General features: G+C 71.9%; 93 protein-coding genes, 4 pseudogenes and 1 riboswitch (2 of these 98 cut by a window edge). Of the genes and pseudogenes, 53 read left to right on the top strand and 44 right to left on the bottom strand.

What is annotated here, in order from left to right; genetic code table 11:
* A protein-coding gene (locus FDM97_RS19305; RefSeq protein WP_137991636.1) for an isoamylase crosses the window boundary here: on the top strand, positions 1-750 show its final stretch. 1,617 nt of this gene lie to the left of the window's left edge; only the last 750 of its 2,367 coding nucleotides appear in the window; the start codon falls outside the window, past its left edge; it ends in the stop codon at positions 748-750.
* A gap of 108 nt (positions 751-858) precedes the next feature.
* On the opposite strand, the gene FDM97_RS19300 is transcribed toward FDM97_RS19305, so the two are convergent.
* The 8 genes and pseudogenes from FDM97_RS19300 to FDM97_RS19260 all read right to left on the bottom strand — a co-directional run.
* Complete coding sequence (locus tag FDM97_RS19300) at positions 859-3,795, bottom strand: ABC transporter permease (RefSeq protein WP_137991635.1); 2,937 nt, start codon at positions 3,793-3,795, stop codon at positions 859-861.
* 2 nt (positions 3,796-3,797) lie between these two features.
* Positions 3,798-4,535, bottom strand: a complete 738-nt coding sequence (locus tag FDM97_RS19295; protein ID WP_137991634.1) for an ABC transporter ATP-binding protein — start codon at positions 4,533-4,535, stop codon at positions 3,798-3,800.
* A gap of 101 nt (positions 4,536-4,636) precedes the next feature.
* On the bottom strand, positions 4,637-4,798 hold the full coding sequence (locus FDM97_RS36480; protein ID WP_254705672.1) for a hypothetical protein: 162 nt from the start codon (positions 4,796-4,798) through the stop codon (positions 4,637-4,639).
* Between the two features lie 196 nt (positions 4,799-4,994).
* A pseudogene (locus tag FDM97_RS37115) lies at positions 4,995-5,189 on the bottom strand (alpha/beta hydrolase); the annotation flags it as partial.
* Entirely contained in the window at positions 5,138-5,560 is a 423-nt protein-coding gene (locus FDM97_RS19285; protein ID WP_137991633.1) for a hypothetical protein, read from the bottom strand. The pseudogene FDM97_RS37115 and the gene FDM97_RS19285, both read right to left, overlap by 52 nt.
* A 91-nt stretch (positions 5,561-5,651) precedes the next feature.
* A complete protein-coding gene (gene yicI, locus FDM97_RS19280) occupies positions 5,652-7,934 on the bottom strand; it encodes an alpha-xylosidase (protein ID WP_137991632.1) in 2,283 nt (760 codons plus the stop codon).
* Between the two features lie 574 nt (positions 7,935-8,508).
* Positions 8,509-8,886: a hypothetical protein gene (locus FDM97_RS19270; RefSeq protein ID WP_137991631.1), complete on the bottom strand. Its 378-nt coding sequence runs from the start codon at positions 8,884-8,886 to the stop codon at positions 8,509-8,511.
* Positions 8,887-9,534: 648 nt separating this feature from the next.
* Positions 9,535-11,948: pseudogene (locus FDM97_RS19260) on the bottom strand (glycoside hydrolase family 3 N-terminal domain-containing protein); the annotation flags it as partial.
* A gap of 335 nt (positions 11,949-12,283) precedes the next feature.
* Here FDM97_RS19260 and FDM97_RS19255 point away from each other — a divergent pair.
* The 7 genes and pseudogenes from FDM97_RS19255 (at position 12,284) to FDM97_RS19225 (ending at position 21,538) form a co-directional block, all read left to right on the top strand.
* Positions 12,284-13,960 carry an extracellular solute-binding protein gene (locus FDM97_RS19255; RefSeq protein ID WP_137991630.1) on the top strand — a complete coding sequence of 559 codons (1,677 nt, stop codon included), beginning with the start codon at positions 12,284-12,286 and terminating at the stop codon, positions 13,958-13,960.
* Positions 13,960-15,012 carry an ABC transporter permease gene (locus tag FDM97_RS19250; protein WP_137991629.1) on the top strand — a complete coding sequence of 351 codons (1,053 nt, stop codon included), beginning with the start codon at positions 13,960-13,962 and terminating at the stop codon, positions 15,010-15,012. Before FDM97_RS19255 ends, FDM97_RS19250 begins: the two co-directional genes overlap by 1 nt.
* Entirely contained in the window at positions 15,009-15,935 is a 927-nt protein-coding gene (locus FDM97_RS19245) for a carbohydrate ABC transporter permease (protein ID WP_137991628.1), read from the top strand. The genes FDM97_RS19250 and FDM97_RS19245 overlap by 4 nt, the downstream gene beginning before the upstream one ends.
* 99 nt (positions 15,936-16,034) lie before the next feature.
* Positions 16,035-18,257: a sialidase family protein gene (locus FDM97_RS19240; RefSeq protein WP_137991627.1), complete on the top strand. Its 2,223-nt coding sequence runs from the start codon at positions 16,035-16,037 to the stop codon at positions 18,255-18,257.
* Positions 18,257-20,224 carry a beta-galactosidase gene (locus FDM97_RS19235; RefSeq protein WP_137991626.1) on the top strand — a complete coding sequence of 656 codons (1,968 nt, stop codon included), beginning with the start codon at positions 18,257-18,259 and terminating at the stop codon, positions 20,222-20,224. Before FDM97_RS19240 ends, FDM97_RS19235 begins: the two co-directional genes overlap by 1 nt.
* Positions 20,221-20,560: pseudogene (locus FDM97_RS36475) on the top strand (glycoside hydrolase N-terminal domain-containing protein); the annotation flags it as partial. The gene FDM97_RS19235 and the pseudogene FDM97_RS36475, both read left to right, overlap by 4 nt.
* Before the next feature lie 261 nt (positions 20,561-20,821).
* Entirely contained in the window at positions 20,822-21,538 is a 717-nt protein-coding gene (locus tag FDM97_RS19225) for a glycoside hydrolase family 12 protein (protein WP_137991625.1), read from the top strand.
* 36 nt (positions 21,539-21,574) lie between these two features.
* On the opposite strand, the gene FDM97_RS19220 is transcribed toward FDM97_RS19225, so the two are convergent.
* From FDM97_RS19220 to FDM97_RS19195, 5 genes are all read right to left on the bottom strand, one after another.
* Entirely contained in the window at positions 21,575-22,762 is a 1,188-nt protein-coding gene (locus tag FDM97_RS19220) for a sulfotransferase family protein (protein WP_137991624.1), read from the bottom strand.
* 220 nt (positions 22,763-22,982) lie between these two features.
* Positions 22,983-23,987, bottom strand: a complete 1,005-nt coding sequence (locus tag FDM97_RS19215; RefSeq protein ID WP_137991623.1) for a LacI family DNA-binding transcriptional regulator — start codon at positions 23,985-23,987, stop codon at positions 22,983-22,985.
* 715 nt (positions 23,988-24,702) lie between these two features.
* The gene (locus FDM97_RS19205) at positions 24,703-26,217 is read right to left on the bottom strand and encodes a glycoside hydrolase family 43 protein (protein ID WP_254705671.1); all 1,515 of its coding nucleotides are present in this window, start codon (positions 26,215-26,217) and stop codon (positions 24,703-24,705) included.
* Positions 26,218-26,261: 44 nt separating this feature from the next.
* Positions 26,262-28,397 carry an alpha-galactosidase gene (locus FDM97_RS19200; RefSeq protein WP_137991622.1) on the bottom strand — a complete coding sequence of 712 codons (2,136 nt, stop codon included), beginning with the start codon at positions 28,395-28,397 and terminating at the stop codon, positions 26,262-26,264.
* A gap of 1,219 nt (positions 28,398-29,616) precedes the next feature.
* Positions 29,617-30,477 (bottom strand): helix-turn-helix domain-containing protein, encoded by an 861-nt coding sequence (locus FDM97_RS19195; RefSeq protein ID WP_254705938.1) that lies wholly within the window; start codon positions 30,475-30,477, stop codon positions 29,617-29,619.
* A 105-nt stretch (positions 30,478-30,582) separates the two neighbouring features.
* On the opposite strand from FDM97_RS19195, the gene FDM97_RS19190 reads away from it, so the two are divergent.
* Positions 30,583-31,776 (top strand): Gfo/Idh/MocA family protein, encoded by a 1,194-nt coding sequence (locus FDM97_RS19190; protein WP_137991620.1) that lies wholly within the window; start codon positions 30,583-30,585, stop codon positions 31,774-31,776.
* A 492-nt stretch (positions 31,777-32,268) separates the two neighbouring features.
* Here FDM97_RS19190 and FDM97_RS19185 read toward each other — a convergent pair.
* The 5 genes and pseudogenes from FDM97_RS19185 to FDM97_RS19170 form a co-directional block, all read right to left on the bottom strand.
* A pseudogene (locus FDM97_RS19185) lies at positions 32,269-32,499 on the bottom strand (FadR/GntR family transcriptional regulator); the annotation flags it as partial.
* A gap of 53 nt (positions 32,500-32,552) precedes the next feature.
* Complete coding sequence (locus FDM97_RS36870) at positions 32,553-32,684, bottom strand: hypothetical protein (RefSeq protein ID WP_284440319.1); 132 nt, start codon at positions 32,682-32,684, stop codon at positions 32,553-32,555.
* A gap of 504 nt (positions 32,685-33,188) precedes the next feature.
* The gene (locus FDM97_RS19180; RefSeq protein WP_137991619.1) at positions 33,189-35,600 is read right to left on the bottom strand and encodes a SpoIIE family protein phosphatase; all 2,412 of its coding nucleotides are present in this window, start codon (positions 35,598-35,600) and stop codon (positions 33,189-33,191) included.
* Between the two features lie 263 nt (positions 35,601-35,863).
* On the bottom strand, positions 35,864-36,667 hold the full coding sequence (locus tag FDM97_RS19175; RefSeq protein ID WP_254705937.1) for an expansin EXLX1 family cellulose-binding protein: 804 nt from the start codon (positions 36,665-36,667) through the stop codon (positions 35,864-35,866).
* A 214-nt stretch (positions 36,668-36,881) separates the two neighbouring features.
* Positions 36,882-37,682, bottom strand: a complete 801-nt coding sequence (locus FDM97_RS19170; RefSeq protein WP_137994907.1) for an AraC family transcriptional regulator — start codon at positions 37,680-37,682, stop codon at positions 36,882-36,884.
* A gap of 143 nt (positions 37,683-37,825) precedes the next feature.
* On the opposite strand from FDM97_RS19170, the gene FDM97_RS19165 reads away from it, so the two are divergent.
* The 10 genes from FDM97_RS19165 to FDM97_RS19120 all read left to right on the top strand — a co-directional run bounded on the left by FDM97_RS19165 (position 37,826) and on the right by FDM97_RS19120 (position 52,221).
* Positions 37,826-38,641, top strand: a complete 816-nt coding sequence (locus FDM97_RS19165; RefSeq protein ID WP_175439161.1) for a phytanoyl-CoA dioxygenase family protein — start codon at positions 37,826-37,828, stop codon at positions 38,639-38,641.
* Between the two features lie 11 nt (positions 38,642-38,652).
* Positions 38,653-38,985 carry a hypothetical protein gene (locus FDM97_RS19160; protein ID WP_137994906.1) on the top strand — a complete coding sequence of 111 codons (333 nt, stop codon included), beginning with the start codon at positions 38,653-38,655 and terminating at the stop codon, positions 38,983-38,985.
* A gap of 176 nt (positions 38,986-39,161) precedes the next feature.
* Positions 39,162-42,023, top strand: a complete 2,862-nt coding sequence (locus FDM97_RS19155; protein ID WP_137991617.1) for a glycoside hydrolase family 3 protein — start codon at positions 39,162-39,164, stop codon at positions 42,021-42,023.
* 156 nt (positions 42,024-42,179) lie between these two features.
* A complete protein-coding gene (locus FDM97_RS19150) occupies positions 42,180-43,163 on the top strand; it encodes an acetylxylan esterase (protein WP_137991616.1) in 984 nt (327 codons plus the stop codon).
* A 1,082-nt stretch (positions 43,164-44,245) separates the two neighbouring features.
* Positions 44,246-45,274, top strand: a complete 1,029-nt coding sequence (locus FDM97_RS19145; RefSeq protein ID WP_137991615.1) for a LacI family DNA-binding transcriptional regulator — start codon at positions 44,246-44,248, stop codon at positions 45,272-45,274.
* 135 nt (positions 45,275-45,409) lie between these two features.
* Positions 45,410-46,651, top strand: coding sequence for a sugar ABC transporter substrate-binding protein (locus FDM97_RS19140; RefSeq protein ID WP_137991614.1), 1,242 nt, complete (start codon positions 45,410-45,412; stop codon positions 46,649-46,651).
* A 33-nt stretch (positions 46,652-46,684) separates the two neighbouring features.
* On the top strand, positions 46,685-47,674 hold the full coding sequence (locus FDM97_RS19135; RefSeq protein WP_137991613.1) for a carbohydrate ABC transporter permease: 990 nt from the start codon (positions 46,685-46,687) through the stop codon (positions 47,672-47,674).
* Positions 47,671-48,501, top strand: a complete 831-nt coding sequence (locus FDM97_RS19130; protein WP_137991612.1) for a carbohydrate ABC transporter permease — start codon at positions 47,671-47,673, stop codon at positions 48,499-48,501. Before FDM97_RS19135 ends, FDM97_RS19130 begins: the two co-directional genes overlap by 4 nt.
* A 52-nt stretch (positions 48,502-48,553) precedes the next feature.
* A complete protein-coding gene (locus FDM97_RS19125; protein WP_137991611.1) occupies positions 48,554-50,290 on the top strand; it encodes an amylo-alpha-1,6-glucosidase in 1,737 nt (578 codons plus the stop codon).
* A gap of 137 nt (positions 50,291-50,427) precedes the next feature.
* Positions 50,428-52,221, top strand: coding sequence for an RICIN domain-containing protein (locus FDM97_RS19120; protein WP_254705670.1), 1,794 nt, complete (start codon positions 50,428-50,430; stop codon positions 52,219-52,221).
* 456 nt (positions 52,222-52,677) lie between these two features.
* Here the strand turns inward: FDM97_RS19120 and exaC are convergent, their stop codons facing one another.
* Together exaC and FDM97_RS19110 are read right to left on the bottom strand one after the other, a co-directional pair.
* Positions 52,678-54,201, bottom strand: coding sequence for an acetaldehyde dehydrogenase ExaC (gene exaC, locus FDM97_RS19115; protein WP_137991609.1), 1,524 nt, complete (start codon positions 54,199-54,201; stop codon positions 52,678-52,680).
* A gap of 45 nt (positions 54,202-54,246) precedes the next feature.
* Complete coding sequence (locus FDM97_RS19110; RefSeq protein ID WP_137991608.1) at positions 54,247-55,569, bottom strand: GAF domain-containing protein; 1,323 nt, start codon at positions 55,567-55,569, stop codon at positions 54,247-54,249.
* 92 nt (positions 55,570-55,661) lie between these two features.
* Positions 55,662-55,768, top strand: a riboswitch (ZMP/ZTP riboswitch).
* A 29-nt stretch (positions 55,769-55,797) separates the two neighbouring features.
* On the opposite strand from FDM97_RS19110, the gene FDM97_RS19105 reads away from it, so the two are divergent.
* Together FDM97_RS19105 and FDM97_RS19100 are read left to right on the top strand one after the other, a co-directional pair.
* Positions 55,798-56,652: a bifunctional 5,10-methylenetetrahydrofolate dehydrogenase/5,10-methenyltetrahydrofolate cyclohydrolase gene (locus FDM97_RS19105; protein WP_137991607.1), complete on the top strand. Its 855-nt coding sequence runs from the start codon at positions 55,798-55,800 to the stop codon at positions 56,650-56,652.
* Positions 56,653-56,773: 121 nt separating this feature from the next.
* The gene (locus tag FDM97_RS19100) at positions 56,774-57,433 is read left to right on the top strand and encodes a hypothetical protein (RefSeq protein WP_137991606.1); all 660 of its coding nucleotides are present in this window, start codon (positions 56,774-56,776) and stop codon (positions 57,431-57,433) included.
* Between the two features lie 21 nt (positions 57,434-57,454).
* On the opposite strand, the gene FDM97_RS19095 is transcribed toward FDM97_RS19100, so the two are convergent.
* Positions 57,455-58,768, bottom strand: a complete 1,314-nt coding sequence (locus tag FDM97_RS19095) for an SWIM zinc finger family protein (protein WP_137991605.1) — start codon at positions 58,766-58,768, stop codon at positions 57,455-57,457.
* Complete coding sequence (locus tag FDM97_RS19090; RefSeq protein ID WP_432816230.1) at positions 58,765-61,728, bottom strand: DEAD/DEAH box helicase; 2,964 nt, start codon at positions 61,726-61,728, stop codon at positions 58,765-58,767. The genes FDM97_RS19095 and FDM97_RS19090 overlap by 4 nt, the downstream gene beginning before the upstream one ends.
* A 261-nt stretch (positions 61,729-61,989) precedes the next feature.
* On the opposite strand from FDM97_RS19090, the gene FDM97_RS19085 reads away from it, so the two are divergent.
* The 3 genes from FDM97_RS19085 to FDM97_RS19075 all read left to right on the top strand — a co-directional run bounded on the left by FDM97_RS19085 (position 61,990) and on the right by FDM97_RS19075 (position 63,907).
* A complete protein-coding gene (locus FDM97_RS19085; protein ID WP_137991603.1) occupies positions 61,990-63,087 on the top strand; it encodes a fatty acid desaturase family protein in 1,098 nt (365 codons plus the stop codon).
* Positions 63,088-63,101: 14 nt separating this feature from the next.
* Positions 63,102-63,284: a hypothetical protein gene (locus tag FDM97_RS19080; protein ID WP_137991602.1), complete on the top strand. Its 183-nt coding sequence runs from the start codon at positions 63,102-63,104 to the stop codon at positions 63,282-63,284.
* Positions 63,285-63,361: 77 nt separating this feature from the next.
* Positions 63,362-63,907 (top strand): MOSC domain-containing protein, encoded by a 546-nt coding sequence (locus tag FDM97_RS19075; protein ID WP_137991601.1) that lies wholly within the window; start codon positions 63,362-63,364, stop codon positions 63,905-63,907.
* Positions 63,908-63,916: 9 nt separating this feature from the next.
* Here the strand turns inward: FDM97_RS19075 and FDM97_RS19070 are convergent, their stop codons facing one another.
* The 4 genes from FDM97_RS19070 to FDM97_RS19055 all read right to left on the bottom strand — a co-directional run bounded on the left by FDM97_RS19070 (position 63,917) and on the right by FDM97_RS19055 (position 67,520).
* Complete coding sequence (locus tag FDM97_RS19070; protein WP_137991600.1) at positions 63,917-65,296, bottom strand: tannase/feruloyl esterase family alpha/beta hydrolase; 1,380 nt, start codon at positions 65,294-65,296, stop codon at positions 63,917-63,919.
* A gap of 251 nt (positions 65,297-65,547) precedes the next feature.
* On the bottom strand, positions 65,548-66,381 hold the full coding sequence (locus FDM97_RS19065) for a hypothetical protein (protein WP_137991599.1): 834 nt from the start codon (positions 66,379-66,381) through the stop codon (positions 65,548-65,550).
* Between the two features lie 141 nt (positions 66,382-66,522).
* Positions 66,523-66,819 carry a hypothetical protein gene (locus FDM97_RS19060; RefSeq protein WP_137994904.1) on the bottom strand — a complete coding sequence of 99 codons (297 nt, stop codon included), beginning with the start codon at positions 66,817-66,819 and terminating at the stop codon, positions 66,523-66,525.
* 98 nt (positions 66,820-66,917) lie between these two features.
* Entirely contained in the window at positions 66,918-67,520 is a 603-nt protein-coding gene (locus FDM97_RS19055; protein WP_137991598.1) for a class I SAM-dependent methyltransferase, read from the bottom strand.
* A gap of 151 nt (positions 67,521-67,671) precedes the next feature.
* Here FDM97_RS19055 and FDM97_RS19050 point away from each other — a divergent pair, with 151 nt between their 5' ends.
* From FDM97_RS19050 to FDM97_RS19015, 8 genes are all read left to right on the top strand, one after another.
* Positions 67,672-68,610 carry an MHYT domain-containing protein gene (locus FDM97_RS19050; RefSeq protein WP_254705668.1) on the top strand — a complete coding sequence of 313 codons (939 nt, stop codon included), beginning with the start codon at positions 67,672-67,674 and terminating at the stop codon, positions 68,608-68,610.
* A gap of 83 nt (positions 68,611-68,693) precedes the next feature.
* Positions 68,694-71,432, top strand: coding sequence for a sensor histidine kinase (locus tag FDM97_RS19045; RefSeq protein WP_137991597.1), 2,739 nt, complete (start codon positions 68,694-68,696; stop codon positions 71,430-71,432).
* On the top strand, positions 71,429-71,863 hold the full coding sequence (locus FDM97_RS19040; RefSeq protein ID WP_137991596.1) for a roadblock/LC7 domain-containing protein: 435 nt from the start codon (positions 71,429-71,431) through the stop codon (positions 71,861-71,863). Before FDM97_RS19045 ends, FDM97_RS19040 begins: the two co-directional genes overlap by 4 nt.
* 14 nt (positions 71,864-71,877) lie before the next feature.
* On the top strand, positions 71,878-72,294 hold the full coding sequence (locus tag FDM97_RS19035; protein ID WP_137991595.1) for a DUF742 domain-containing protein: 417 nt from the start codon (positions 71,878-71,880) through the stop codon (positions 72,292-72,294).
* On the top strand, positions 72,275-72,892 hold the full coding sequence (locus FDM97_RS19030; RefSeq protein WP_137991594.1) for a GTP-binding protein: 618 nt from the start codon (positions 72,275-72,277) through the stop codon (positions 72,890-72,892). The genes FDM97_RS19035 and FDM97_RS19030 overlap by 20 nt, the downstream gene beginning before the upstream one ends.
* A 230-nt stretch (positions 72,893-73,122) precedes the next feature.
* Positions 73,123-73,536, top strand: coding sequence for a roadblock/LC7 domain-containing protein (locus tag FDM97_RS19025; RefSeq protein ID WP_137991593.1), 414 nt, complete (start codon positions 73,123-73,125; stop codon positions 73,534-73,536).
* A 120-nt stretch (positions 73,537-73,656) separates the two neighbouring features.
* On the top strand, positions 73,657-74,661 hold the full coding sequence (locus FDM97_RS19020) for a DUF6397 family protein (protein WP_137991592.1): 1,005 nt from the start codon (positions 73,657-73,659) through the stop codon (positions 74,659-74,661).
* Positions 74,662-74,767: 106 nt separating this feature from the next.
* On the top strand, positions 74,768-76,315 hold the full coding sequence (locus FDM97_RS19015) for an ATP-dependent DNA ligase (protein WP_137991591.1): 1,548 nt from the start codon (positions 74,768-74,770) through the stop codon (positions 76,313-76,315).
* Here FDM97_RS19015 and FDM97_RS19010 read toward each other — a convergent pair.
* Entirely contained in the window at positions 76,299-76,820 is a 522-nt protein-coding gene (locus tag FDM97_RS19010; protein ID WP_137994903.1) for a DUF6328 family protein, read from the bottom strand. The genes FDM97_RS19015 and FDM97_RS19010 overlap by 17 nt on opposite strands.
* Positions 76,821-77,044: 224 nt before the next feature.
* Here FDM97_RS19010 and FDM97_RS19005 point away from each other — a divergent pair, with 224 nt between their 5' ends.
* From FDM97_RS19005 to FDM97_RS18995, 3 genes are all read left to right on the top strand, one after another.
* Positions 77,045-77,422 (top strand): hypothetical protein, encoded by a 378-nt coding sequence (locus FDM97_RS19005; RefSeq protein WP_137991590.1) that lies wholly within the window; start codon positions 77,045-77,047, stop codon positions 77,420-77,422.
* A 525-nt stretch (positions 77,423-77,947) separates the two neighbouring features.
* Entirely contained in the window at positions 77,948-78,649 is a 702-nt protein-coding gene (locus FDM97_RS19000; protein WP_137991589.1) for a jacalin family lectin, read from the top strand.
* Positions 78,646-79,014, top strand: coding sequence for a peptidase inhibitor family I36 protein (locus FDM97_RS18995; protein ID WP_137991588.1), 369 nt, complete (start codon positions 78,646-78,648; stop codon positions 79,012-79,014). Before FDM97_RS19000 ends, FDM97_RS18995 begins: the two co-directional genes overlap by 4 nt.
* A 63-nt stretch (positions 79,015-79,077) precedes the next feature.
* On the opposite strand, the gene FDM97_RS18990 is transcribed toward FDM97_RS18995, so the two are convergent.
* From FDM97_RS18990 to FDM97_RS18955, 8 genes are all read right to left on the bottom strand, one after another.
* Entirely contained in the window at positions 79,078-80,265 is a 1,188-nt protein-coding gene (locus FDM97_RS18990) for a globin domain-containing protein (protein ID WP_137991587.1), read from the bottom strand.
* 80 nt (positions 80,266-80,345) lie between these two features.
* Positions 80,346-80,789, bottom strand: coding sequence for an RrF2 family transcriptional regulator (locus FDM97_RS18985; protein WP_137991586.1), 444 nt, complete (start codon positions 80,787-80,789; stop codon positions 80,346-80,348).
* Positions 80,790-80,844: 55 nt separating this feature from the next.
* Positions 80,845-81,756, bottom strand: a complete 912-nt coding sequence (locus tag FDM97_RS18980; protein WP_137991585.1) for a hypothetical protein — start codon at positions 81,754-81,756, stop codon at positions 80,845-80,847.
* A gap of 137 nt (positions 81,757-81,893) precedes the next feature.
* Entirely contained in the window at positions 81,894-82,298 is a 405-nt protein-coding gene (locus FDM97_RS18975) for an SHOCT domain-containing protein (RefSeq protein ID WP_137991584.1), read from the bottom strand.
* Positions 82,299-82,383: 85 nt separating this feature from the next.
* On the bottom strand, positions 82,384-82,839 hold the full coding sequence (locus FDM97_RS18970) for a peroxiredoxin (RefSeq protein WP_137991583.1): 456 nt from the start codon (positions 82,837-82,839) through the stop codon (positions 82,384-82,386).
* A 74-nt stretch (positions 82,840-82,913) separates the two neighbouring features.
* On the bottom strand, positions 82,914-83,903 hold the full coding sequence (locus FDM97_RS18965; RefSeq protein ID WP_254705667.1) for a LysR family transcriptional regulator: 990 nt from the start codon (positions 83,901-83,903) through the stop codon (positions 82,914-82,916).
* Between the two features lie 56 nt (positions 83,904-83,959).
* Complete coding sequence (locus FDM97_RS18960) at positions 83,960-84,529, bottom strand: PadR family transcriptional regulator (protein WP_137991581.1); 570 nt, start codon at positions 84,527-84,529, stop codon at positions 83,960-83,962.
* A 41-nt stretch (positions 84,530-84,570) separates the two neighbouring features.
* Entirely contained in the window at positions 84,571-85,791 is a 1,221-nt protein-coding gene (locus FDM97_RS18955; RefSeq protein WP_137991580.1) for an FAD-dependent monooxygenase, read from the bottom strand.
* A gap of 159 nt (positions 85,792-85,950) precedes the next feature.
* Here FDM97_RS18955 and FDM97_RS18950 point away from each other — a divergent pair, with 159 nt between their 5' ends.
* The 5 genes from FDM97_RS18950 (at position 85,951) to FDM97_RS18930 (ending at position 89,614) form a co-directional block, all read left to right on the top strand.
* Entirely contained in the window at positions 85,951-86,466 is a 516-nt protein-coding gene (locus FDM97_RS18950; RefSeq protein WP_137994902.1) for a TetR/AcrR family transcriptional regulator, read from the top strand.
* A gap of 53 nt (positions 86,467-86,519) precedes the next feature.
* The gene (locus tag FDM97_RS18945) at positions 86,520-87,005 is read left to right on the top strand and encodes an SRPBCC family protein (protein WP_137991579.1); all 486 of its coding nucleotides are present in this window, start codon (positions 86,520-86,522) and stop codon (positions 87,003-87,005) included.
* 119 nt (positions 87,006-87,124) lie between these two features.
* Entirely contained in the window at positions 87,125-87,688 is a 564-nt protein-coding gene (locus tag FDM97_RS18940) for an MBL fold metallo-hydrolase (protein ID WP_137991578.1), read from the top strand.
* 173 nt (positions 87,689-87,861) lie between these two features.
* On the top strand, positions 87,862-89,211 hold the full coding sequence (locus tag FDM97_RS18935) for a L,D-transpeptidase (protein WP_137991577.1): 1,350 nt from the start codon (positions 87,862-87,864) through the stop codon (positions 89,209-89,211).
* Positions 89,212-89,230: 19 nt separating this feature from the next.
* The gene (locus FDM97_RS18930; RefSeq protein ID WP_137991576.1) at positions 89,231-89,614 is read left to right on the top strand and encodes a CU044_2847 family protein; all 384 of its coding nucleotides are present in this window, start codon (positions 89,231-89,233) and stop codon (positions 89,612-89,614) included.
* A gap of 169 nt (positions 89,615-89,783) precedes the next feature.
* Here FDM97_RS18930 and FDM97_RS18925 read toward each other — a convergent pair whose 3' ends face one another.
* Together FDM97_RS18925 and FDM97_RS18920 are read right to left on the bottom strand one after the other, a co-directional pair.
* A complete protein-coding gene (locus tag FDM97_RS18925) occupies positions 89,784-92,282 on the bottom strand; it encodes an ATP-dependent Clp protease ATP-binding subunit (RefSeq protein ID WP_137991575.1) in 2,499 nt (832 codons plus the stop codon).
* Between the two features lie 288 nt (positions 92,283-92,570).
* Positions 92,571-94,205: an extracellular catalytic domain type 2 short-chain-length polyhydroxyalkanoate depolymerase gene (locus FDM97_RS18920; protein ID WP_137991574.1), complete on the bottom strand. Its 1,635-nt coding sequence runs from the start codon at positions 94,203-94,205 to the stop codon at positions 92,571-92,573.
* A 170-nt stretch (positions 94,206-94,375) separates the two neighbouring features.
* Between FDM97_RS18920 and FDM97_RS18915 the strand changes: the two genes are divergently transcribed.
* A complete protein-coding gene (locus FDM97_RS18915) occupies positions 94,376-94,885 on the top strand; it encodes a tetratricopeptide repeat protein (protein ID WP_137991573.1) in 510 nt (169 codons plus the stop codon).
* 3 nt (positions 94,886-94,888) lie between these two features.
* Here the strand turns inward: FDM97_RS18915 and FDM97_RS18910 are convergent, their stop codons facing one another.
* Positions 94,889-96,493, bottom strand: a complete 1,605-nt coding sequence (locus FDM97_RS18910) for an MFS transporter (protein WP_254705665.1) — start codon at positions 96,491-96,493, stop codon at positions 94,889-94,891.
* Positions 96,494-96,581: 88 nt separating this feature from the next.
* On the opposite strand from FDM97_RS18910, the gene FDM97_RS18905 reads away from it, so the two are divergent.
* Positions 96,582-97,472: a LysR family transcriptional regulator gene (locus FDM97_RS18905; RefSeq protein WP_137991572.1), complete on the top strand. Its 891-nt coding sequence runs from the start codon at positions 96,582-96,584 to the stop codon at positions 97,470-97,472.
* A gap of 64 nt (positions 97,473-97,536) precedes the next feature.
* Entirely contained in the window at positions 97,537-98,412 is an 876-nt protein-coding gene (locus FDM97_RS18900) for a DMT family transporter (RefSeq protein ID WP_137991571.1), read from the top strand.
* On the opposite strand, the gene FDM97_RS18895 is transcribed toward FDM97_RS18900, so the two are convergent.
* The gene (locus FDM97_RS18895; RefSeq protein ID WP_254705664.1) at positions 98,409-99,704 is read right to left on the bottom strand and encodes a M20 metallopeptidase family protein; all 1,296 of its coding nucleotides are present in this window, start codon (positions 99,702-99,704) and stop codon (positions 98,409-98,411) included. The genes FDM97_RS18900 and FDM97_RS18895 overlap by 4 nt on opposite strands.
* 82 nt (positions 99,705-99,786) lie before the next feature.
* On the opposite strand from FDM97_RS18895, the gene FDM97_RS18890 reads away from it, so the two are divergent.
* On the top strand, positions 99,787-100,128 hold the full coding sequence (locus tag FDM97_RS18890; protein WP_137991569.1) for a DUF5713 family protein: 342 nt from the start codon (positions 99,787-99,789) through the stop codon (positions 100,126-100,128).
* A 117-nt stretch (positions 100,129-100,245) separates the two neighbouring features.
* Here FDM97_RS18890 and FDM97_RS18885 read toward each other — a convergent pair whose 3' ends face one another.
* Together FDM97_RS18885 and FDM97_RS18880 are read right to left on the bottom strand one after the other, a co-directional pair.
* Complete coding sequence (locus tag FDM97_RS18885; protein WP_137991568.1) at positions 100,246-101,901, bottom strand: acyl-CoA dehydrogenase family protein; 1,656 nt, start codon at positions 101,899-101,901, stop codon at positions 100,246-100,248.
* Complete coding sequence (locus tag FDM97_RS18880) at positions 101,885-102,502, bottom strand: TetR/AcrR family transcriptional regulator (RefSeq protein WP_137991567.1); 618 nt, start codon at positions 102,500-102,502, stop codon at positions 101,885-101,887. The genes FDM97_RS18885 and FDM97_RS18880 overlap by 17 nt, the downstream gene beginning before the upstream one ends.
* A 99-nt stretch (positions 102,503-102,601) precedes the next feature.
* Here FDM97_RS18880 and FDM97_RS36460 point away from each other — a divergent pair, with 99 nt between their 5' ends.
* A complete protein-coding gene (locus tag FDM97_RS36460; protein ID WP_137991566.1) occupies positions 102,602-103,783 on the top strand; it encodes a DUF6924 domain-containing protein in 1,182 nt (393 codons plus the stop codon).
* A 27-nt stretch (positions 103,784-103,810) separates the two neighbouring features.
* On the opposite strand, the gene FDM97_RS18870 is transcribed toward FDM97_RS36460, so the two are convergent.
* Complete coding sequence (locus FDM97_RS18870) at positions 103,811-104,398, bottom strand: TMEM165/GDT1 family protein (protein ID WP_137991565.1); 588 nt, start codon at positions 104,396-104,398, stop codon at positions 103,811-103,813.
* A 299-nt stretch (positions 104,399-104,697) separates the two neighbouring features.
* Between FDM97_RS18870 and FDM97_RS18865 the strand changes: the two genes are divergently transcribed.
* From FDM97_RS18865 to FDM97_RS18855, 3 genes are all read left to right on the top strand, one after another.
* The gene (locus FDM97_RS18865; protein ID WP_137991564.1) at positions 104,698-105,291 is read left to right on the top strand and encodes a TetR/AcrR family transcriptional regulator; all 594 of its coding nucleotides are present in this window, start codon (positions 104,698-104,700) and stop codon (positions 105,289-105,291) included.
* A complete protein-coding gene (locus tag FDM97_RS18860; RefSeq protein ID WP_217510247.1) occupies positions 105,288-106,718 on the top strand; it encodes an MFS transporter in 1,431 nt (476 codons plus the stop codon). Before FDM97_RS18865 ends, FDM97_RS18860 begins: the two co-directional genes overlap by 4 nt.
* Positions 106,719-106,808: 90 nt before the next feature.
* Positions 106,809-107,960, top strand: coding sequence for a PP2C family protein-serine/threonine phosphatase (locus tag FDM97_RS18855; RefSeq protein WP_137991563.1), 1,152 nt, complete (start codon positions 106,809-106,811; stop codon positions 107,958-107,960).
* Positions 107,961-107,970: 10 nt separating this feature from the next.
* On the opposite strand, the gene FDM97_RS18850 is transcribed toward FDM97_RS18855, so the two are convergent.
* The gene (locus tag FDM97_RS18850) at positions 107,971-108,813 is read right to left on the bottom strand and encodes a hypothetical protein (RefSeq protein ID WP_254705663.1); all 843 of its coding nucleotides are present in this window, start codon (positions 108,811-108,813) and stop codon (positions 107,971-107,973) included.
* 437 nt (positions 108,814-109,250) lie between these two features.
* Here FDM97_RS18850 and FDM97_RS18845 point away from each other — a divergent pair, with 437 nt between their 5' ends.
* The 5 genes from FDM97_RS18845 to FDM97_RS18825 all read left to right on the top strand — a co-directional run bounded on the left by FDM97_RS18845 (position 109,251) and on the right by FDM97_RS18825 (position 114,974).
* Complete coding sequence (locus tag FDM97_RS18845) at positions 109,251-111,074, top strand: alpha/beta fold hydrolase (RefSeq protein ID WP_254705662.1); 1,824 nt, start codon at positions 109,251-109,253, stop codon at positions 111,072-111,074.
* A gap of 34 nt (positions 111,075-111,108) precedes the next feature.
* Positions 111,109-112,890 (top strand): alpha/beta fold hydrolase, encoded by a 1,782-nt coding sequence (locus FDM97_RS18840; RefSeq protein ID WP_137991561.1) that lies wholly within the window; start codon positions 111,109-111,111, stop codon positions 112,888-112,890.
* Between the two features lie 143 nt (positions 112,891-113,033).
* Positions 113,034-114,206: an alpha/beta hydrolase family protein gene (locus FDM97_RS18835; RefSeq protein WP_137991560.1), complete on the top strand. Its 1,173-nt coding sequence runs from the start codon at positions 113,034-113,036 to the stop codon at positions 114,204-114,206.
* A 70-nt stretch (positions 114,207-114,276) separates the two neighbouring features.
* Entirely contained in the window at positions 114,277-114,588 is a 312-nt protein-coding gene (locus FDM97_RS18830; RefSeq protein ID WP_137991559.1) for an ArsR/SmtB family transcription factor, read from the top strand.
* Positions 114,585-114,974 (top strand): VOC family protein, encoded by a 390-nt coding sequence (locus tag FDM97_RS18825; protein WP_137991558.1) that lies wholly within the window; start codon positions 114,585-114,587, stop codon positions 114,972-114,974. The genes FDM97_RS18830 and FDM97_RS18825 overlap by 4 nt, the downstream gene beginning before the upstream one ends.
* A gap of 3 nt (positions 114,975-114,977) precedes the next feature.
* Here FDM97_RS18825 and FDM97_RS18820 read toward each other — a convergent pair whose 3' ends face one another.
* Positions 114,978-115,343 carry the 3' portion of a cupin domain-containing protein gene (locus FDM97_RS18820; RefSeq protein ID WP_432816229.1) on the bottom strand. Its footprint extends 48 nt past the window's final position, so 366 of the gene's 414 nt are visible here — the last part of the coding sequence; its start codon lies beyond the right edge, outside the window — the gene reads right to left on this strand; it ends in the stop codon at positions 114,978-114,980.

The following is a 115,343-nucleotide window of genomic DNA, read 5'->3' as shown; positions in this document are numbered from 1 at the left end:
GTCGTCGCGCACGACGGGTTCACCCTCGCCGACCTGTACCGCTGCACCACCAAGAACAACAACCAGCCCTGGCCCTACGGCCCGTCCGACGGGGGCGCGGACTACAACCTGTCCTGGGATCAGGGCGGCAACCAGGCGGACCAGCGCAAGGCCGCCCGCAACGGACTGGCCTTCCTGATGCTGTCGGCAGGCACGCCGATGATGACGGGGGGCGACGAGTACCTGCGCTCCGTCAACTGCAACAACAACCCCTACAACCTGGACTCCTCCGCCAACTGGCTGAGCACATCCTGGACCGCGGACCAGAACACCTTCCGCACCTATACCCAGCGCCTGATCGCCTTCCGCAAGGCCCACCCGGCGCTGCGCCCGGCCGCCTTCTACAGCGCCTCGGACGGCAACGGGAACGGCATGGGCCAGCTGGACTGGTTCACCCCCGCCGGCAGCGCGCCCGACGGCACCTACTGGGGCAACGCCGACAACCACGCCCTCGCCTGGCGCTACGACGGCACGGAACTCGGCGACCCGAACAGCGCGCTCTACGTCGGCTACAACGGGTGGTCCGGCGCTGTCGACTTCACCCTGCCGTCCCCGGGCGCGGGCAAGAACTGGTACCGCGTCACCGACACCTCCACCTGGGCCGAAGGTGCGAACCAGGTCGCCCAGCCGGGCAGCGAGGCGCTGATCGGCGGCGCCGGAACCGTCTACCGGCTGCACGGCCGGGCCACCCTCCTCCTGATCGCCAAGTAACCGCCGGCCCGTCGCTCGCGCCACGCGGGCACGCCGTCCGCGTCACGGACCTCATGGCGAGGGTGCCTCGCCATCGGGGTCGGCTTGCCGGCTGTCCTCGGCCGCTCGTCATTCGGTGACGCGGACCGCGAGGGCCGGGCGGATGGCGGCCGCGCGCCGGGCCGGCCCGATCGTGGCCAGGAGCGACGCGGCGAAGGTGGCTGCCGCCAGGCCGCCGATACTCGTCCATTCGACCGGGAAGCCTCCCTCGAGACCTTCGAACGCGGCGCTGTTGCTGTACATCAGCCAGGTGGTGAGCACGCCCAGCAGTGAGCCGAGGACTATTCCTTCCATGGCGACGAAGGTGCTCTCCCACAGGAAGGACCGTTGGACGGTCCGCGCACGGAAGCCGAGGGCCCGCAGGATGCCGATGGTGCGTCGGCGTTCGCGCACGGCTCGGACCATGACCACGCCGAGGCCGGTGATGCCCACGCCGAGGCCCAGGGCGAGGAAGCCCTGCATGAGGCGGAAGAAGGCGGTGCTGGAGTCGAACTGGCGGCGGATGTCCGACTCGATGGGAGTGGCGACCAGACTGGACGAGAGCCGCTCGCCCTGCAGTTGGGTCGCCAGAGCGTCGGGGGAGGTGCCGGGGCTGGTTCTCACCAGCGCGGAGGCGTTCTGTGCCTGGGCGCCGAAGAGCTCGCGCGTCGCCCGCTCGCCCAGCACCACGGGGTAGGTGGTCGAACTGGCGCCGGTGCCCGGGTAGAAGACCAACCCGTTGCTGAGCACGCCGGCGATGACCTTCTGCCCGCTGCGGCCCGTCCGGGGATCCGTCAGGGTGAGGGTGTCGCCGGGGTCGTAGTAGTCGCCGGCCGGGCCGCCGGTGCTGCCGAAGAAGCCGTCGAGAACGACGTAACGGGGGTCGGAGGCGAGAGCACGCCATACCGCGGCGTCGTCGGTCAGGCCGGACAGCCGCTCTCGGAACGTGATGCCGGTGATCGCCCCGTCGGGCACGCCGACGACGGCGGTGTCCAGCGGTTGAGAGCTGCGGTGTCCCGGATCGGTGGCCCGCCCTGTGGCGTTGAGCAGCGGTGTCACGGCGGCGATCCCGGCGGCCGACGGGCCGCCGCGGAGATCGGAGACGAGTCGTTCGCCGGCGACCTGGGGGTTGTAGTCCAGTCGCAGAGAGTATCCGGCGGTGGCGTCGGCGACGACTCCGTCGACGCCGGCGCGGATGATGCCCGAGATCTCCGTCAGGAGGATGAGGACGAACACGATCAGGGTGTACATCACCAGCGTCGCGCCGGTCCTGAATCGCTTGGCCAGCGGGTACGCGACGGCGAGCCGTGCCGCCAGGCCACCCTCCGTCGGGCGCTGGAGGAATCGCCGTACGGGGCGGAGCAGAGTCTTCTGGTTGTCACTGACGAGCACCACGGCGGAGAAGGCGGCCAGGGCGCCCTGGATGACGTACACGGACATCGACGGCGTGTCGAAGATCCGGGGGCGTATGACGGGTGCCAGGAGCGTCCAGGCGAGCACTGCTCCCGCGACCACGGTCGTGACCGTGTGACGGGGGAGGACGCGCAGCAGTGCCGGAGTCGCGAAGGCGAGGGCGAGCGCCGGCATGAGGTACGTCGCGTCGGGCTGACTGCGCGCCACGGCCGGGACGGCCACGAGCGCGCACAGGACGGCCAGGGTGGTGGAGACCGCGAGGAGACGGCGGCGCGGTCCCTGTCCGGGCGTGGCGGGGAGGTCGCGGATCGCGGCGATGATGTTGAACCTGCTGATGCGCACGCTGGTCGCCAGGATCGCGGCGAAGGCGATGAGCAGGCCCATGGCCAGTCCGTTGAGGATGCTGGTGGGCGTGACGGCGAACGCGATGCGGATGCTGCTGCCGCCGACCGACCAGCCCTGGAAGATCTGCGCCGCCACCACGGCGACGCCCCAGCCGACGGCGACCCCGATGGCCACGCCCGGCAGCGCGGACAGCAACGCGTACGTCGCCCCTTCGAGCGTGAAGGACCCGACGAGCCGCGAGCGCTTCATCCCCACCGCCCGCACCATGCCCATCTGGGATTTCCGCTCCTCGCCAAGCATCACGAAGATGTTCACCAGCAGCAGGGCGCCCGCGATGATGCTGAAACTGCCGATCATGAGGAACAGGGCTCCGAGGGAGTCCCCGGCCTGTTTGGCGTCCCGCAGGACCGTGTGCTTCGGCGTCTCGATCGCCGTCTGGCCGGCGAGCGGGCCCAGAGCCTGCCGGATGTCGGCGGTCACCTGGCCGGTCAGGGCCTCGCCGCTCTCGACGCCGCCACGATTGGACACGAAGGTGACCGAGCGCGGCTCCTCACCGGCGGCCCGGGCGGCGGAGCCCAGGGCCCCCGGTGACAGGAACACGTCGCGGTTCAGCCTGCCGCCCAGGCCCACACCGGCCAGACCCTGCTCCGGCACCACACGCTCGACCCGGTACGTCTGCGGTGCTCCGAACAGATACAACGTGATCGGATCCCCGGCGCCCACGCTCAGGGACCGGGCCAGCGGCTCGTTGACCACGACCTGGCCGGGCTTCGGGTTCGGCCCGCCGAGACCGGAGTCGCCACTCGCGGAGCCGAAGCGCGACGCCTCGTCGAAGTCGATCTGCCAGGCCAGAACGCGCGGCTCGGCGACCGTACGGTCGCCGGCACCGCTGACGGCCGATGCCTGGGCGGCCTGGGCGTTCAGTACGCCGTCGACGTCCGGATCGCCCGCCAGGCCGGCCAGCCGTTCGGTGACGGCGCGCCCGGTCGGCCCGGGGGGTGCGACGACGCGCTCGTCCACCGGCCCCAGGGTCCGGTACGCCTCCTGCCGTACGGAGAAGTTCAAGGTGTCGCCGACGACCAGGGCCCCGATGACAATCGCGGTTCCCAGCATCGATCCGCCGATCACCAGCGCTGCCTCGGTGCGCCGTCGGGCGACCTGCCGGAAGGCCAGCCGCCGCGACACCGGCTGCCGGACGGCGACCAGCACCAACGCCATGAGGGCGAGCGCGAGGGTGGCGAGCAGTGGGATGAGGAGGTTCGGGTACATGGTCAGCCCATGGGGAAGTCGCGGAGGGCGGCCGGGGCGGTGACGGCCTGGCGGACGTCGTCGACCAGCTGCCCGTCGCGCATCCGGATCAGCCGGGGGACACGCGCGCCGATGGCGCTGTCATGGGTGACCAGGACGATCGTCTGGCCCTCGTCCCGGTTGAGCTCGCACAGCAGGTCCATGACCTGCTCCGCCATCGCGCTGTCGAGGTTCCCAGTGGGCTCGTCCGCCCACACGATCGCCGGACGTCCGGCCAGGGCACGGGCGATGGTGACCCGCTGCTGTTCACCGCCGGACATCTCGCTCGGCCGGTGCTCGACCCGGTGGCCGAGGCCCACCCGGTCGAGCATGTCCAGCGCCCTGCGACGCGCTTCACGCGGCCGTGTGCCCACGAGCAGCAGGGGCAGCTCGACGTTCTCCACCGCGGAGAAGACCGGTATGAGGTTGAACGCCTGGAAGACGAAGCCCATGGTGTGCGCCCGGTGCTCCGTGCGCGCCGCGTCCGACATGGCGAACAGGTCGTGACCGTCGACCTCCACCCGGCCGCCGTCGATGTCGTCGAGCCCCGACAGACAGTTCAACAGCGTGGTCTTTCCGGAACCGGACGGTCCCATGACCCCCACCATCTCCCCGCGCCGCACGAGAAGATCCAGGTCGAGCAGGGCGGTGACCTCCACGGAGCCCGTCCGGTAGATCTTGCGTACCCCGGTGGCGACAAGGAGTGGCTGGGCGGTGTTCATGTTTTCCATACGAACCTCGCGATGGAACTGGAGGCTACGGCCACCCAGGCCCGGAAGAGGGGCCGAAGGGCCCAATCCGGGTCACCGAGGTCGGGGGACATTCATTTTCCGTCGCGTCGGCGAGCGGTGAAGATCGCGACGTCGTCCTCGTACGCACCGTTCGCCAGGCGGGCCAGGAGCGAGCCGAGCATGTCGGCGAATCGCGGGGTGGCGAGGCGGTCGAGGCCGAGGCGCGCGACCTGGCGGTCGAACTCGCCGAACACGGGGCATCCGGATCTTCGCCGACAAGAAGCTGGGATGCGGGTGGGTGGTGGGACGAACCGCGCCGTCGGCTTCGCAGTGCTCAGCCCGTCTTGAAGGGGGAACGGTGAGCGCGTCGAAGCAGGAGGTGTCGTAGCCGCCGGAGGGTCGGTCGAAGAAACTCACCAGTATGGCGCGGCTGCATTCGGATTGAATGAGCACGTCGTGGCCGAGTCCGGGGAACACCAGACGGCGAGGGTGGGACAGGCCGGTGGCGGCGTCAGCGGCCCACCGCGTTCCCGTCGGCCCGTCGAACGTTGCCGCCATCAGCAGGGTGGGCACGTCGCTGCGGGTCTGGGCCGTTACCCGGGGATCGGCGCGTCCGACGTCCCATGCCGCGCAGTCGGAGAAGATCCGCGAGACGAACTCCTGTTACGGCGGCAGGGACAGCACCCGGTCGGGGACTGGCCGGCCAGGATCGTCTTGGCAGCGGGCAGGCCGTCACCGGCGGCCAGGGCGTGCACCATGGCCGGCACATCGGTCAGCGCGAAGGGCGGCAGAGCCGCCACCACCACCACGTTGGCCAGCTGGTAGCCGTCGATCACCACCGTGGTGGCCGGGGCTCCCGCCTCGCCGGGCACCGTCACCGTCAGCGGTTGGCGGTTCAGACGTTGCACGGTGGCGTTGAACTCCGCCCGCAGGTTGGGGTAGGCCGCCTGGCAGGCCGGCTGCGCCGCACACGCGGCGAACATGGCCTCGTACTGCTCGGTGGCATTGCCCCACAAGCCTTAGCAGTTGCAGGGAGAGATCCGTGCCGTAGGACAGGAACCGCGCCCAGGGCGGGGCCCCGCAGGTGCCCCACCCCGGGTGTCGGGTTCAGGCCGGGTACGGCAGGTCGGCCTTCGAGGTGCCGGCCGGCCGGGTGTGCAACGTTGCGTTCGGGCTGCCGATCCGCAGCTGCCACGGGTGCGGGTTGTCGGTGGTCACGTGCAGGCGGTCGCCGCGGCGGCGCAGGTGGAAACGGGCGGTCTCACCGGTGCCGTCGGTGTCGGGGATCACGACGGTGCGCTCGGCTCCGTCGGCGAAGGCGTGGACCCGCAGTTCCACGCCGTCCGCCCAGGCCGAGATCGGACGCTGGTCGTCGGCGGCCAGCGCGATGACCGAGTCCGGGCGGGCCAGCAGCGGCAGGGTGTGGAAGCCGTGCTGCTCGCGCACCCATCGGGGGCCGGTGACCTGGGCGCCGGTCAGGACGTTGGTCCACGTTCCCTCGGGCACGTAGTAGTCGACTGTGCCGTCGTCGGTGAAGACGGGGGCGACGAGCAGGTCGTCCCCCAACATGTACTGCCGGTCGACCGTGGCGGCCGCCGGGTCGTCGGGGAACTCGAGCACCATGGCGCGCATCACCGGGACGCCGGTGGCGTGCGCCTGCTGGGCGGCGCGCTGGAGGTACGGCGCGAGGCGGTGCTTGAGCAGGGTGAACTCGCGGGTGACCTCGACGGCCTCCTCGCCGTAGTCCCAGGGCACGCGGTAGGACTTGCTGCCGTGCAGGCGGCTGTGCGAGGAGAGCAGCCCGAACTGCACCCAGCGCTTGAAGACGGTGGGGGTCGGCGTGCCCTCGAAACCGCCGATGTCATGGCTCCAGAAGCCGAAGCCGGACAGGCCGAGGGAGAGTCCGCCGCGTAGCGACTCGGCCATGGCGTTGAAGTGGGACTCGCAGTCGCCGCCCCAGTGGACCGGGTACTGCTGGCCGCCGGCGGTGGCGGAGCGGGCGAACAGCAGCGCCTCGCCCTCGCCACGCACCTCGCGCAGCAGCTCGAAGACGGCCTGGTTGTAGAGGTGCGTGTAGTAGTTGTGCATCCGTTCCGGGTCGGAGCCGTCGTGCCAGACGACGTCGGTGGGGATGCGTTCGCCGAAGTCGGTCTTGAAGCAGTCCACGCCCATGTCGAGGAGGGTGCGGAGCTTGTCGGTGTACCAGTCGCGGGCGGCGGGGTTGGTGAAGTCCACCAGGGCCATGGCGGGTTGCCACAGGTCCCACTGCCAGACGCTGCCGTCCGGGCGCCGCACCAGGTAGCCGTCTCGCATGCCCTCCTCGAACAGCGCCGACTTCTGCGCGATGTAGGGGTTGATCCAGACGGAGATCCGCAGCCCCTGCTCCTTGAGGCGGGTGAGCATGCCGGCCGGGTCGGGGAAGATGTCGGAGTCCCAGTCGAAGTCGCACCACTGGTAGCCGCGCATCCAGAAGCAGTCGAAGTGGAACACGCTCAGCGGGATGCCGCGTTCGGCCATGCCGCCCACGAAGCGGTTGACGGTGGCCTCGTCGTAGTCGGTGGTGAAGGAGGTGGTCAGCCACAGGCCCAGCGCCCAGGCCGGCGGCAGCGCGGGGCGGCCGGAGAGGGCCGTGTAACGCTCCAAGACCTGCTTCGGGGTCGGGCCGTGGACGACGAAGAACTCCAGCGACTGGTCCTCGACGCTGAACTGGACCTGGCCGACCGCCTCGGAGCCGACCTCGTAACTCACCTTGCCGGGATGGTTGACGAAGACGCCGTAGCCGCGGTTCGTCAGGTGGAAGGGGACGTTCTTGTACGCCTGCTCGCTGCTGGTGCCGCCGTCCGCCTGCCAGATGTCCACGGACTGCCCGTTCTTCACGAACGGGGTGAAACGCTCACCGAGTCCGTACACCAGCTCGCCCACGCCCAGGGCGAGTTGGCCCAGGATGTGGTGCCGGCCGTCGGCGTCGGTGACGAAGCCGATGCCGCGCTCGCCCACGGAGGTCAGCACCTGGCCGCCGGCGGTGAACTCCAGGCGCCAGGGCTGGGAGGTGTCCACCCGCAGCGACAGCTCACCCGCACCGAGCTCGACCACCGCGCCGTCCCGGTACACCTTTCCCGCATCCGCTTGCGCGCCGGGCAGTGCGAACTCCGGCCCCCGGCGCACCGAGCCGGCGTGGTGGGTGGCACGTACCCCGATCACGCCCTCGGCCGGAGACCAGCACTCGACCGTCAGCAGCGGACTGTTGAGCATGCCGCCGCGGCCGCGCACGTGCTTCACCGGCGCGTAGAGGGTTACCCGGTGCTCGTCGGCCCGGACGTCCGCGACCTCGGTGGCGTAGCGCGCGGTCACTCCGGGACGCATCAGCCAGTAGCCGTCGGTGAACTTCATCGGGTGGTTTCCTCCGTCCGCGCGCCGTGCGCGGTGATCAGGCCCCGGTACCAGTGGTAGCTGTCCTTGGGCGTTCGGGTGAGCGTCCACACCGGCCGCGACGGCATCCGCGACGGCGGCGAGGTGGTCGGCCGGGTAGGCGATCCGGTCCGGGGTGTGTACCAGGCCGTCGGGCGCGAGGGTGTGGTCCTCGGCTGAGCCGTTCTCGGTGATCCAGACCGGTGGGGGCGCGGGTAGCGGGAGTGCAGGTCACGGAGGAGCTCCGTGAGCGCGGCCGGGACGACGGGCCGGCCCATGGTGGTGTGCCGGCCCAGTGTTCAGAGCTCGGGCGCCTGACCGCGCCGGCGTGGCCAGGCCAGTCGGATGGGCAAGTCGGAGCCGCGGCCGCAGCCGTCGTCGTGGTCGGCGAACGGCCACACGGTCGCGGCTGTGCCGGCGCAGGTACTCGCCGTGCTCCGGATACGGGCCCTCGCGGCCAAGGCCCCCCGGCCGTAGGCCGTCGTCGGCCGACCGGTGTGCGGGTCCTCGGAGTAACCGTCCTCGTTGTGACCCTCGTGCGGATCGCGCGACAGATTCACCACGGGCGCCCACACCCAAGGCTGTTGGTGCCGGAGCCGATCGTCGGCCGGCGGTGCCGGTGGAAGGCGCACCCCTCCACCGACACAGCCGTGGCGACCCCGTGCACGAGGTCCCTGTCCAAGATGGCGCCGAGCCCCACCGCTCGCGGGCACACAGTGGCCCCGCCGAGCCAGGCCCCGCCGTGCCGTTGGTCCGTCCAGGTGCGGAAGGAGGCGTCCTCCGGGTGCTCGACGGTCGGCGCGCACGGGTGAAGCAGAGCGATCCGCTCGTCGAGTGCGAGGCGTTGCATCAGGTGGTCGACGCGCTGGTCCCACGGGACCGCGGGATCGCGGAACGGCCACCGACGGACGGCGGGCTGGGAAGCAGAACCCACGGGAAAGACCCCCTCACGAGCTTGAGATCCATCAGTTGGTGAAGCGCTTCGACGCTGTCACCACCTAAGACTGATGTCAATGCCTGGCAAGAAGGAAGGTTCCATTGCTGCACCGCCTCTTGTTTCGTCAGAAGTTCCTCACTACCTTGCGTCATCGAGTGAAGCGCTTCGACGCTGCGCCGAGGAGGCTGCTGTCATGAGTCACTGAGAGCCGTTGTCGCCGTCCGCGGGCTCCACGGTGAGCCGCACCCCCGGATGGCATCGATCGCGGCGAGCCGCATCCCTGCAGGCCGCGTAGGCGCTGGCCGCGCGGGTCCCGCGTGATCGAGTACCGGCACACGCTGCACTTCGGCGCCGAGACGTACGGGGGCGGGATCCTTCGGCGCAGCGGACGACCGGGGCGCGCATACCGCGAACCCGCCAGACCGGCTGCCGAGTTCGAGCGGGCAGGGGGCCTGGTGGCCGGCGAGACAGGCCGCCAGGTCGGCGACGAGCCCGGTGCCCGGTCTCGGGCCCGGTCGGTCCCGGCTGGTTCGTGACCGACCATGTCGAACGCGGACCTGAGGAAGTCGAGTCCGGCACCGAAGCCTTCCGGTGCCGGACACCTCTGTGGCGACTCCCGTGCACAGGGGGTCGATGGGGACCTCGGACGGCGAAGGCGACGCGCGCGAGTCGCACCGGGCCACGCAGTCCGAGGCGGACGTCGTGCACACCGGCCGTCACGACGACGGGGGCGCTCACCGTGGTGTAGTCGTAGGACCCGGCTGCAACCGGGGAAAGCGTGAGCACCGCCAGTACCGGACCGTCACCCAGCGAGAGTTCGACCGCTCCCTCACCCGCGGCCTCCACCGTGAACCCGGCGGCCCCCTCTCCGAAGTCACAGTCACGGAACACCAGCTCGCCCCTCAGGCCGTCACAGGGGCGACGGAGTCACCCGACGTCTTCGCGCGGTCCACGATCCCCGTGTCGCTCTGGTCGTCGAAGTCCACCGCGTCCAGGCCGCCCACCATGACCGGCCGGGGGACGGACGGCTCGCCGTCGAGTCCGACGGTCCGGGCCAGGCGGCTGTCCTCGCTGGACGCGCCGACGAGGATCTCGTAGAGGCCCGGTGTCACCCGCTGACGTCCCTGCGCAACGTCCCAGCGGGGAGACGTCGCCGGCCAGGATCCGGGCCAGGGCGCTGCCGGCCGCCGTGGGCCGTCCACAGCAGCGCCGGCACCTCCGCGTGACCGACCGCGTACGGGTACGCCGAGACCAGCGCCAGCACCGTGTTCGGGTCGGCCGTGCGGGGAGGGTGAGGGTCGTACGGTCCTCGGTCCCGCGTCCGTTGATGTGCGGATCGTTGCCCGCGACCACCACCACGTCCGCCTGTGAGGCGACCCTGTTCACCGCGTCCTCGCCGCTCTCGACGACGACCTCGAAGATCTCCCCGTTCCCGTCGGCAACCTTCAGGCCGTCGGCGGCGACAGAGAGGGGGTGACCCGTACCGATGTGCCGAAGGAGGTGGCCGTTCTCGTGCGGTTCCAGTCGGAACGTCTCCTGGACGAACCAGCCTCCCGGCTGGTCGGCGGAGGCTCGGACATGGCCGTCCTCGGCGACGGAGAGATATCGGCCGTCGGGGGCACGCAGGGTCAGCACGCCCTCGCCCCGGTCGATGAGGGAGAGCTCGGTGCCGGTCGCCCCGGTGGTGAGCGGGGGCAGGTCCGTCCGGCCCGCGAGCAGGGCCGGGTCGAGGGCGCCTTCGGCGCCGCGCACCTCGTCGTCGGCGTCCGCCTCGGGGACGTGCAGGAAGGTTCCGGCCGAGGTCTTCAGCAGGATCCGGTCCCCGCCCTCCGCGAACTGCACGCGCTCCGAGCCGAACCGCTCGGACAGGCCCGCCAGCGGCGTGTAGCGGTGCAGGAGCGTGCCGCTGTACCAGTCGAGCTTGCCCTCGTAGGAGAGCAGGCCGACCACCGCGAGCCGGGTGCCGGGCGCGAACGGCAGCAGGCCACCGCTGTTCTTGAGCAGCACGACCGCCTGCTCGGCCGCCTCTTGCGCGAGGGCTCGGTGGTCCGGGGTGTCGAAGGCCGTGGTGAGCGCGTGCGGGTCGTACTCCGGGTCGAACTCGCCGAGGCGGAAACGGACCGAGAGCTGGCGGCGGACCGCCGCGTCGACGTCCGACTCGGTCAGCAGGCCCTGCTCCAGGGCGCCGCGGACCCGTGCGGTGATCTTCGAGCTGTCGGTGCCGTGGTCGGTGATGCTGTCGACGCCGGCCGGCAGCGCGGCGACCGTCGCCTCCTCGTGGGTGTCGAAGTAGTGCTCGGAGTCGACCAGGTTGGAGGGCGCGCCCGCGTCCGAGCAGACAAGGAGATCCTCGTCGGTCCAGGTGCGCAGATGCTCGCGCAGATAGGGCGAGACGTGGTTCGGGCGGCCGTTGACCAGGTTGTACGCCGGCATCACACCGGCCACGGCGCCCGCCTCGACCGTCTCGCGGAAGGCGCGCAGGTCGTATTCGTGCAGGACGCGCGGGCGGACCGAGGAGGACGTGATGTCGCGGCCCGTCTCGTTGTTGTGGGCCGGCCAGTGCTTGAGGACGGGCGCGGTGCGCCAGTACGTCGGGTGCTCGCCGCGCGGGCCGTGCGTGCAGGCGGTGGCGATGGCCGAGGTGAGCTTCGGGTCCTCCGAGTAGCCCTCCTCGTTGCGGCCCCACAGAGGGTGGCGCAGCAGGTTCACGGTCGGGGACCAGACGTTCAGGCCCGCGCGGTCGTCGCGGGCGCGCATCGCGCGGACCTCCTTGGCACCGCCTCGTCGATCCGTCGTACGAGATCCGTGTTCCAGGGCGCGCCCAGGCCCACCGCCTGCGGGAAGACGGTGGCCGGACCCATCCAGGCCACGCCGCGCAGGGCCTCCTGGCCGGTGCGGAACGCGGCGACGCCGAGCCGCTCCACGGCGGGCGCGAACTGGTGCAGGAATCCGATCTTCTCGTCGAGGGCGAGCCGCGACAGGAGGTCGTCGACGCGCTTCGCGAAAGGGAGCTGCTGATCGCGGAAAGGTAGTGGTGCGTGTGGCGTGTGTGCGGACACGTGGGATCCCTTTGAGGTGGAGCGGCGAGTGCTCCTCAAGCGCTTCGATGCCTGTCCAGACCCCAGGGCGAGTGTCAGGAGAGCAGCACCATCGCATCAAGCAGGGTGTACAGGGAATGGCCAAGAGTCAACTCCCGCCCTTCGGAGGAATCTTGGAAGCGACTCTTGTGCGCCCATGGGTGTTCACTTAACCTCACTGCAACATCGAAGCGCTTCGACTGCGCATCGCGTCGCAGTGGTCGGATGTCCGCTTTCAGCTCAGCCAGTTCCAGTCACGACACCGCAGCCGACGGCCCACCGCCGGGTGTCCAGGTGCGCCACGAAGGGTTGACGCAATGACGCCGAATGCCGCCTCCTCCGGACTGAGCCGGAGAAGCTTCCTCGCCTCCACGGCGGTCGCCACTGCAGCGGTGGCCGGGGGAATGCCGCTACTCACCGCCTGCAGCGATTCGGAGAGCGGCGGGTCGCGAGAGGGCGCCACGTCGGGCAAGGCCGCGGACAAGCTGCTCCCGACCTATGTCGCCAGCACGGTCGCCAAGCCGGACATTCCGTCGAAGAATGGCTCGTCAGCGGGGTACACCAGCAAGGTCGACCTCGCGACCCTCGCCACCTCGGTCCCGACGAAGCTCGGCACCGGCGCTCCCCTCGTGATCATGGCCCCGCTCTGGGGCACCCCGCCGAAGCCCGGGTGCGCGTACTACACGGCGCTCGACGCCGCGGCGGGCACCAGGATCACCTGGCAGAACCAGGACGGCATCACCTACGGTGAGAAGCTCGGTGCCGTTCTCGCCTCCAGCTCCATACCCGACATGGTGGTCGTGCCGAGCTGGGAACTGGTCGGCAAGATCCCGAGCGCGGTCACCGCGAAGTTCATGGACCTCGGCCCCTACCTGGCGGGCGACAAGGTCAAGAAGTACCCGAACCTGGCCGCGATCCCGTCCGACTCCTGGCGCATGAGCATCTTCGGCGGCGCGCTGCGCGGCATCCCGATGCCCGGTGCCGCCGTGCCCGGCATCGTGCCCTTCTACCGCAAGGACGTCTTCGACAAGAAGGGCTACACCGTTCCCAGGACGGCCGACGAGTTCCTCGGCTGGGCCAAGGAGGCCACCAGCGCCAGGGCCAAGGTGTGGGCCTGCGGTGACATGAGGTGGTCGGCGGCAGGCATCTTCGGGGTCCGCCCCGCCGGGTCGCTCGGCTGGAACATCGGGGACGACGGCAAGCTGACGTACCGCATCGAGCACCCCGAGTACCTCGAACACCTGGAGTGGGTCCGCAAGCTGTTCGCCGCGGGCGTCGTTCATCCCGACGACAAGGCGAGCACGGGCGACCAGAGCCAGCGGTTCACCTCCGGACAGACCCTGGTCTACAACGACGACATGTCCGCCTGGTACGGCAAGACCGCCGAACAGGCCCGGTCCAACCCGGACTTCGAGATCCAGGGCATGGACTACTTCGGCGCCGACGGCGGCAGCCCGACGCTGTACTCCGGCCAGCCCGCCGGCATCTGGTCGATGATCCGCAAGGGCGCCTCGCAGGAGACGGTCGAGAACGCGCTGGCCGCCGCCAACTTCGCGGCGGCACCCTACGGCACCAAGGAGCGGATGTTCGTCGACTACGGCGTCGAGGGCACCCACTACACGGTCGAGAACGGCGCCCCGGTCAAGAACGACCGGGGTATCCAGGAGGTGAACAACGCCTGGGTGCTGCTGGCGGCTCCGGCCCCCTACACCGCCCACCCCGACCTCCCCGACATCACCCGCAAGCAGGTCGAGTGGCAGCAGCGGCAGGGCGCCTTCGTCAAGAAGACGTCCACCTACGGCATGAACATCGTCGAGCCGACCCGATACGCCACCCTCTCCAGCCAGTTCGAGCAGCTGGAGATCGACTTCGTGCGCGGCAACAAGAAGCTCTCCGACATCCAGCAGGCCATCTCCACCTGGAAGTCCTCCGGCGGCGACAAGCTGCGCGACTGGTACAAGGAGCTTCTCGACAAGAACGGCAGCGCCCACTGATGTCCATCACGGCCGGGAGCAGGCCCGACGGGACGCGTCCCCCCGCCGCCGTCGAGGAGCCGAGAGCCGCGGTCGCCGCGGCCACCGTGAAGGAGAGCGCGCCGCGCAGGGTGGTCAAGGCGGGCAAGGTCCCCTTCCGGGTCCGGTGGCGCCGCGACCGCGCGCTCATCCTGATGACCTTGCCCGTCATCGTCCTGCTCCTGCTCTTCAACTACGTCCCGCTGCTCGGCAACGTCGTCGCCTTCCAGGAGTACGACCCGTACGTCTCCAGTAACGGCATCACGGCGGTCTCCCACAGCCCGTGGGTGGGCGTGGAGCAGTTCTCGCGGATGTTCGACGACCCGCTGTTCTGGAGCGCCACGAAGAACACCATCGTCCTGTTCGTGCTCCAACTGGTGTTGTTCTTCCCCGTCCCCATCGCCCTCGCGCTGGTCATCAACAGCGTGATCCGGCCCCGGGTGCGGGCCGTGGCGCAGGCGATCATGTATCTGCCGCACTTCTTCTCGTGGGTCCTCGTGGTCACCGTGTTCCAGCAGATCCTCGGCGGCGCGGGCATCATCGCGCAGACCCTGGAGGAGCACGGGTGGAGCGGCTTCGACCTGATGACCGACGCGGACCTCTTCAAGTATCTGGTCACCGCGCAGGCCGTGTGGAAGGACGCCGGCTGGGGGATCATCGTCTTCCTCGCGGCGCTGTCCGCCGTCAGCACCGACCTGTACGAGGCCGCCGCCATGGACGGCGCGGGGCGCTGGCGACGCATGTGGCACGTCACGCTGCCCGCGCTGCGCCCGGTGATCGCCCTGCTCCTCGTCCTCAGGGTGGGTGACGCGCTGAGCGTCGGATTCGAGCAGTTCCTGCTCCAGCGGTACGCGGTCGGCGCGGGGGCCAGCGAGGTCCTCGACACATACGTGTGGAACGTGGGTATCCAGAACGGCGACTTCAGCTACGCGGCCGCGGTCGGCCTGGCCAAGGGACTGATCGGAGTCTGTCTCGTCCTGGGCGCGAACAAGTTCGCGCACCTGCTGGGCGAGCAGGGGGTGTACAAGAAGTGAGCCTCAACACGCAGCTCATCCGCAGCCTCAAGGCTCCCGCCCGCCCTGTGTGGGAGGAGCCGCCGAGCAAGGCGGGACTCACCGCCAAGGGCGCCTTCCTCGTGCTCTGCTGTCTGGGGGTGCTCGGTCCGCTGTGGATCGTGATCGTCACCAGCCTCTCCCCGAAGCCTGTGATCGACCAGGTCGGCGGCCTCGTCGTGATCCCCCAGGGCATCACCTTCGTCAACTACACGGAACTGCTCAGCGGTGGCCAGGTCAGCCGGGCGATCATGGTCTCGGTCGGTGTCACGCTCTTCGGCACGCTGTTCTCGATGACGGTGTCGGTGCTGGCGGCGTACGGCCTGTCGCGGCCGGGGAGTCTGGGCCATCGGCTCTTCCTGATGGCCATCATGGCGACCATGTTCTTCGGGGCCGGCCTCATTCCGACGTACCTTCTGGTGCAGTCGCTGGGTCTCACCGACACCTATCTGTCGCTGATCCTGCCGAGTGCCGTCAGTGTCTTCAACATCCTCGTGCTGCGGGCCTTCTTCATGGGGATCTCACCCGAACTCACCGAGTCCGCCCGCATCGACGGGGCCAGTGAGCTGCGCATCCTGCTGACCATCATCATGCCGCTGTCGCGCGCGGTGCTGGCCGTCATCTCGCTGTTCTACGCGGTCGGGTACTGGAGTGCGTGGTTCAACGCGTCCATCTACCTCAGCGACCAGGAGATGATGCCGCTGCAGAACGTGCTCATCCAGCTGGTCCAGAAGAACACCGAGGCACCGACCGGCCTCCAGCAGGCGGTACGTACCGGCCAACTCTCCGCCCTGGGACTGCAGATGGCCGTCATGGTCCTCGCGCTGATCCCGGTCGCGGTCGCCTCCCCGTTCGTCCAGCGGCACTTCAAGAAGGGCATGCTCACGGGAGCCATCAAGGGCTGACGCTCTGGTCGCGCCCACGCGACGGAGCCGCACATCGACACGGCCCCGCGCCCCTGATCCCAGCTCGCTCTCCCCCTTTCGTCAGGACAGAGGTATGTCATGAGCAGGTTTCACCTCAGCAGGCGCTCCGTTCTTGCCGGTTCCGCTGCCGCCGCCGCGGTCGTCTCCCTGCCCGCGGTTTCGGGGCAGGCGCAGGCCGCCGCCCGCTCGGCCGTCGCCGAGAGCGGCTATCGGTGGCGCAGCGCCGTCATGGGCGGCACCGGGTTCATCAGCGGGGTGCTGTTCCACCCGTCGGTACGAGGGCTCGCCTACGCCAGGACCGACATCGGGGGCGCCTACCGCTGGGACGACCGCACCGACCGCTGGATCCCGCTGACCGACCACCTCGGCTGGGACGACTGGAACCTCCTCGGCGTCGAGGCCATGGCCGTCGACCCGACCCACCGGAACCGGCTGTACCTGGCCCTCGGCACGTACACGCAGCCCTGGGCCGGCAACGGGGCCGTGCTGCGGTCCGAGGACCGGGGTGCCACGTGGAAGCGCACGGACCTCACCGTGAAGCTCGGAGCCAACGAGGACGGGCGCGGATGCGGTGAACGGCTTTTGGTCGACCCGCGGAACTGCGACACGCTGTGGCTCGGCACTCGGCACGACGGGCTGCTCAAGTCGACAGACCGAGGCGCCACCTGGCAGCCCGCGGACTTCCCGGCCACCCCGAGCGCCACCGGCCAGGGCATCACCCTCCTGGTCGCCGCGGGCCGTGCCGTCTACGCCGGCTGGGGCGACTCCGACGGCACCGCCGACCGCCCCAACCTGTACCGCACGTCCGACGGAAGGACCTGGGAGCCCGTCCCAGGGCAGCCGACCGGCATCGCCGCGACGGTGCCGATCCGCGCCGCGTACGACCGCCTCACCCGTGAGCTGTACGTGACGTATGCCAACGCCCCCGGCCCCAACGGTCAGTCCGACGGCAGCGTGCACAAGCTGCTGACGACGAACGGGAAGTGGACCGAGGTCACCCCCGTGAAGCCCGGCGGGGCGACGAGCGACGGCGGGACCGACGCCTTCGGCTACGGCGGCATCGCCGTCGACGCCCGTCGGCCCGGGACGCTCGTCGTGTCCACCAACAACCGCTGGGCCGAGATCGACACCGTCTTTCGTTCCACCGACGGCGGCCGCACCTGGACGTCCCTGAAGGACGAGGCCGTCCTCGACGTCTCCGAGACCCCCTACCTCAAGTGGGGTGACGACAAGCCGAAGTTCGGCTGGTGGATCCAGGCCCTCGGCCTCGACCCGTTCGACTCCGGGCACGTCGTCTACGGAACCGGCGCGACCCTGTACGGCACGCGCGACCTCAGGCGCTGGGCGCCGCAGATCCGCGGCCTGGAGGAGACCGCCATCCTCCATCTGATCTCGCCGCCGGTCGGAGAGGCGCATCTGATCAGCGGCAACGGTGACATCGGCGTGATGTACCACGACTCGCTCACGGCATCCCCCTCGCGCGGCATGGCGTCGAACCCCGTGTTCGGTTCGACGACGGGACTCGCCCAGGCCGCGGCCCGGCCCTCGTACGTCGTGCGCACCGGCTGGAGCGGGAGCGCCAACGGCGCCTGGTCGAACGACGGCGGACGGACCTGGTCGCCCTTCGCGTCACAGCCGGCCGCCGCCAAGGACGCGCCCGGCCCGATCGTCACCAACGCCGACGGCAGTGTGCTTCTGTGGTCCCTCGGGTCCTCGAACGGCAGCGTCAACCCGGCGTACCGCTCGACGGACAACGGCGCCACCTGGTCCGAGGCCACCTCCGTCCCGAAGGGCGCCGTCATGGTCGCGGACCCCGTGGACCCGACGCTCTTCTACGCCTATGACACGACCGCCGGCACGGTCCACGCCAGCACCGACAGCGGCCTGACCTTCACCGTCACGGCCACCGACCTGCCCTCGGGCGACGCGCAGTTCCAGCTGACCGCGGCACCGGGACGCTCCGGTGATCTGTGGCTCAGCGCGAAGGAGGCCGGGCTGTACCGCTCCACCGACAGCGGAGCCACCTTCACCAAGGTCGGCAGCTGCCAGTCCTCGCACACCCTGGGCTTCGGCAAGGCCGCCCCGGGCGCCACCTACCCGGCGATCTACATGGTCGGCGCGACCGAGGGCTTCAACGCCGTCCACCGCTCCGACGACGAGGCGAAGAGCTGGGTGCGGATCAACGACGACCAGCACCAGTGGGGCTGGATCGGCCGGGCCATCACCGGCGATCCGCGCGTGTACGGCCGGGTCTACCTCGGCACCAACGGGCGCGGCGTGCAGTACGGGGAGCCCGTCTGATGCCCGGCCTGAGCGACGCGACCCGCGGCCGCCTTCTCTTCGGCGGCGACTACAACCCGGAGCAGTGGCCCGAGGAGACCTGGCACGAGGACGTCCGGCTGATGAAAGCGGCCGGGGTCAACTCGGTCACCCTCGGCGTCTTCTCCTGGTCGACGCTGGAACCGGAGCCGGGCGCACGGGAGTTCGGCAGGCTGGACACGCTGATGGATCTGATGAACGACAACGACATCGGCGTCGTGCTCGCCACCCCGACCGCCTCGCCCCCGCCCTGGATGGGCCGACTGCACCCGGACACCCTGCCCGTCACCGAGGACGGCCGCACCGAGTGGTGGGGCGGCCGGCAGCACTTCTCGCACTCCAGCGCCACCTATCGGCGCTACGCCGCCGCCATCACCGAGGACCTCGCCGCCCGGTACGCCGGCCACCCGGCGCTGACGATGTGGCACATCAACAACGAGTACTGCACCTTCGACTACGGCGACGAGGCCGCGGCAGCCTTCCGCCGCTGGCTGCGCGAGAAGTACGGCACCCTCGGCGCCCTCAACGAGGCCTGGGGCACCGCCTTCTGGAGCCAGGGCTACGACACCTGGGACGGCATCCTGCCGCCCCGCCTGCCCCACTACATGCGCAACCCCACCCAGGTGCTTGACTTCAGGCGCTTCACCTCCGACATGCTCCTGGAGTGCTACGTCGCCGAGCGGGACATCGTCCGCCGCCACACCCCGAACATCCCGGTCACCAGCAACTTCATGCCGCTGTGGATGGGCCAGGACGCCTGGCGCTGGGCCGAGGAGGAGGACGTGGTCTCCGTCGACATCTACCCGGATCCGCGCGACCCGCTGGGCGCCCAGAGCGGCGCCCTCGTCCAGGACATGACCCGCTCCCAGGCGCGCGGGCCGTGGATGCTCATGGAGCAGGCAGCCGGGCCCGTCAACTGGCGGGGCGTGAACCACCCCAAGCCCCGGGGCCTCAACCGGCTCTGGTCCCTGCAGGCCGTGGCCCGGGGTGCCGACGCCGTCTGCTACTTCCAGTGGCGGCAGTCCCGGCAGGGCGCGGAGAAGTTCCACTCCGGCATGGTCAGCCATGCCGGGGAGGAGGGCCGGACGTACCAGGAGGTCAAGCAGCTCGGCGCGGAGCTGGAGCGGATCGCCGCCGAGACGGCCGGCCGGAACATCACCGCGGACATCACGATCCTGCATGACTGGCACGCCTGGTGGGCCGGCGCCCAGGACGGCCGCCTGTCCGGCCAGGTGGAGTACCCGGACGTCCTGCGCGCCTGGCACCGAGCTCTCTGGCAGGCGCACCTCACCGCCGACTTCGCCCACCCCGAGCACGACCTGACGCCGTACTCCGTGGTCATCGTGCCGCAGCTCTACGCCCTCACCGATGCGGCGATCGACCATCTCCTCGCCCATGTCCGCAGGGGCGGCACCCTCGTCTGCGGCTTCCAGACCGGCGTCGCCGACGAGAACGACCGGGTCCGCGCCGGTGGCATGGATCCCCGGCTGCGAGAGCTGTTCGGCATCCGCACCCTGCACGAGTGGTGGCCGCTGGACGTGGGGGAGACCGTCACCTGCGAGGGCTTCAGGGCGTCCCTGTGGTCGGAGGAGCTGGAGGCCGACGGTTCCGCCGACGAGAGCGTGCCGTACAAGGGCGGTGAACTCGACGGACTGCCCGCCGTCCTGCGCAAGGGCCGGGCCTGGTACGTCTCCACGCTCCCGGAGCCGGAGGCGCTGCGCGACCTGCTGGCCCGGATCGCCTCCGCCGCGGGCGTGCGGCCGGTGCTCGACGGCCTCCCCGAGCAGGTCGAGGCCGTCCGCCGGGGCGAGGCGCTGTTCGTGCTCAACCACGGCCGCGAGCCGGTGACCGTCGAGGTGCCCGGCACTCACCACGATCTCCTCACGGGGACGTCCGTCACCGACCGGGTCACCCTCGGCCGCTACGGCGTGGCGGTGCTGAGGCCATGACCGCTGTCGACGGGCCCGTCCACGGCACCTGGGGCCCACACCCGGCCGCCCGTTGGGAGGACGGCTCCCCGAGCGGCAACCGCCATCACGGCGCCCTTGTGTTCGGTGATCCGAACGCAGAGCGGGTCGTCATCACCCCATCACACCCTGGTACGGCCGAGCGGCGACGGCGCGCACCGGCGGCCGCCCCGGCCGGCCGCCGAACTGCCCGCGCTCCAGGACCGCCTCCTGGCAGGCGACCGCACCGCCGCGGAGGGTTTCACCGACCGCCGTCCGCACCAGTGGGCGCAACCCTTCCACCCAGGCCGAACCGCCACGTCCAGAACGCCGACGCCGCCCAAGCACTGCCCGCCGTACTGGTCGGGATGCTTCTCCAGTCGCCCCCGCCGACTGGTCCCCGGTGCCGCGGTCGAACGGACCTGGGCGCCCGGCCGGGCGACGGCGGATCTGCAGCCGACTCGCACGGCCCGTATCGAAGTCAGGACGTCTTCCGGTGACGCGCAGCCGATCGATCTCGTCGCCGGAGAGGACCACGTCCTCAGCCAGAGGGCGTGGTAGCACCCCCCCCACAATCCCCCCACCCGTGGAAGGGACACCATGGTCAAAGGCACGATGCGCAAGATCACCATGGCGGTGCTGGCGCCGGCGATGGCTCTCGGTGCCACCGTCGGCCTGGCCTCCGCCCCCGCTTCGGCAGCAGTCTGGAACTCCTGCGCCCCATGGGGCAGCACCAGCCTGGACGGCTACAAGCTCTACAACAACATCTGGGGGTCCGGCGCCGGCAGCCAGTGTGTCTGGGCCAACTCCGGGACCGACTGGGGTGTCTGGGCCGACCACCCCAACACCGGCGGCATCAAGTCCTACCCCAACGCAACGAAGACGATCAACGAGACGATCGACTCGCTCGGCTGGCTCACCAGCAACTACAACGTCAGCGTCCCGTCGTCCGGCGCGTACAACACGTCGTACGACATCTGGGACACCGACCACCAGTACGAGATCATGCTCTGGGTCAACTACAACGGAGCAGTAGGACCGATCGGCAGCTATCAGGGCAACGTCACCCTCGGCGGCCACAACTGGAACGTCTACAAGGGCACCAACGGGTCGAACCAGGTGTTCTCGTTCCTGCGGACGTCCGACTCCCACTCCGGCACCCTGGACGTCAAGCCGATCCTCAACTGGATCGCCTACACCAAGGGCTGGATGCCCGGCAACGAGACCATCGGCGATGTCCAGTTCGGCTATGAGATCACCTCGTCGTCCGGCGGACTCGACTTCCACACCAACAACCTGACCATCAACGGCGGCTGACCCGACACCAGGGCCGAGGTCGGTCCCGCGTTCTCCTCAGGCGCGGTCGACCTCGGCCCGCAGTGTGTTGTAGTCCGCGAACGCGGACTCGACATCGGAGCGGCTCAGGCCGTAGCGGCTCAGGTCGTAGGTGTGCTTGCGGGCGCCCTTGGGGCGGGCGACGGCCGCGGGGAGCCGGGCCGCGTCCGCCTCCGCCCAAGGGGCGCCGACGGCCGCGTAGAGCTTGGGGGCACCGGTGGCGGGGGCGGACCCGAGCCAGGAGTACGGGGCGTCCACCAACTGCTCCGGCGGGATGTCGGCCCGGGCCGCGAGGCCGCGTGTCATGGCGCGGCTCAGCAGGCCGAGCCAGGTGGCGCCGATGCCCTCCAGGTCGAGCGGGCGGGTGCTGACGGCCATGCCGTGCTCGACCAGAGAGCAGAAGGACGCCACGACGGTGACCGGATCGCGGTGGCACCACACGATCGTGGCGTCAGGGAACACCGTGCGCAGTGCGTCCAGATTCTCCAGGTGCATGGGGGACTTCAGCATCCAGCGCCGCCGTGGGCGGCCGTACTGCAGTACCTGGTAGACCTGCTTGAGATACCGGTAGTCGGGGACGAAGTCCCGCTCGCAGTGCCATTCCCGGTACTCGGGGATACGGGCCTGGGAGAACGGCATCAGGGCGTGCGGGAGGGCGAACGTGCATTCCTCGGGACCCTCGGAGGCCATCGCGTGGATGTCGCGGAAGCGTGGCGCGAAGAGGTCGGCGCCCCGGACCAGCCGACGCCCGGCGGCGATCGCCTTCCGCCGTTGCCGGGGCGGCAGGTCCAGGTCGGGCGTGAGCAGTTCCCAGAGCAGGGGACAGCGGTGCTCGTCCGAGATCGACAGCACGGAGTGTGTGACCGTGGTGGCCGTGCGCGGCAGTCCCACGACGAACACCGGCTTCTCGATCGGCTCCCGCTCGATCTCCGGATGCTCGGCGACCAGCCGCCGGACGCGGGCCCGGTTGGTGAGATGCCGGCGCACATGCGTCTGCGCCGCCTGCCAGCCGACCGGGGTGAGCCGGTCGGCCTTCGCCCACCAGCCCAGCAGCGACCGGAAGTCGTCGACGAACTGGCGGTCACCGGGCGCCTCCCCGACGGCCGCGGCGATGCTGTCGAAGACCCGGCCGGGATCGCGTCGGGAGCCGAAGGCCGGCCGCACCAGGAGATTGGCGAGGGCGAGGGCGAGCGGAGACGAGGACACCCAGCCAACCTATCCCATCGAACTCGCCTGAGATGAACAGTAGTTGGCCGGACATACGGAGGATGGTGGCCGGAAGACCTCCACCGTCCGGCCACCCCCTCGATCCTGCTGCTCCGCTACAGACGGCCGTGCCCCGTCCCGCGGGAACAGCGGGATGAGGTCCAGTGGGGCGCCGACCACCACGGTCGCACCGCCCCCGTACGGCTCACCGGTCCACGTGTCAGGGCGCCGATCCGGTACTCGCCCGCACCGTCAACTCGGGTGCGATCAGCAAGACTTCGTCGGTGCCGCGACCGTCGATCTTGGCGACCAGACGCTCCACCGCCTGCCGGCCCATCTCCTGCGCGGGGATGGAGACCGAGGTCAGTCGCACCGAGGCCTGGACGGCCACCTGTTCCGGGCAGATCGCGACCACCGACACGTCCTCGGGGACGGCGCGGCCCTGCCGGCGCAGCAGGGCGAGCAGTGGCTCGACCGCCTGCTCGTTCTGCACGACGAACCCGGAGGTGCCCGGGCGCTCATCGAGGATGCGGGTGAGGACGGCGGCTATCGCGTCGTAGCCGCCGCCGCACGGCCGGTGCAGCACTCTGATGTCCAACTCCCGTGCTCGGGAACGAAGTCCGTCGAGGGTGCGCTCGGCGAAGCCGGTGTGGCGTTCGTAGACCGCGGGGGCCTCGCCGATGACGGCGATGTCGCGATGGCCGAGCGTCGCCAGATGCTCGACGCACAACGCGCCGGTCGCCTTGAAGTCGAGGTCGACGCAGGTCAGTCCTGAGGTGTCGGCGGGCAGTCCGATCAGCACGGACGGCTGGTCGGTGCTGCGCAGCAACGGCATCCGCTCGTCCTCGAGTTCGACATCCATGAGGATCATCGCGTCGGCGAGCCCACTGCCGGTGACGCGGCGGACGGCTTCGGGACCCTCCTCGCCGGTCAGCAGCAGAACGTCGTACCCGTGCGTCCGGGCCGTCGTGGCGACCGCGATGGCGATCTCCATCATCACCGGCACGTACATGTCGGTGCGCAGGGGAACCATCAGCGCGATGATGTTCGACCTGCTGCTGGCCAGGGCCCGCGCGCCCGCGTTCGGGTGGTATCCCAGCTCGCGGATGCTCTGCTCGACCTGCAGCCGGGTGGCCGCGGAGATGGGCCGCTTGCCGCTGAGGACATAGCTCACCGTGCTCGCCGACACTCCGGCGTGCCGGGCGACCTCGGCGAGGGTTACCATCCAGCTCTCCCAGCCCTTATGAAGCGCTTCGATCGTGCGAGCGTATCGTTTCCTGTGTCAAATGTACGCCGACCCTAGCCCCAGCCTGTCATGTTGTCCATCCCTTCATTGAAGCGCTTCGATGAAGTCCTGGCACGGAATCCGGTCGGTCTGGCCGGCGTTGCCGCCGTCGCCGTACCTGGCCTCCATCGTGGCCGGCCGTCCCCCTGGAACGGGTGGTCCAGCCGGACTTGATCCAGACCCGAGTCGTGGTGCACGTTGAGCACGACGTGCAGGCCCTCGTCGAGCGCCCAGCCGACGACTTCCTGGATGGTGGCGAACAGTTCCCTGGTGGCCTTCGGGTTGCCCCAGCTCGTCTCGTGGGGAATGGCGTCCAGGGTGTTGCCCAGGTTTCAGCCGGGGTGCATCGCCGCGACGGCATCCATGGCGGAAGTCGGAACACTGACCGTCGACCGTACTGCCTTCTTCGTGCCTTCGGGGGCGGCGTGCCAGGTGCCGCCGACGAGCCCTGACATGACGGCCGGCTCAGCGGCAGGGCGGCCAGGCGGCCTGGGGCGCGCCAGCCGCTTGCAGGTCCCCAGGGTGCTGCGTGTCGTACCGCTCTCGGGATCGGGGCCGGACCGCTGAGCTGGCCGGTGAGGACGTGTTACCCGGCCTCGCCCCCGGCATGGCGGACCGCCTTGTGTCCCTGCCGGCAGAGGGAGGGGGCCTCCGTTCAGCCGTCGAGGGGCTCGTAGTCGAACCAGTCGAAGTGGACGGTGCCTGCCGCCGCGTACATGCCGATGACCCGGCCCGTGAAGCCGCCGGCGACCTCGGTCGACAGGTAGCGGCCGTCGAGGGTCGCGAGCCCTGTGTACGTGCCGTCGGGCTGCTCGAAGCCGAGGGAGACGACGTCGGGTCCGGTGCACGGTCCGTGCGGAGTCGGCGGTTCCGTGATCGTGACGGCGAGGACCACCGGCCCGGCGGGCACGGACTGCGCGGCCACGACCGTGCGCAGGGAGCCGACGTGCGCGATGACCCGCACCTTCGTACCGGACACCTCGATCGCGTAGTGGTGCTGCTCGTCGAGCCGGACGGCGAGGCCGCCGCTCCCCTCGGAGGGATCGACCAGAGTGCGCGCCCGGCACGCGAGGTGCTGCTGGCGTCGGCCGGTGAACACCACGTCGGGTTGGTCCAGGGAGCTGGCCCGCGCGCGGAGCGTCAGCCAGCCGGGGCGGTCTTTGGTGGTGCAGTGTTCGGCCGGCCGGTCGCGCAGGGAGATCCAGGACGGTCGCAGTTCGGCCGATTCGAAGTCGTCCCGCTGCTCCTCGACGGGGCCGGGGGAGAGCGGCCACGGGAGCTCGGGCAGGTCCAGGGCGACCTCGCCGACGACCGGCCAGTCGTCCACCCAGGTCACGGGGGCCAGGAAGGTCTCCCGGCCGAGCACGTGCCAGCCCGGCGTGCCGCCGCCCGGCCGGACGCCGAGCAGCACCATCCACCAGGAGCCGTCAGGACCTTGGACCAGGTCGGCGTGCCCGGTGTTCTGGACGGGGTGGTCGGTGCCGCGGTGGGTGAGGATCGGGTTGGTAGGGCACGGCTCGAACGGGCCGGCAGGACTGTGGCCGCGGGCGATCGAGACACCGTGGCCGCGCTCGGTGCCGCCCTCGGCGATGAGCAGGTACCAGTAGTCCCCGATCCGGTACAGGTGGGGCGCCTCTGGGGCCTTGGCGCCGGGCCCGCCGGACCAGAGCCTGTGCGGTGTTCCGTATGTCTGCCCGGTGGACGGGTCGAGCCGGACCTGCGAGACCCCGGCGACCGTGCACCAGCAAGTGCCGTCCTCGTCCCAGAACAGGTCGGGATCGATGCCGGGGACGCCCGGCGCCCAGACGGGGTCCGACCACGGTCCGGCGGGGTCGGTGGCCGTGACGATGAAGTTGCCGCCGCCCTCGCTGCAGTTGGTGACGATCAACCAGAAGCGGCCGTCGTGGTGGCGCAGGGTGGGGGCGTAGATCCCGCCGGAGGACGGCATGTCCGCCGGCAGGCGCAACTGCTCGGGCCGGTCCAGGGCGTTGCCGATCTGCGTCCAGTGCACCAGGTCACGGCTGTGGAAGACGGGGATGCCGGGGAAGTACTCGAAGCTGGAACACACCAGGTAGTAGTCGTCGCCGACGCGGCAGACGCTGGGGTCGGGGTGGAAGCCGGGGATCACCGGGTTGGCGAAGCGTTCGTCCGGCCGGCGCAGAGGGGGCACCTGACAGGTCCTCTCGTCGATACGTGATGCGGGCGTGGGGCGGATCAGGGAGCGCCGGGGTCCGTGGGCGTGACGCGGAGCAGGACGGCGGACGGCGCGATGGGCAGGGTCAGGCTCAGCTCGGCCGTGTCGGGCAGCCAGGCGGAGACGGCCCGACTGACCGAGGGATAGAGCAGGTCGACACGGGCGAGGGTGTCCCGCAGGTGGGGCAGGTGAAGCGTCGCCGTGGCGTCGGTTCCTGGGCGGCGCCAGGCCGTGAGGTAGGTGGTGGCGGGCGTGCGCATGGCCAGGGCGATCCAGGGGTCGTCCCAGGCAGGAAGGCCCAGTGGCCAGGACGGCACGGCTTGCGGCAGATCGGCGCGGATGGCCTTGTACACCGCCACCGCCTCGTGGACCAGGGCGCGGGCCTCCCGCTCGAGTTCGGGAATAAGGCCGGAGAGATGGATGCGGCCGAGCAGCGCGTTGGCCATGGTGAAGGCCACCTCGTCGAGGGAGTCCTCCGGCCGGGGGTACGCCCATACGGCACCCTGTTCGGGGGTGACCGCGGTGGGCGCGGAGGCCGCGATGGGCGCGTAGAGGTGGAGGTTCTGCTGGTCGCTGGTGGACTGCAGCTGCAGCCGGGAGAGCATGGCGTCGTCCCAGCGCATGCCGCCGGAGGCGCAGTTCTCCACCACCAGGTGCGGGTGCCGGTCGAGGACGCCGTCGAGCCAGTCGAGGTGCGCCCGGTTGTGGCCGAGCAGGCCGGCGCCCGGGGTTTCGCCGGGGTGGGCGCTGGTGCCGGAGCCGGGGTCGATGTTGTGGTCGAGCTTGAGGTAGCCGACGCCCCACTCGCCGACCAGGCGGTCCACGACCTGGTCGAGGTGGGCACGGGCGGCCGGGTGGCGCAGGTCCAGGTGGTGCCGGCCGGTCTCCGTGACGCGGGCGCCGTCGCGGCGGAAGAACGCCTCGTCGGGCAGGGACTTGGCCATGGGGCTGTGGACGCCGATGACTTCCGGCTCCAGCCACAGGCCGGGAACCATGCCCTGTTGGCGGATATGGTCCAGTACCTCGTGGATCCCCTTCTCGCCGGGGAAGCGTGAGGCGGCCGGCTCCCAGGCACCGACGCTGGTCCACCAGCCACCGTCACCGTCGTCGTACCAGCCCGCGTCGATGACGAAGTGCTCGGCGCCGGCCTCGGCCGCCGCGTCGATCAGCGGCAGCAGCTCGTCGGTGGTGGGGTCGCCCATCAGGCAGTTCATGTAGTCGTTGAAGATGACGGGCAGGCGCTGGTGGTCGGCATGAGGGCGGCGCTGGGAGCGGCGGTAGCGGGTCAGAGCGGCGAACGCGGAGTCGGGGCCGCCGTCGGCGCTGAAGGCCAGCGCGGCGGGTACGGTGCGGAAGACGGCGCCGGGATCCAGGGGGTGCCGCCAGCCGTGGTGGGTGTCGGTGGGCCCGAACAGCGCAGCGTAGGCCGCCTCGTCGTGCTCTTGGCACTCCCAGCGCCAGCCCCCGCCGTTGTGCTCGACCTGCCACACCCAACTGCGGCCGGTGCGCCGGTCCGTCAGGCCGCCCATGGGCAGGTGCCCGCAACTGGACCAGGTGCCCTGTCCGTTCAGGGCGAAGCCCGCCTTGCCGTGCCCGTACTTCACGCGCCCGCTGACGCCGGGTGTGGTCCGGCGCATCGGCTGTCGCTGCCAGCGGCACTCGGCGAGCCAGTCGTTGTCCGCCCACAGCAGGTCGGCGGCGTCGACCGCCGCCGGGTCCCGTGGGGTGAGGCAGCCCACCGCGAGCGAGCTGACCGACTCCAGGTGCAAGGTGCTCTGCCCTTCGTTGCGCAGCGTCACTTCACTGCGGAGCACGGGAATGCCGTCCGGCGACCGGTAGGTCACCTCCGCGACCAGCCCGGTTTCCGGGTCGTGGAGATGCACGGCCAGCGTGTGCCAGTCGCCGTCGCGGGCCGCGCGGTGGGTCCGGTGGCGCAGCCGCCCGCCGAGAGCGGTCCCGATCAGGCGGCTGCCCGACCAGTCGCGGCCGTGACCCGCAGCCGTCACCTCCACCAGGGGGAGGGATGCACCGGGGACTCTCCGCGCTTCGCCGGGCAGTCCGAGGTGCGTGAGGCGCGGGCCGCCGTCGTCATCGAGGACGAGGTCGAGGTGAAGGGCCTCGTGCCCCCAGTGCAAGGTCCCTTGTTCCTTGGTCATGGCGGCCCTTTCGAGGTCACTGCCGGGCGGTTCCTCGGGTACGGAGTGTCGAGTCGTGCTCTGACGGACCTGTGCGGGGCCGGAGACGGCGGTGAGGGCGGGGTGCGATGTGCTCGGCGAACTGCTCCGGACACCGGTTCGCGGCCCCCCCGCAGGCCGGACAGCGGCTGTTGTCGAAGCGCTTCACTCCCAGGTTGTAAGCTAACGGACAAGTTTCGTGAGAAGCAAGGGTACTTACCGCGAGACTGCCCTCACTGCTGGTTCATTGGCGGCCTGTCAGAGAGAGCGGTATCGGCGAAGCGTTTCGACGTCACGCTTCAGATCCAGCTCCACGCTCGGCTTCCGATGGGTGTGCGCCGTGGGCTCGGGCCGTCGCCGGCCTCCCGCACGGCTCACGTGCGACGAGCGGTTCGCGATGCCTCACCCGTACGATCCGGCCGTCGCCGCGCCTGGGGGACACGCCGCGCACGAAGCATGTGAAGAGGGGCCGCTCGCCGGTCGATTCAGTGCCGTCTGCGGCGCCTTGTCTCAACAGGCAGCTGTCGCGGCGGTGGTCTCTTGGTCGATGACCACGGTCATGGCCCGCTGCGTGGCCCGGCCGCACCGCGGGCAGGCGTGACCCGACCCGACCCGACCCGACCCGACCCGACCCGGCGCCGACCGCGGGCCATCAGGCGATTCGCCTTGGACCGGAGCGCTTCCACCCGCCGGCACCACTCCGTGCCGGACTCGGTCGTCGGCTCCTGGCGGGTGCCGTGCTTCGCGGACTTCGTCACCGTGAACTGCTTGAGCCGGTGCTGCGCGGCGAGGAGCCGTCGGGGCGCTCAGCGACATTGCGCCGTACGGCGTTGAGTGGCATCCGGGCCGAGCATCCGTTCCAGCCGGGCGCGTTCGGCTGGCGCCTTGGAGATGCGCTGATGGTCCACCGTCGCACCGACCAGGCCAGTCCCTCGCGACGCCATACCGACACGTGCGACTTCGGTTTCGCCGACCCTCGAGCGGCAAGGGCGACCCGGTGCCCGCCACCGATGTCTTCCCGGGACCTGAGCCCGGAAGGGGCTCACGGTCTGCCGCAGCCGCTGCCCCTTCTCCCGTCACAGATCCACAAGTTGGACCTGGGCATCAAGCAGCGGTCCGGCGAGAAGGTCGAGTGGCTGCCGGGATGCTGCGCCTCATCGCGGTAGGCCGGTTCTCGTGGCTGACGCGGTTGCCAGGTAAGTCAGAGCCCGCGTCCGTGTCGGAATCGTGCCGGGGTGGTTCCGCACGCGTCGGTGAAGACTTGGTAGAAACGGCTGACCGAACCGAAGCCGGCGGCCGCAGCCACCTGGCTCGCGGGAAGGTCGGTGGTCACCAGCAACCGGCGTGCTTCAGCGAGCCGGTACAGCTTCACGTAGTCGCCGATCGTGGCACGCACGACCTTGCGGAACTGGGTCATGGCGTAGGTCGGGTGGACGTTCGCCGCCGCGGCGACGTCCGCGACAGTGATCGGCTCGCGGAAGTGATGTGCGATGTACCGCGCCATGGACACCGCTTGGCGCAGGGCCGGATCGTCACCGGCGTGTCGATGTGCCGGATCGCCGACCGTGGCAAGCGCCAGGCGCCGGACGCGCGCTTGTATCTCCAGCATCGCGATGCGGTGCAGTTCGTCGTCGCCCGCGGCCAGATCCGCGGCCCACTGGGTGAACTTCGCCGGATCGCTCGCGTCGGCACGGGCTGCGGGAGTGATCACCGGCACGCCCGAGAGCACACGGGTGAGCAGCGGTTGGGGCAGCCCCCAAGCGAGAAACTGGTCGAAGGGTACATGCAGCCAGTGGACGCGCGTCGCCTGGCTCGCCACCAACTGATGCGGGATCGCGGCCCAGAACACAGCGAGGCCGCCCACCGCGACTTCGAGGAGTTCGCCGCCGTAGAGATAGAGCATCGACCCACCGCCGGCCACGAAGTTGATCTCCAGGTCGTCGTGCCGGTGCGCTGCCGCCATCAGCGTCGGGCGTCCGGACCAGCCGCGCAGGTACGAGGGTTCGTCGACCAGAGCACCCTGAGGATCCAAGAAGTTCTCGCTTCGAAACGGTGCAGACATCGCGCGCACTCGGATCCTATCGTCATGGAGCAGTGCCGAAGCCCGCACCGTCATGCGACCGGCACCAGCTCGCACCCACTCCTACGTTCCTGATGGAGATTTCGCGTGTTCTCACTCGGCATCGTCGGCGCCGGCCAGTTCGCCGGTTCGTTCGCCAAACTCTGGCGCCTGCACCCGAACGTCGGTGACATCAAGGTCACCGACCTGCTCCCGGAGCGCGCCGAGCAACTCGTCACCGAGCATGACCTCGCCGGCACGCTCCCCTCGTTCGAGGACATGCTCGACTCCGATCTCGACGCCATCGCGCTCTTCACCCAACGCTGGACCCACGGCCCCCTCGCCGTGCAGGCACTGCGCGCGGGCAAGGACGTCTACAGTGCGGTCCCCATGGGCGTGACCGAGGCCGAGATCGCGGACATCATCGCAGCGGTCGAGGAGACCGGCCGGATCTACATGATGGGCGAGACGAGCTACTACCACCCGGCGACCGTCTACGCGCGCGCCCAGATCGCCGCGGGAGCGTTCGGCCGGATGTTCTACGCGGAAGGCGACTACGTCCACGACATGGACTGGGGCTTCTACGACGCGTACAAGTACAGCGGCGGCGAGAACTGGAAGTCCACCGCCAGCTACCCGCCGCTGCTCTACCCCACCCACTCGATCGGCGGAGTCCTCGGCGCCTGGCCGACCCACGCCGTGAGCGTCTCGGCGATCGGCGTTCCGGACGAGCGCGGCGACGGCGTGTTCGATCGCGAGATCAGCCAGTTCGACAACGACTTCTCCAACGCGACCGCCCTGTTCGAAGTCGCGGATGGCGGCAGCTTCCGCACGAACGAGTTCCGCAGGGTCGGATACATCGGCAAGGAGTCACGCTTCCGCTACTTCGGCACGGAAGCAGTCCTCGAACAACTCGGCTCGGTCAGCCTGTGGCAGGACAAGAAGGGCGAGCACGACGTCACCGCGCACCTGCACCCCGCACCCACCCTCACACCGGACGACCCGGCGCTCTCCCACGTCGCCCCGGAACTGCGCGACGCCTTCGCCTCCGGTACCGCACCCGTACACGACCGCTCTCGACTCCCGCGTGAGTTCGCGCACGCACCCAACGGCCACGAGGGCAGTCACCACTTCCTCGCCGACGACTTCGCCACCGCGGTCACGACACGAACGCCTCCACCGCTGCACGCGTGGACCGCCGCCCGCTACACCCTCCCCGGCATCATCGCCCACCAATCCGCCCTCCAGGCCGGCGTGCGCCTCCCCATCCCCGACCACGGAGACGGACCCCGAATCACGTAGCACCACCCGACCACAGTGGCGCTGTGGACGGCATCCGCACCGGGCCTCGAGGTCAGGCGGCTGCTCGGGATTCGGCGCCCAGGGATCACCGTTGTCCAGGTGATCGTCGACGGTCGCGGGCGTCCAGCGCTGCGGGGTCAGGTCCGGGTCGTGCAGCCTCTCGGACCGAACTGCCGGATCGACCTATGTGTGGGTCGACGGCCATGTGCCGGCCGCGCGTACACCCGCGTCCGGTGCGAAGTACACCTGGTGCGCTGACGTGACTGCCGATCGTGGGCGGCGTGGGTCTGGCGATCACAGTCCTGACGACGTATGTCCTCCATTTCGCCGGCCGGTGGCTCACCCTTCCGCCCAGGTTGCCAGAAGTGCGCGCACCGCGGTCTCCGCGCGGTCGACGCGGGCCAGGCGGCGCGGGGTACTTCGCTGCCCTGGCGGATGCGGGTGGCCGGACACGGTGTGGCGGGTTGTTCCAGGGCGTCGTCGCGTTCTGGTGCCGGTGGCCATGTTCTCGCGCTGGAGGCTGGTCACATACGTGCCGTCGCCCCGCCGGATCTCCAGGACCCGCGCGACGGCCAGCGCCTTGACCGCTTCGCGGGCGAGGTTGCGGGAGGGGCCCAGCTGAGCGGCCAGGTCCGGTTCCGGTGGGAGCTTGGAGCCAGGCGGTAGGGCACGGACGTCGTCCAGCGCCGACTGGTCCAGGAGCGTGCAGCGCCCGCCCGGCATCACCAGGTCTGCGGCGATCTCGCGCAGGAGGCGGGCGAGCATCGCCGGCTGGTTCATGCCGGCCCGATCGCACCCGGGCCGCGCAGGTCCGCGAGCGTGGGCATGGCCTCCTCGGCCGCGCCCTCCCAGACCTGGAAGGAACGGGCGGTGCGGATCCGTCCCTCGCCCGGGTCGGAGCGCAGCATTACCTCGCCGATGGATGGCCACCACGTCGATCACGTCATGCTCCTGTCCACCGTCTGGGCGGTCAGCCGACGGATCTCCTCGTGTTCGCTGCGCCGAAGGCGGTCTGCGGAGGCCATCCCACTGCCCGCTCGCGGCGTCCGCCGGCCGCCGAGCGGCTCGGCGGGGAAGAGCTTGACGGTGCCGAGGCCCGCCTTCGTCGAGAATCGATGCGCTGGACGATCACCCTCCTCGTCAGTCGCGGTTCGTCGATCGGCCGGGTCGCGGCCGATCTTCGGGGTTCATCGCGTCCGACCCGTCCCGGTCAGCTCGCACGCGCTGCGTGGTCGGACGTCGGGAAACGCACGTCCAGCACGTCCAGAGCGGCGATACGGGTAAGAGGCCGGGGAGGCGGACACTGAGGAGACGGTGGAACTGAGGGCGGTTCTGAGTCTTTCATCCATGGTGTCTTGCCCTGGAGGGTGGCTTCGGCGATGCGGTCCTCCAGCAGGGCGGATCACACAGGCCTAGGGGAGGGCCTGCGCGCACCAGATCGTCTTGCCATTGGTGGTGTGCCGGGTGCCCCACTCCTGGGTGAGCTGGGCGACGAGCAGCAGGCCCCGGCCACCCTCGTCGAAGTCGCGGGCTCGGCGCAGGTGCGGAGCGGTGTTGCTTCCGTCGAAGACCTCGCAGATCAGGGAAGTATCGCGAATCAGCCGCAGCCTGATCGGTGGCTCGCCGTATCTGATGGCGTTGGTGACCAGCTCGCTGACGACCAGTTCGGTGACGAATGACGCCTCCTCCAGGCCCCAGGCGTCCACCTGGTCGACGGCGAACTTCCTGGCGCGCGGTACCTGCGCGGGGTCGGGCTCTACGACCAGGTCGGCGACGTGGTGGGGATCCAGCGCGTGAGTGCGAGCGAGCAACAGGGCGGCGTCGTCGGTGCGGTGTTCGGGGAGCATGGCGTCCATGACCGTGTCGCACAGGGCCTCCAGGGAGGTGGCCGAGTGGTTCAGGGCTCGCAGCAGTTCGGCGATCCGCTGGTCGACGTCGCGCTCGCGGCTTTCCACCAGTCCGTCGGTGTAGAGGACGAGCAGGCTGCCCTCGGGCAGCTCGAGCTCGGTGGCTTCGAAAGGCAGCCCACCGATGCCGAGCGGCGGACCCGGATGGGCGGGTACCGGTGTCCTGGTGCCGTCCGGGGAGATGATCAGCGGCAGCGGATGGCCGGCGCTGGCCAGCGTGAAGCGCCGGGAGACAGGGTCGTAGACGGTGTACAGGCAGGTGGCGCCGGACTCGCCGGTCGGCTCGAAGTGGCCGGCGGGCTGGAGGTCGCCGGCGAGGTGGAGGACCAGGTCGTCCAGGTGGGTCAGCAGCTCGTCCGGCGGCAGGTCGACGTCGGCGAGAGTGCGGACCGCGGTGCGCAGCCGGCCCATGGCGGCCGAGGCGTGCAGGCCGTGGCCGACGACATCGCCGACGACCAGGGCGACCCGGGCACCGGACAGCGGAACGACGTCGAACCAGTCACCGCCCACTTCCGCGCCGGTCCCGGCGGGCAGGTAGCGGGATGCCACCTCGACCGCCTCCTGGTTCGGCAGCCTCTGCGGGAGCAGGCTGCGCTGCAGGGTGAGCGCGGTCGTGCGTTCGCGCGAGTACCGGCGGGCGTTGTCGATGGCGACGGCGGCTTTGGCGGTCATCTCCTCGGCGAGGATCAGGTCGTCGGCGGTGAAGGCCTCGGGCCGGTCGAGGCGGGAGAAGGCGACGACGCCGAGCAGCGCGCCGCGGGCCCGGAGCGGCACGGTGATCCGGCCGGTCAGCCCGTCCGCGGCGATGGCCCCTTCGATCAACGGGTTGCCCGGTGGCCAGTGGGCCGGGTCGGCGGCGAGCCCGGGCCCGAAGGCCCATTCGCCGCCCTGGCCGGGCTGAGCGGCGAGCTCGACCGTGGACCTGCCAGTGGCCATGCAGCGGGCGGCGACGGACCCGGGAGTGTGGCTGACCGGCGTCGCGGGCCCGGGCGCCCGGTCGGTGTCCTCCTTCGCGCTGTGCTGGGCGGCACGGCTGAGCGCGATGGTCTCGCCGGGGGTGAACGCGGACGCGGAGGTCGGTTCCTCCCCGCGCAGCACCTCGTCGAAGAGGTCTACGGTGACGAGGTCGGCGAATCCCGGCACCGGGGTCGTGGCCAGTTCCTGGGCGGTGCCCATCACGTCGAGTGTCAGGCCGATGCCGCCGCTGGCCTTGTTGAGGATGAGCAGGCGTTGCCGAGCCCAGTACTCGGCGCTCATGTCGAATCCCCAGTTGGCGACCGCGCGGACCTTGCCCTCGGCATCTCGGACGGGCCACATGCTGGTGGCCCAGGCGTTGGCGTAGTTGCTGCCGAGCGGGCGGAAGACGGTGATGAGGCGCGCGGGCTCGCCCGTCCTCGCCACCTCGGAGAGCCGGTCGGTGTATGCCATGTCGTCCAGTTCGGGGAACAGCTCGCGGTACTTCTCACCGAGCACCTGCTCCTCGGAGTGCGCCATCACTCGGCACGCGGAGGCATTGACCCACAGAAACCGCAGCTCAGGGTCGTAGACGCCCAGAGCGAAGGGGCACTGCTCGAAGGCCCGGTCGGCGATCACGGGGCGGCGTCCCCACTGCTGGACGGTCACCACGTGGCCCAGCGAACGGCCGTCCGCGCCGCGCAGCGGATGGGCCGTCAGCACGGCGTCCACCGTGGAACCGTCCCGGTGGCGCAGCGGGACGACTCCCGTGGGGTCGGAGCCGATGCCGAGATTCTCGGGGAAGTCGGTTGGGCGACCGACCAACAGGTCGGTCACGGGACGCCCCACGGTCTCCTCCGCCGACCAGCCCAGCAGCAGCCGCCCGCCCTCGCTCCAACCACTCACCATGCCGTCCGGGTCGACCACGGCAGCGGCAGTCGGGGCATCCTGCTTGGCAGCCATCTCCACGCGCCACGCCTCCGTCCGGACAGCGGTGCTCGCCAGGACCGGTTTCCAGCGGCTGGTTCCAGCCTAGGTCCGCTCCGTCTGGTGCGCCGACTCGGTCACGGTAGGTACCGAATGGTCAACAGCACGTGTCCGGCGCCCTCGCCCTGCGTGCTGGTTTGGCAGAGGCCGCCAAGGTCATCGACGGAGAGGTGCCCGTCCCCGCGGTGGTGGACCGGGTGCTCGACATTCTCGGGCAGCTCGTCTCGAAGCGGGTGGGTTCAGTGCGGGGCGAACTGGACGCGGGTCGGCTGCACGACATCCGGCTTCAGCGCGATTCCGTCGACCGTCAGCCGTTCTCCGTAGACGTCGGTGATCCTGATCGAACTGCCGCATCCACTGCCGTTGGTGGAGAGGAAGTGGTTGTAGTCGGTACGGGGTAGCTGTCGCCAGCCTTGGGCGGTGCGGACCTCCAGCCGGTCGATCGGATTGCGGTGGTTGCTCACTTGGATGCCGCACCAGTAGGGGCTGGACCCGGTCTTGTACCGGATGGAGAGCGGGCGGAGCGTGCCGGGGCTCAGCAGGGTCCAGGTGATCGGGAGCCGGCCGACCTTGAGGTCTGCCAGCTTGGCGAATGCCTGCTCGCTGAGGTCGAGTTGTCCGGGCGCGCAGGGCAGCGGGCATTCGTTGGTGATGCGGACCGTGATCGAGGCGCCGTTGGAGGCGCGGACGAGCACGTACGCGCCGCAGGCCCTGGACGACTCGTAGTCGGTGGTGTTCATGGCCGCGATCATGAGGTCGCCGCTCGGCCCGAACAGGCAGGAGCCGTCGCCGTCCGCGGCCTTGTATGCGGTCGCGACCCCCTCGTAGGTGGTGTGGGGCTGGATGCGTCCGGGCCGCGGTGCCGCGCGGCCGGTCGTCTGCGAGCCGATCGCGGAACCGGTCGAGGGAGCGGTCGTGGGCGCCGCCTCGGTGCCGACGACGGGGGCTACCGTCGTGGCCGCCCCCGCATCGGCCGTGGGGCCGGGGCGGAGCGTCATCACCAGGCAGGTGAGGACGCCTGCGGCTGTCAGCACCGCCACCATGCTCCACATCAGCCCGTGTCTGTGCTTGCGCCTGTGCCTGCGCTGCCGCGTTGCCTGCCTCGCTGTCCGCATGTCCGTCCGTCCGGAGATCGAGCCGATGGTGTACTGCTGAGTTGCCGCCGGAGGCGAAAGGGTTGCCGGAGATCTTCGGAACGGGAGCCGATCGAGTCTCGTGAGAGACGGGAGACGGGGGCCGCCTGCCGATGGTCTGGATCTACTGAGCCGCGCTGTCGCGCGGGGCGGGACTGGCGGTACGGATGCCGCGAGGTGACGCGCCGAGTTCACGGCGGCAGGCCTTGTTGAACGCCTGGAGGTCGGGGATGCCGACCGAGGCGGCGACGGCGGGGATGGAGAGCGTGGTGGCCCGCAGGAAATGGCGTGCGCGTTCCATCCGGCGGGCCCGGATGTAGCCGACGACGGTTTCCCCGGTGGCGGCGCGGAAGAGCCGGGTCAGGTGGTTGTGGGAGACACCGGCCGCCTTCGCGATCTCCGGCACCGTCAGGGACTCCGTCAGCCGCGCCTCGATCAGGGCCGTCGCGGCCGCCACCGCCGGATGGACGGCCCGGGCGCTCTGCTCCCGCAGCGGGGTGAGCCGGGCGATCCGCCACAGGGCTGCCCACACCTCGGCGGTGGCCCGGGCAGGGGTGTTCGGCCAGGCGGCCAGTGCCTGCCGCAACTGTGCGGTGAGCAGGTCGAGCTCGGGTCCGGTGCGCTGGATCACGGGAATGCTGTGGGGTGTTCCCGCCGAGCCCAGGCGGAGGTGGGCGTAGAGGTGCTCGGAGCGGCCCCGGTAGCGGTAACGCACCTCGGTTCCGGGCGGTACGAGGCTGACCCGCCCGGGGCGGATCGCGTGCTCGGTGCCGTCGACCGTCAAGTCGGCGTCGTAGCCGTACAGATGGAGCTGCCACAGGTCCGGCAGTGAGAACACGTCCACCTGGCCGGCCGGACCGTGCACGCCGATTCCGACGGCGGCGAGAGTGGGAGGGTCGTCGAGATGGGCGAGGACCGTCTGCATGGGCACGTTTTCTACCACGGTGGACGCGGCCAGTCCTGGGACGCGGTCGTCGACGTGCGTGGCGGACGGCAGAGTGAAAATCGACCAGTGGAGGGTGAACGCGGCCCACGCGGTGCGCGGCGGCCGGACCTAGCGTGGCCGCCATGGAGAACAGGCAAGAACTGCTGAACTCGGTGCAGATGGCGCGCTTCGTGGCGCGCGGGTCACTACGGCTGGACGCGGTGGTTCCGGCGGAGATGAACGCCGAGGGCCTGGCGGTACTGGCGGGCGGGGTGCCGCCGGTGCCGTACGGGACACCGCTGTCCGATGCGTACGCGAAGGGCTCCTTCGTCCGCAGGCTGCTGGAGCTGCCACAGGTGGCAGGGGCCCTGCGCAGCATGGTCGGCCCGGAGCCGTGGGTGGACCACCACTTCGTGCATACCCGCGAGCCTCACGGAGGCGCCGCCCAGGCGCTGCACGGGGACGCCATCATCGACGTCCGACCGGACGCCTTCGACGTCCAGTTGATGTACTACCCGCAGACCGTGACGCTGGAGATGGGCGGAACGCTCAGCGTGCCGGGCAGCCATCTGCGGCGGATCAACGAATCGGACACCGGCCGCTACCAGAACCTGCGCGGTCAGGACCGGTTGGTCTGCCCGGCCGGCACGGTGGTGCTTCTGCACCACGGCATCTGGCACGGGGGCCGGCGCAACGACAGCGACATCCTCCGCTACATGTTCAAGATCCGCTTCAATCCCAGGGTGCGTCAACGACGTCTGTGGGACACCTCGGATCTCCACGACCCGCAGGTGGCAGCGGAGCTGGACGCGATGTTCCCGTGGTACGAGGGAGCGACCGGCCGGCTGGAGCGGTACAACCGCATCCTGCTGTGGCGGGAGCTGACCGGCGACGACGGCTTCGACCTCGACCACTGGGTGACCAGGGTCTCCAACCGCCCGAAGGAGACCGTGGCATGACGACCGAAGCGATGCCGCCCGCGTCGGCGGACACCGGAGACGGCCCCGCGGCCCCGGTGCTGCGGCAGCAGGTGCTCGTGCTGTACCTGGCGAGCTCGGCGCTGGACTCCCATGTCGTCGGCTGGTCGCGCTACGACGGCACCGGCCGCACCTCGCCCACCACGGGCGACAGCGACGAGCCGCCGTACGAGTCGGGGGTGGCCGCGCTGCAGGACGGTTGGCGGCTGTTCCAGGCCGCCCAGCTCATCCCGCCGTACCCGGGTCACGAGTACGACGTCTCCTTCCTCAAGCACGAGTTCTTCTTCGAACGGGTCGTCGACGTGCGGGCGCAGATCGGGTCCTGACGTCGAATCGCTTGCCTCGGCAAAGGAGGGTGACGGAGTGGTTTCGCGGAACACGTGAGAGTTGACGGGGAAGCACTTTCTCTGCGGCTTTCATTGACAGGTCAGGGAGGTGAATGGGACCGTCGAAGCGCTTCGACGAACGGCCACCGTAACCAGCTCGCCTGAGGGGTTTCCACGTGAGTTACGCGCCCGCGCCCGCGTCCGCATCCGAGCCACCCGATTTCCGTGATCCCGCGCTGCCACTGCAGAAGCGCGTCGACGACCTGCTCTCACGGCTCATGCCCGAAGAGCGGATCGCGATGCTGCACCAGTACGTGCCGGCCGTCCCCCGGCTCGGCCTCGCTGCCTTCCGTACGGGCAGCGAGGCCCTGCACGGGGTCTCCTGGCTGGGGGTGGCGACGGTCTTCCCGCAGGCTGTCGGCCTCGGCGCCACCTGGGACGAGGACCTGGTGCGTCGGGTCGCCGAGGCCGTCTCGGTCGAACTGCGCGCCTTCCACCACCACCGCACGCCCGCCACCGGGGGCGGCTTTCACAGCCTGCAGGCCTGGGCACCCGTACTGAACCTGCTGCGCGACCCGCGCTGGGGACGCAACGAGGAGGGCTACTCCGAGGACCCGGTGCACACCGCCCGGCTCGGCGAGGCATATTGCCGGGGCCTGGCCGGCGACCACCCGACCTACCTGCGGGCGGCTCCCGTTCTCAAGCACTTCCTCGCCTACAACAACGAGGACGACCGCTGCACCACCTCCTCCGGACTGCGCCCGCGCGTCCTCCACGAGTACGACCTGGCCGCCTTCCGGCCCGTCGTCGCCTCCGGCGCCGCGACCGGAGCCATGGCCGCGTACAACCTGGTCAACGGCCGCCCCTGCCACGTCAGCCGGCTGATCGAGACCGAGCTGCGCCGCTGGGCGCGGCCCACCGGGCACGAGCTGTTCGTGGTCAGCGACGCCGAGGCCCCCTCCAACCTGGTCGACCCGGAGCACTACTTCGACGACCACGCCGAGTCGCACGCCGCCGCACTCAAGGCCGGCATCGACAGCTTCACCGACCACAACGAGGACAGCGCCACGCCGGTCGGCCGACTGCGCGAGGCACTGGAGCGCGGCCTGATGGAACAGGCCGACGTGGACCGCGCGGTGCGTCGCCAGCTCGAACTCCGTTTCCGCCTCGGTGAGTTCGATTCGGACCTCGACCCGTACGCCGGGATCGGCCCGGAGGTGATCGACTGCCCCGAGCACCGCGCCCTGGCGCGGCACGCGGCGACCGAGTCGGTGGTGCTGCTCAAGAACGACGGCCTGCTGCCGCTGGACCCGGCGCGGACACCGAGGATCGCCGTCATCGGCCCACTCGCCGACACTCTGTGCGAGGACTGGTACAGCGGCACCATGCCCTACCAGGTGACCATCGCCGACGGCCTCGCCGCCGCCCTCGGCGCCCACGGCGGCGAAGTGGTCCGGGTGGAGGGTGCCGACCGTATCGCGCTGCGCTCCCGCACCACCGGCGAACTCCTCGGCAAGACCGCCTTCGACGTGACCGACTGGGGCCGCGGCACGCTGACCCTCCGCGCCACCGACACCGGCCACTACCTGAGCCTCAAGGACGACGCCACCGTGGCGGCCGACCAGACGGTGCTCAAGAACTGGTTCGTCAAGGAGACCTTCCGGCTCGAACCGGCCGGGGAGGACTCGGCGCTGCTGCGCTCCGTGCTCACCGGCCGCTACGCCGCCGTGGATCCGACCGACGGCCGCGTCACCGTGACCGCCGATGCCCCGGACTCCGCCGAACGCTGGGGGCGAGAGCTGCTGCGCGACGGCGCGGCCGAGGCCCGGGCAGCCGCCGAGGCGGCCGACGCGGCGGTCGTCGTCCTCGGCAACCACCCCATGATCAACGGCCGTGAGACCGAGGACCGCGCGGACATCGACCTGCCCGCGACGCAGGAGGAGCTGCTCCGCACGGTCGCGGCCGTGCGTCCGGAGACGGCGCTCGTGGTGATGAGCAGCTACCCGTACGCCGTCGACTGGGCCGACGAGCACCTGCCCGCCGTGGCGTGGACATCCCACGGCGGGCAGGAGACGGGCCACGCGCTGGCCGCCGTGCTCGTCGGCGAGGCCGACCCCGCCGGGCGCCTCCCGCAGACCTGGTACCGGGGCGGCGATCCGCTGCCGGCCCCGCTCGACTACGACATCATCAAGGCGGGCTGGACCTACCAGTACCACCCGGCCGCGCCCCTCTACCCCTTCGGCCACGGCCTGTCGTACACCGACTTCTCCTACCGCGACCTGCGGCTGTCGCGGTCGTCGACCGGCCAGGACGGTGCGGTCGACATCACGGCGACCCTGGCCAACACCGGTGCCCGGGCCGGCAGCGAGGTGGTGCAGCTGTACGTCCGGGCGCTGGACGCCCGTCACGAGGCGCCCAGGCTGCGCCTGGCCGACTTCCGCAAGGTGCGCCTGGAACCAGGGGGGAGCCGCGAGGTGACGTTCCGACTCCCCGCCGAACGGCTCGCCCACTGGGATGTCGCCACCTCCGCCTTCACCGTCGATCCCGGCGGCTACGAGATCATCGTCGCCCGCTCCGCCGATCACCCGGTCCTCACCGCACCGTTGACGGTGACCGGGACGGCCTCGGCGGCCCGGGGCGTCGTGGAACGGCGGACCTTGGCGGTCGACTTCGACGACTACGCGGACGTCACCCTCGTCGACGCCACTCGGGCCGACGGTGACGCGGTGACGCCCACCGACCCCGCTCGGCCCGGGACGCTTCTCTTCCACGACGTCGACCTCTCCGGGGCCGTCCGGATCGAGGCCGAGACCGCCCGCGAGGACTCCGGCCCCAGCGAGGCGCGGCTGGTCGTCCAGGCGGGTGACCAGGTGCTGGCCGAGCTCGACGTCCCCCTCACCGGCGACCGCTACGCATGGCAGACCGTCGCAGGCGAACTGGACGCCCCGCCCGAGGGCGTCCACGACCTGCGCCTGACCCTGCACGGTGACTTCCGCCTCTCCGCCTTCCGCTTCGGCAGCCCTGGCAGAGCCGACTGACCGCTTGCGCCCGAACCGCAAGCCGGCGGCCCGTCCGACGGGGGGAGGACGGGCCGCCACTCCCTTGCCCAGCCGTGCCTTGGACCGCGAGGGGCGTGGTCCCGATGCCACTCGAACCCCCGCCCCCTCGTCCACACTCCGACCGGAGGAAGCCCCATGCCGCTCACCGACCTCGGGACTGACGACCTCGTCGGCTACCAGCCGCAACTGACCGCTCCGAACGACTTCGACGCGTTCTGGCGCCGCACCCTCGCCGAAGCCCGGTCCTACGACGGGACGATCAAGGCCGAACGGGTCACTTCCGCGCACCTGCTGCACACCGTCGAAGTCGACGACGTGCGCTTCCCCGGCTGGGACGGCGAGCCGGTGGCCGCCTGGCTCCTGCGCCCACGCGGCACGGAGGGACCGCTGCCGGTCGTCGTCACGTACATCGGCTACAGCGGCGGCCGTGGTCTGCCCACCGACCACCTGTTCTGGTCCGCCGCCGGCTACGCCCAGCTCGTCGTCGACAGCCGGGGCCAGGGCCACGACACCCCGGACCGGACGGCGGGCGACGGCACGCAGTGGGCCGGGGGGTTCATGACCCGAGGCATCGACTGCCCCGAGAACTACTACTACCGGCGGCTGATCACCGACTGCGTACGCGCCGTGGACTCCGTCGCCGCGCTGCCCGGCCTCGACCCGCGGAGGATCGTGGTGGCCGGAGGCAGCCAGGGTGGCGGCCTGACCCTCGCCGTCGCCGCTCTCGCCGGAGACCGCGTGGCGGCGGCACTGCCGGACGTCCCGTTCCTGTGCCACTTCCGCCGCGCCGTGCAGATCACGGGGGAGGGCCCGTACCCGGAGATCGCCGAGTACCTGCGCTGGCACAGTCGCGACCGCGTGGAACAGACCCTCGCCACCCTCGACTACTTCGACGGCGTCCACTTCGCCCAACGGGCCACCGCACCGGGGCTGTTCAGCGTCGCCCTGATGGACCCGATCTGCCCACCCTCCACGGTCTACGCCGCCTACAACCACTACCGGGGCGAGGACCGCACCATGACCGTCTGGCCCTTCGGCGACCACGGCGGCGGGTACGGCTCCAACCCGCCGGTCCAGCTGTCCTGGCTGCGCGAGCGTGGTCTCGCACCGGAGCTCTGACCGCCGCGTGAGCACCTCGGTGGGGAAGCGAAGCCGAAGGCCGCCATGCGACACTCACTCGCATGGAGCTCGCATCCGGGCCGGCTGAGCAGCCCCATGCTCGCAGGCACCCGTGTGAGGCTCCTGACGGGCAAAAGCACAGGCCTGCGTTGCGTCGATCGCGGGATGCTGGACCGCGTGTGGTCCGGAGCACGGTGTCCTTGGCGAACCCCTTGCGGGGCCGGAGCGCGAGCATCGGCGCAGAACGTCAGCGACTCGCCGAACTGGAGCGGGCTCGGCCCGGCGAACGGGCTGTCCAGGCAGACTCCGATGCCGTGATCACATCGGCCATACCAAGATCATTTCATGCGGTTGCCGGCGCGGCTCACCTCTCAGCCTCGGCTGAGTGGAAGCACCACGGCTCCAGGACCGGATTCGGCCGGTACCCCTCGACCTTGTCGCGATCGACGAACTCTGGCAGCGCCCTGACCCGCACGACGAATGGGATGGTCACTGAGGATCTGCCATCGGATCCCGTGCTCCTTCCGGAGCGCGCCGCCGAACCGGCGTATGGTCGGGGTGGCTTGTCGCCGCCCGTTGCTCTTTCCGCCCCCCGGTCGTGACCGCTGTGGCGTCTTGCGGTGTGCTGTCGCGGTCATTGATCAAGGGGAGGCCGCGCAGCCCATTTCCTGTCCGGTCCGGCCCAGACCAAGTCGTCCGAGAAATCGAACACTGTTCCTGCAATCGGGCAGACTTTAAGTGGGTGTAGCGGGACGCGTCAATGTCTCCGACCTCCGTGGTCCGTGGGGCCTGAAGAGGCGGTTGCCGTAACAACCGCGTGCGGTCCGTCCCGTCCGTCGCGTTGCCGGATGTGTGAGGCGTGGTGGGTGTGGGGCCGGCGGGTGGCCGTGGGGTCGCGTGTGCGGATTTCCGACGTGTTTCCGCGGGTGTGTGCGAGGTATTGACACCCGTACGGGTCAGCTCCTAGCTTCCCTTCAACGCGAACCGGTTCGATGCCGGGTCGACATGTCACTCCCATCCTCTGCGTACGACTGGCTTCTCCCCATCCGGGAGCGTCGAATCGGTTCGATGAAGGAGTCGCCGTGAACATCGGTGAGATCGCCATGCGGGCGGGTGTCTCGCGGAGCACCGTGTCGTATGCCCTGAGCGGCAAGCGTCCGGTGTCGGAGGACACCCGCCGGAAGATCCAGCGGGTCATCGACGAGCTGGGATACCAGCCCAACGCGAGTGCGCGAGCCCTGGCCAACGGCCGGACCAACACGATCGGTCTCGTCTTCCCGCCGGCCGGTAACCACTACACCGGCATGCAGCTGGACTTCATCGGCAGTGTGGTGGAGGCCGCGGCGGCGTACGACTACGACGTGCTGCTTTCCCCGAGCGGTGTGGACAGCGACCGCTCCTTCCAGCGGTTGCTGGGACAGCGGCGGGTCGACGGGGCGATCCTGATGGAGATCAGGCTGCGGGACGACCGGGTCGACCATCTGGCCGAACTGGGCTTCCCGTCCGTCGCCATCGGCCGTACCGCGCACCCGGAAGGCGGCTGGTGGGTCGGCCTGGACCACACCGCGCTCGCGGCGGCCTGCGTACACCATCTCGCGGATCTGGGTCACCGCCGGGTCGCGTTCGTCAACCGGCCCGCGCAGCTGGTGGGGGCCGGTTATGAGTCCGCGCACCGGGGACTGGACGGGTTCGCGAAGGCCGCGGCCGAGCGCGGGCTGACGGTACGGACGTACTGCTGCGGGGACGATGCGGCCTCGGGCCAGATCTGCCTGGAGCGGATTCTGCACGACGACCCGGCCACCACGGCCCTGGTCACGCTGAACGAGGCCGCCTTGGGGGGCCTGTATCGAGGGCTCGCGCATGCGGGCCGTCATGTGCCGCGCGACTTCTCCGTCACCGGAGTCGTGGCCGGCCGGTGGGCGGAGACGGTGACCCCCCAGCTCACCGCGGCGGACGTGCCCGCGGAGGAGATGGGCCGGCGGGCTGTGGACCTGCTCGTCGAGCGGATCGACCATCCCGACGCGCCGCCCCGGCAGCACCTGCTCGCACCGCCGATCTCCCTGCGGGCCAGCACAGGACCCGCCACCGGCACATCACCCGGCGAAGCCTGACCCCCTCGCCCGTCCTCTCCCTTCTTCCCGCACCTCCCCTGTCACCCGGCACCCGCCCCTCGTCGCCGTTCGGCGTGCCGCTTTCCCCAGTCACCCCTACCACGGCACACGTGTGCCCAAAGCCAAGGACCCGCCATGCACAGCTTCTCGAGACGGCTTCTCGCCGCCGTGTCCCTCTCGACCGTCATGGCCGTCGCCGGCACCGCCTGCTCCTCCGGCTCCGGCAGCACGGACACCAAGGACGCCGGCAGCGGCACCTACACCATCTGGGACCCGTACCCCCAGTTCGACAAGACCTCGGCCTGGGCGAAGCTGCTGGACGACTGCGGCACCAAGGCCGGCGTGAAGATCAAGCGGACCGCCTTCGACACCAGTGACCTGGCCAACAAGGCGCTGCTGGCGGCGCAGCAGGACAACTCCGCCGACGTCCTCATCGTCGACAATCCGGTGGTGTCGACCCTGGCCGAGGCCGGCGTGCTCACCACCACCGACGACAACAAACTGGACACCTCGAAGATCGACCCCAACCTGCTCGCGGCCGGCCAGCCGGGCGGCAAGACCTACGGCACGCCGATCGGCGCCAACACCCTCGCCCTCTACTACAACAAGAAGGTCCTCGCGGAGGCCGGCGTCGACATCGCCTCGGTCAAGGACTGGGAGTCGCTGACGGCGGCCCTCGCGAAGGTCAAGACGGCCGGTAAGAAGGGCATCACCTTCTCGGCGATCGGTACGGAGGAAGGCAGCTTCCAGTTCTTGCCCTGGTTCTGGGGCTCGGGCGCCAAGCTGACCGAACTCGACTCCCCCGAGGGCGCCTCGGCGCTGAAGCTCTGGACCGACTGGCTGAAGGAGGGGTACGCCCCGAACTCGGTGCTCAACAACACCCAGACCACCAGCTGGCAGGAGTTCGCCAGCGGTGACTACGCCTTCGCCGAGAACGGCACCTGGCAGCTCGCAGGCGCCAAGAAGGTCGGCATCGACTACGGAGTCCTGCCCATCCCCGGTGCTTCGGGCGGGAATGCCGCGGCCCCGACGGGTGGCGAGTTCGTCACCGTACCGGTCCAGGGCGACACGGGCCGCTACGCCGTCTCCCAGAAGCTGGTTTCCTGCCTGACCAGCGTCGAGAACCTGTACGACACCGACACCACCCTGTCCTACGTGGCCCCCACCAGCGAGGTCCAGGACAAGCAGCTGGCGGCGAACGCCGAGCTGAAGCCCTGGATCGACGCGGTCAAGGCCGCCAAGGGGCGCACCAGCGACGACCTGGGCACCACGTACCCGAAGATCTCCGAGCAGCTGTGGAAGGCGGTCCAGACCGCCCTCAGCGGCTCCAAGTCGCCCAAGGACGCGCTCACCACGGCACAGGACGCCGTCAAGTAAACCGTCAGGCAACCGCGACCCAGGGCTTCGCTGATGAATCGCATGACACACCTGCCGGGCCGCCGGCCGGTACGTGACCGGAAGGGGGCGGCGGCCGCCGCCGCCCCGCCTCCGGCCCCCACCGCGCACCGGCGTCGTCGCCCCTCCTCCCAGCAGTGGGCCGCCTGGGCCTTCCTCGCCCCGGTCACCCTTTACCTCACCCTCTTCTACGCCTATCCGCTCTACCGCAATCTCGACCTGAGCCTGCGCGACTACACCGTCCGCTCCTTCGTCCAGGGCGACGCGCCGTTCACCGGCCTCGCGAACTACCGGACGATCTTCGACGCCCCGACCTTCGGCCCGGCTCTGACCAACACCGTCGTCTTCACCGCCGTGTGTCTGTTGTTCCAGTACGTCATAGGCCTGGCCCTCGCGGTCTTCTTCAACCAGCACTTCAAGCTCTCCGCGACCCTGCGGGCGCTGTTCCTGGTTCCGTGGCTGCTGCCGCTCATCGTGTCCGCCTCCACCTGGTCATGGATGCTCAACAGCGACTCCGGTGTCGTCAACGCGGCTCTGCACGCCGTCGGCATCGGATCGGTGAACTGGCTCACCTCCCCGGAGTGGTCACTGACCTCGGTGATCATCGCGAACGTCTGGATCGGCGTGCCGTTCAACCTGGTCGTGCTCTACAGCGGCCTCCAGTCCATCCCGCACGGCCTCTACGAAGCGGCCGCCCTCGACGGCGCGAGCGCCTGGCGACGCTTCTGGAGCATCACCTTCCCGCTGCTGCGCCCCGTGTCCGCGATCACCCTGCTGCTGGGGCTGGTCTACACGCTCAAGGTCTTCGACATCATCTGGATCATGACCAAGGGCGGCCCGGCCGACTCGTCCACCACCTTCGCCACCTGGTCCTACCAGCTCGGCTTCGGCAACCTGCTGCCCGCCTTCGGCCCCGGCGCGGCCGTCGGCAACCTCCTCGTCGTCGCCGCCCTTGCCTTCGGCCTGTTGTACCTGAGGGTCCAGAGAAAGCAGGCACTGGCATGAACCTGGTGCACCGGCTCCGCGGTACGGGGTGGAAGACCGCCCTCGGCCTGGCGCTCACCGCCGTCATGCTCTTCCCGGTCTACTGGATGCTCAACGTGTCCTTCACCCGTGATCAGGACATGCGCGCGTCCCCGCCCGACCTGTTTCCCGTGCACGGCACGCTGGCCGGCTACCGCGCCGTGTTCGACCAGCAGTTGCCCTACCTGGGCACCAGCCTGATCATCGGCTTGGGCACGGTCGTGCTGACCGTGGCGCTGGCGGCGCCCGCCGGATACGCGCTGGCGAAACTCCGCCCGCGCGGCGGGGGAGCCCTCGGCTTCCTCCTCCTGGTGGCCCAGATGATCCCGGGCATCATCATGGCGATGGGCTTCTACGCCATCTACCTCCAGCTCGGCCTGCTCCAGTCCGTCCCCGGCCTGATCGTCGCCGACTCCACCCTGGCCGTCCCCTTCGCGGTGCTGATCTTCACCGCGTTCATGTCCGGCATCCCCGGCGAGCTGCTCCAGGCCGCGCAGATGGACGGAGCCGGGCCCTGGCGCACCTTCCGGTCCGTGGTGCTGCCGATGAGCCGCAACGCGGTCGTCACCGTGTCGCTGTTCGCGTTCCTGTGGTCCTGGTCCGACTTCGTCTTCGCCGGCACGCTGGCCAACGGCGGCGCCCACGAGCCGATCACCCTCGGCATCTACCACTACATCGGCAACAACAACCAGGAGTGGAACGCCATCATGGCCACCGCCGTCGTGGCCTCGCTCCCCGCCACGGTGATCCTCGTCCTCGCCCAGCGCTACGTCGCCGCAGGCGTGACGGCCGGAGCCGTCAAGGACTGACCACCACGTGACCACCGCCGGCCACCCCTGCTGAAGAAACGAGTCACGCCACATGACCGCCGCCCGATCCGGCCCGGCCTTCTCCCTCCATGACATCCCGTTCAGCACGCACGGCTCCTGGTTCGGCATCTCTCCCGTGCTTGCGGAGAAGACCCGGGCCGAGGACCTCCATCTCGTGTCGCATCAGAACGGCATGCACGCGATCCTGCGCTTCACGCCCCTCGACGCGACGACGTGCGAGCGCGTGGAGACCCGCGTCGAGGCGACTCCGGGCCTGCTCGACTGGAAGGGTGAGCAAGGGCGCGTAGCCCTCGCCTACGCCACACCGGACACCGTCCGCCTGCGCGGCGAAGGACTCGGCCTGCGCGTCACCGCGGCGGCGGACGCCCTGACCCCCTTCACGGGCACCTACTTCTACCGCGACCCGGTGGACGGAGCGTACGTGTTCACCTCGTACGAGACCGGGCGCCGTTACCGGATCACCGTGCTGTCGGGTTCCGTCGCCGAGGTGTCAGGCAGTCAGGCCCTCGGTGGCGGCGAGCGAGGCGTCACCGTCACCGCGGCCCCCGGCGGAGTGTGGGAAGCGGTGATCGAGGAACTGGACAGCGCACGCCTTCCCTGCACGTCCTCGGAGACGTTCGACGCCGTCGTGGCGGCCGCGGAGCAGGCTTTCGCCGCGTTCGTCGACGCGGTGGCCCCCTGGCGCTCGCCCGCCGCCCCGGCCGCCGAACTCGCGGCGTACGTCCTGTGGTCGGCGACGGTCCGTCCGGCGGGCCTGGTCACGAGGTCCGCGGTGCTGATGTCCAAGCACTGGATGGACAAGGTCTGGAGCTGGGACCACTGCTTCAACGCCCTCGCCCTGGCCTCCGGTGCCCCCGCCCTGGCCTGGGACCAGTTCTCCCTGCCCTTCGACCATCAGGACGAGACCGGCGCCCTGCCCGACTCGGTGACCCACTCCGAGGTCCTCTACAACTTCGTCAAACCGCCCATCCACGGCTGGACCCTGTCCCACCTGCGCGGACGGCTTCCCGAGCCCCTCAGCCGGACGGAACTCGCCGAGATCTACCGCAGGTTGGCACGGTGGACGGACTTCTGGCTCACAGCCCGCCGCGCCTTCGGCGCCGCCCTGCCCCACTACCAGCACGGCAACGACAGCGGCTGGGACAACGCCACCACCTTCGACCCCGAGCGCGTGGTCGTCACCGCCGACCTGGCCGCCTTCCTCGTACTCCAGCTCCGCGAACTCGCCCGCCTGGCCACCGACCTTGACCTGCCCGACGAGGCCCGGCGCTGGACGCGCACCGCCGAGGCGACGCAGGCCGCGATGCTCGACGAGCTGTGGACGGGGGAGCGGTTCGTGGCCCGCGGTGTCGACACCGTCGCGACCTGGGAGAGCTCCAGCCTGCTGGACCTGATGCCGATGGCACTGGGCGAGCACCTGCCCGAGAACATCGGCAGAACCCTGGCCGCCCGGATCGAGACCCACCTGACCCCGCACGGACTGGCCACCGAACTGCCGACGTCACCCCACTACCTCTCCGACGGCTACTGGCGCGGCCCCATCTGGGCGCCCGCCACCGTCCTCATCGAGGACGGCCTGCGCCGGGCCGGCCACCACCGCCTCGCCGACGAGATCAGCGCCCGCTTCCGCACCCTGTGCGAAACCCACGGCTTCGCCGAGAACTTCGACGCCCTCACCGGAACGGGGCTGCGCGATCGCGCCTACACCTGGACCGCCGCCGCCTATCTCGTCCTCGCCGAAGCCCACGCGCACCGAGACGGCCGCTGACCGGCCGCCTCCTCCAAGCCCCGGGACCGATCGGGCCCCGGTTCTCCTTCTCCGTCCACCCCAGGAGCCGCACTATGAAGCCGCTCACCACATTCTCAGGAGCCGCAACCCCCGCCCGACGCAGAGCCCTCGCGTCCGTGGCCGTCCTCCTGGCCGCCCTGGCCGCGACCCTGGTGCCCGCCGCCTCGTCACAGGCCGCGGACACCACCGTCACCGTCGACTTCTCCGCCACCGGGGGCGCGCCTACGTACCGTGCCTCTGGCACCATCTACGGGATGTCCGAGGACGGCTCGCTGCCCCAGGCACACTTCTACAAGGACATCAAGTGGAAGTTCATGCGCGCCGGCGGCGCCCAGCTGGACAGCCCGGGAGGCTGGGTCGCCGGCAAGTACGACCGCCGGTGGAACTCCACCCTCGCCCAGTACAAGAGCACCAAGGCGCTGGGCGGCACCTTCGTCATCCTGCCGCACGACTTGTGGGGCGCCGACGGGACCACCTCGCCCACTTTCCCCGGTGACAACGGCGACTGGTCCCGCTTCGACGCCTTCTACGACCGGCTGCTCGCCGACGCGAAGGCGGCCGGCATGACCGACATCCAGTGGGACATCTGGAACGAGCCCGACTACTCCTCTTTCTGGGACCGGCCGCAGGCCCAGTACCTGGAGATGTGGAAGCGGGCCTACCAGCGGATCCGGGCCGCCTTCCCGGGTGCCGTCATCGTCGGTGCCAGCACGGCCGGCAAGCCCTCCGCGGACTGGGGCGGCCCCTGGTGGAACACGTACCTGGACTACGTGAAGGCCAACAACGTCCAACCCGACATCTACAGCTGGCACGACCTGCCGGGTGACCCGGTCGCCGACGCCAACGCCGTCAACTCCAAGCTGGCGGCACGGTCGATGACCACGAGCCGTCCGTTCCAGGTGAACGAGTACGCCGCCAACACCGAGCAGAACCCCGGCCGCGGCGGCTGGTACATCTCCCGTCTGGAGCGCGCCGGGGCGGACGGCATGCGCGCCAACTGGGCGTGGGGCGCCAACCTGCACGACTTCGCGGCGAACCTGCTCACCAAGACCGGCGGCCAGTATCTGCCCCTGGGCGAGTGGTTCCTGTACCGGTACTACGGCTCGCAGACCGGCAACATCGTGAACCTCACGCCCGGTACGAACACCGACGGGGTGGCGACGAAGGACAACTCCGCGCGCAACGCCAAGATCCTGCTGGGCAGCAACGGCAACACCGGCAATGTCACCGTCAACCTCAACCGTCTCGACACCACGTCGGTGGTGGAGAACGGCCAGGTGCGCGCGATCGTCCAGCGCATACCGAACAACGGCGGCGGCGCGGTGACGGGGCCGGTGACGGTCTCCGACCGGACGCTGACCGTCAGCGGTAACTCGGCTTCGGTGACCGTTCCGTGGACGGATGCCGCGGACGGCTACACCGTCACGCTGCTGCCCCCGTCGAACACCACCGTCTCCACGGTCGCGGTGGTACAGCACAGCGGTCAGTGCCTGGACGACACCAACCTCAGCACCGACGACGCCACGCAGTACCAGCAGTACCACTGCGAGGGCGGATACCAGCAGATGCTCGATCTCAAGCCGGTCGCCGGCCGGGCGAACACGTACACCATCGTGAACGAGTACAGCGGCAAGTGCCTGGACGTCTCGGGCGCTTCCACGGCCGACGGTGCCGCCGCCATCCAGTGGACCTGCGGCGGTACCACGAACCAGATGTTCACCATCAAACCGGTCAGCGCGCTCGGCAACAGCAAGGACTACCAGCTGGTCGCGGTGCACAGCGGCAAGTGCGTGGACGTCAGCGGGATCTCGACCGACCCCGGCGCGAGGATCCACCAGTGGACCTGCGACCCGGCGACCGATCTGACCTGGAAGAAGAACCAGATCTGGCGCCTCCAGGGCCTGGCCTGAACCTGTCCCTTGAGCACGGGGGGCTCCCAGCACGGCTGGGAGCCCTCACCTGGGCCGGCCGTACTGACACGCCGGACGAAGCGGCACCCTCTCCCTGGCATCCTGGTCCGGAAATGGTCCGGATCTTTGTCTGACATGCAGCGAGCCTCACCGGCAGCGGCAGGTGTCGGCCGCTGCCGACGATTGCAGTGGTACTGCCTTTGTCACCAGCGGAGTCGTGCGCGCCCACGGGGCCCGCCCACATGCAGGAGTCCATTGGTACTCGTCTGCACGATGGCGATCGCGACGGCACAACCGTTGGCAGGGTTCGGTGGCTTGCCGCGCGGACAACCGCACGGCGGGACGTACTCGGCCGGTGAACCGCATGAGGTGAGCGCGGCCCCGGCAGAACCCCGAAGCTTCGGGCTCGCGTCTCGCCATCTCACGCAGTGCCCCTGGGCGCCTCGCCGAAGAGGCTCAGAAGAAGCCGAGCTTCTTCGGGGAGTAGCTCACCAGCAGATTCTTCGTCTGCTGGTAGTGGTCCAGCATCATCTTGTGGGTCTCGCGGCCGATGCCCGACTGCTTGTAGCCGCCGAACGCCGCGTGCGCCGGGTACGCGTGGTAGCAGTTCGTCCAGACGCGGCCCGCCTGGATCGCGCGGCCCGCGCGGTAGGCCGTGTTGCCGTCGCGGGTCCAGACGCCCGCGCCGAGGCCGTAGAGCGTGTCGTTGGCCGTGCGGATCGCGTCGTCGAAGTCCGTGAAGGAGGTGACCGCGACCACCGGGCCGAAGATCTCCTCCTGGAAGATCCGCATGCGGTTGTCGCCCTCGAAGATCGTCGGCTGGACGTAGTAGCCGCCCGCCAGCTCGCCGTCGTACTCGATGCGCTGACCACCCGTCAGGATCTTGGCGCCCTCCTGCTGGCCGATGTCCAGGTACGAAAGGATCTTCTGGAGCTGGTCGTTGGAGGCCTGGGCGCCGATCATCGTGGAGGTGTCCAGGGGGTGGCCCGGGACGATCCGTTCCGTGCGGGCGACCGCCGCCTCCAGGAACTCGTTGTAGTGGCCGCGCTGGATCAGGGCCCTGGACGGGCACGTGCAGACCTCGCCCTGGTTGAGGGCGAACATGGTGAAGCCCTCCAGCGCCTTGTCGCGGAAGTCGTCGTCCGCCGCCCACACGTCGTCGAAGAAGATGTTCGGCGACTTGCCGCCGAGCTCCAGCGTGACCGGCTTGATGTTCTCGGAGGCGTACTGCATGATCAGCCGGCCCGTCGTCGTCTCGCCGGTGAAGGCGATCTTCGCGACGCGTGGGGAAGAGGCCAGGGGCTTGCCCGCCTCGGCGCCGAAGCCGTTGACGATGTTCACCACGCCCGGCGGCAGCAGGTCGGTGATCAGGCTCATCCAGAAGTGCACGGACGCCGGGGTCTGTTCGGCCGGCTTGAGGACCACCGCGTTGCCCGCGGCGAGCGCCGGGGCCAGCTTCCAGACCGCCATCAGGATCGGGAAGTTCCACGGGATGATCTGTGCGACCACGCCCAGCGGCTCGTGGAAGTGGTACGCCACGGTGTCGTCGTCGATCTCGCTCAGCGCGCCCTCCTGGCCGCGCAGCGCCCCCGCGAAGTAGCGGAAGTGGTCGATGGCGAGCGGGATGTCGGCGGCCAGGGTCTCGCGGACCGGCTTGCCGTTCTCCCAGCTCTCCGCGACCGCCAGCTCCTCCAGATGCTCCTCCATCCGGGCCGCGATCCGGAGCAGCACCCCGGCGCGCTCGGCGGGCGCCGTACGGCCCCAGGCGGGGGCGGCGGCATGCGCCGCGTCGAGAGCCCGCTCCACGTCCTCCGCGGTGCCGCGGGCCACCTCGGTGAAGGGACGGCCGTCGATGGGGCTCGGGTTCTCGAAGTACCCGCCCCGGGCCGGGGCGACGTACTCACCGCCGATCCAGTGGTCGTAGCGGGCCTGGTACGACATCAGTGCGCCCTCGGTACCGGGTGCGGCGTAACGGGTCATGAAGATGGCCTCCCTCGGACCGCGCCGACCGTCCCTGGCCGGCGCTCACCGCCGAGTGTGGGAAGCGGGACGTTGCAACCCCGTTGCGCCCGCCGACAGTTCCGCGTCCAGGGCCTGCAACCGGGCCAGCACGGGGGCCAGCCCGGAAGCCGGCACCACCTCCGACAGCGCCCGCCACATCTCCACGTCGTCCTCGCCCCACGCGCTGTACGTCCAGTCCGCGAGGAGCGCCGGATCGCCCCGGTCCACCAGCGCCGCCCGCAGCCGGTCCGCGAGCCGCTCCCGCAGCCGTACGACCCCCGGCGCGCGGGAGCCGGGCAGCAACGGACCCGCGTACGCGCCCATGGCCGCCGACAGCGCGCCCGAACCGAGCCGCCGGTCCACCGCCGCGAAGTCCGCGTCCACCGCCGCGGCGAGTCGGTACGGGCGCGAGCGCAGCAGCTCCGCACCCAGCAGCCCGCGCAGCCGGGACAGCTCGGCCCGCAGCGTCACCGGGGTGACCGACTCGTCCTCGTACAGGAGCGTCAGGAGTTCGTCGCCGCTCACCCCCTCGGGGCGATGGGCGAGGACGACCAGGATCTCGCTGTGCCGCCGGCTCAGCCGCACGCCGCGCCCGGCCACGGTCAGCAGCGCCTCGTCGCGGCCCAGCGCCGCCAGCCGTACCCGGTCCGCGGCCGGCGCGGGCGCGAGCAGGGCCAGCTGCGACTCGGCCGCCCGCGCCACCGCCTGCACGAACGCCAGACTGTGCGGATGGGCCAGGCGGTCCCCACCCGTGATGTCGACCGCGCCGAGCAGCCGCCCGCTGTGCGGATCGTGTACGGGAGCGGCGGCACAGGTCCACGCCTGCACCGGCCGCTGGAAGTGCTCGGCGCTGAAGACCTGCACCGGACGGTCCACGGCGATCGCGGTCCCGGGCGCGTTGGTCCCGGCCACCGACTCCGACCACCGGGCGCCGGCGACGAAGTTCATCGCCCGCGCCCGCCGCAGAGTCCCCGGATGGCCCTCCACCCACAGCATCCGCCCCGCCGCGTCGCAGACCGCGAGAAGGTGCTCGCCGTCCGTCGCGTACGCGCCCATCAGCTCCCGGATCACCGGCATCGCGGCCGACAGAGGATGCTCCTCACGGTGCCCGGCGAGCTCCTCGTCGGCGAGCTCCACACAGGCCGCTCCGTCCGGGCTGACCCGGGCCCGCGCCGAGCGCCGCCACGAGTCGGCGACCAGCGGCCGCACCGGGGGAAGGTGCACCTGTCCGCCGCTGGTGAACGCCTCGTGCGCCCGGCGCAGTGCCCGGGGATCCGGTTCCGCTTCCGCCCAACCGTCGCTCAACTCGGCCTCCCCGACGAGGTCGTCCGTCCCGTTCGGGGTCATCGTGGTGCGCGTGGGAGCCGCCGACAAGCGTCCGGACACCGCGGCATATGCACCCTGTCCGGACACCGCCCCCAGGTGCTCACGTAGAGTGGGGCCCGGGCCGTGACTGGCGCTTGAGGTGGATCACCACCGGGGAGCGGCCCGGCGGACTCCGCGCACGCGCGCGGGACCGTCGCTGCCGTGCGCCTGGGCGATCACCCTGTCATCGACGACGCCCAGGAGTGGCCCATGTCCACCAGCACCGCCTCCCTCATGGACGGCACCGCGCTCGCCCGCCGCACGGTCGAGGAGACCGCCGCCCGTGCCGCCGAGATCACCCGCCGCACCGGCGTCACGCCCTGTCTCGCCACCGTGCTCGTCGGCGAGGACCCGGCCTCCGTCACGTACGTGAAGATGAAGCAGAACCGCTGCGCGAAGGCCGGAATCCGCTCCAGGCACGTCGAGCTGCCCGCGAGCACCACGACCGAGGAACTCGTCGCCGCGATCACCGCGCTCTCCCAGGACCCCGAGGTCCACGGCATCCTGCTGCAGCACCCCGTCGGACCGCACATCGACGAGCGCGCCGCCTTCGAGGCGATCGCCCCGGAGAAGGACGTGGACGGCGTCACCATGGCCTCCTTCGCGGCCATGGGCTTCGGCCTGCCCGGCTTCGTCTCCTGCACGCCCGGCGGCATCATGCGCCTGCTCGACGCGTACGACGTCCAGCTGAGCGGCAAGCGGGCCGTCGTCGTCGGCCGCTCCGCGATCCTCGGCAAGCCGGCCGGTCTGCTGCTGCTCGGCCGCGACGCCACCGTCACGTACTGCCACTCGCGTACCACCGAGCTCTCGTCCATCGTCCGCGAGGCCGACATCCTCGTGGCGGCCGTGGGCCGGCCCCGCTTCATCAAGGGCGAGGACATCAAGCCGGGCGCGGTCGTGATCGACGCCGGATACAACCCCGGCAACATCGGCGACGTCGACTTCGAGACGGCCGCCGAACGGGCGTCCCTGATCACCCCCGTACCCGGCGGAGTCGGCCCGATGACCATCGCCGTACTCCTCGCGCAGACCGTCGAGGGGGCGGAGCGCCAGCTCGGTCTCTAGCACAGTCAGGGGCGGCGAACGGCCCGTGGAGGACATGACTTTGTCACAGTTCTGTACGGGCCGTGCTTCAAGTCGCCTGCGAACCAGGGGAATCGGGCGTTCCCGGGTGACCCTGAGCATCATGTCCCCGCTCTCCGGCGAACTGTCGTCGTCCCTCCGGTACTTCCTCGTGCCGCTGCTCGTCCTCGTGGCGGTCGTCGTGGTCGCGAGCCTGTATGGGGACGGGGGCCGGCTCTGGGAGGGGGCGAAGCCCGGCCGGGCCGGAGTGAGCGTCGAGGTCGCGCCGGCCGGAGGCGAGAAGCTCGCGCCGCAGGGCGGGATCACGGCGCGGCCCACCACCTCCGGCACGGCCCCGTCGGCGCCCTCGACGTCCGCACCCGCCACTTCTGTACCCGCCACGTCCGTTCCGGCCGCGGCCGTGCCCTACCAGGAGCTCGCCGCGGGGGAGTGCTTCGACGTCGACCGGCGTGCGCCCGGAACCGTCGTACGGCGCGCCTGCCACCGGCCGCACGACGCCCAGGTCGTCGCCGTGGTCCGGCTGACCGGCGACCACCGCACCGATCAGGAGGTACGGGACGCGGCGGCCGCGCTGTGCCGCGAGCCGCTGCACCGCAAGGCCGCCGAGCAGCCGCACGGCACACGCTGGACGACCTTCGTCCAGTACCCGTACCGCACGGGCTACCTGCTCGGCTCCGACACCGTGACCTGCAGTCTCATCCCGTACGCCCAGCACACCGCTCCGGACGGCACGGCGGGCAGGCTCACCGCCCCGCTCCAGTGACCCCGTCCGGCCCCCGACCGCTCAGCCTTCGCCCGCCGACAGGCCCGCGAGCGCGGCGGCCGGGTCCTGGTCCGCCGGCCCGGCCGGGACCCAGTGGCCGCGTTCCTTGCGGTAGGGCCACCAGCGGCCGTCCTCGCCGAGCCGCAGCTGTGCCTCCGCGCCGACGACCGTCCAGCGCGCGGCCCCGGCCGGCCGCAGCACAGGCCGGTCGGCGTCCTCCCAGGCCTCGGTGAGCTGCGCCTTCGCCCGTGCGAGCGCCTCGGGGCCCGGCGTCCACTCCGTCTCCAGTACGGACAGGGCGGCGGCGCCCCCGAACCGCCACGCGCGCGTGGCCAGGTCCAGCTCCGCCGCCCGGCGCCCCGACCCGGTGGCGAGCCGGGAGGCGATCCCCGACGGGGGAGACCCCGCGGCCAGCCGCACCGCGTCCTGGCCGACCGTCAGGGACGGCTCCGCCCAGGCCCGCTCGTGCCCCGACGCGAGCGCCTCGGCCAGCAGCCGGTGCGCCCGCGCGGCCGCGTCCGCCGCGAGGAACTCCAGCGCCGCCGGGTCCAGGCCCGGCGCCGGATCGGTCTCGGTGTCCAGGGACGGCGGCTCGCCCGGGGCGGCGGGGAGCACCGGGACAGCCGGCAGCGCGGGCAGGATGTCCCGCGCGGCGAACGCCTCCTCGGCCGGCACTCCCTCCACCCGGGCCTCCCCGGTACCGGAGTCCGCCGCGGCGTCCGGAGCCGCCCGGGCCGCGCTGCGCTCCTGCAGCTCGTCCAGGAGCGCCCGCTCGCCGCGCCCCCGCATCAGCAGCAGCACGAACGGATCCTCGTCGAGCAGCCGCGCCACCTGATAGCAGAGCGCCGCCGTGTGCGGGCAGTGGTCCCACGCCTCGCACCCGCACTCGGGGTCCAGATCGCCGATGCCCGGCAGCAGTTCGAGCCCGGCCGCCGCCGCGTCCTCCACCAGGTGCGGCGGCATCTCGTGGTCGAGCAGGGCCGCGATGTGCCCCGCGCTCTCCACCGCAAGGTCGAGCAGCCGGTCCCACTCGTTCTCCGACAGCTCCTGCAGGAGCACATCGCTGCGGTACGAGGAGCCGTCAGGGTCCTTGACGACCGCCGTGATCCTGCCCGGCCGCACCGAGACCGCGCCCACCGCGCCCTGGCGGGCGTGCCGCCGTCCCTTCTTCAGCTGCTCGCCGTCGAGGGCTGTGTCCTCCAGGGCCTTGAGCCACGCCTGGCCCCACCAGGTCCGGGCGAAGGCCGAACCGCGGGCCGGCGGCAGGGCCGCGAACGTCCGCTCGTCGTCGTCGTGCGTGGTGTCGTGTCCGTACTCGCTCGCGTACGCGCTCATCGTCCGTCCCCTCGCAGCTGGACCAGGTCCGCCAGTTCGGCATCCGTCAGTTCGGTCAGCGCCGCCTCGCCCGCGCCGAGCACGGAGTCGGCCAGCTCCCGCTTGCGCAGCAGCATGTCGGCGATCCGGTCCTCGATCGTGCCCTCGGCGATCAGCCGGTGGACCTGCACCGGCTGGGTCTGTCCGATCCGGTACGCGCGGTCGGTGGCCTGGGCCTCCACGGCCGGGTTCCACCAGCGGTCGTAGTGCACGACGTGTCCTGCCCGGGTCAGGTTGAGCCCGGTGCCCGCGGCCTTCAGCGACAGCAGGAAGACGGGCACCTCGCCCTCCTGGAAGCGGGTGACCATCGCCTCGCGTTCGGCGACGGGCGTGCCCCCGTGCAGGAACTGCGTGCGCACGCCCCGGGCCGCCAGATGCGCTTCGAGCAGCCGTGCCATCTGCACGTACTGGGTGAAGACCAGCACGCTCGCGTCCTCGGCGAGGATCGTGTCGAGAAGTTCGTCGAGCAGCTCCAGCTTGCCCGAGCGGCCGTCGATCCGGGGCCGCTCCTCCTTCAGGTACTGCGCGGGGTGGTTGCAGATCTGCTTGAGCCCCGTCAGCAGCTTCACGACCAGACCGCGCCGCTCCATGCCGTCGGCCTCGGCGATCGCCGCGAGCGTCTCGCGCACCACCGCTTCGTACAGCCCCGCCTGTTCCTTCGTCAGGGTGACGGCCAGGTCGGTCTCGGTCTTCGGCGGCAGCTCGGGCGCGATGCCCGGGTCCGACTTGCGCCGGCGGAGCAGGAACGGGCGGACCAGCGCGGACAGCCGCTCGGCCGCCGCGGGGTCCTCGCCGCCCTCGACGGCGGCGGCGTAGCGTGAGCGGAAGGTGCCGAGCCGGCCGAGGAGGCCGGGGGTGGTCCAGTCGAGGATGGCCCAGAGCTCGGAGAGGTTGTTCTCGACGGGGGTGCCGGACAGGGCGACGCGCGCCTTCGCGCCGATGGTGCGCAGCTGCTTGGCGGTCGCGGAGTACGGGTTCTTGACGTGCTGCGCCTCGTCCGCGACGACCATGCCCCAGGCCTGTCCGGCCAGTTGGCCGGTGTCCAGGCGCATGGTGCCGTACGTGGTGAGGACGAACTCGCCGTCGGCCAGGCCCTCCAGGGTGCGGGAAGGGCCGTGGAAGCGGCGCACGGGCGTGCCCGGCGCGAACTTCTCGATCTCCCGCTGCCAGTTGCCCATCAGGGAGGTCGGGCAGACGACGAGGGTGGGGCCCGCGGCGGAGGGATCGCTCCGCCGGTGCAGATGGAGCGCGATGAGCGTGATCGTCTTGCCGAGACCCATGTCGTCGGCGAGACAGCCGCCGAGGCCGAGGGAGGTCATCCGGTGCAGCCAGTTGAGGCCGCGCAGCTGGTAGTCGCGGAGCGTCGCGGCGAGCCCGGCGGGCTGGGCGACCTCCTGCGGACCGCCCTCGGGGTCGGCGAGGCGGGTGCGCAACTGCTCCAGCCAGCCGGTCGCCTGGACCTCGACCCGCAGGCCGTCGACCTCGGCCGTGCCCGTGAGTACGGCGCCGAGCGCGTCGACGGGGGTCACCTTGCGGTCGTGCGACGCGCGGGCGCGGCGCACCTCGGCCGGGTCGACCAGCACCCACTGGTCGCGCAGCCGGACCACCGGCCGGCCGGCCTCGGCCAGCTGGTCCAGTTCGGCGCGGGTGAGCTCCTGGTCGCCGATGGCGAAACGCCAGTTGAAGGCGAGGAGGGCGTCGGCGGAGAGGAACGAGGGCAGCGCGGAGGAGCGTCGCCCGGCGGCCTCCCCGTCGTGCTCCGGGTCCGAGGAGTACGGATCGGCGGGGTCGGTGCCACCCGTGTCGGCTCCGCCGTCCGGCGGTCCGATCACCGCACGGGCCGTCAGCCGTTGGGCCAGGTCGCGCGGCCAGTGGATCTGGACGCCTGTCGCGGCCAGCGCGCGTGCCGCCGGGCCGAGCAGGTCCGTGACCTCCTCGTCGGCGAGCTCCACGGCGTCCGGGACCGCCGCCGAGAGCAGCGGGGCCAGCGGCGCCCAGGCGCGGGCGGCGCGACGGAGCGCGAGCAGCGCGTCCATCCGGGCCCGGGGCCCGAACGCCCCGCCGGCCGGGCCCGATCCGGCCCAGACCTCCGCCGCGTCCGCGACCAGCGCCGGGTCGGCGACGCTGTGCATCTGCAGCACGGCCCGGAACGCCGGAGCCTCCCGCTCGCCGAGCCCGGGCAGTTCGAGGCGCAGCGAGAGACGTACGCCCGCGTCGTGGCCGGCCGCCACGTCCGCGGCCCACGCCCGCTGGGCGGACAGCTCCTGCGGTTCGTCGGCCGCGAAGGCGGGCCCGCCCGCGGCGAGCGGCGCGGCCGGGGTGCGCGGCAGTCCGTCCACGACCGCGTCCACGAAGGCGCGCAGCAGCCCCTCGGGCTCCGGAAGCAGCAGCGGGCCGGTCCCGGGCAGCGGTACGGCATGGGCGGCGGGCGGCATCGCGGCGGCGAGCGCCCGGAGCTCCGCCAGCTCCTCGGGGCCCAGCGGCCCGGCCCGCCACGCGTCCCGGTCGGTGGGGGTGAGGCCGGGCAGGAACAGCCCCTTGGCCGCCAGATGCAGCGCGAGGAGGGAGGCGGCGCCCCAGAAGGCCGCCGCGGGCGAGGCCCCGTCGGAGAACCGGGCGCGGGTGAGGAGCGGAAGGGCCTCCCGTACGGGAAGCAGGAGCGCGGGAACGGTGTGCGGACGGACGTCGTCGGCCACCACGGTCAGCTCGTCGGTGGCCGACGGCACGGCTGACGGCACGGACGAGGGCCCGGACGACGGGGCGGAGGAGGGCCCGGACGACGGCACGGACGACGGCACGGACGACGGGGCGGTCCCGTCCGGGGACCAGAAGGCGATCCGGCCGGCGCGGGGCGGATCCGCGGGCAGGAAAACGGCGGAGCAGCGGGCGAGTTCATCGAGTCTCTGGGACGGCGACAACACATTCCTCAAATTTGACTACTGGGCCAAGCGGCCGAGGGTACTCGAACCGATCGCACACCCGGGAGCGGAAACGAGGTGATCTGGCTCACGTTCCATGCTCCGTGAACCCGGAGGGTGGAGCCAGCCCCACCCCCGCCCCCGGGGAATCCCCCCGGGATCTCGGGGGGTGACGCCATGGCTGCGGAGCATCACCGGTCCGTACGTTCGAAGGAGCCGGGCGGCCCCGCTCAGGCCCCCGCCCGACGGACACCGGAGACCGCCATGCCCCAGGCCACCGCAACGCTCACGGCGCCCGATCGGGCCCCTGCCCCCAGGAGGGGCGGCGACAGCAGAAGGGGCGGCGGCAGTGAGTTCGCACCCCTGCTGCGCACGATCAAGGAACAGGGGCTGCTCGAACGCAGGACCGGCTGGTACGCGCGCGGCATGGCCGTCAACCTCCTCGGCCTCGCCGCCGTCGCCGCGGGGCTCGTCCTGCTCGGCCCGTCCTGGTGGGCCCTGCTCCTCGCCGTCCCGCTCGCCCTGCTCTCGGCCCGCGTCGCGTTCGTCGGACACGACGCCGGCCACGCGCAGATCGGCGCGGACCGCAGGCTGAACCGGACCATCCAGCTCGTCCACGCCAACCTCCTGCTCGGCATGAGCCAGGAGTGGTGGAACGACAAGCACAACCGCCACCACGCCAACCCCAACCACCTCGACAAGGACCCGGACGTCGCGGCCGACGTCCTCGTCTTCGCCGCGCACCAGACCACCGGCCTCGCCGGCTTCCGTGGCTGGCTCACCCGCCACCAGGCCTGGCTGTTCTTCCCGCTGACCACGCTGGAGGGCATCGCGCTCAAGGTCTACGGATTCCAGGCCCTGTTCTCCAAGAACGGTCCCTTCCGGACCCGGCGCGAGCGGCTCGTCGAGGGAGCCCTCCTCCTCGCCCATGTCGCCGGCTACGCGGCCCTGCTGCTCACCACCCTCACCGTCGGCCAGGCCCTGCTCTTCGCCATGATCCACCAGATGCTCCTCGGGCTGCACCTGGGCATGGCCTTCGCCCCCAACCACAAGGGCATGGAGATGCCCGACGCCCACCCGGACGGCGACAGCTGGGGCCACCTGCGCCGCCAGGTGCTCACCTCGCGCAACATCCGGGGCGGGGTCCTGACCGACTGGTTCCTGGGCGGACTGAACTACCAGATCGAGCACCACCTCTTCCCGAGCATGCCCAGGCCCCATCTTCGACTCGCCCAGCCCGCCGTGCGTGCGCACTGCCGTACCGTGGGTATCCCCTACACAGAGACCGGTTTCGTCGAGTCCTACCGACAGGCGCTCGGACATCTGCACGAGGTCGGCGAGCCGCTGCGCTCGGCAGCGTGACAAGGAGGCGTCGCATGTCGACGAGGACGAAGATCGTGATCGGGGGCGTGGCCGTCGGCCTGCTCCTGATGCCCCTCATCGGATTCTGGATGTCCCTGCTGGTGGTGATCGGCGTACCCGCCGTCGCCTACCTGGCCCTGGACCCGAGCCAGCGGCGCCGGCTGCGCCGGATCTCCCGCAAGGAGCTCCACCGCTGACCCGGTGATCGTCTGGCGTACGCTCGGAGGTGATCACCGGCATGTGATCATCGGATCGGAGAAGGGGAGCTCCACCCATGAGCAGCGCTACCGTCACGACGGTCAGCAGCAACGGCGTCTACTCGTTCACCAAGCCGAACCGGGACAGCATCACGCTGCTCGCCGGCCTCGGGGTGGAGGGTGACGTGCACTGCGGAGTGACGGTCAAGCACCGCTCCCGCGTGGCCAAGGACCCCACCGTGCCCAACCTGCGCCAGGTGCACCTGATCCACGCGGAGCTCTTCGACGAGGTCGCCGGGTCCGGCTTCGAGGTCGCCCCCGGCGACCTCGGCGAGAACGTCACCACCCGGGGCATCGACCTCCTCGGCCTGCCGACCGGCACCCGGCTGCACCTCGGCGCCGAGGCCGTCGTCGAGGTCACCGGCCTGCGCAACCCCTGCGCGCAGATCGACACGTACCAGCACGGACTGCTCAAGCAGGTCCTCGGTCGCGACGAGAACGGGCAGATCGTCCGCAAGGCCGGGATCATGAGCGTCGTGCTGACGGGCGGCGAGGTGCGGCCCGGCGACCCCATACGGGTCGAGCTGCCGGCCGAGCCGCACCGCCCCCTGGAGATGGTCTGAGCCCCGGCCCTACGGGGTCTTCAGCGCGCAGGAGTTGACCACGTCACCGCCCGCAGGCCGTGCGAGCGTACGGTCCGCGGGCGGAGCCGTGCCCGCCTCCACCCACTCCGTGAGCGCCGCGAACGCCGAGCGGTAGCAGGGCAGGATCGGCCGCAGCCGGTCCGGGTAGGTGTCGTACAGACCGTCGGTGTGGGTGCCGTCCTGGACCGTGTAGTACCGGTGCAGCCCGCCGCGGCCCCGCGCGTCGATCATCCGCGCGTACACGTCGGAGTCGGTCGCGATCGGCAGCAGCGTGTCCAGGTCGCCGTGGAGCGTGATCAGCGGCTTGCCGATCCGGCCGGTCAGCGCGACCCGGGCGACCGCCCGGTGCACGGACGCGGGACGGGAGGCGTAGTCGTACGAGGCGTCGGACGCGCACGGCGCCAGGATCCGTTCGAGCGACGAACCGGCCGTGGCACCCGGGCACCGAGGGTCGTACGTCGGGTCGAACTCGGCGCGGAAGATCTTCTGCGTCAGCCCCCAGTACGCCTTCTCGTGGTACGGCCACAGGAAGCGTGATCCCGGCGCGAAACCGGCGTCGATCAGGTCCTCGTCGGACGCCCGGCCCAGGGAGCGGGCGACGGTGACCGGCAGACTGGTGAGCAGGTTCGGACCGTGGGTGGTCCACAGGACGCCCTCCCAGTCGACCCCTCCGTCGTACAGCTCGGGACGGTTCTCCAGCTGCCAGCGGGTCAGATAGCCGGCGTTGGAGATGCCCGTCATGTACGTGCGCTGCGGCGCCCGGCCGTAGCGCTGCCGTACGGCCTTCTTGGCGGCCTTCGTCAGTTCGGTCACCCGGTGGTTCCACTCGGCGACCGCGTCGCCCGGCTCGCGCCCGTCGGTGAAGAAGTCCGGCCCGGTGTTGCCCTTGTCGGTGGCGGCGTAGGCGAAGCCCTGGGCCAGGACATGGTCCGAGATGAGCGCGTCGGTGGAGTACTGGCGCCGGGTGCCGGGCGCGCCCGTGACGACCAGGCCGCCGTTCCACTTCTCGGGGAGCCGGATCACGAACTGGGCGTCGTGGGCCCAGCCGTGCGTGGCGTTGAGGCGGGAGTCGTCGGGGAAGTAGCCGTCGATCTGGATGCCGGGGACGCCGGAGGGGTTCGTGGTGCCCTTCGCCGCGAGCCCGGCCTGGTCGGCCATGTCGGTGTACGGCGTGCCCGCCAGGCCCGCGGTCGTGAGATCGCCGAGACAGACGGTCTCCTGGTGCTCGGCGCCGGGGACATGGATCCGGTGCCGGCCCGCGCAGTCGGCCGGGGGACCGGGCTCGGCCCCGGCGGGCGCGGCGGGACCGACGACGGTCAGCCCGGTCAGGAGCACGGCGAGCAGCGGAACGCCTCGGATCAGGCGCATGGACGGCCTCCGGTGGGACGACGGGACGGGGGGCGCCGCCGTATGTGCGGTGCGCCGCCACATCGTGCGGTCGACCCTTCCCGCGCGGCCATGGTCCCGGACCACACCTCGGGGCCGGAGCCCATGTGGTGCCCGGCCTGTCGGGGCAGGAGGCGGCAGGGGGCGGCAGGGGGCGGGAGGCAGGCGGTAGGAGGCGGGCGGTAGGAGGCGGGCGGCGGGAGGCCCGTGGCGGCCTGCGGCTCAGCCGGCGCTCAGGAGGGCCGTACCGCCATCGCGTCCAGGGCCTCCAGGAGGGCCGGCAGCCTGGGACCGCGCGCCACCGGGAGCACTTCGCGGGGCTCGTCGTCCAGGAGCACGAACGCCATGTCGTCGGTCCGCGCGACCAGGGACCAGCCGGGCCCGTCGGCCCGGAGCATCCGCGCGTCACCGGCCGCGAAGCTCGACCGCACCCGGCCCACCGGCGGCGCGTCCTTCAGATAGCCCCGCAGCTCGTCGAGGGCGCGACGGACGCCGTCGTACGGGTCACGGGGGCGCTCGGCACTGTCGGCCGCGCCCCCCGGGGCGGGATCGCCCTCGGCTCCCGCGTCGCCGCTCGCGTCCTCGTCCATCTGTGCCCGCCAGGCCGCCCACTGCAGCGCCACCTCGTCGGCGCCGAGCCTGCGCTGTGCCGGGCCCCAGGCATCGGCCGACGGCGGGGCCAAGGGGGCGCGGTCGCCCTCCTCCGGCTCCGGGTCGTGCGGCGCGGGGAGGCCGGGCGCGGCCGTGGCCACGGCGAGCGGCCAGCCCGGGAGCGCGGCCACGACCGAGCGCTCGTCGGGGGAGAGGTCGTACTCCATCCCGCAGTCCCAGGAGGCGATGGCCACCGCGACCAGCGACACGTCGTCGACGATCACCGTCCACCGGGCGCCCTCGCCGTCCTGGCCGAGGACGAGCCCGTACCCCTGGTCGTACGGTTCGAGCCCCAGCGCGTCGCACGCCGCCGGATAGTCGTCGCCCAGCACGCTCGGGAACCGCGCGGGCGTCATCAGCACCGCGGTCAGCACGTACAGTGCGTCGTCGTCGGCGGTCAGGTCCGTCCCACCCACGGCAGCCTCCCCATCTGGTCGTCGGCGCACCTTAACCAGTGGGTAACCCGCACGTCGAGAGTCTCCGAGGGGAAACTGGCGCGGCCCGTTCCGTACGGCTCGTTCCGTACAGCCCGTTTCGTACAGCCCGTTTCGTACGCCTCAGGCCTCGGGCAGCCCCAGGAGCGAGCGGGCCACGGTCTCGGGCGACTCGTCGCGTTCGCGGGCGAGCGCGATCACGGCCCGGCAGGCGAGCTCGTTGACGCCGAAGGAGAGGGCCTCGGGCGACACCCAGCCGGCGGCCTCGTCGATCCGCTCCTGATCGTCCTCCACGCATCCGGTCACGTAGGTCGCCGCGGCCTCGAAGAGGTTGTGCTGCCGTCGCGCCCGGGGAGTCCTCCGTGGCTCGTCCGGCGCCCGTCGCGCGGCCGGCAGGAGGGTGCGCAGTATCGCTCGCATGCGGGCCATGGCCTGCCGCCTTTCCCGGACACGGCTGCCCGGCACCTCCACGGTAGACACGGAAGCACCGGGACAGAAGGGCGCCTCGGGCCGGGGGCTTACTGATCCTGGCGAACGGCGAGCACCAGATAACGGTCGTCCTCGTCCACGTAACTGACCATCTGCCATCCGGAAGCGGAAAGAAGCGGGCGGAGGTGGGGCTCGGCGCGCAGATCGTCGTCCGTGATCCGCCGTCCGTGGCGGGCGGCGAGGGCCGCCCGGCCGATGGGGTGGAAGAGGGCGAGCCGTCCGCCGTGGCGGACGACCCGGGCCAGTTCGCGCAGGTTCTCGGCCGGGTCCGCCAGATGGGAGATGAGCCCGGCCCCGAACACCGCGTCGAGCGCGCCGTCGCGCAGCGGCAGCCGGGCGACGTCCGTCAGGAGCAGCGTCGCGGACCCGTCGCGCCCCGCCCGTACCGCCTCGTCCAGCATCTCGGGGGTCAGGTCGGCACCGATGACGGTCCCCGTCGGGCCCACGGCCGCGCGCAGCGGGGGCAGGGCGCGGCCGGTGCCGCAGCCCGCGTCGAGGACGGCGCCACCGCGCGGGAGCCCGAGTTCGGCGACGGCGGCGGCGTACGCGGGCCCGTCGTCGGGGAAACGGGCGTCCCAGCCGGCGGCGCGGGCACCGAAGAACTCCTGGACATGGGTGGGGTCATCGCTCATGCGTGCATGATGCCTCAGCCTCAAGGGTGAACGCCCTGTGCGCACGTTCGAGCGCTGCACGATCGTTCTGGAACATCTCTGTGTCATATTCCATCAGGTTTCGAAATGCGCCCCTGATGCGCCCCCTTGTCCGGACTAGCGTCCCTGGGTCATGGGACACCTGGACCACGCCACCTTCGGCTGGCTGACACCTGTGCTGTCGTACGCGATGGCCTGCATAGGCGCCGCCCTCGGGCTGCGCTGCACCGTTCGAGCGCTCGACGCGACCGGCCGATCGCGGCGCAACTGGCTGCTCACCGCCGCGTCCGCCATCGGCACCGGCATCTGGACGATGCACTTCGTCGCGATGCTCGGCTTCGGCGTGACCGGGACCGACATCCGCTACAACGTGCCGCTGACCATCCTCAGCCTGCTCATCGCGATGGCCGTCGTCGGCGTCGGCGTCTTCGCCGTCGGACACGGCCGCGACCGGGTCCGCTCCCTCCTGATCGGCGGTCTGACGACCGGCGTCGGGGTCGCGAGCATGCACTACATGGGCATGGCAGCGCTGCGGCTGCACGGGCAGGTCACGTACGACCTCCTGCTCGTCGCGCTCTCCGTCGTCATCGCGGTCGTCGCGGCGACGGCGGCGCTCTGGGCGGCGCTCAACATCCACGCGCCGGCCGCCGTGGCGGTCGCCTCCCTCGTCATGGGAGCCGCCGTCAGCAGCATGCACTACACCGGCATGCTCGCCGTCCGCGTCGAGGTCGTCCCCTCGGCGGCCGCGCTCTCCGGAGCCTCGGCCATGCAGTTCATCTTCCCCCTCGCCGTCGGTCTCGGCTCCTATCTCTTCATCACCTCGGCCTTCGTCGCCCTCTCCCCGACCGCCAAGGAACGCGCCGCGTACGCCTCAGCCGAACGCCTCACCGAACCGGACGAGCGCGCGGTCGACGTGGCACCCCCCGGCTTCCGGCCGGACGCCCAGGCTCAGGGACCGTCCCTGGACCAGGCGCCCCAGGCGGTGACCCGGGCCAGGCCGGAGACCGCGGGCGCCACGGCCTCCCACGGCCACCCGGCGGGCCCCGTGGACGCGGGCCCCGCCCGCCCCTAGACCGGCCCCCCGCCCCCGCGGGTGACGCAGGGGGCGAGCGACGCACACCGCACCAGGACACACGCAGCCGGAACGAGGAGGCCATGCGAACTCCCCGCACGACCAAGGACGCCGACAGGACGGCGCCGCCCCAGGCGGCGCGCGGACGGCGCGCGCACGCAGGGCCGCCCGCCGACGAACCGACGGAGCGCGCCCCCGGCGCGCCGGCCGGACAGGCCGCGCCGCCCGCCCCGCCCCGCCGTCGCGGACTGCGCCCCCGCACCGTCCGCGCGAAGATCGTCTCGCTGCTGATGGTGCCCGTCGTCTCACTGCTCGCCCTGTGGGGGTTCGCCACCGTCACCACCGCCCAGGACATCGCCCGGCTGCGCCAGCTCCAGCAGGTCGACGCGGAGATCCGGGACCCCGTCGCCGCCGCCGTCACCGCGCTGCAGGCCGAACGCCGCGCCGCCGTACGCCAGGTCGCCTCGCCCGGCACCGGCCGCGCCACCGAGCTCAAGGACCAGGCCCGGCGCACCGACGCCGCCGTCGCCCGCCTCCGCCTCGACGACCGCCACACCGTCGGCGACACCGGCGACCTGCCCCGCGACGTCGCCGACCGGATCCGGCAGTTCGTCACCAAGGCCGAGGAACTGGGCCGGCTGCGTACCGCCGCGGCCGGCGGCAGCGCCGACTGGGACCAGGTGTACACGGAGTACACCGCGGCGATCAGCGCCGCCTTCGCCGTCGGCGGCGCCCTCAGCGGCATCCAGGACGCGGAGATCGGCTCCGACGCGCGCGTGCTCCTCGAATTCGGCCGTGCCGGCGAGATGCTCGCCCGCGAGGACGCCCTGCTCGGCTCCGCCCACCTCGAAGGACAGCTCACCGCGGAACGGCTCCGGCAGTTCACCGGAGCCGTCGAGACCCGCCGCACGCTCACCGAGTCGGCCACCGCCGACCTGCGCGGCCCCGAGCGCGCCGCCTGGGAGAAGCTCGCCGCCCAGCGCGGCTACCGGCAACTCACCGCCGCGGAGGACCGGATCCGCGCCGCCGAACCCGGCCGCAAGGCCGCCCAGGCGGTGCCGGCCGCCACCTGGGACGATGCCATGGCTGTCGTACGCGGCGGGCTCACGGCGATCGAGACGGACGCCCGGCGTGCCGCCGCCGGGCGCGCGGACCCCTTCGCCGGGGGTGTCCTGACCGCCGGCGGCGCCGCGGTCCTGCTCGGCCTCGCCGCCGTCGCCGCCTCCCTCGTCATCTCCGTACGCATCGGCCGCGCCCTGGTCATCGAGCTGATCAGCCTGCGCAACACCGCCCTGGGGATCGCCCGGCGCAAGCTCCCCGCCGCCATGCGCCGGCTGCGGGCCGGCGAGGAGATCGACGTGCACGCCGAGGCCCCGCCCGGCCCTGCCCCGCAGGACGAGATCGGCCAGGTCGGCGAGGCGCTCACCACCGTCCACCGGGCCGCGCTCTCCGCCGCCGTGGAACGCGCCGAACTCGCCAGCGGCATCTCCGGCGTCTTCGTCAACCTCGCCCGCCGCAGCCAGGTCCTGGTCCACCGCCAGCTCAACCTGCTGGACAGCATGGAGCGCCGGGCCGACGACCCGAACGAACTCGGCGATCTCTTCCGTCTCGACCACCTCACCACCCGGATGCGGCGCCACGCCGAGAGCCTCATCATCCTCTCCGGCGCGGCTCCCGGCCGCGCCTGGCGGATGCCGGTCCCGCTGACCAACGTCGTACGGGCCGCCGTCTCCGAGATCGAGGACTACGCGCGCGTGGAGGTGCGCCAGCTCCCCGAGACGGCCGTCGTCGGCGGCGCCGTCGCCGACCTCACCCACCTGCTGGCCGAACTCATCGAGAACGCCGCCCAGTTCTCCCCGCCCCACACCAAGGTGCGGATCAGCGGCGAACCCGTCGGCAACGGCTACGCCCTGGAGATCGAGGACCGGGGCCTCGGCATGGGCAAGGAGAGCCTCGCCGAGGCCAATACGAGGATCGAGCACTCCGAGGCCCTCGACCTGTTCGACAGCGACCGGCTCGGTCTGTTCGTGGTCAGCCGGCTCTCCTCCCGGCACGACATCAAGGTCCATCTGCGGACCTCGCCCTACGGCGGTACGACGGCGGTCGTCCTGCTGCCCACCGACGTGCTCCAGAGCGCGCTTCCGCCGGGCACGAGCACGCCGACCGGGCGGGCGCGCGCCGAGGAGGCACCGCACGTGCCGTTCCCGGCACCTCGGCACGGCGGCCGCCAGGACGGGCGGCAGCAGCCCACGGCCGTGGCTCCCGTACCGTCCCGGAACCACGACCAGAACGAGTCCCAGTCCCAGTCCCAACCCCAGTCCCAGTCCCCATCCCAGCCCCTGTCGCGCCCGCCGCGCATCCCCGCCCTGGCGGGGCAGCCGGACGCGGCGGGCCCCGGGTTCCACGAGCAGCCTCCGGCCGGAGTCACCAGCCTGCGGCAGCGCGGCCGTTCGGTCCCGCCCCCTCAGGAGCCGCCGGCTCCGCCCGCTCCCGCTCCCGCCCCCGCACCGGCCCCCGTCGACGACTCCGGTGATCTGCCTCGCCGTGTGCGCCAGGCCAGCCTCGTGCCGCAGCTGCGCGAGGCCCCGCCGGCCGACCTCCCCTCCGCCCCGGCGGTCCAGGGCGCGGACGAACGTACCCCTGAACAGGTCAGGGACCGGATGACCGCCTACCGCGACGGCTGGACGCGGGGCGGTGGCCCGGCCCCCGGCACCAGACGCCCTCTCGGAACCGGCTCCGGCCGCGACTTCGGCAACGCCCTCGGCAGCGACCCCGACCGTGACTACGGCCGTGACCTCGGCAGTGAAGGAGACCACGCATGATCGACCACGAGAGGATTTCCCACCACCGCTCAGGCGAACTCGACTGGCTCCTCGACGACCTCGGGATGCGAGTCCGCGAAGTCCGCCACACGGTCGTGCTGTCCAACGACGGGCTTGCCGTCGGCGCCTCCAGCGGACTCAGCCGCGAGGACGCCGAGCATCTGGCCGCCATCGCCTCCGGATTCCACAGCCTCGCCAAGGGCGCGGGCCGCCAGTTCCACACCGGGGGCGTGCGCCAGACGATGGTGGAGATGGACGACGGATTCCTGTTCGTCGCCGCCGCCGGCGACGGATCCTGCCTCGCCGTCCTCAGCTCGGCGAGCGCCGACATCGGCCTCATCGCCTACGAGATGGCCCGCCTGGTGAAGCGGGTCGGCGAGCACCTGCACACGCCGCCACGGCTCACCGCGACCCCGCCGGCCGCCGGCTGACCGGAGACACCCCCATGAACGAGGACAGGACCGGCGACGACCCGTCCGCGCCGGGCAGTCGCTGGTACGACGCGGACGCCGGGCCGCTCGTCCGGCCGTACGCCATGACCGGCGGCCGCACCAAGCCCGGACCCAGCAACGTACGGTTCGACCTCATCGCACTCGTCGTCGTCGACGACGACCCGCCCGGCCCGTCCGAGGAGTCGCTCCTCGGCCCGGAGCACCGGGCCCTGCTCACCCTGTGCCGGGCCGAGACGCAGTCGGTGGCCGAACTCGCCGCCGACGCGGACCTGCCCGTCGGAGTCGTCCGGGTCCTCCTCGGCGACCTCCTCGAAGCGGGCTTCGTCAAGGTCAGCCGACCCGTACCGCCCGCACAGCTGCCCGACGAACGGATCCTGAGGGAAGTCATCGATGGTCTACGAGCGCTCTGAGAGCACCGGTGCGGGCGGTGGCGTGGACACCACGGCCCTCGCGCTGAAGATTCTGGTCGCCGGCGGGTTCGGCGTCGGCAAGACCACCCTGGTGGGCGCGGTCAGCGAGATCCGTCCGCTGCGCACGGAGGAACAGCTCAGCCGGGCAGGGGAGGCCGTGGACGACACCGGGGGCGTCGACCAGAAGACCACCACGACCGTGGCCATGGACTTCGGCCGTATCACGATCCGCGCCGGACTCTCCCTGTACCTCTTCGGTACTCCGGGTCAGGACCGGTTCTGGTTCCTGTGGGACGAGCTGTCGCAGGGGGCGCTCGGGGCGGTCGTCCTCGCCGACACGCGACGACTGGAGGACTGCTTCCCCGCCGTGGACTACTTCGAGCATCGCAAGATCCCCTTCGTCGTCGCGGTCAACTGCTTCGCGGGCGCCCGGAACTACGGCGCGCACGAGGTCTCGCGCGCGCTGGACCTGGACCGGGGCACGCCCGTCGTGCTCTGCGACGCGCGCGACCGGGACTCGGGCAAGGAGGTCCTGATCCGGCTGGTGGAGTACGCGGGGAGGATGCACACGGCCCGGCTGCTCGACTCGGTCGGTTGAACCCGGCGGACGCGCACGCGGACAGGACCGCGCTGCCGGTGCGGGTTCCCGCGGACACGAAGGCCCGCCACTGTTCCTCGGTCATCCTGGCCATGCCTCCCCTGCTGCGCCACGCAAGGCGTCCAGGGGTGCTTGCTCTGTCCACGACAGTGCGTAAGGCTTGCCGCGACACGCGGACCACGGGGACTTCGGGTCGACGGGGACGCACCACACAGGGGGAGGACCGACACATGGCGCTGGACAAGGGACTGGACTGGCTCCTTGACGACTTGACCCACCGGGTCGAGTACATACGGCACGCGCTGGTGCTGTCCAACGACGGGCTGGTGACGGGCGCGAGCAGTGGCCTGGAACGGGAGGACGCCGAGCATCTGGCCGCCGTCTCCTCGGGACTGCACAGCCTGGCCCGCGGATCCGGCCGGCACTTCCAGGCCGGTCGCGCCCGGCAGACGATGGTCGAGTTCGACGAGGCCCTGCTCTTCGTGACGGCGGCGGGCGAGGGCAGTTGCCTGTGCGTGCTGAGCGGCGCCGAGGCCGATGTCGGCCAGGTCGCCTACGAGATGACGCTGCTCGTGAACCGGGTCGGCGAGCATCTCGGCGTGGCGGCGCGGCAGCCGGGGCGGGCGGGCATCGCAGAGCTCTGAGGGTTGTCCACAGGCGGGTGCCGGGCCGCTTGGCAAGGTTGTCCACAGGCCGAGCGGGATCGGAGCACCGCGGGCTACGGTCGTCACCGAGAGTATTCGTCGCTCACGGGGGAGACCGTCATGACTGTGGAAGAAGGCGCACGCACGCTGGCACCGACGCGGGCCGCGCAGGAACTGGAGCTGAGGCGCGACGAGTTCCGGCTCGCCGTGCAGTTGGGGCTGGTTCGGACGGTGCCGGGTGCCGCGCGCGGCGCGCCGAGGCCGCCAGGGGGCACACCGAGTGGCTCCGCCGCGCCGGGCGGCCGGCGCCGGGTGGAGCAGGCCGAGATCGACCGGCTGCGCGCCGCACCGGACTTCCCGGACGGACTGCGCGAGAGGGTCCGCACGGTCGGTACGACGGAGGCCGCCGAGCTGCTCTCGGTGGCGCCGGACCGGTTCACCAAGCTGGCCAGGACGGGGCACTTCTGCCCGGTGCGGTTCTATCTCAACCGCTACCGCGCGGTGGTCTGGCTCTATCTCGCGGGAGAGCTGGGCGAGTTCGCCCTCGCGCAGCAGAGCCTGCTGACCGGCAGACTGCCGCAGGAGATCCGCGACCGGATCGACGGCGGCGAGGACCGGCGGCCTCGCAACTGGCGGGCCCGGCGCCTGGGGCTGCTGCTCCGGGCGACCGAGGACCCGTGGGTGCGGGCGGCGGCGATCGCCTCGCTCCTCGACCCCGTGCAGCTGGGCGAGGTCGTCGACGACCCGCACGAGCGCACCCATCTGGACCGGCTACGCCCCGAACCGCCCTCCGGGCGCACGGAGTCGGCGACTTCCCGCGAGATCGCCGACCGGCTGATGCTGGCGGACGATCCGGACGAGATTCTCTGGCACCGCATGAGCCTGGGCCTCGCCCTGGACGAGGCCCGCGCGGACCGTCCGGCCCCACGCCCCGACGGAGAACCCGGCGGAGAGCCCGGCGGAGAAGCCGGCGGGGGAGCCAGCCCGGCGGCCGTGCCCCGGCCGCCCCGCCCCGTGACGCTCCCGCGCCCACCCGCCCACCGGACCAGGCGCGGACTCCTCGACCGCCTCCGACGACGGAAGACCGCGGCCACGGAGGAGAGGGAGGAGGCGGTGACGGGCTAGGGAGCCAGGGCGCCGGGCGCCAGGGGCGGCGCCGGTGCGGGTTGCTTTCGGACGGTGTACCCCACCCGACGTGCGGCTACGGCTTCGCGCGGGGGAGGATGGGCGCATGCTCTTGGCACGACTCGCGGACGCTTCCCACCAGGTCGCCGCCACCTCCGCCCGGTCACGGAAGATCGCTGTGCTGGCCGAGCTCTTCTCCGAGGCCACGCCCGAGGAGAGCCCGCTGGTGATCGCCTACCTCTCCGGGCGGCTTCCCCAGGGGCGTATCGGGGTCGGCTGGAGCGTCCTCAAGACGGTGATCCCGCCGGCCGTGCCACCCGCCGAGCACCCCACCCTCACGCTCGCCGGGACCGACGCCGCCATGACCGAGCTCGCCGCCGTCTCGGGCGCCGGTTCGCACGCGGAGCGGGTCCGTCGCGTCCATGAACTCATGGCCTCCGCCACCCTGGCCGAGCAGGAGTTCATGATCCGGCTGCTCTCCGGCGACGTGCGTCAGGGCGCCCTGGACGCCATCGCGCTCGAGGGCGTCGCGCGGGCCGCGACCGTTCCCTCCGACGAGCTGCGCCGCGCGGTGATGCTCGAAGGGTCCCTGCCCCGAGTGGCCCGGGCCGTGCTCGCCGACGGCTCCGCCGCCCTCGGCACCTTCGCCCTGCGCGTCGGCGGCCCCGTCCTGCCGATGCTCGCCCACACGGCCGCCTCCGTCACCGAGGCCGTCGCCGGCCTCGGTGCGTGCGCCGTCGAGGAGAAGCTGGACGGCATCCGGATCCAGGTGCACCGACGCCGCGACGAGGTCAGCGTGTTCACCCGCTCCCTGGACGACATCACCGGCCGGCTTCCCGAAGTCGTCTCCCTCGCCCGGGAGATGACGGCCGACGAGTTCATCCTGGACGGCGAGGTCATCGCGCTCGACCCCGCCACCGGGCGGCCGATGCCCTTCCAGGACATCGCCTCACGGGTCGGCTCACGCGTCGACGTCGAGACCGCCAGCGCCGCCCTGCCCCTCTCGCCCGTCTTCTTCGACGTCCTCGCCGCGGACGGGGAGGTTCTCCTCGACCGGCCGGGCCTGGAGCGCCACGCGGTGCTGGCCCGCCTCCTCCCGGAGGCCCTGCGGGTCCGCCGGTTCGTCGTCGACGACCCCGGATCCGCCGCTCAGGTCGGGGCGGCGGAGCGGTTCTTCACCGACACGCTCGCCAGGGGACACGAGGGAGTGCTGGTCAAAGCCCTCGAAGCGCCCTACGTGGCCGGTCGCCGCGGCCGGACCTGGCTCAAGGTCAAGCCCGTGCACACCCTTGACCTCGTCGTCCTCGCCGCCGAGTGGGGCCACGGCCGCCGCACCGGACTGCTCTCCAACCTCCACCTCGGCGCCCGCGCCGCCGACGGCACCTTCGTGATGCTGGGCAAGACCTTCAAAGGCCTCACCGACGAGATGCTGCGCTGGCAGACCGAGAAGCTGGGCGAACTCGCCGTGTCCGACGACGGATTCACCGTACGCGTGCGACCGGAACTCGTCGTCGAGATCGCCTACGACGGTCTTCAGCGCTCCACCCGCTACCCGGCGGGGGTCACCCTGCGCTTCGCCCGCGTCGTACGCCACCGCCCCGACAAGCCCGCCGCCGAGGCCGACACCGTGGAGCAGGTCACCGGCGGGAGGTGAGCCGGTTCGTCCGGTCCCCGCCGTCGCCCTCGTCGTCGTTGATGTTGGTGTAGCGACCCCGGACCCAGAGCGGCAGCACGTACCAGCACAGCAGGTACCAGGTCACCAGACCGGTGACCAGCCACGGCACGTACGACGCCTGCGTCGCCACCCGCAGGACCAGCAGCAGCGCCGAGGCCAGCGTCGCGAGCAGCAGCACGAGCCCGATGAACGTCAGCCGCGAGGCCCAGACCACGGCCTGCGGTTTGATCCGCCGCCCCGCCACCAGGCGATGGAAGGACACCGGTCCGATCAGTGCCCCGGTCGCCGCCGCGCCCAGCGACACCGTGACGATGTAGATCGTCCGGTCGGACGCCGGGAGCTCGGGGAAGCGGGGCGTGAAGACGACCGTCAGCAGGAAGCCGAACAGGATCTGCACGCCGGTCTGGGCGACCCTGATCTCCTGCATCAGCTCGCCCCACCGCCGGTCGGCTCGCTCCTCCGGCGTCTCGTGACGCCCGCGGATGAGACCGTCACCCTCGGTCCGGTCCTGTCGGCCGCCCTGATGCTCCTGGTCTGGTCGCGTGGACACGGAACCTCCCGTTGTCGCTCTCCTCGCGGGTTACCGCCCGCGGCGACTTCAACCCCCGTGCCGGGCTCGATCCGGGAGGGCCCGGGCCTCGCGGGACGTCCGCGCGCGAGGGATGCTGGAAGCGTGGCAGGACGACCGGACCGCCTGGCCGCGAGGAGATGAGCGACGTGTACGACATGCACATCGACACCGACGTCACCGTGCAGCTGAGCGACTGCGGCAGGGAGGACGCCCAAGCCGTCTTCGACGTCCTCGACCACGTCTACCAGCTCGAGGACATGACCGCGCCTGGCCCGCGGGCGGCCACGGCTCCCACCCCGACCGTCTGGATGGCCACCTTCGACACGGCCGCGGGCCGTCACGAGGAGACCCGCCCCGCGCACCTGACCGGGATGGTCGGAGCGCTGCTCACCGGCGGGTACCACGCGGTCGACGAGGTCGAGAAGACTCTCGCCGCCAGCTTCGACATCCAGTCGCTGCAGTCCGTCTCCGGCGACCAGGAGACCGAGGCCCGGCTGTTGCTCGCCTCCCGCTGACAGCCGGCCTCGCCGGCGCTCGGACACCCCGGGCGGAGCGGACGGGCGCCGTCCGGGGCATCTGTGTGCCTGAGCGGCGGGGCTTCACGTTCGCGACCGTTCCGCGGCTCGCGGTACCGGGCAAGGTCGAACCCGGCGCCCTCTACCGTCCGTAGTGTGAGACGTACGAGCGGTGAAACCGGGGTGAGGTGCCTCACAGCGGGCACTTCGGATTCCACGGAACACCCCCTGATGGTTTATCGTTCATCAATGTGTGACTGTGAAGGGGTCCGGTCCCCAGGTCCCCCCCTTGAGGTGACCGCTCTTCGTCGTCGCGGCAATCGGCCCCGGTTGGAATCCCCCGTCCAACCGGGGCTTTGTCGTTCCCGGAGGCGCGGGCCGCGCCCGAGCGGCGCACACTCCGGCGCGTTCGACCCCTTCGAGTGACCCTCCGCATGCCCCGCCCCCGCCGGGGCAGTGATCGCCGCGAGCCGTGACGATCACCCGTGGCGGCCCGCTGACCAGGCACGTCACCAGGGGGATCGCATGCCGCGCTGGACCGCGCACGCTCGTCGCACGGCCGGGACGGCGGCCGCCGCGCTCCTGCTCGCGGGCTGTGTCGCCACCGCGCCCGGCCCCGCCGTCCCGCTGACGCCCCGGGCGCAGGACGAACTGCTCCGTACCGCCGAGCGCGCCCTCGTCGACCGATGCCTCGACGCCCGCGGTCTCACCCTCGCCGCCCCACCCCGCACCCCCGAGGCCGACCGCCGCCTCCAGGCCGCCCTCTTCGGCACCGGCCCCCACGAGCTGTCCCTCACCCTGGCCACCGGGCACACCGTCAGCGCCCATACCGACGGCTGCCTCGCCGCCGCCCGGCAGACCCTCTACGGCGACCAGACGCGCTGGTTCCGCGCCCAGGTGACCGTCGACAACCTGCGCGCCGAGGCCCAGGCCCGGATGAAGGACGACCCCGCCCATCGGGCCGCCCTGGAGCGCTGGAACCGGTGCGCCGCCCCGCCCGCCCGCGCCCGCGCCGAGCGCCCCGATCCCGCCCTCGCCGCCCGGTGCGAGCGGGAGAGCGGACTCGCCGACGTACGGGCCCGGCTGGAACCCGCCGAGCTGGCGGAGGTACGCGCCCTGCGGGCCGACCAGCTCACCACCTACCGGCAGCTGCGCACCCGCGCGCTGCGGCGGGCAGCGGAACTGTCCGCACCCTCCACCGCACAGGAAGGCAACGACGCCTCATGAAGCGCATCCTCACCACCGCCGCGGCCCTGCTCGCCCTCACCGGCGGGCTCGCCCTGACCGCCCCGGCCCGGGCGGCCGACTGCCCGAGCGGCCACTTCTGCACCTGGCAGGACGCCGACTTCCATGGTCAGCGTGCCAACTGGAGCGGCGACGACGGCTGGTGGGAGAGCTGGATCGCCGACACCGACTCCTCCTGGGCCAACCACGGCATCTCGGGCCCGGGCATCAAGGACCACGTCCGCGTCTACGAGAGCGCCCATCAGGGCGGAGCCATGACCATCTGTCTGACCCCCGGCCAGGAGGTCCACTACAACGGGGTCGCCAACGACCGGGGCGACTCCCACACCTGGGCGATGAGCTGCTGAACCCGCCCGCCGCCACGCTGCCACGCCCCGCACCCCACAGGGCGCGGGGCGTCGGCGTCGGTGTCAGCCCTCGGTGCCGAGCCAGAGGTCGGGGCCGAAGACCTCGTAGTGGACGGCCGCGGCGGCGACGCCGCCGGCCAGCAGGTCACCGCGCACCTGCCGCATGAAGGGCAGCGGGCCGCAGAGGTACGCGGTCACGTCCGCGGGCAGGTCGAGCGCGGTGACGTCGGCGCGGCCGAGGCCGGCGTCCGCCGCGCCGGGCTCCTCGTACCAGAGGTTCAGGGAGCCCTGCGGCAGCGCCTCGACGAGGCGGCGCAGCTCCTCGCGGTGCGCGTGCTCCGCGGGGGAACGGTCGGCGTGGACGACGATCACCCGGCGCCGCGAGCCCGTGGCGGCGAGATGGCCGAGCATGGCCAGCATCGGCGTGCTGCCGATCCCCGCGGAGGCGAGCAGCAGCGGCCCGTCGCCCTCGGGCAGGACGAGATCGCCGAACGGCGCGGACACCTCCAGGACGTCGCCCACGCGCGCGTGCTCGTGCAGCCAGGTGGACACCTCACCCGCGGGGTCGCCGTCGACCCGCTTCACCGTGATCCGCCACTGCGCAGTCCCGGGCGCCGTGGAGAGGCTGTACTGGCGGATCTGCCGGGCGCCGTCGGGCAGTTCGACCCGCACGCTCACGTACTGCCCCGGCCGGAACGTCCCCGTCGGGCGCCCGTCGGTGTGCCGCAGGGCGAAGGAGACCGTGTCGGCCGTCTCCTGGTGCCGCTCCACGATCTCCATCGGTCGGACGACCTCGCCCTCCGCGACGCCCTTCTCCTGGTACAGGCCGGCCTCCAGCGCGATGAGCGCGTTGGCCATCAGCCAGTAGACCTCGTCCCAGGCCTGGGCCACCTCGGGCGTGACGGCCTCGCCCAGCACGTCGACGATCGCGGCGAAGAGATGCTCGTGGACGATCTTGTACTGCTCGGCCGTCACGCCCAGCGAGGCGTGCTTGTGCGCGATCCGGGAGAGCATGACGTCCGGCCGGGTGTCCGGGCTCTCGAGGAGCGCGCCGGCGAAGGCGGCTATCGAGCCGGCGAGCGCGCGCCGCTGGTCGCCGCTGGCCTGGTTGCCGCGGTTGAAGAGGTCCCGCAGCAGCTCGGGGCGGGCTGCGAACATCCCCGCGTAGAAGCGCTCGGTGATGTCGCCGAGCGCGTCTCCGACGACGGGAAGGGTGGCACGGACGACCGGAGTGGCCTGCTCGGACAGCATCGAAGCTCCTAATGTGGTAGATGATCTACGTATTTAAAGGGGTGGTGAAGCGCGGAGGGGCCATCTCCGGGGGTGGCGGCCTAGTCGCCGTGGCGGGGGCCCAGCGAGAGGAGCACCGGGCCGGTGGGGGACTCGACCAGATCCGCCACGGTCAGCGGATCGAGTGTGCGGTAGAACGCCTCCTGCGCCTCGCGGAGGGCTCCGCGCAGTCGGCAGGCGGCACGCAGCGGGCACGGGTTCTCGCCCTCGCAGGCGACGACCTCCTCCTCGCCCTCCAGCGTCCGCACCAGCCAGCCCACCGAAGCGCGCCGGCCGGTCTCGGTGAGGGCGAGACCGCCGCCCCGCCCGCGTCGCGCCTCCACGACGCCGAGGTGCTGCAGCCGGGTGACCACCTTCGCCATATGGGCGTAGGGCACGGCCATGACCTCGGCCACCTCGCGTGTGGTGGCGGAGGACTCCTGCCCGGGGACCGCCAGGCGCATCACGGCACGCAGCGCCAGGTCGGTGAATTTCGTCAGCCGCACGCAAGGACCGTATCAAATACGAATGTGAGACACCTATTAGGGGTGGCGGTTCCGGTCAGGGGGATCGGGTCGAGGCGTGGCGGCGCCAGAGCCACAGCCCGCCGACGACCACGGGGGCGACGAGGAGCAGGATGCCGATCACCGGCCACTTGTCGCCGACGATCCGCAGATCCGCGACGACGACGACAGCCACCCCCGCCGCCGGTACCAGGATCGACACCAGGGCGCGCAGCCCGGCGAGCAGCATTCCGGGTCGGATACGGGAGCCACGGGCCGCGAGCTCGTTGCGGCTGCCGACGTAATGGACGGTCGTCCGGTCCATCAGGCGGGTGGTGGCGCGGTCGTACGAGAGCGCCATGTACGGCAGCCACACCAGCGGCGCGACGAGACCGACCAGGAAGACCAGGCCCACCAGCGCCCACTGGCCGATCCGGACGAGGAGGCCCGGGCCGTCTTCGGGGGGCGTGACGATGCCGAGGAGACGGGCCATCCGCAGCGTGAGGTCCCGCATCGCGGCGATCCGGCCGGGCCGCCGTCGCGTGCCGTCCTCGGGCGCGGGGCGGGAAAGCGCCGGTTTGGTGGGTGTCGGCGCGGAGGGCGCCGGTTCGGTGGGTGCCGGCGGGGAAGGCGCCGGCGGGGACGGTGGTGGGTGGGCGGCCAGCGCCGCCCGGGCCGCTGCCGTGTCCGCGTACACGCCCTGCAGGACCAGCAGTTCGGCGGCGCGTTCGGGATCGGTGGTGTCCCGGCCTTCCAGGCCGGCCAGTTCGAGTACCGTCCGCACCTGGAGCAGCAGCGCCCCGCAGAACGCGACCGGGACGAGCACGATGAACGGCCCGCCCACGAACGCCCCTTCGGCCGACACCGCGCGTCGGCCCCGCCTCACGACCATGGCGCGGAGCTCGGCGGGGGACGCGTCCGGATGCTTGCCGCGCAGTCGTTCCACGGTCCGGCCGGCCGACGGGCCCATGTGCCGTAGGGCGAACCATGCGAGCAGCTCCGGCAGCCGGCCCGGCTCGGCCCGCGCCTCCCGCAGCAGCGAGCGGGAGAGCGCGGTGGTCGTCGCGTCCGCGGTCGCGTCTCCGTCCGCGGCCCCGTCCCCGTTCGTCAGGACAGGACCTTCGCCTTCGCCTTCTGGAACTCCTCCTCCGTGATGGCGCCCTTGTCCTTGAGATCGGCGAGCCGCGCGAGTTCGTCGACGCCGCTGCCCTTGCCTTCGCCGGGGGCCGTGCCCGCCGCCTGGCGGATGTACGACTGGAACGCGGCCTCGCTCTCCCTGGCCTGCTTGAGGTCCCGCTGACTCATGCTCTTGCCGCGGGCGATCACATAGATCAGCACGCCGAGGTAGGGGAGCACGATGCACAGGATCAGCCAGCCGGCCTTGGCCCAGCCGTTCAGCTCATGGTCCCGGAAGATGTCGGTGATGCACCTGAACAGCAGGAACAGCCACATGATCCAGATGAAGAACCAGAGCATGGTCCAGAAGACGTTGAGGAGAGGGTAGTCGTCCATTCCTGCACTCCGTTCCCGCACCGGCCGCTCTCGGCCTCGCGTACAAGCGAGTGTTGCCGAACCCCCGCCCGTCCGCATGTCGAGATCAGGCGCCGCGCGCCCGGAGCGCCGCCAGCGCGCGGTCGGCGTGCGCGCTCATCCGCAGTTCGCTGCGGACGACCTCCAGGATCCGGCGGTCCTGGTCGATGACGAACGTGACGCGCTTCGTCGGCGCGAGCGAGAATCCGCGCGTCACCCCGAACAGATCGCGTATCGCACCCTCCGGGTCGGACAGCAGCGGATACCCGAGCGAGTGGCGGTCGGCGAACTCCTGCTGACGCTCCACCACATCGGAGCTGATGCCGACCGGGCGGGCCCCTGCCGCCCGGAACTCGCCTGCCAGATCGCGGAAGTGACAGGCCTCGGCGGTGCAGCCGGGGGTGAGGGCCGCCGGGTAGAAGAACAGCACGACCGGGCCGTCCGCGAGGAGCCCGGTGAGCGAGCGGGGCGTCCCCGTCTCGTCCGGAAGAGTGAAGTCCTCGACGATGTCACCGACGTTCATCGGCTTGCCCCTTTGTCCCCGACCGGCCCCTCCGGTCGCCGACGGGTGACGTTACCGCAGAGTAAGGAAACCCGTCACCAGTCGCGGGCGGCGGCCAGGAGCCGATCGCGTACGCGTGTCACGTGCGGGTTCTCGGCGGTGCCGGGCCGCTGGGCCAGATAGGACGTGTTGATCGGCGGGTCCTCCGGTTCCAGCAGCGCCACCAGGCGGCCCGTGTCGAGCTCCGCCCGGCACAGGTAGGCCGGCAGGACGCTGAAGCCGGCTCCCGCGACCACCGTGGCCACGACGCCCCGGAGATCGGGCACGGTGACGGCCGCCTCGCCCGTCAGGCGCCGGCCGAAGACATGGCGCCAGTACCGTCGAGCGATCGGCAGATCCTCGGCGTACATCACCATCGGCACGCCGTGCAGCGCGGCAGGCCCGTCCTCGGCCACGGCGTCCGGACCGATCCGCCGCGCCCAGCCGGGAGAGGCGACGAGGACGAACTCCTCGTCCGTCAGCGGCACCGCGGTCAGGGTCCGCCCGCGCGGTCGGACCGTGGAGATCACGAGATCGTGGTGCCCGGCCCGCAGTCCGTCGAGGAGGTCGTCGGTGAGCCCCGGCGTCACCTGGAGCCGTACGCCCTCCTCGACCAGGGGAGCCAGCGCGGGCAGGGCCGTCACGCACAGGAACTCGGCGGGGCCCGCGAGGTGGACCGGCTGGGGCGCCGGAACGGCCCCCGGGCCGTGGTCGGCGACCGCGGCGAGCGCGTCGATCGGCGCCGCCACCTGCGCGGCCAGCTCGTCGGCGTACGGCGTGGGGGCCACCCCGCGCGGCTGCCGCTCGAACAGTTCGCGGTCGAGGCGGCGTTCGAGCGCGCGGATCTGGGTCGTGACGGTCGGCTGGGACAGGCTCAGCAGCCGCGCGGCGGCGGTGAAGGAGCCGGTGCGGTGGACGGCCAGGAAGGTGCGCAGCAGGGAGAGGTCCAGTGGTCCGCGGGGCGCCGCCCCCGGCCGGTTCCGCTCGCCGAACCCGGCTCCGGCCTCGGGGCCGAGCCCCTTGCCATCGGACCTTCTATCTCTCACGCCGTCAAGCATAGGCGGGCGGATGGCTCCCCGGCGCGCGCCGCCGGCGCGGTGCCTCAGGCCCGCTGCCGCGCGGCCCGGCGCCGGTCCAGGATCGCGAGCACCTGTTCGCCCCAGCGCAGGTTCTCCTCCTCGAGCGACCGGCCGCGCATCAGGGTCAGATACGGGCCGATCCGCTCCGCCTCGCGCAGGTACGTGGCCTCGTCCCGGCCGTCGAGCATCCACTCACGCAGCCGCTCCCAGCGCGCCAGCTTGCCCCGTGCCCACTCCATCCGCTCCTGGACGAACCCCCGTACCGCGTCGGTGTCGCCCGCGTCGCAGGCCTGCACCTGCACCATCAGCTCGTCCCGGATGGCGCTCGGCCGCGGCGGCTGGGCCGTGAAGGCCATGAGGTCCTCACGGCCCGCGTCGGTGAGCGAGAACATCCGCTTGTTGGGTCGCCGTTCCTGCTCCACGACACGGGCGGCGATCAGTCCGGCGTCGGAGAGCCGGTCGAGCTCCCGGTAGAGCTGCTGCGGCGTGGCGGCCCAGAGGTTGGACACGGACACGTCGAAGATCTTGGCCAGGTCGTATCCGGACGCCTCGCCCTCCAGGAGAGCTGCGAGGACCGCGTGCTTGAGGGACATCCGGACACGCTAGCAGTCCCGTTGACTAGTTTCTTCCGCACCTATTTAACGAGTGGGGCTCCGGACGGCCGCGCCGGAAGCGCGGGCGGGGTCCAGTCGGCGTGCCGCAGGATCATGCGCACGGTCGCGCCCGACGGGGCGAGGCGCAGGGCCGTGTTGCGCACGGCCACGGCGGCCCGGCCGGAGAGCTGCTGGCCCATGCGGCCGGCCTTGCGGGCGGCGAGCGCGACCGCCTGCGCGCGAGGGCGCCGCTGTGCGTCGTAGGAACCCAGGGCGGTGTCGGTGTCGGGCTCGCGCGCCAGTGCGGCGGCGAGGACGACGGCGTCCTCCAGGGCCTGACAGGCGCCCTGGCCCAGGTTCGGGGTCATCGCGTGGGCGGCGTCGCCCAGGAGGGCGACGCGGCCGGCGACGAAGGACGGGAGCGGGGTGGCCAGTTCGTGGATGTCGTGGTGGAGGACGTCTTCGGCGTGCGTCGTGTCGAGCAGGGCCGGGATGGGGTCGTGCCAGCCGGAGAAGCGCCTGCGGACCTCGCCGAGCGGGTCGGTGTGCCGTATCCCTGCGGGGGAGTTGAGGACGGCGTGCCACTCCGCGCGCCCGTCGGCGAAGGCGATGTGCCCGAACTCGGCGCCGTGTCCCCAGGTGATCTCGAAGTCCGTGGGCAGGTCCAAGGGCCGCCGCGTGAGGGCGCGCAGGACGGTCGAGCCGCTGTGGACGGGGCCGGGGTGACCGGGGAAGAGAGCGGCCCGGGTGCGGCTGTGGACGCCGTCGGCGGCCACCACCAGGTCGGCGTCGAGGTGTGTGCCGCCGTGCGTCGAGGCCGAGGCGTCCGCCCGCGTACGGATGTGGACGCGGACGCGACCGGGCGCCGAGCGGTCGAGTCCGGTCACCTCGGCGCCGACGATCAGGGCTTCGGTCGGCAGCGCGGCGCGCAGCAGGCGGTGCAGCGTGGCCCGCGGTATGCCGACGATGGGTGTGCCGAGGGCCCGTTCGAGGGCGGTGCCGTCCATGCGGGCGAGCCAGGATCCGTCCGGAGTGCGGGTTCCGCCGGTGTACTGGCCGCGCGCGGCGGCCCGGACGGCGGGGCCGACTCCGAGGGCGTCGAGGGCGCGCAGCCCGTTGGCGGCGAGCGAGATTCCGGCGCCCGCGTCGTCGCGTACGGGCGCGCGGTCCACGACGGTCACCTCCCAGCCGGTGTGCCGCAGCCCGAGGGCCGCGGCGAGCCCACCGATGCCCGCCCCGACGACGACGGCGCTGTTCCCCATGGCGACCCGACCTCTCTCCCGCGCTGCCTTCTACATCTGTAGAAGCGTAGCGCGCGTCTTCTACGGGTGTAGAAAGAGGGGGTGACCTCCGACCGACGCGGCCCCGACCGCCGCACCCTCCTCGCCGATGCCGCGCTCGGCGTCCTCGCCGACGCGGGGATGCGCGGGCTGACCCATCGCGCGGTCGATGCCGCCGCCGGACTCCCGGCCGGCACCACCTCCGCGTACTACCGCACCCGTTCGGCCCTGCTGACCGCACTGGTCCGCCGTCTGGTCGAACTCGACCAGGCCGAGTTGCGGGCGGCGGGGGAGCGGACCCCGGAGGTGCGCTCCGCGGCCGAACTCACCCACGGACTCGTCGCGCTCACCGCCGCGCGCCTGACCGGCGAGGGGCGGCGTCGTTCCCTCGCCCGCTACGCCTGCGCCGTCGAGAGCGTGCGAGACGCCGAACTCCGCGAAATCCTGGTCCCACGTGAGAACCCGGCGCGCGACGCGGTCCGCCGCTTCCTCGCCGCCCAGGGCGTGGCGGATCCCGAGGGGCGCACGCTCACCCTCCTCGCGTGCGTGGACGGCCTCGTGCTCGACCGTGTGGTCAGAGGCGGGGACGTCTTCGTGGAGGAGGTGGCGGGTCTTGTCGCGGCGGCCCTGCGGCCCGCAGGGCCGGACGGTCGTTGACCGCAGCCGTACGGCTGCCTGTCGGCCCGGAGCCAGGATGGGAGCAGAATCCGATGGACACCACGGCGTTCGTCTACACCACCTATATCCGCACCACCCCCGACGAGGTCTGGCAGGCGCTGACCGACCCGGGCTTCACCCGGCGCTACTGGGGCGTGGCCTTCGAGTCGACGTGGACCGCGGGAGCGCCGATGGTCTGGGAGGAGGGTGGCCGCACGACGCGCGACCCCGAGCAGGTGGTCCTCGCGGCCGAGCCGGGGCGGCGGCTCTCGTACACCTGGCACACCTTCACGCCGGAGTGGGCCGAGGCGGTCGGCATCGGCGACGAGGTGTACGTGAAGCTCGCGAAGGAGCGCCGCTCGAAGGCGACGTTCACGATCGAGCCGGCCGGGGACATGGTCAAGCTCACCCTCGTGCACGACGACCTGGAGCCCGACGGCATGATGCGCGAGATGATCGGCGAAGGCTGGCCGGCGCTGCTCTCCAGCCTCAAGTCCCTCCTGGAGACCGGCGAGGAGCTGCCGGAGCCGCCGCGCTGAGCGCGGGCCCTCCCGGCGGGGCGACGCGGCTCCGGGCGGCGGGACAGTGGCCAGAAATCGCACAGCTGTCTGGCTGGAAAGGGTCCGTCCCGTCCGCCGCGCCGCGCTAACGTGCGCCCATGACCGCCATCTTGACCATTCTGACCGCGGGATACGTCGGCCCGCGCACCGCGTCCACCGTCAGTCTTCTCCGTGACGGGGACACCGTGGTCGTCGTCGACCCGGGCATGGTCGCCGACCGCAAGCTGATCCTCGGGCCGCTCGCCGACGCCGGGGTGGCGCCCGAGCAGGTCACCGACGTGGTGTTCAGTCACCACCACCCCGACCACACCCTGAACGCCGCCCTCTTCCCGGCCGCCCGCTACCACGACCACTGGGCCATCTACGAGGACGACCTCTGGACCGACCGCCCGGCCGACGGCTTCGTGATCTCGCCGTCCATCCGGCTCGCGGCCACGCCCGGGCACACCCCGGAGGACATCAGCACCCTCGCCGACACCGCGGACGGCCTGGTCGTGCTCACCCATCTGTGGTGGTCCGCCGACGGCCCCGTCGAGGACCCCTACGCGACCGACCCGGCCGCCCTGCACGCCTCGCGGCGGACGATCCTCGATCTCTCGCCGGCCCTGATCGTCCCCGGCCACGGCGAGGCCTTCGCGCCCACGGCCGACACCCCGCGCTGACCCCGCCCGTCCTCGCTCCGACCGGGAGCGCGAGCGCGTGCCCCCGGATTGGTGCGTTCGAGTCGTCTCCGGGCCCTCTCCCGCGCCACGCCCGGCCACGTGATCATCATTTCTTCTCTTGATCCGTTTTGATGCTCCGGACCGGAACGGACCAGCAGGGGAGGGCGACTCACATGGCGTCACGCAGGAACCTCAAAGGGTGGGGCGTGCTGACCCTGGCCGCCGGAGCCGTACTCGTCACCACGGCCGCGCAGCCCCCGGCCTCCCCGCGGCCCGGGCAGGCCGCCGCGCAGGCCGTGGACGAGGCGATCGTGTCGCTGAGCGGCTGCGCGTCGGCCGGGGGCCTGTGCGCGACGGCCCGGCACACCGTGGTGCTGTCCGGCGGACCGGCCCTGACGGGACGGCCGTTCGCGCTCGACGCCACACGCGCCCCCGGACCGATCGCCATCGCGCTCAGGACACCGGGCCGGCTGACCGACGTCACCGTGACCGACCGGCGCGGGCGCCGAGTCGCCGGGCGCCCGAGCGCGGACGGAACCCGCTGGACCAGCACGGCCCCGCTCCTCGCCGACGGCCACTACACCGCACACCTCACCGTCGAGCGGGCGCGCCCGGGAGGGCACGCGCGGCGCGCCGCCCGCCTGGAGTTCCGTACCGGCATGGCACCGGAGGGGGAACGGCTCAGCGTCGCGTTCGGCCCGTCGTCCGGACGGACGTACGGCGTCGGGCAGCCGGTCACCGCCGAACTGAGCCACCCGGTGCCGGCGGCCGACCCCGAGGCCCGCAGAGTCGTCGAACGCGCCCTCGACGTCCGGTCCGAACCGCGCGTCGTGGGAGCCTGGCACTGGGTCCGCCCCACCACGCTCCACTACCGGCCCCGTGCCTACTGGCCCGCCCACACCACCGTCCGGGTCCGCAGCGGCCTCGACGGAGTCCGCGTCACCGACCGGCTCCACGGCGGCCCGTCGAACCCGCTGACCTTCACCACCGGCGACCGCGTCGAGGCCGTCACCGATGTGGCCACCCTGCGGATGACCGTCAAGCGCGACGGCCGGATCCTCCGCACCATCCCCGTGACCACGGGCAAGGCCGGCTTCCGGACGCGCGGCGGCATCAAGGTCGTGCTGGGCAAGGAGCCGACGGTCCGCATGCGCGGCGACTCCATCGGCATCCCCCGCCGCAGCCGCGACTACTACGACCTCAAGGTCCGCTGGGCGACCCGCGTCACCTGGAGCGGCGAATATCTGCACGCCGCCCCCTGGTCGACGGACGCGCAGGGCAGCGAGAACGTCAGCCACGGCTGCACCGGCATGAGCACCGAGGACGCCGCCTGGCTCTTCCGTACCGTCCGCGAGGGAGACCTCGTCGAGGTGATCAACGGATACGGCGCGCCGATGACCCCCTTCGGCAACGGCTACGGCGACTGGAACCTGACCTGGTCGCGGTGGCAGCAGGGCAGCGCCTTCGGGACCGAGGCGGGCCGCCCCGGCCGCGCCTCGGGCGCCCTGCGGCCCGACCTGTGACCACGCGGCGCTGGGCCGAATGACCGCTCAGGGGGCCGTCGTCGTAGCCCTCGATGATACTGGCGCTCTGCTCGCCACCCACCCCGGAGGAGCCGTGATGCGGGACGTCACCAGGGTCGAGATCGAAGGCGCCGTGCTCTACGTGGAGGCGGAGAGACTCGCCCCCGCCAGTGAGCTCGAGGGCCTGGGCGACCGCCTCCCGGATCTGTCCGGGGTCACCAGCGCCCTGTCCTCCTTCGCCGGCCAGCTCAGCCACGCGCTGCACCAGGCGGCCCCCGACCGGGCGACCGTGGAGTTCGGCTGCGAACTCGGCCTGGACGCGGGCGGGCTGACCGCGCTCATCGTCAGGGGCAGCAGCAGCGCCAACCTGCGGGTGACCCTCGAATGGACGAAGTCCCCGTGACCGTCCGGCCCGTCAGCCCTCCCCGGACCCGCCCGGCGTGACCAGACCCGTCTCGTCCCGGCCCGCCGGGCGGCGCGTCTGACGATCTCGGAGGCGCCGCGCAGCGAGTGAGAGCCGCCCGGTCACCTTCCAGGCCCCGCGGGGTTCCGGCCCCCGCGGGGCCGGTCGGTCACGCCGCGGCCGCCTGGGGCCGCGTCACCCGGCACACCAGGGCGTCGTTCTCGATGTCCGCCACGATCGTGTCGCCGGGGTCGGCCTCACCGCCCAGGAGCAGGTCCGCGATCCGGTTGTCCAGCTCGGCCTGGATGGTGCGGCGCAGCGGCCGGGCGCCGAACTCCGGCTGATGCCCGTGCGCGACGAGCAGCTTCTTCGCCGCGTCGGTCACCCGGAGCTCCAGCCCCTGGGAACGCACCCGGCGCTCGCTCCGACGCAACAGCAGATCGAGGATCCGGCCCAGATCGTCCTCGTCGAGACCGTGGAAAATGATCGTCTCGTCGATACGGTTGAGGAACTCGGGCGCGAAGTGGCCGCGCAGGTCCCGCATCAGATCGTCCCGGATCTCGGAGACGTCCCCGTGATGGGCCAGGATCCGCTGGGCGCCGATGTTCGACGTCATGATGACCACACAGTTGCGGAAGTCGACCGTCCGCCCCTGGGAGTCCGTGAGCCGGCCGTCGTCCAGCACCTGGAGCAGGGTGTTGAAGACATCGGGGTGCGCCTTCTCCACCTCGTCGAAGAGCAGGACGCTGTACGGCTGCCGGCGCACCCTCTCGGTCAGCTGGCCCGCCTCCTCGTGTCCGACGTATCCGGGCGGGGCGCCGACGAGCCGGGAGACCGTGTGCTTCTCCTGGAACTCGCTCATGTCGAAGCGGACCATGCGGCTCTCGTCGCCGAACAGCAACTCCGCCAGCGCCTTGGCCAGTTCCGTCTTGCCGACACCCGTCGGGCCGAGGAAGAGGAAGGAGCCCACCGGACGGTGCGGGTCACCCATGCCCGCCCGGTTGCGGCGCACGGCCTGGGCGATGGCGGTGACCGCCTCGTCCTGGCCCACCACCCGGCTGTGCAGGGCGTCCTCCAGCTTGAGCAGCTTCTCCTTCTCGCTCTGCGTCATCTGCGCCACGGGGATGCCCGTACGCCGGGACAGCACCTCCGCGATGTCGTCGAGCGTCACCTCCATCACGCCCTCGCGCCGCTCCTCGACGCCGGCCGGCTCGGCCTCCACACGGGCGATCTCCTGCTTGAGCTCGTTCGCCTTCTCGAAGTCCTCGGCCGCGACGGCCTCGTCCTTCTCACGCCCCAGCTTCGCGAGCCGGTCCTCACGGCCGGCCACCTCGCTCGACCTGCCCAGGGAGCGCAGCCGCACCCGGGCGCCCGTCTGGTCGATCAGGTCGATGGCCTTGTCGGGCAGGAACCGGTCGGAGACATAGCGGTCGGAGAGCTCGGCGGCCGCCACGAGCGCCGCGTCGCTGTAGCGGACCTGGTGGTGGGCCTCGTAGGAGTCCCGCAGCCCCTCCAGGATCTGGATCGTCTCCTCCACCGAGGGCTCGGGGATCAACACGGGCTGGAAGCGCCGCTCCAGCGCGGCGTCCTTCTCCACGTACCGCCGGTACTCGTCGATCGTGGTCGCGCCCACGACATGCAGCTCGCCGCGGGCCAGTGCCGGCTTGAGCATGTTGCCGGCGTCCATCGCGCCCTCGCCCGCCGCGCCCGCCCCCACCACGGTGTGCAGCTCGTCGATGAACAGCACCGTCGCGTCCGCGTCCGCCTTCACCTCGTCGATGACGTTCTTCAGCCGCTCCTCGAACTGGCCGCGATACTGGGCGCCGGCGACGAGCCCGGAGAGGTCGAGCGCGACGACCCGCTTGCCCTCCAGCGTCTTCGGCACCTCGCCCGCCACGATCCGCTGGGCGAGCCCCTCCACGATCGCGGTCTTGCCCACGCCCGGCTCACCGATGAGGACCGGGTTGTTCTTCGACCGGCGGGAGAGGATCTCGACGGTCTGCTCGATCTCCTCGGCCCGTCCGACCACCGGGTCGAGCTTCCCGGCCCGTGCCTCCTCCGTCAGATCCCGGCCGTACTCGTCGAGTGTGGGCGTCGTGCTCTCCGGCCGGGCCGCGGGCGCGCCCTCCGCCCGTGCGGCCCGGTCGGCGGTCGAGCGCAGACCGCCGACATCCGTCCCGTACGCGCTCAGCAGCTTCGCCGCCGCCGCACGGGGGTCGTCGAGCAGGGCGCCGAGGATGTGCTCCGGTCCGATGTAGGAGACACCGGACTCCTGCGAGCGCTCGTACGCGCGCAGCAGGACGCGCTTGGCCGCCGGGGTGAGTCCGGGCTTCGCCGACGGGACGCCGCTCGCGCCGGGCAGCACGTCCGCGACCGCCTTGCCCAGCTCGTCGGGGTCGGCGCCCGCCCGCGCGAGCAGGCTCCGCGCCGGTTCCGCCTGCGTGCACGCCCAGAGCAGATGCTCGGTGTCCAGGTCCGCGCTGCCGTCCTCGGTGGCCCGGGCGGTCGCCCGCCCGATCAGTTCCCGCGCCGAGTCGGTGAGCAGCCGGCCGATCGGCACCCGCTGGACGGCCGGGGGAGAGGCGCCGGGGGACATGCCGAAGAAGCGGTTGAGGAGCTCGTTGAACGGGTCCGGTCCACCGAAGGAACCGAGGGGGGACATGGTCATGTGGTGCCGTCCAGGTGCGTCGACGTCCGGGCAGTTCTCCCTCCACTGCACCAGCTGCCGTCGTCCCCCACTCGGCGGCGCGCGGCCACGGACCGTGGCGGCGGCCGGCGTTCCCCGCTCCCCCGTGCGGTGCTCGGCGGTTCGCCTCGCGCGTCAGGTCCCTCCCGTACCGCCCTCCGAACGGGTGACCGCACGGCGGCGGCCGACCCGCTCCGGGCCCTCACAGCCTCCCGAGGTCCCCTTCTGCCATGGACCCGGCCGGCACACCGGCGCGCCGGCGGTGAGCGGTCAGCGGTACTCGACCGTCAGCGTCACCGGAGTGTCCTTGTTGACGAAGAGATACGCGGTCGAGGCCGGGGCCGCCTCGAAGCGCAGCCGCATCTGTGTGGTGCCGCCGCGGTTCAGGGCGCCGAGCGCCTGCGCGGACAGATCCGTGGAGGAGGCGCTGCCCGAGGAGAACGAGGCGATCTGCGCCCCGCCCGCCACCGTGGCCGCCGCCGACCAGTCCGAGGCCTCGACGGCGCACGCGCCCACGCAGCCCGTGGTGACGTCCACGACGAGCCGGTTGCCCGCGGGGGACGACCACGGATCGCCCGAACCGCTGCTGCGGTTCACCGTCAGATAGGCGCGGGTGATCTCCTTGCCCGCCGGGATCCGCGAGGTGTCGAACGAGAGCAGCGTCCGGTTCACCTTGGAGTCGGTGCCCCGGCCCAGCGCGAGACCGTAGGTGTCCTCCAGCGTGCCCACCGCCGCGCCCGATCCGTCGGCCGCGGCCTTCACATAGCCGTCCTGCGCGTCCACGCTGGAGAGCGTCACCCGGTCGGTCACCGGCGGCGGAGCGGACCCGCGCAGCGCCCGGACCATCCCCATGACCGCCTCGATCTGCTTGCCGCCGTGCCGGGCGTGGGCCGAGTCCCCGAGGTAACCCCACCAGTTCCAGCAGCCGTTGGGGTTCTCCAGGGTGGCCGTCGCGACGGCCTGCGGGTACAGCACGATCATGTCGTTGGTGTCGGCGTATTCGTTGAGATACGCCTTGTCGACGAACTGGGTCCCGAAGCCCTGGTATCCGTGGCCCTGCTTGCAGCCGTGCAGCGCCACCATCAGCGTGCAGGACGCGCCCTGCGCGCAGGACGCGGGCACATACACGAAGCCCTTGTCGTCGAGGGACAGCGGCGCCGCCGCGCCACCGGGCGCGTACGCGTTCTGGTCGAACTGGATCAGCGTGCCGCCGGGGGAGCCGCTCGGGGCCGCGACGGAGCCGAGCAGGTGGCCGAGCAGCTCACGCTCGGCGTCGATGCCGCAGTTGTTGATCCACGGACTCTGCGTGACCGTACAGGAGTTGGGGCCGAGCGGGCTGATCCAGGCATGGCCCGCAGCCGTGGTGCGGTTGTACTGGACCCGCGCGCCGAACCGGCCGTAGTAGTCGGCCAGCGCGTCGGCCACCGGCCGCTTCACCGTCGTGTCGCCCGACCCGCTGAAGACGTAGACCGGGTCGCCCGAGAGGTGGGCGACGGGGTCGACGAGCCCCTGGGCCGACCAGTCCCGCGTGGTCTGCTCCAGCTTCGCGAGCTGGAGGTCCTGCGTGGTGTTCATGCACGCGTTGAGGGCGGTGGAGAGCGTGTTCTGGGCGCAGCCGTACGGGCCCGAGGCGAAGGCCGCGGAGCCGCTGAACGTACCGGAGTACGCCACATGGAGCTGGGTGGCCATGTAGCCGCCCGACGATATGCCGGAGCTGTAGACGGCTTCTACGTTGTACGGCTGCAGTTGGCCGGGTACGGGCGTGGGCGCGGCGGCCGCCGCGGGCGACGCGGCGGGGAACAGGGCCGCGGCGGCGAACAGCAGCAGCGCTGTGAGCCGGCGCGGCCCGCGCGGGCGGAGTGGGCGGAGTGGGCGGAGTGAACGGAGACGGTGGAATGGACGCATGGAATCTCCCGGGCGGCTCGTTCATGTCGGGGTGATGGCCGGGAGATTAGGGGCGGGCCGCACGGGTCACCTATGGGCCCGGCCGCCACAACCACCGGGGCGCGGTATGGCGTTCCGTCATCTGGCAGCCGCCGCACCACGCTCCACGGCGACCTGCGACGATGCCCCGCATGAACGACGACGTACGAGACGGCCTGCTGGCCGAGGCGGTCGGCCTGCGGGAGCGGGGCCGTCAGGAGGAGGCGCGGGCCCGCCTGGTGGAGCTCGCCGCGCGGTACCCCGACGACGCGGAGGTGGCCTACCAGACCGCCTGGGCCCACGACGTCCTCGGCCTGGAGGCGGAGGCCGTCCCCTTCTACGGGCGCGCGCTGGACGCGGCGGCCGGCGACGGGCTCTCCCCGGAGGACCGCAAGGGAGCACTCCTTGGCCTCGGCAGCACGCTGCGCATCCTCGGCCGCTACGAGGAGGCCGTCACCACCCTGCGCGGCGCGGCCGAGGAGTTCCCCGAGGACGGGGCGCTGCGGACGTTCCTGGCGATGGCCCTGTTCAACACCGGCGAGCACCACGAGTCCGCACGCCTGCTGCTGCGCCTGCTCGCGGCCACCAGCGACGACCCGTCCGTACGGCGGTACCGGCGCGCCATCGAGCACTACGCCGAGGATCTGGACGAGACGGTGTGAGCCTCAGTCGTTGACGGCGGTCAGCAGGACGACCGCGTCCTCCAGGGCGGCGAGCCCGTGCCGCTCCTTGGGGATCATCTGCAGCGCGCCCGCCGACAGCTCCTCGGACCACCCGGCCGCCGTCAGCTTCACCCGCCCCCGCAGCACCTGCAGACTCGCGGCCGGCGGAGCGTTGTGCTCGTCCAGGGCCGTGCCGGACACCAGCGCGATCACGCTCTGCCGGAGCACGCCGTCATGGACCACCACATGGGCGCTCCGGCCGTGCGGGGCGGTACGCGCCTCGGCAAGGTGTTCGTCGGCGAGGGCTGCGAGGTCCGGCATCGTCTCTCCCTGCGGGCTGCGCGGGTGGTGAGTTCCAGCCTTGCGCGTGTCGCGCGGTACGCAACTCGGGGCGCCGCGCCGCGTGGCCGCGACCACCAGCGCGGCCAGGACGGTGAACCCCGCCGAGGCCAGGGTCGTCGCCGTCCAGCCGTACGCCCCGTACAGCCATGCCGCCGTGAGCGAGCCCAGCGCGCCGCCGCCGAACGAGAACAGCATGAAGACGGTGTTGACGCGGGCCGCGATCCGCGGACCCAGACCGAAGATCCGCGCCTGGTTGGCCACCTGGGCGGCGCTGGTGCCCAGGACCAGCAGGTTGGCGCCGATCACCAGCGCCACGGGGGAGTGTGCCCCGAATCCGACGACGGCCACGGCGGCGGCCGTGCACACCAGCGCCCCGGCGTTGACCACCCGCGCGCCATGGCGGTCGGTGAGCCGTCCCGCGTACGCCGAGAGCAGCGCCCCTGGCAGGCTCAGCAGCCCGAAGAGCCCCGCCACCCCCGGCCCGAAGCCCAGCGGAGGGGCCGCCAGATGGAAGGCGAGGGTCGCCCAGAAGACACTGAACGCGGCGAAGACCGCGGCTCCGCTCAGCGCCGAGATCCGTACCTCCCGGTGCTCGGCGAACAGCCGGGGCAGGCTCGCCAGGAGCCGCGGATACGGCAGCCGCTCCCGGGCGGCCGGTCCCGCGCGCTCGGGCAGGGCGCGCGGCACGACGAAGAGGAGGGCGGCCGTCGCCGCCGCGGCCAGCAGGTAGGCGGTGCGCCAGCCTCCGCCGACGTCCGAGACCGCGCCCGAGACGGTACGGGAGAGGGTCGAGCCGAGCGTCAGGCCGAGGCCGATGAGCCCGACGGCCCGGCCGCGCCGCTCCGGCCCCGCGAGCGCCGCCGCCACCGGGGTGAGGATCTGGGGGAGGACCGTGGTCGTGGAGACGGCGAGCGTCGCGAGCGTGAGGGTGAGGACGTTCGGCGCCGCCGCGGCGATCAGCAGCCCGCCGCTGGTGAGCGCGAGCAGGAGGGCGGTGAGGCGGCGCAGCCGGGCGGTGTCGGCGAGCGGGACGAGGAGCAGGATGCCGAGCGCGTAGCCGATCTGGGCGGCGGAGGCGACGAGTCCCGCGGTGTGCTGGGACACGCGCAGCCCCTGCGCGATGGCGTCGAGCAGCGGCTGTGGGAAGTAGATGTTGGCGACGGTCACTGCCCCCGCCACCGCCATGACCAGGACGTTGGGGTGGGCGACGGGGCGGGTTCGCGGACGGGCCGCGCCCCGCGGCGCGATGGCGGTCGGGAGATCCATGGACCAAGGCTCCTGTCCGCCGCCCCGGCCGATCAAGGTGCAACAATGCAAGCGGCGTTTAGCGGAACTCAACGATGGGGGGCGTGTCGTGCTCGAACGGCATGAACTGGAGGCGTTCCTGACGCTCGCCGAGGAACTCCACTTCGGCCGCACGGCCGAACGCCTGGGCGTCTCCACCGGCCGCATCAGCCAGACTGTCAAGAAGCTGGAGCGCCGCGTCGGTACGCCCCTGTTCGAGCGCACCAGCCGCAGCGTCCGCCTCACCCCCGTCGGCAGCCGCCTCCGCGACGACCTCCGCCCCGCCCACCGGCAGATCCTCGCCGCCCTGGAGCGGGCGACCGCCGCGGGCCGGGGCGTGCACGGCACGCTCCGGGCCGGCTTCGCCGCCCCCTGGAACGGCGAGCTGCTCACCGCGGCCGCCGACGCCTTCCTCGCCCGCCACCCCGGCTGCGAGATCCAGGTGCGGGAAGTACCCCTCGACGGCGGCTTCCGGCCCCTCCACGACGGCGAACTCGACCTCCAGCTCACCGCCTTCCCGGTCCGCGAACCCGGGCTCACCTCCGGTCCCGTGCTCACCACGGAGCCCCGGGTCCTCCTCGTACCCGCCGCCCATCCCCTGGCCCGCCGGAAGTCCGTCGGGCTCGAAGACCTCGCCGACCTCGCCGGCCTCCCGCTGATCACCGCGGCGGGCGCCAACCCCGGCTACTGGCTGGACACCCACTACCCCCGGCGCACCCCGGCCGGCGCCGTCATCCCCCGCGGGCCGGTGGCCGCCTCATGGCAGGAGGTCCTCTCCCATGTGAGCGCGGGCAGCGGTGTCTCCCTGGGCGCCGCCCGCGGCGCCCAGTACCACCCGCGCCCCGGCATCGCCTATGTACCGGTGCGCGACGCACCGCCCGTCGAGTACGGCCTGGTCTGGCCGGCGGCCGCCGAGAACGCCCTGACCAGAGCCTTCGTCGCGGTGGTCGCACAGAGCTGAGCCGCACCGGCACGACGGGTGTGTCCCGAGCGGGCCGGGCGACCGCCGCGGCTACGGTGAACCGGTGCAGCGTGCCGCAGACCGCGTGACGCTCGCCGCGTTCCTGGCCGCCGCGGTCCTCGCGGGCGGAAACGCGGTCGGCGTCCGATTCAGCAACCGTGAACTCGATCCGCTGTGGGGCGCGGCCCTGCGGTTCGGCGCCGCCTCCCTGCTGCTCCTCGCCATCATGGCCGTCCGCGGGATGGAGTTCCCGCGCGGCAAGGCGCTCGCCGGGTCGATCCTCTTCGGCGTCCTCAACTTCGGTGTGACCTTCTCGCTCGCGTACTACGCGCTGGTCCGCATCCACGCCGGACTCGGCCAGACCATCCTCTCCCTGGTCCCGCTGGCGACCCTCCTGCTCGCGGTGGCACAGGGGCTCGAACGGTTCCGGCTGATGGCGGCCGTCGGCACGGTGTTCGCCACGGCCGGGGTCGCCCTCATCTCACGCGCCCCGCTGGAGGGCGGCGTGCCCCTGCTGTCCTTCCTGGCGATCCTGGGCAGCATGCTGGCGTTCGCGCAGGCGATCGTCCTGGTGCGGCGGCTGCCGAAGGTGCATCCGGTGACGATGAACGCGGTGGGCATGACGGCGGCCTCCGTCCTGCTGTTCGCGGGCTCGCTCGCGGCCGGTGACACCTGGCGGCTGCCGGACCGCGCCGCGACCTGGTGGGCGCTGGTCTACCTGGTGGTGGCCGGCTCCGTGCTCACCTTCGTCCTCTACCTGTTCGTGGTCCAGCGCTGGGACGCGTCGAGGGCGGCGTACGTCTTCGTCATCGTCCCGGTCGTCACGATCGTGCTGTCGGCGTGGCTGGACGACGAACCCCTCACGGCCTCCCTGCTGCTCGGCACCCCGCTGATCCTGATCGGGGTGTACCTGGGGGCCCTGCGGAAGCGGCCTGCCTAAGGCGCCGCCGCGCCCGCGAGATGGTCGTACGCCATGTGCGCGTGCAGCCGGACGCCGGTGACGAGGGTGTCGTCGTCGGCGTAGAAGTGCGGGTTGTGGTTGGAGACCAGGCCACGTCCGCCGGGCAGCGGGACCGGGTGACCGTCCGCGTCCAGCGCGGCGTCCTGGACGCCGAGCATCACGTACAGGCCGCCGAAACGGTTCACGAACTCGGAGACGTCGTCGTACCCGAGCGTCGCGCCGGTCCGCACCGTCCGCTCCTCGCCCACGACTCGGCGGATCGTCGGCAGAGCGGCCGCGACCCACTCCGCGCTGTTGTGCACGGGCGGGACGGGCTGCAGGTACGCGACCGTGGCCGTGGCGTTGTACGCCGCCGCCGTGTGCTCGGCGAGCGTGGTCAGCCGCCGCTGGACCTCGGCCATGTCCGACTCGACCGCGCAGCGGACCGTGCCCCACAGGGTGACGGTCTGTCCGATGATGTTGAAGCGCCCGACGTCCTCGACGTGGCCGATGGAGACCGTGATCGGGTCGAAGGCGGAGACCTGCCGGTAGAGCTGCCCGATCCCGGTCAGGACCGCGCCCACCGCCGGCATCGGGTCGATGCCCTGCCAGGGCGTGGAGCCGTGGACCTGCTTGCCCGTCACCACGATCTTCACCAGCGTGGAGGCGCCGTACTGGTTGCCCACCCGGTACCCCACGTACCCCTGGGGGAACGGCGTGACATGCATCCCGAACGCCATCGTCGGCACCGGATCGTCGAACGCGCCCTCGGCGAGCATCGCCCGCGCCCCGCCCGTCTCGGTGACCGGCGGCCCCTCCTCGGCGGGCTGGAAGACGAACAGCACCGTCCCCGGGAGCCGTTCGCGCACCCCGGCGAGGACGGTCGCGGCGCCCATGAGCATGGCGGTGTGGCAGTCGTGACCGCAGGCGTGCGAGACCGGGAACGGGCCGCCGGGATAGTCCGCGTCCACGGCCCGCGAGGCGAAGTCCGTGCCGCACAGGTCCTCGACGGGCAGCGCGTCCGTGTCCGCCCGCAGCGCCGCCACCCGCTCGCCCGGGGCGTCGCCCCGCAGCACACCGACGACACCGTGCCCGGCGATTTTGGTCCGCACCTCGTCCAGCTCCAGGGACCGCAGATGGTCCGCGACCAGGCGGGCGGTCGCCACCTCCCGGTTGGACAGCTCGGGGTGCCGGTGCAGATGCCGCCGCCAGGTGACGACCCGCTCGGCCGCCTCCCCGGCACGCCGGTCCAGTTCCGCGTGGATCGGATCGTCGATCGGATCGGTGCTCAAGGGCCTCTCCTCGTCCTGCGAGCGGTTGTCAGTGGCGTGGTGAACGATGGACACCACGGTGACCGAGTGGTGAGGGGATCGCATGTCCATCACGAACCAGCAGGTGGCGGAGTACGGGTTTCTGCGCGCACTGTACGAGGACGGGTACTACCCGGACAGCGTCGTCGACAAGGGCAAGGCGATCCTGCAGAGGCTCTGCGAGCGGATCGAGGCCGAGCAGCCGGCCGATCTGACGGCGCTGTACGCGCTCACGGAGGTGGCCACCGAGGAGTTCAACGCGCTGGAGGCGGACTTCGAGGAGGCCGGGAGCGAGATCGAGACCATCGCCCGCGAGGAGATCGCCGAGAACTTCTGGTTCGTCGCCACGGCCTACGGGTTCGCGGACGCCGACGCGGAGGAGCTGGTCGCCGCCCGGGACTGGTGACGGCATGCGGCCATGGCCCGACGGGTCACCCGACAGGCCACGGCGCGGGGCACGGGGCGGGGCTCGGCGCGGACCAGGACATCGCCCCGGTCCACGCGTGCCGCGGTGTCGTACGGCTCAGGCCGCCGGGGCCGCGCCCGGCGTGCCACGGGCGATGATCGCCGCCGTGTCCAGGCCGGGCGGCAGGGTGCCGAAGGCGACACCCCAGTCGCCGTCCAGGCGCGAGGCGCAGAAGGCGTCCGCCACCGCCGGATGGCCGTGCCGGACGAGCAGCGAGCCCTGGAGGACCAGCGCCATGTGCTCGACCAGCCGCCGCGCGCGGTACTCGACGGCGGCGAGGTCGCCCAGATCGCCCAGGTCCTTGCGCAGCCGGGCCGCGGCCGCGTCCAGGCGCCGGTCGGCGCCCGCCGCGCGGTCGACCTCCGCGAAGAACGCCTCGACCGCCTGGGGCTGGCGGCCCATCGCCCGCAGCACGTCGAGCGCGGCCACGTTGCCCGACCCCTCCCAGATGGAGGGCAGCGGGGACTCGCGGTAGAGCCGGGGGAGTCCCGAGTCCTCGACGTACCCGTTGCCGCCCAGGCACTCCAGCGCCTCCGCCGCGTGCGCGGGAGCCCTCTTGCACACCCAGTACTTGGTGACCGCGAGGCCGATCCGGCGAAGCAGCTCCTCGTCCGTGTCGCCCGCCGCCGCCCGGTCCACCGCACCGGCGAGCCGCAGCGCGGCGATCGTCGCCGCCTCCGCCTCCACCGCCAGGTCGGCGAGGACGTTGGCCATCAGCGGCTGGTCGACGAGCCGCGCCCCGAACGCGCTGCGGTGCGTGGCGTGGTGGACGGCCTGCACGAGCCCCTGACGCATCCCGGACGCCGAGCTGATCGCGCAGTCCAGCCGGGTCATGTTCACCATCCGGATGATGGTGGCCACCCCCCGGCCCTCCTCGCCCACCAGACGGCCGAGGGCGCCCTCGTACTCGATCTCGGACGAGGCGTTGGAGCGGTTGCCGAGCTTGTCCTTCAGCCGCTGCAGACGGATCGCGTTGCGCGTTCCGTCGGGCAGCACACGTGGCACGAGGAAGCAGGACAGCCCTCCCGGCGCCTGCGCCAGCGTCAGGAACACGTCCGACATCGGCGCCGAGGTGAACCACTTGTGGCCCGTCAGCGCGTAGAAGCCGTCCTCACCGGTCGGCACGGCCCGCGTCGTGTTGGCGCGCGCGTCCGAGCCGCCCTGCTTCTCGGTCATCGACATCCCGGCGATGATCCCGCGCTTCGACGTGGGCTCGCGCAGCCCGAAGTCGTAGGAGGGGGAGGTCAGCAGCGGCTCGTACACCTCGGCGAGCGCCGGCTCGGCGCGCAGGGCGGGCACCGCCGCGTACGTCATCGAGATGGGGCACAGATGCCCCGCGTCGGCCTGGCCCCACACGAACACCTTCGCGGCGCGGGCCACATGGGCGCCCGGTCGCGCGTCGCGCCAGGGCGCCGCGTGCAGACCGTGCCGCACGGCGACGGCCATCAGCTCGTGCCAGTACGGGTGGAACTCGACCTCGTCGACGCGGTGCCCGTACCGGTCGTGCGTGTGCAGCACGGGGGAGTTCCGCTCCGCCGAGCGCCCCCACTCCTGGGCCTGCTCACCGCCGGCCATGACACCCAGTTCGCGCACGTCCGCCTCGGCCCAGCCCGCGCCCTCGCGGCGCAGCCCCTCCAGGAGGGCCGGGTCGGCCGACACGTCGTAACCGGTCAGCGGCGGGACTTGGTTGGTGACCTCATGCGTGCTCGGCATCGGGAACTCCCAGGGCTCTCAGGGTGAAGGTGACCAGGGCGGGTACGGTCTCGGGCCCCACCGACCCCTCCGCCAGCGGCCCGACGAGCGCCTCCGCCCCCGCCCCGACGAGCGCGGAGGCCGTCAGCGACGCGTTCTGGGGCGGGAGTTCGCCGGTCCGGACGCCCTCCGCGATCCGCTCGGCGAACACATCGCGGAACGTACGCCGGAAGACCAGCCGTTCGGCGTCCACGGCCGGGTCGACGGGCTCGGCGAGCAGGGCGTACGCGAGACGCGGCGACTTCAGGGCGCGGTGCGCGAAGGTCTCGATGACCGCGACGACGCGCTCGGCCGCCCGCGTGTGCTCGGGACGGCGCGCCGCCTCGGACACGGCGGCCACCTCGCGGGAGACCACGGTGCGAAACAGCTCGACGGCCAGCTCGGCCTTGCTGGAGAAGTGACGGTAGACGCTGCCGGTGGCGATCCCGGCCCGCGCGGCGACGGCGGCGATCGTGCAGCCGGCGTAGCCGTGCTCGGCGAGCAGCCCGATGGCCGCGTCGACGACGGTGGCGCGCTGTGCGTCGAGACGGGCCTGGACCGCGGGTGTGCGTCGGTAGGGCATGGAAGAAGTGAAGCAGTGATTCACTCCTTCATCAAGGCCCGGCACAGGGGTGCCACCCGGCAGTCCCGCCGCGCGGGCCCGGTCGGTAGGTTCGGGCCCATGACTGCGCAGCGAGCCGATGTCCACCACTCGCCCTCGACCTGGCGGCAGCCGGTCCCTCCCGCGGCGTCCCCCGAACGCACCGTCCTGGTCGAGGAGATCGCGAGGGCGGTCCTGGCCCGTGGCCCCGGGCGCCTGATCGTCGGGATCGACGGACCGACCGCGGCCGGCAAGACGAGCTTCGGGCACGAGCTGGCCGAACGGATCGCGCACGCGGGGCGCCCGGCGCTCCGCGCGACGCTCGACGACTTCAAGAAGCCCTGGAAGGACCGGCACCTCTACGACCGGGAGTCCGGCGAGGGCTACTACCGCAACGCGTACGACTACGGACTCGTCAGGCGTCTCCTCCTGGACCCCGTCCGGTCGCCGGAGACGGACTCGTGCGCCCTGTGCGGCATCGACCCGCTCACCCAGCTCGACCACTCCGCACGGCGGACCCCGCTCGCCCCGGACGCCGTGCTCGTCGTGGACGGGGTCTTCGCCTTCCGGCCCGAGATCGACGGCTACTGGGACTACCGCGTCTGGCTCGACGTGGACGCCGAGCTCTCGGTACGGCGCGGCGCGGAGCGGGACCGGAACTGGGCGGGCTCGGACGCGGAGGCGATCCACCGTGACCGGTACGGGGTGGCGCGGCGGATCTACCTCGACGAGGTCGACCCCTTGCCGAGGATGGACGTCCTGGTCGACAACACCGACTTCGCCCGCCCGCGCGTCCTGGCCCCGCGCCGCCGCCCGCCCGTGACCGGCCGTGCGGAGTTCGACGCCCTCGTCATCCGTACCGACTACGCGGACGACAACGCCTGGCAGGCGGTGCGGGCTGCCCTCGCCGAGGACCCGGACCTCTCCGCGTACGTCGTCGACGACCCGGCCTGGGCCGGGGCGGGCGTGGGCGAGGTGACGACGGCGCTCGCGGGTGACGAAGAGCTGAGCGTGGTGTTCCTCGCCGACCGGATGACGATGACCTCCGCTCACCACGCGCTGCTCGCGGTGACCCTTCTGACGCGGGCGGAGTGCGTGGACGACGAGGACTACGCGCAGCTCACCGAGTTCGGCGACCGCTTCCGTACGGTCCCGGCGGGAGTCCACGACATCCACGCCAACCTGTCGATCGGCAACATGGGGTTCGAGGAGTATGCGGCGGCGGCGCACGACGACCCCGAAGGGGTCTTCCGCACCTTCTAGACGGGTACGGTCGCGCGCCGCCGGGTGTCAGCCCACGAAGATCTCGGTGAGCGACCAGATCGCCAGCCCCGCCATGCACAGGCCGCCGACGCGCTGGACCGTCTTCAGCGGCACGCGCTTGGCGATGAAACGGCCCGCGATCAGGGCGAGGGCCGAGACGCTCATCAGGGCCGCGGCGGAGCCGATGGCCGTCGACCAGGTGCCGTTGGTGGCGGCGAGGTTGGCCGTGGTGATCTGGGTCAGATCGCCCCACTCGCTGATGAAGACGGCCATGAACGCGGTCGACCAGACCGGCCAGAAGCCGGTCACGGTCTTCCCGCCCGCCTCGTCCTCCCCGTCGTCGTCGCCTCCGCCACGCAGCAGCATGAAGGCGCCGAAGCCGAACAGCAGGGCCGAGATCAGCTTGACGATCCAGTCGGGCAGCAGGCCGATGAGGCTGCCGGCGCCCACGGCGAGGGCGACGTGCACGATGAACGCGGTGGAGGTGCCGAACCAGACGTAGAGCGGACGCATGCGCGTACCCATGGCGAGGGACGCGAACATCGTCTTGTCGGGAAGCTCGGCGAGGAAGATCAGCCCGAAGGCGGTGAGGATCGCCAAGGGGTCGAGGTGCATACCGGGGGCTCTCTGCTCGGTCCGGGCCCGGGATCCGCACGGCACCACGGTGGGCGACGGGAAGAACCACTCGGCCCGGCATGACGGACCACGCCCACAGGATGCGGACATGGCGAATGCCTGGCCGAAGGTCTCGCCCGTCCGCGCTTCCGCGTGGACCCGGCCACCGGGAACCCGAGGGCTCCAGTGTGTCGACGACCGGTTCGCAGGGCTACTCCCCTTCGCTGGCGAGAAGTCTAGCCCAGGGCTCGGTCGAGCACGCGTAGACACTGTCTACGGCGACCTGGTAGACAGTGTCCATGACTGAAGAGACCGAGGCCGGACTGCGCGGCCGGCTGATCGACGCCGGGGTCGAACTGGTGCACGCGGAAGGAGCGCAGGCGCTGTCCCTGCGCGAGATCGCCCGGCGCGCCGGGGTCTCCCACGGGGCGCCCCGCCGGTACTTCCCGACCCATCTCGACCTGCTGTCGGCCATCGCCCGCGAGGGCTTCGCCGAGCTCACGGACCGCGTCACCACCGCGCTCGCGGTGCCATCCGACGGCCCCCGCGCCGAACTCGACGCCCTCGCCCGCGTGTACCTCGACTTCGCGCTGACCCGCCGCGGCATGTACGAGCTGATGTTCCGTCACGACCTGCTCGAAAGCGGGCGGCTCGGGCTGCGCGAGACCAGCCTGCCCCTGTTCGGTCTCCTCGCCCGCCTCGTCGCCCGGGTCCGCCCGGGGGCCGGGCCCGAGCCGACGGCCGTCGCGGCCGCGCTCTGGGCGAATCTGCACGGCATCGCCCAGCTCTGGGGCTGGGGGAGCCTCCAGCTGGCCGCCGGCACCGACGACGTCGAGCCCCTGCTGCGGGCGGCCCTCGACGCCCACCTCGGCCCGGCGGGGCGTGAGCGGTGATACGGCAACGGCATCTCACCCTCGCCTGCAGTGTCGTCGGCGCCGCCGTCGTGGCCCTCGACGGCACCGTCCTCACCATCGCCCAGCCCGCCCTCCGGCACGACCTGGACGCGGACTTCGGCCAGGTGCAGTGGACCAGCACCGGCTATCTCGTCGCCGTCGCGAGCCTGCTCGTCTTCGCGGGCCGGCTGGGCGACCGCTACGGCCACCGGCGGATCTTCGCCCTCGGCGCGCTCGGCTTCGCCGCCGCCTCGGCCGGTATCGCGCTCGCGCCGGACATCGGCTGGGTGATCGGACTGCGCGTCCTCCAGGGGGCCTGCGGGGCGCTCCTGCAGCCGGCCACGCTGGGCATGCTGCGCGCCGCCTTCCCGCCCGACCGGCTGGCCATGCCGATCGCCCTGCGCACCAGCGCGATCGGCCTCGCGGCCGCGGCGGGACCCCTCGTCGGCGGCGCGCTGGTCACCGCGCACGGCTGGCGGTCGGTCTTCGCCCTCACCGTGGTCCCGGCCCTCGCCATCGGCCTCCTGGCTCTCGCCGTCCCCGCGCCGACCGCGACGGCGGCCGCCCCCTCGCCCGCCGTCACCCGTGCGTCACTCGATCTGCCCGGCGCCTGCCTCCTCGCCGTGACGCTGGCCTGCCTGGTCCAGGTGCTCGTCGGGGCGCCCGCGTCCGGCTGGACCACCGCGACCACCCTCTCCCTCGGCACCTGCGTCGCCGCCGGAGCGGCCTTCGCCCTCCACGAGCGGCGCACGGCCCATCCGCTCCTGCCGCCGGCCGTCCTGCGGTCCCGGCCCCTCATGGCGGGCCTCGCCGCACTCCTTGCCGCCTCGGCCGCCCTCTTCGGCACCCTCTTCGTGACGACCTACTTCCTCCAGGACGTGCGCGGACTCGACCCGCTGTCGAGCGCCCTGTGGGTGCTGCCGCTGGCCGTCCTGATGGTGCTCGGCGCGCCCGCCGCCGCCCTGCTGCAACGCCGGTTCGGCCCCCGGCGCACGACGCTCTCGGGAGGGGCCGTGCTCGCCCTCGGCGTCCTGCTCCTCTCCCGGCTCGACACGTCGGCGACGGCGGTGACGACCGGCGGCTGCTTCGTCCTCGTGGGCGCCGGATTCAGTACGGTCATGGTGACCGCCACCGCCGTCGTCGTGCACCGGGCCGCCGCCTCCGAGGCCGGGGTCGCCGGCGGGCTCCAGCAGACCGCGATGAACATCGGTCCCGCGCTCGGCGTCGCCACGGCGACGCTCCTCATGACGCTCGACGCGACGACGCCCGGCGCGCCCGGGGCCTTCGTCCCCGCCATGGAGACCACCCTCCTGGTCCTGGCCACCGTCGCGGCGCTCGGTGCCGCGGCCGCACTCGGACTGCCCGGGCGCGAGCGCACCGCACCCACGAGGGACTCGGAGCGGCCCCGGATCGCGTCCCGTACCTGACCGGGCGCGGCGCATCCGACCCCGGACGCGCTCGGACACGCCAGGAAGCGGCACCGGGGCCCCGGCGCCCCGGCTGCGTACGATCACGAAATGCCCTCAGCCGATCATCGTGGCCTCCGCTGGACCCGGCCGCGCACACAGATCAACATCGGCCGCGCGCTGCCGGTCCTGGTCATGGTGCTGACGGTGCTCATCGACCTGCTCACCCCGGACCGTGAGCGCTTCGACCGGTTGCTCGTCGCCGCGCCCGCGCTCGCCGCCGTCACCTGGAGCGTCCGGGGGACCGCCGTCATCGGCCTCGTCGCCGTGGTGCTCGGCGCGTTGCTCGGCGTGAACAGGGGAGAGCCGTTCGTCCCCGACATCCTCGCCGGCGTGGTGGTCCTCGCGTCGGCGACGGCGGTCGCCGTCTGGGTCAGCCGGGTCCGGCTGCGCTACGAGCGGGACCTGCGCGAGCTCACCGCCGTCGCCGAGGTCGTCCAGCGGGTGGTGCTCCGCCCCCTGCCGCCCCGGCTCGGCCCCGTCGACCTCCACCTGCTGTACGTGGCGGCCGCCGCCAAGGCCCGTATCGGAGGCGACTTCTACGAGGCGGTCCAGGTGCCCGGCGCCGTACGGCTGATACTCGGCGACGTCCAGGGCAAGGGCCTGGGCGCGGTGGAGACCGCCTCCGTACTGCTGGGCTCCTTCCGCGCCGCCGTCAACGAAGCCCCTGACCTTTCCGTCCTCGCCGACCGGCTGGAGGAGGGCCTGGGCCGCTACGGAGCCTGGGACCCGGACTCCGACGCCGCCGAACGCTTCGCCACCGTCCTCCTCGTCGAGATCCCCGACGACACGGACGTCGCACGCGTCCTCAGCTGCGGCCACCCCGCCCCGCTGCTCCAGCACGGCACCCGTGTACGGCCCGTCGAGCTCACCGACCCCTCCCTGCCGGTCAATCTCGCGGGCCTCCTCGACGCGCGCCACCGGGTGGAGGAGGTGCCCTTCGGACCGGGGGACCGGCTGCTGCTGTTCACGGACGGGGTGAGCGAGACCCGGGACAAGGCCGGCACCTTCTACCCCCTGGAGGCCCGGATGTGCCACTGGGTGACGGAGCCGGGCGCACGCCTCCCGGCGCTGCTCCACACGGACCTGGCCGCCTACGGCGCCAACGGGCTCGACGACGACGTGGCCGCGATGCTCGTCGTACGGAGACCGGAGCCCTCCGCCGTACCCGCTCCGGAGGCCGCCGCCGAGCCGTCCCGCTGACGCGCCGCGCTCAGCCGGCCTCCGGAACCGACTCGTACAGCACGGTGTGGAACCGGCCCGCCGACTCCCGCCCCGCCGGATCCGCCCCCAGCGCCCGCACCGCCTCGACGGCGAAACGCTGCTCGCGCGCGTCGGTGAACAGCCGCTGCGGATAGGTCCGCGAGGGATCGGCGACGGTCCGCAGCCCGTACTCCGCCAGACAGTCGGCGATCGGCCGGTAGGAGACCGTACGCAGCACGAAGGCGCTCACCCGCACCGGCCGCCCGGCCCATTCAAGGAGCGCGGCGAAGGTGCGCCGGGTGAGATAGCTCCCGCCGCCGGTCAGCGTGATCAGGCCGACGTCGGCCATCGCCGCCCGCAGCCGCGGGCTCGGCGGCGCGCCCTCCTCCAGGTTCTCCGCGAAGGCGTCGTCCAGGAGCCCGACCTCGCGGGCGTACCGCAGCGCGTGCCCCGCGACGTCGAGGCCGATGACCGGGGCCGCGTCGTCGCGGCGCCTGGCGGCGTAGAACTCCTTGTCCAGCACCGCGAGTTCGGCGGATGTCAGCTCATGGACCGACGGGTCGGTATAGCGCGCGTACAGCTCGGCCAGCGTGACGTCGTGGTTGAGCAGGGCGGCGTTGATCCCGTACGAACAGCACAGATCGAGCACCGTGCCGCCCTCCCGCTCGGCCGCCGCGCGCCGGAAGGCGGCCTGGGCCTGCTGCGGAATCTCGTACTCCAGCGGTGCGAGGCGCCGGAAGTACGCCCGTGGGTCGGGCTGGTCGTAGATGTCGTCGAACCGCGCCTTGCCGACCGTGTTCCCCATGTCGCCCATGCCGCCCGCGCTGCCTGTGCCGGACCCGGACCCGCTCATGCGCCCCGCCTCCCTCGAACCGGCGGCACCCGACCGCACCCGACGCGCGACACGGGCACCGCACATCCCGTGGGCATCCTGCTCGGAACGCGGCCCGGCGCTCACGTCCGCATCGGGGGCGCACAGGAGCACCACCCGCACCGCCGTGCGGTCTCCGGGCGGGGCCCACCCCTCCAGGATGGTCTCGCCACCGGCCGGCCGCACGGGGGGACCGGACCGTCACCGTCCGTGTGCCCACGGGGGCCGCCCGTCCGAAACGTGGAAAACCGGGCAACCGGTGTCGTTCATGCCCTGTTTCAGTGCCTCGTGCGCTGTTCATGCGCTCTCTGGTGCCTCTGTCCGCAATGCGTTTGGCTTGGCCGATCGTCCGCAGAGCGGACGGTCAGCGACACATTGGAACAGCAGAACAGCGGAACAGACGAGAGGAACGGGTGCACGTGCCCCAGGAGAACTCCTTCAGTTCGTTCAACGACTTCGGCTCCGACAGCCCCGGCATCACGGCGGCGGAGATCGCCCGGCTCGCCGACGACGGCGTATGGGCCGCCGACGGGACGGTCAACCCGGTGGCCGTCCGGCTCGGCCAGACCCTCACCACCGCCCTCCAGACCCGCGGCGGAGACGGTCTGCTGCCGGGCGACCTGAGCGAGACCGTCCGGCATGTGCTGGGCCTCGCGCTCCCCGCCTACCCCCGGATCGAGACGCCCGACGGCTACAAGCTCTCGGCCTTCACGCTCCGGCAGATCGCACCCGGCCCGCACCCGCTGGTCGTGGTGCCCGCCGGCTGGCACCCGTTCGGCTGGCCGCTCTTCATGTGGGCCTACCTCACCCTGGCCAGGAAGGGCTACCACGTCCTCGCGTACACACCCCGCGGCCTCGGCTTCCCCTTCCTGCCCTCCACCTCCGAGGGGTTCATCGACATCGCGGGCCCGAACGACTGGGCCGACGGCTCCACCGTCATCGACTACGCCGTCGACCACCTCGCGCCGGGCAGCATCGGCTTCCTGGGCGAGTCGTACGGCTCCGGCATCAGCCAGCTCGTCGCCGCCCACGACGAGCGCGTCGACACCGTCGTGGCGCTCAGCACCTGGGGCAACCTCGCCACCAGCCTGTACGACCACAACACCCGGCACCTCAAGGCGGTGGAGGCACTCCTCGCGCTCACCGGCGGCCCGGTCGAGGAGAAGTTCGACGAGGACAACCGGCGGATCCTCGCCGACTTCCAGGCCGACCGGAACATGGAGGGCGTGGTCGTCTGGGGGAACGTGCGCGCACCCGAGTCGTACGTGGAGGCGACCAACAACCACGGCACGCCGACGTTCTTCTCCAACACCTGGCACGAGAGTCTCTTCCCGGTCAACGAGGTCCTCACGACCTTCAACCGGTTGGAGGTGCCCAAGCGCCTCAACCTGTGGATCGGCGACCACGCCGCCCCCGAAGGACCCGGACTGATCGGCCCGGTCGCCGACAACACCCCGCTGGCGGAGGCCTACGACTGGCTCGACCGCCATCTCAAGGGCGAGGCGAACGGGGTGGACGACTGGGACCGGGTCAGCAGCCAGATCATGTTCACGTACGAGACGGTGCCCGTCCTGGACCCGGTGACCGGTGAACCGACCGGACAGCACCGGATCGTCGAACCGGCGCTCCGCGAGAGCCGCGCCGACTGGGCCGAGGTCACCACGCGCACCGAGCGGTTCGGACTGACCGGCGACGGCGGGCAGGGAGCCGACGGCCGGCTCGTCCAGGGCGAGGAGACCGGCTGGGAGCGTGGGTTCGTCGCCGGCGTGGACACCGAGGCCACCGCCATGGACGCGATCATGCAGACCGGCAAGGCGGAGTGGGGCGGCAACCCCAAGATCTACGACACCCGCAAGATCGACCGCGCCCACGCCGTGGTCTGGACGAGCGAACCGCTCGCCGAGGGCCGGCGCGTCCGTGGCGTCCCGAGGCTGCGCCTGACCGCCCGCAGCACCGCGCACTCCGCGAGCCTGTTCGCCCATCTCCTCGACGTCGCCGCGGACGACTCGGCCCGGATCATCACGCACGAGCCGTTCAACCTCCACGGACTCAACCCCGGTGAGGAGACCACGGTGGAGTGGGCGCTGCAGGCGGCCGCGTACGACATCCCCGCCGGACACCGGCTGATGCTCGTCGTCGACAGCAAGGACCCGCTGTACGCAGACGCCTCCGTCGCCTGGACCCGCACCGACCTCGGCTCTCCGGAGGGCGACCCCGCCTTCCTCGACCTGCCGCTCGGCTGACGCCCCCGTACCCGCACACAGCGAAGGAAGACCCATGCAGGACGAGTACGAGCAGCACGACGGCGCCGTCACCCCGACCGTGGCGCTCACCCGGATCGGCGCGCCCCAGGAGGTCTGGGAGCCGCTCCTCGCGGCCCTGAGGCCCGGCGCTGCCGCCTCCCTCACGGCGGGCCTCCCGGAGTCCCTGGCCGACGACGTCGCCGGCTTCACCCGGATCGCGCTCTGGGAACGTGCCACGATCCGGCGCGAGGACGGCGTCGTCCTGGACGGCGGCTTCTGGCGCCACCGCGACGAGCAGCCGCGGCCCCTGGTCGTCATCCCCTCCGCCTGGGGCGCGCCCTGGCAGGCGTTCGCGATCCTGGCCTTCAAGCTCTCCCTCCAGGGCTACAACGTCCTGGCCTACCAGCCGCGCGGCTTCTTCGGGTCCGGCGGCTTCATCGGCGTCTGCGGCGAGGACGACTGGGACGACGCGTCCGCCGCGATCGACTGGGCCACCCTGCGGACCGGCGCCGAGCCCACCAAGGTCGGCTTCTTCGGCGACTCCTACGGCGCCGGAATCAGCTGCATCGCCGCCGCGCGCGACGAGCGCGTCGACGCGGTGGTCGCGCTCAGCGGCTGGTCGGATCTGGCCTCGTGCATGTACGAGAACCACACGCGCCGGATCCGTACGTTCCAGGCGCTCCTGGCCGCCACGAAGAACGAGCGGGGCGAGACGATCGGCCGCTTCGACGCGGCGACGCAGGCGCAGTTCGACAACTTCTTCGCCCACCGCGACATGGGCGAGGTCATGGCGTGGGCGACGCCACGCTCACCGGTCACGCACGTCGAGGCCATCAACACCCGGCGGGTGCCGCTCCTCATCGGCGGGCACTGGCACGAGACGCTCTGCCCGGTCAACCAGACCCTGGACATGTTCCAGCGGCTCACCGGCCCCAAGCGGCTGCTGCTCTCCATCGGCGACCACAGCGGGGCCGAACTCCTCGGCCTGGCGGGACTGCCCAACCGTGTCGTCGACGAGGGCTACCGCTGGCTCGCCCACCATCTCCTCGGCGAGGAGAACGGCGTCGACACGCTGCCGGAGGTCGCCAACGAGGTGATGTTCACCTACACCACCGTCCCGCTGCCGGTGCCCGTCACCGTGCCCAACCTGCCGCCGATCTCCCGGATCATCGTGGAGCCGGCGGAGGTGGAGGAGCGCAAGGCGTGGGCCGACGTCACCGGCTCCACCGAGCGGCTGCACCTCAAGCCCGCCTCGAAGCCGGACTTCCTCCACCCGGAGGACGGGGAGCTGTCGCAGGGCGTCGCGCCCACCTGGGAGCGACCGTTCACGGCCGGCGCCGACGCCGGCTTCACGGCGGCCGAGAACCCGGTGACGACCGGGGCGGCCGAGGTCTACGGAACTCCCGTGACCTATCGGACCCGTTGGTTCGACCGGCGGCACGCGGCGGTCTGGAAGACGCCCGTGCTCCCGTCGGTCAAGAGCGTGCGCGGCGTCCCACGGCTGCATCTCACCTTCACCCCGTCCGCGGCCTCGGCGACGCTCGTCGCCTACCTCTTCGACGTCGACCCGGTGCTCGGCACGGCCCGCATCATCACGCACGAGCCGAAGACCTTCCTCGGAGTCACCCCGAACGAGCCCGTGACCACCGACATCGACCTCCAGGCGGCGGCGTACGACATCCCGGCGGGACACCGGCTGATGCTGGTCCTCGCCAGCCGCGACCAGCTGTACGCGGACGCGAGCATCGACCGCACACGGATCGACGTGCGGTCGACGGCCGCGGATCCGACGTACCTGGATCTGCCGCTGTCGTAAGGGGGCGCGGCGAGGCGGGGTGGGGTGGGACCGGGGCGGTTCCCGGCCCCACCCTGTCGTGCGACCTCGGTCTGACGCGGGCGGGGGAACGTGCGCCCCTGGGCGGATGCGGGGCGCGGCGGGGCGGTCGTAGCCTCCCGGGCATGGTCCAGATCACTCGGGCGGCCTCGGTCGCCGTACTCGCCTGCGCCCTCGTCTTACCGGCCGCCGCGCCCGCCGCCGCCGAGCCCGTCCCCGACGCCGCGGTCGCGGTGGCCGCCTCGCGTCCTCGACTGCCCACTCCCACCGGCCCGTACGCCGTCGGCAGTTCCGTGCTCCACCTCGTCGACCGGTCCCGCCCCGACCCCTGGGTTCCCGAGGCCGGCGGGCGCGAACTGATGGTCACCGTGCACTACCCGGCGGCCCGCGCCGGCGGCGGGCGGCACGCCGGGTACGCCACCACGGAGGAGACACGGCTTCTCGTCCAGGGGATGGGCATCGAATCGGCCGTGCCCGCCCGGGAGTTGGCCGGTACGCGCACCAACAGCAGGGTCGACGTCCGCCCCGCGTCCGGACGGCACCCCCTGGTCCTTCTCTCGCCCGGTTTCGGCGTCTCCCGCTACACCCTCACCCACCTCGCCGAGGACCTCGCCTCCCGCGGATACGTCGTCGCCTCCGTCGACCACGCCTACGAGTCGTACGGCATCGCCGTCCCGGGCGGACGGATGCTCACGTGCGTGGCCTGCGAGGCGGTCGACGAGCACGGTGCCGACCCGGGCCGCGTGACCGCGGCGCGGGCGGCGGACATGACGTTCGTCCTGGACCGGCTGACCGGGCGCGACCCGGCGTGGCGGTACTCCCGCGTGATCGACGGAACCCGTGTCGGCATGGCAGGCCACTCGATCGGCGGCGCGGCCGCGGCCACCGCCATGGCGGCCGATCCCCGCATCGACGCGGGGATCAACATGGACGGCGCGTTCTGGGACCGACTCCCCGCGAAGGGCCTGCGCGGACGCCCCTTCATGATGCTCGGCACGGACGACGCGGTGCACCGCCCGGGCGGCACCGACACGACCTGGGACAGCACCTGGCCGACACTGGACGGCTGGAAGCGCTGGGTGACCGTCTCCGGTTCCGAACACTTCACCTTCTCCGACAGCCCGGTCGTCCTGAGCCACTTCGGCCTGCCCCAGCCCCCACTGCCCGCCGACCGCGCGATCACCCTCACCCGTACCTTCGTCGCCGCCTTCTTCGACGAACACCTCCGCGCCACCCCCCAACCGGTCCTGACCGGCCCGACCCCCGCCCACCCGGAGGCACGGTTCCACACCCCGTGAGCCCGGGGCGGCCCCGGCCGAGAGAGGGACTGGGTTGATAGGCAAGTGAAGACTTGCCTATGGTGGGGGTGTGGAAGATGATGTGTTCAAGGCCCTCTCCGATCCGACCCGCCGGACCATCCTCGACGAGCTCGCGGAGCGGCCCGAGCAGACCCTGTTCGAGATCTGCGCCCGCCTGGCGATGAAGCACCAGCTGTCACTGTCCCGCCAGGCGGTGTCGCAGCACCTCGCCGTGCTCGAGTCGGCGGGTCTCGTCGTCACCCGGCGCGAGGGCCGGTACAAATTCCACAACCTCGACACCGCCCCGCTGGAGCACATCACCGAGCGGTGGATCAGGCGCCCCGAGCGCGACCCTTCGCACGACCCCCAGGAGTCCCCATGAGGATCAACCTCGCCAGCGTCTTCGTCGACGACCAGGACAAAGCGCTGCGCTTCTACACCGACGTACTCGGCTTCGTGAAGCAGGCCGACATCCCGCTCGGGGAGGACCGCTGGATCACCGTCGTGTCCCCCGAGGAGCCCGAGGGCACCCAGTTGGTCCTCGAGCCCAGCGGTCACCCCGCCGTGGTGCCGTTCAAGGAAGCCCTGGTCAAGGACGGGATTCCGTACACCTCGTTCGCCGTCGACGACGTGCACGCCGAGTTCGGGCGGCTGCGCGAGCTCGGCGTGCGGTTCACCCAGGAGCCGCTCGACATGGGGCCGGTGACGACCGCGGTGTTCGACGACACCTGTGGCAATCTCATCCAGATCGCCCACCAGGCGGTGTGAGCCTCACGCCCCGAGCGCGTGGCCCGTCGTCGCGTCGACGTGGTCCGGGATCTCGTCGTGCCGGTCGCCCACCGAGAGCGTGCCCGTCGGCTCGAAGAGCAGGATCGACGCTCCGGACGGGGCGTACGGGCGGTGCTCCACGCCCTTGGGGACGGTGAAGACCGACCCCCGCGGGAGCGACACCGTGCGCTCCGCCCCGGCCTCCCGCAGCGAGATGTGCAGCTCGCCGTCGAGGACGAGGAAGAACTCGTCGGTGTCGTCGTGGGCGTGCCACACGTGCTCGCCCGCCACCTTCGCGACGCGCACGTCGTAGTCGTTCACCCGCGTCACGATGCGGGGACTCCACAGCTCGTCGAAGGAGGCGAGGGC

The sequence above is a fragment of the Streptomyces vilmorinianum genome, from assembly GCF_005517195.1.
Lineage (GTDB): Bacteria > Actinomycetota > Actinomycetes > Streptomycetales > Streptomycetaceae > Streptomyces > Streptomyces vilmorinianum.
This window is presented reverse-complemented; position numbering and strand designations above follow the sequence as displayed.

Bases quoted from the DNA above. Each gene is read 5' to 3' on its own strand.
- FDM97_RS19300 (WP_137991635.1), bottom strand. From the start codon at position 3,795: ATGTACCCGAACCTCCTCATCCCACTGCTCGCCACCCTCGCGCTCGCC.
- FDM97_RS19295 (WP_137991634.1), bottom strand. From the start codon at position 4,535: ATGAACACCGCCCAGCCACTCCTTGTCGCCACCGGGGTACGCAAGATC.
- yicI (WP_137991632.1), bottom strand. From the start codon at position 7,934: ATGAAGTTCACCGACGGCTACTGGCTGATGCGTCCCGGAGTGACCGCG.
- FDM97_RS19255 (WP_137991630.1), top strand. From the start codon at position 12,284: ATGACGCCGAATGCCGCCTCCTCCGGACTGAGCCGGAGAAGCTTCCTC.
- FDM97_RS19250 (WP_137991629.1), top strand. From the start codon at position 13,960: ATGTCCATCACGGCCGGGAGCAGGCCCGACGGGACGCGTCCCCCCGCC.
- FDM97_RS19240 (WP_137991627.1), top strand. From the start codon at position 16,035: ATGAGCAGGTTTCACCTCAGCAGGCGCTCCGTTCTTGCCGGTTCCGCT.
- FDM97_RS19235 (WP_137991626.1), top strand. From the start codon at position 18,257: ATGCCCGGCCTGAGCGACGCGACCCGCGGCCGCCTTCTCTTCGGCGGC.
- FDM97_RS19225 (WP_137991625.1), top strand. From the start codon at position 20,822: ATGGTCAAAGGCACGATGCGCAAGATCACCATGGCGGTGCTGGCGCCG.
- FDM97_RS19215 (WP_137991623.1), bottom strand. From the start codon at position 23,987: ATGGTAACCCTCGCCGAGGTCGCCCGGCACGCCGGAGTGTCGGCGAGC.
- FDM97_RS19200 (WP_137991622.1), bottom strand. From the start codon at position 28,397: ATGACCAAGGAACAAGGGACCTTGCACTGGGGGCACGAGGCCCTTCAC.
- FDM97_RS19195 (WP_254705938.1), bottom strand. From the start codon at position 30,477: ATGTCTGCACCGTTTCGAAGCGAGAACTTCTTGGATCCTCAGGGTGCT.
- FDM97_RS36870 (WP_284440319.1), bottom strand. From the start codon at position 32,684: ATGCTGCGCTCCGACCCGGGCGAGGGACGGATCCGCACCGCCCGTTCC.
- FDM97_RS19180 (WP_137991619.1), bottom strand. From the start codon at position 35,600: ATGGCTGCCAAGCAGGATGCCCCGACTGCCGCTGCCGTGGTCGACCCG.
- FDM97_RS19175 (WP_254705937.1), bottom strand. From the start codon at position 36,667: ATGGTGGCGGTGCTGACAGCCGCAGGCGTCCTCACCTGCCTGGTGATG.
- FDM97_RS19170 (WP_137994907.1), bottom strand. From the start codon at position 37,682: ATGCAGACGGTCCTCGCCCATCTCGACGACCCTCCCACTCTCGCCGCC.
- FDM97_RS19165 (WP_175439161.1), top strand. From the start codon at position 37,826: ATGGAGAACAGGCAAGAACTGCTGAACTCGGTGCAGATGGCGCGCTTC.
- FDM97_RS19160 (WP_137994906.1), top strand. From the start codon at position 38,653: ATGCCGCCCGCGTCGGCGGACACCGGAGACGGCCCCGCGGCCCCGGTG.
- FDM97_RS19150 (WP_137991616.1), top strand. From the start codon at position 42,180: ATGCCGCTCACCGACCTCGGGACTGACGACCTCGTCGGCTACCAGCCG.
- FDM97_RS19140 (WP_137991614.1), top strand. From the start codon at position 45,410: ATGCACAGCTTCTCGAGACGGCTTCTCGCCGCCGTGTCCCTCTCGACC.
- FDM97_RS19135 (WP_137991613.1), top strand. From the start codon at position 46,685: ATGAATCGCATGACACACCTGCCGGGCCGCCGGCCGGTACGTGACCGG.
- FDM97_RS19130 (WP_137991612.1), top strand. From the start codon at position 47,671: ATGAACCTGGTGCACCGGCTCCGCGGTACGGGGTGGAAGACCGCCCTC.
- FDM97_RS19125 (WP_137991611.1), top strand. From the start codon at position 48,554: ATGACCGCCGCCCGATCCGGCCCGGCCTTCTCCCTCCATGACATCCCG.
- exaC (WP_137991609.1), bottom strand. From the start codon at position 54,201: ATGACCCGTTACGCCGCACCCGGTACCGAGGGCGCACTGATGTCGTAC.
- FDM97_RS19110 (WP_137991608.1), bottom strand. From the start codon at position 55,569: ATGACCCCGAACGGGACGGACGACCTCGTCGGGGAGGCCGAGTTGAGC.
- FDM97_RS19105 (WP_137991607.1), top strand. From the start codon at position 55,798: ATGTCCACCAGCACCGCCTCCCTCATGGACGGCACCGCGCTCGCCCGC.
- FDM97_RS19100 (WP_137991606.1), top strand. From the start codon at position 56,774: ATGTCCCCGCTCTCCGGCGAACTGTCGTCGTCCCTCCGGTACTTCCTC.
- FDM97_RS19095 (WP_137991605.1), bottom strand. From the start codon at position 58,768: ATGAGCGCGTACGCGAGCGAGTACGGACACGACACCACGCACGACGAC.
- FDM97_RS19085 (WP_137991603.1), top strand. From the start codon at position 61,990: ATGCCCCAGGCCACCGCAACGCTCACGGCGCCCGATCGGGCCCCTGCC.
- FDM97_RS19080 (WP_137991602.1), top strand. From the start codon at position 63,102: ATGTCGACGAGGACGAAGATCGTGATCGGGGGCGTGGCCGTCGGCCTG.
- FDM97_RS19075 (WP_137991601.1), top strand. From the start codon at position 63,362: ATGAGCAGCGCTACCGTCACGACGGTCAGCAGCAACGGCGTCTACTCG.
- FDM97_RS19070 (WP_137991600.1), bottom strand. From the start codon at position 65,296: ATGCGCCTGATCCGAGGCGTTCCGCTGCTCGCCGTGCTCCTGACCGGG.
- FDM97_RS19060 (WP_137994904.1), bottom strand. From the start codon at position 66,819: ATGCGAGCGATACTGCGCACCCTCCTGCCGGCCGCGCGACGGGCGCCG.
- FDM97_RS19055 (WP_137991598.1), bottom strand. From the start codon at position 67,520: ATGAGCGATGACCCCACCCATGTCCAGGAGTTCTTCGGTGCCCGCGCC.
- FDM97_RS19050 (WP_254705668.1), top strand. From the start codon at position 67,672: ATGGGACACCTGGACCACGCCACCTTCGGCTGGCTGACACCTGTGCTG.
- FDM97_RS19045 (WP_137991597.1), top strand. From the start codon at position 68,694: ATGCGAACTCCCCGCACGACCAAGGACGCCGACAGGACGGCGCCGCCC.
- FDM97_RS19040 (WP_137991596.1), top strand. From the start codon at position 71,429: ATGATCGACCACGAGAGGATTTCCCACCACCGCTCAGGCGAACTCGAC.
- FDM97_RS19035 (WP_137991595.1), top strand. From the start codon at position 71,878: ATGAACGAGGACAGGACCGGCGACGACCCGTCCGCGCCGGGCAGTCGC.
- FDM97_RS19030 (WP_137991594.1), top strand. From the start codon at position 72,275: ATGGTCTACGAGCGCTCTGAGAGCACCGGTGCGGGCGGTGGCGTGGAC.
- FDM97_RS19025 (WP_137991593.1), top strand. From the start codon at position 73,123: ATGGCGCTGGACAAGGGACTGGACTGGCTCCTTGACGACTTGACCCAC.
- FDM97_RS19020 (WP_137991592.1), top strand. From the start codon at position 73,657: ATGACTGTGGAAGAAGGCGCACGCACGCTGGCACCGACGCGGGCCGCG.
- FDM97_RS19015 (WP_137991591.1), top strand. From the start codon at position 74,768: ATGCTCTTGGCACGACTCGCGGACGCTTCCCACCAGGTCGCCGCCACC.
- FDM97_RS19005 (WP_137991590.1), top strand. From the start codon at position 77,045: ATGAGCGACGTGTACGACATGCACATCGACACCGACGTCACCGTGCAG.
- FDM97_RS19000 (WP_137991589.1), top strand. From the start codon at position 77,948: ATGCCGCGCTGGACCGCGCACGCTCGTCGCACGGCCGGGACGGCGGCC.
- FDM97_RS18995 (WP_137991588.1), top strand. From the start codon at position 78,646: ATGAAGCGCATCCTCACCACCGCCGCGGCCCTGCTCGCCCTCACCGGC.
- FDM97_RS18990 (WP_137991587.1), bottom strand. From the start codon at position 80,265: ATGCTGTCCGAGCAGGCCACTCCGGTCGTCCGTGCCACCCTTCCCGTC.
- FDM97_RS18980 (WP_137991585.1), bottom strand. From the start codon at position 81,756: ATGGGCCCGTCGGCCGGCCGGACCGTGGAACGACTGCGCGGCAAGCAT.
- FDM97_RS18975 (WP_137991584.1), bottom strand. From the start codon at position 82,298: ATGGACGACTACCCTCTCCTCAACGTCTTCTGGACCATGCTCTGGTTC.
- FDM97_RS18970 (WP_137991583.1), bottom strand. From the start codon at position 82,839: ATGAACGTCGGTGACATCGTCGAGGACTTCACTCTTCCGGACGAGACG.
- FDM97_RS18960 (WP_137991581.1), bottom strand. From the start codon at position 84,529: ATGTCCCTCAAGCACGCGGTCCTCGCAGCTCTCCTGGAGGGCGAGGCG.
- FDM97_RS18955 (WP_137991580.1), bottom strand. From the start codon at position 85,791: ATGGGGAACAGCGCCGTCGTCGTCGGGGCGGGCATCGGTGGGCTCGCC.
- FDM97_RS18950 (WP_137994902.1), top strand. From the start codon at position 85,951: ATGCGCGGGCTGACCCATCGCGCGGTCGATGCCGCCGCCGGACTCCCG.
- FDM97_RS18945 (WP_137991579.1), top strand. From the start codon at position 86,520: ATGGACACCACGGCGTTCGTCTACACCACCTATATCCGCACCACCCCC.
- FDM97_RS18940 (WP_137991578.1), top strand. From the start codon at position 87,125: ATGACCGCCATCTTGACCATTCTGACCGCGGGATACGTCGGCCCGCGC.
- FDM97_RS18935 (WP_137991577.1), top strand. From the start codon at position 87,862: ATGGCGTCACGCAGGAACCTCAAAGGGTGGGGCGTGCTGACCCTGGCC.
- FDM97_RS18930 (WP_137991576.1), top strand. From the start codon at position 89,231: ATGACCGCTCAGGGGGCCGTCGTCGTAGCCCTCGATGATACTGGCGCT.
- FDM97_RS18925 (WP_137991575.1), bottom strand. From the start codon at position 92,282: ATGACCATGTCCCCCCTCGGTTCCTTCGGTGGACCGGACCCGTTCAAC.
- FDM97_RS18920 (WP_137991574.1), bottom strand. From the start codon at position 94,205: ATGCGTCCATTCCACCGTCTCCGTTCACTCCGCCCACTCCGCCCACTC.
- FDM97_RS18915 (WP_137991573.1), top strand. From the start codon at position 94,376: ATGAACGACGACGTACGAGACGGCCTGCTGGCCGAGGCGGTCGGCCTG.
- FDM97_RS18910 (WP_254705665.1), bottom strand. From the start codon at position 96,493: ATGGATCTCCCGACCGCCATCGCGCCGCGGGGCGCGGCCCGTCCGCGA.
- FDM97_RS18890 (WP_137991569.1), top strand. From the start codon at position 99,787: ATGTCCATCACGAACCAGCAGGTGGCGGAGTACGGGTTTCTGCGCGCA.
- FDM97_RS18885 (WP_137991568.1), bottom strand. From the start codon at position 101,901: ATGCCGAGCACGCATGAGGTCACCAACCAAGTCCCGCCGCTGACCGGT.
- FDM97_RS18880 (WP_137991567.1), bottom strand. From the start codon at position 102,502: ATGCCCTACCGACGCACACCCGCGGTCCAGGCCCGTCTCGACGCACAG.
- FDM97_RS36460 (WP_137991566.1), top strand. From the start codon at position 102,602: ATGACTGCGCAGCGAGCCGATGTCCACCACTCGCCCTCGACCTGGCGG.
- FDM97_RS18870 (WP_137991565.1), bottom strand. From the start codon at position 104,398: ATGCACCTCGACCCCTTGGCGATCCTCACCGCCTTCGGGCTGATCTTC.
- FDM97_RS18865 (WP_137991564.1), top strand. From the start codon at position 104,698: ATGACTGAAGAGACCGAGGCCGGACTGCGCGGCCGGCTGATCGACGCC.
- FDM97_RS18855 (WP_137991563.1), top strand. From the start codon at position 106,809: ATGCCCTCAGCCGATCATCGTGGCCTCCGCTGGACCCGGCCGCGCACA.
- FDM97_RS18850 (WP_254705663.1), bottom strand. From the start codon at position 108,813: ATGAGCGGGTCCGGGTCCGGCACAGGCAGCGCGGGCGGCATGGGCGAC.
- FDM97_RS18840 (WP_137991561.1), top strand. From the start codon at position 111,109: ATGCAGGACGAGTACGAGCAGCACGACGGCGCCGTCACCCCGACCGTG.
- FDM97_RS18835 (WP_137991560.1), top strand. From the start codon at position 113,034: ATGGTCCAGATCACTCGGGCGGCCTCGGTCGCCGTACTCGCCTGCGCC.
- FDM97_RS18825 (WP_137991558.1), top strand. From the start codon at position 114,585: ATGAGGATCAACCTCGCCAGCGTCTTCGTCGACGACCAGGACAAAGCG.